Annotated in this window: 91 protein-coding genes (2 of these 91 cut by a window edge); 44 read left to right on the top strand and 47 right to left on the bottom strand. The window is 73.2% G+C overall.

What is annotated here, in order from left to right; all coding sequences use genetic code 11:
• Nucleotides 1-1,350 carry the 5' portion of a YVTN family beta-propeller repeat protein gene (locus AMOR_RS21290; RefSeq protein WP_248353854.1) on the bottom strand. 57 nt of this gene lie to the left of the window's left edge, so only the first 1,350 of its 1,407 coding nucleotides appear in the window; the start codon lies at nt 1,348-1,350; the stop codon falls past the left edge of the window.
• A gap of 79 nt (nt 1,351-1,429) precedes the next feature.
• Nucleotides 1,430-2,863, bottom strand: coding sequence for a cytochrome C (locus AMOR_RS21285; protein ID WP_248353852.1), 1,434 nt, complete (start codon nt 2,861-2,863; stop codon nt 1,430-1,432).
• A 758-nt stretch (nt 2,864-3,621) separates the two neighbouring features.
• Between AMOR_RS21285 and AMOR_RS21280 the strand changes: the two genes are divergently transcribed.
• The 6 genes from AMOR_RS21280 to AMOR_RS21255 all read left to right on the top strand — a co-directional run bounded on the left by AMOR_RS21280 (nt 3,622) and on the right by AMOR_RS21255 (nt 21,312).
• A complete protein-coding gene (locus AMOR_RS21280; protein ID WP_248353850.1) occupies nt 3,622-6,561 on the top strand; it encodes an OmcA/MtrC family decaheme c-type cytochrome in 2,940 nt (979 codons plus the stop codon).
• Nucleotides 6,562-7,265: 704 nt separating this feature from the next.
• Complete coding sequence (locus AMOR_RS21275) at nt 7,266-10,202, top strand: cytochrome c3 family protein (protein WP_248353847.1); 2,937 nt, start codon at nt 7,266-7,268, stop codon at nt 10,200-10,202.
• Nucleotides 10,203-10,876: 674 nt separating this feature from the next.
• Entirely contained in the window at nt 10,877-13,798 is a 2,922-nt protein-coding gene (locus tag AMOR_RS21270; RefSeq protein WP_248353845.1) for an OmcA/MtrC family decaheme c-type cytochrome, read from the top strand.
• Nucleotides 13,799-14,499: 701 nt separating this feature from the next.
• On the top strand, nt 14,500-17,298 hold the full coding sequence (locus AMOR_RS21265) for a multiheme c-type cytochrome (protein WP_248353843.1): 2,799 nt from the start codon (nt 14,500-14,502) through the stop codon (nt 17,296-17,298).
• A 691-nt stretch (nt 17,299-17,989) separates the two neighbouring features.
• Nucleotides 17,990-20,563: a hypothetical protein gene (locus tag AMOR_RS21260; protein WP_248353841.1), complete on the top strand. Its 2,574-nt coding sequence runs from the start codon at nt 17,990-17,992 to the stop codon at nt 20,561-20,563.
• A gap of 212 nt (nt 20,564-20,775) precedes the next feature.
• A complete protein-coding gene (locus AMOR_RS21255) occupies nt 20,776-21,312 on the top strand; it encodes a GNAT family N-acetyltransferase (protein WP_248353839.1) in 537 nt (178 codons plus the stop codon).
• A gap of 81 nt (nt 21,313-21,393) precedes the next feature.
• On the opposite strand, the gene AMOR_RS21250 is transcribed toward AMOR_RS21255, so the two are convergent.
• From AMOR_RS21250 to AMOR_RS21240, 3 genes are all read right to left on the bottom strand, one after another.
• Nucleotides 21,394-23,757 (bottom strand): CxxxxCH/CxxCH domain c-type cytochrome, encoded by a 2,364-nt coding sequence (locus AMOR_RS21250; RefSeq protein WP_248353837.1) that lies wholly within the window; start codon nt 23,755-23,757, stop codon nt 21,394-21,396.
• A gap of 663 nt (nt 23,758-24,420) precedes the next feature.
• On the bottom strand, nt 24,421-25,419 hold the full coding sequence (locus AMOR_RS21245; RefSeq protein WP_248353835.1) for a matrixin family metalloprotease: 999 nt from the start codon (nt 25,417-25,419) through the stop codon (nt 24,421-24,423).
• A complete protein-coding gene (locus AMOR_RS21240) occupies nt 25,416-25,925 on the bottom strand; it encodes a hypothetical protein (RefSeq protein WP_248353833.1) in 510 nt (169 codons plus the stop codon). Before AMOR_RS21240 ends, AMOR_RS21245 begins: the two co-directional genes overlap by 4 nt.
• Nucleotides 25,926-26,147: 222 nt before the next feature.
• On the opposite strand from AMOR_RS21240, the gene AMOR_RS21235 reads away from it, so the two are divergent.
• Entirely contained in the window at nt 26,148-27,116 is a 969-nt protein-coding gene (locus AMOR_RS21235; protein WP_248353831.1) for a cytochrome c3 family protein, read from the top strand.
• Nucleotides 27,117-27,149: 33 nt separating this feature from the next.
• Complete coding sequence (locus AMOR_RS21230; RefSeq protein ID WP_248353829.1) at nt 27,150-27,830, top strand: cytochrome c3 family protein; 681 nt, start codon at nt 27,150-27,152, stop codon at nt 27,828-27,830.
• 77 nt (nt 27,831-27,907) lie between these two features.
• Here the strand turns inward: AMOR_RS21230 and AMOR_RS21225 are convergent, their stop codons facing one another.
• Complete coding sequence (locus tag AMOR_RS21225; RefSeq protein ID WP_248353828.1) at nt 27,908-28,507, bottom strand: hypothetical protein; 600 nt, start codon at nt 28,505-28,507, stop codon at nt 27,908-27,910.
• Nucleotides 28,508-28,725: 218 nt separating this feature from the next.
• Between AMOR_RS21225 and AMOR_RS21220 the strand changes: the two genes are divergently transcribed.
• Both AMOR_RS21220 and AMOR_RS21215 read left to right on the top strand, forming a co-directional pair.
• Nucleotides 28,726-29,343, top strand: coding sequence for a cytochrome c3 family protein (locus AMOR_RS21220; RefSeq protein WP_248353826.1), 618 nt, complete (start codon nt 28,726-28,728; stop codon nt 29,341-29,343).
• 148 nt (nt 29,344-29,491) lie between these two features.
• Nucleotides 29,492-29,986, top strand: a complete 495-nt coding sequence (locus AMOR_RS21215) for a universal stress protein (RefSeq protein ID WP_248353824.1) — start codon at nt 29,492-29,494, stop codon at nt 29,984-29,986.
• 9 nt (nt 29,987-29,995) lie between these two features.
• Here AMOR_RS21215 and AMOR_RS21210 read toward each other — a convergent pair whose 3' ends face one another.
• Nucleotides 29,996-31,102, bottom strand: a complete 1,107-nt coding sequence (locus tag AMOR_RS21210; protein ID WP_248353822.1) for a UTP--glucose-1-phosphate uridylyltransferase — start codon at nt 31,100-31,102, stop codon at nt 29,996-29,998.
• 314 nt (nt 31,103-31,416) lie between these two features.
• On the opposite strand from AMOR_RS21210, the gene galK reads away from it, so the two are divergent.
• Nucleotides 31,417-32,523 carry a galactokinase gene (gene galK / locus AMOR_RS21205; RefSeq protein ID WP_248353821.1) on the top strand — a complete coding sequence of 369 codons (1,107 nt, stop codon included), beginning with the start codon at nt 31,417-31,419 and terminating at the stop codon, nt 32,521-32,523.
• A 2-nt stretch (nt 32,524-32,525) separates the two neighbouring features.
• On the opposite strand, the gene AMOR_RS21200 is transcribed toward galK, so the two are convergent.
• The 3 genes from AMOR_RS21200 to AMOR_RS21190 all read right to left on the bottom strand — a co-directional run bounded on the left by AMOR_RS21200 (nt 32,526) and on the right by AMOR_RS21190 (nt 34,388).
• The gene (locus AMOR_RS21200; RefSeq protein ID WP_248353819.1) at nt 32,526-33,605 is read right to left on the bottom strand and encodes a M24 family metallopeptidase; all 1,080 of its coding nucleotides are present in this window, start codon (nt 33,603-33,605) and stop codon (nt 32,526-32,528) included.
• A gap of 6 nt (nt 33,606-33,611) precedes the next feature.
• Nucleotides 33,612-33,872, bottom strand: a complete 261-nt coding sequence (locus tag AMOR_RS21195) for a hypothetical protein (protein WP_248353817.1) — start codon at nt 33,870-33,872, stop codon at nt 33,612-33,614.
• A 126-nt stretch (nt 33,873-33,998) separates the two neighbouring features.
• Complete coding sequence (locus AMOR_RS21190) at nt 33,999-34,388, bottom strand: hypothetical protein (protein ID WP_248353815.1); 390 nt, start codon at nt 34,386-34,388, stop codon at nt 33,999-34,001.
• Nucleotides 34,389-34,605: 217 nt separating this feature from the next.
• Between AMOR_RS21190 and AMOR_RS21185 the strand changes: the two genes are divergently transcribed.
• Nucleotides 34,606-36,366: a hypothetical protein gene (locus AMOR_RS21185; RefSeq protein WP_248353814.1), complete on the top strand. Its 1,761-nt coding sequence runs from the start codon at nt 34,606-34,608 to the stop codon at nt 36,364-36,366.
• Nucleotides 36,367-36,375: 9 nt separating this feature from the next.
• Here AMOR_RS21185 and AMOR_RS21180 read toward each other — a convergent pair whose 3' ends face one another.
• Entirely contained in the window at nt 36,376-36,777 is a 402-nt protein-coding gene (locus tag AMOR_RS21180; protein ID WP_248362675.1) for a hypothetical protein, read from the bottom strand.
• A gap of 211 nt (nt 36,778-36,988) precedes the next feature.
• On the opposite strand from AMOR_RS21180, the gene AMOR_RS21175 reads away from it, so the two are divergent.
• The 3 genes from AMOR_RS21175 (at nt 36,989) to AMOR_RS21165 (ending at nt 40,787) form a co-directional block, all read left to right on the top strand.
• A complete protein-coding gene (locus AMOR_RS21175; RefSeq protein WP_248353813.1) occupies nt 36,989-38,548 on the top strand; it encodes a glycosyltransferase family 39 protein in 1,560 nt (519 codons plus the stop codon).
• A 90-nt stretch (nt 38,549-38,638) separates the two neighbouring features.
• Nucleotides 38,639-39,433, top strand: coding sequence for an SDR family NAD(P)-dependent oxidoreductase (locus tag AMOR_RS21170; RefSeq protein WP_248353811.1), 795 nt, complete (start codon nt 38,639-38,641; stop codon nt 39,431-39,433).
• A gap of 196 nt (nt 39,434-39,629) precedes the next feature.
• Nucleotides 39,630-40,787 (top strand): YbfB/YjiJ family MFS transporter, encoded by a 1,158-nt coding sequence (locus AMOR_RS21165; protein ID WP_248353809.1) that lies wholly within the window; start codon nt 39,630-39,632, stop codon nt 40,785-40,787.
• Here the strand turns inward: AMOR_RS21165 and AMOR_RS21160 are convergent.
• From AMOR_RS21160 to AMOR_RS21150, 3 genes are all read right to left on the bottom strand, one after another.
• Nucleotides 40,784-42,169 (bottom strand): RIO1 family regulatory kinase/ATPase domain-containing protein, encoded by a 1,386-nt coding sequence (locus tag AMOR_RS21160; RefSeq protein ID WP_248353807.1) that lies wholly within the window; start codon nt 42,167-42,169, stop codon nt 40,784-40,786. The genes AMOR_RS21165 and AMOR_RS21160 overlap by 4 nt on opposite strands.
• Nucleotides 42,170-42,241: 72 nt before the next feature.
• The gene (locus AMOR_RS21155; protein WP_248353806.1) at nt 42,242-42,622 is read right to left on the bottom strand and encodes a response regulator; all 381 of its coding nucleotides are present in this window, start codon (nt 42,620-42,622) and stop codon (nt 42,242-42,244) included.
• Nucleotides 42,623-42,715: 93 nt separating this feature from the next.
• The gene (locus AMOR_RS21150) at nt 42,716-43,714 is read right to left on the bottom strand and encodes an SDR family oxidoreductase (protein WP_248353805.1); all 999 of its coding nucleotides are present in this window, start codon (nt 43,712-43,714) and stop codon (nt 42,716-42,718) included.
• Nucleotides 43,715-43,819: 105 nt separating this feature from the next.
• Between AMOR_RS21150 and AMOR_RS21145 the strand changes: the two genes are divergently transcribed.
• A complete protein-coding gene (locus AMOR_RS21145) occupies nt 43,820-45,946 on the top strand; it encodes an amylo-alpha-1,6-glucosidase (RefSeq protein WP_248353804.1) in 2,127 nt (708 codons plus the stop codon).
• Between the two features lie 14 nt (nt 45,947-45,960).
• Here the strand turns inward: AMOR_RS21145 and AMOR_RS21140 are convergent, their stop codons facing one another.
• The gene (locus AMOR_RS21140) at nt 45,961-46,947 is read right to left on the bottom strand and encodes a DUF6976 family protein (protein WP_248353802.1); all 987 of its coding nucleotides are present in this window, start codon (nt 46,945-46,947) and stop codon (nt 45,961-45,963) included.
• Between the two features lie 144 nt (nt 46,948-47,091).
• Between AMOR_RS21140 and AMOR_RS21135 the strand changes: the two genes are divergently transcribed.
• Both AMOR_RS21135 and AMOR_RS21130 read left to right on the top strand, forming a co-directional pair.
• On the top strand, nt 47,092-48,444 hold the full coding sequence (locus AMOR_RS21135; RefSeq protein WP_248353800.1) for a PAS domain-containing sensor histidine kinase: 1,353 nt from the start codon (nt 47,092-47,094) through the stop codon (nt 48,442-48,444).
• 63 nt (nt 48,445-48,507) lie between these two features.
• Nucleotides 48,508-49,500, top strand: coding sequence for a YncE family protein (locus AMOR_RS21130; protein ID WP_248353798.1), 993 nt, complete (start codon nt 48,508-48,510; stop codon nt 49,498-49,500).
• A gap of 16 nt (nt 49,501-49,516) precedes the next feature.
• On the opposite strand, the gene AMOR_RS21125 is transcribed toward AMOR_RS21130, so the two are convergent.
• A complete protein-coding gene (locus AMOR_RS21125; protein WP_248353796.1) occupies nt 49,517-50,731 on the bottom strand; it encodes a glycosyltransferase in 1,215 nt (404 codons plus the stop codon).
• Between the two features lie 156 nt (nt 50,732-50,887).
• Between AMOR_RS21125 and AMOR_RS21120 the strand changes: the two genes are divergently transcribed.
• The 4 genes from AMOR_RS21120 to AMOR_RS21105 all read left to right on the top strand — a co-directional run bounded on the left by AMOR_RS21120 (nt 50,888) and on the right by AMOR_RS21105 (nt 54,517).
• Nucleotides 50,888-52,324 carry a GuaB1 family IMP dehydrogenase-related protein gene (locus AMOR_RS21120; RefSeq protein ID WP_248353794.1) on the top strand — a complete coding sequence of 479 codons (1,437 nt, stop codon included), beginning with the start codon at nt 50,888-50,890 and terminating at the stop codon, nt 52,322-52,324.
• Between the two features lie 117 nt (nt 52,325-52,441).
• A complete protein-coding gene (locus AMOR_RS21115) occupies nt 52,442-52,873 on the top strand; it encodes a hypothetical protein (protein ID WP_248353792.1) in 432 nt (143 codons plus the stop codon).
• On the top strand, nt 52,870-53,889 hold the full coding sequence (locus AMOR_RS21110) for an aldo/keto reductase (protein ID WP_248353790.1): 1,020 nt from the start codon (nt 52,870-52,872) through the stop codon (nt 53,887-53,889). The genes AMOR_RS21115 and AMOR_RS21110 overlap by 4 nt, the downstream gene beginning before the upstream one ends.
• A 97-nt stretch (nt 53,890-53,986) precedes the next feature.
• Complete coding sequence (locus AMOR_RS21105; RefSeq protein ID WP_248353788.1) at nt 53,987-54,517, top strand: cytochrome c3 family protein; 531 nt, start codon at nt 53,987-53,989, stop codon at nt 54,515-54,517.
• A 20-nt stretch (nt 54,518-54,537) separates the two neighbouring features.
• On the opposite strand, the gene AMOR_RS21100 is transcribed toward AMOR_RS21105, so the two are convergent.
• The 3 genes from AMOR_RS21100 to AMOR_RS21090 all read right to left on the bottom strand — a co-directional run bounded on the left by AMOR_RS21100 (nt 54,538) and on the right by AMOR_RS21090 (nt 57,545).
• Nucleotides 54,538-56,193 (bottom strand): serine/threonine-protein kinase, encoded by a 1,656-nt coding sequence (locus AMOR_RS21100; protein WP_248353786.1) that lies wholly within the window; start codon nt 56,191-56,193, stop codon nt 54,538-54,540.
• 208 nt (nt 56,194-56,401) lie between these two features.
• The gene (locus AMOR_RS21095) at nt 56,402-56,551 is read right to left on the bottom strand and encodes a hypothetical protein (RefSeq protein WP_248353785.1); all 150 of its coding nucleotides are present in this window, start codon (nt 56,549-56,551) and stop codon (nt 56,402-56,404) included.
• 55 nt (nt 56,552-56,606) lie between these two features.
• Nucleotides 56,607-57,545 carry a tetratricopeptide repeat protein gene (locus AMOR_RS21090; protein WP_248353783.1) on the bottom strand — a complete coding sequence of 313 codons (939 nt, stop codon included), beginning with the start codon at nt 57,543-57,545 and terminating at the stop codon, nt 56,607-56,609.
• Nucleotides 57,546-57,816: 271 nt separating this feature from the next.
• Between AMOR_RS21090 and AMOR_RS21085 the strand changes: the two genes are divergently transcribed.
• A complete protein-coding gene (locus AMOR_RS21085; RefSeq protein WP_248353781.1) occupies nt 57,817-58,797 on the top strand; it encodes a c-type heme family protein in 981 nt (326 codons plus the stop codon).
• A 7-nt stretch (nt 58,798-58,804) separates the two neighbouring features.
• Here AMOR_RS21085 and AMOR_RS21080 read toward each other — a convergent pair whose 3' ends face one another.
• The 5 genes from AMOR_RS21080 to AMOR_RS21060 form a co-directional block, all read right to left on the bottom strand.
• Complete coding sequence (locus AMOR_RS21080; RefSeq protein ID WP_248353779.1) at nt 58,805-59,419, bottom strand: RNA polymerase sigma factor; 615 nt, start codon at nt 59,417-59,419, stop codon at nt 58,805-58,807.
• A gap of 202 nt (nt 59,420-59,621) precedes the next feature.
• Entirely contained in the window at nt 59,622-59,861 is a 240-nt protein-coding gene (locus tag AMOR_RS21075) for a hypothetical protein (RefSeq protein WP_248353777.1), read from the bottom strand.
• Nucleotides 59,862-60,130: 269 nt separating this feature from the next.
• Nucleotides 60,131-60,352 (bottom strand): hypothetical protein, encoded by a 222-nt coding sequence (locus AMOR_RS21070; RefSeq protein WP_248353775.1) that lies wholly within the window; start codon nt 60,350-60,352, stop codon nt 60,131-60,133.
• A 269-nt stretch (nt 60,353-60,621) separates the two neighbouring features.
• Nucleotides 60,622-60,837, bottom strand: coding sequence for a hypothetical protein (locus AMOR_RS21065; RefSeq protein ID WP_248353773.1), 216 nt, complete (start codon nt 60,835-60,837; stop codon nt 60,622-60,624).
• Between the two features lie 279 nt (nt 60,838-61,116).
• Nucleotides 61,117-61,335 (bottom strand): hypothetical protein, encoded by a 219-nt coding sequence (locus tag AMOR_RS21060; RefSeq protein WP_248353772.1) that lies wholly within the window; start codon nt 61,333-61,335, stop codon nt 61,117-61,119.
• A gap of 219 nt (nt 61,336-61,554) precedes the next feature.
• Between AMOR_RS21060 and AMOR_RS21055 the strand changes: the two genes are divergently transcribed.
• The 3 genes from AMOR_RS21055 to AMOR_RS21045 are packed head-to-tail and all read left to right on the top strand — an operon-like array spanning nt 61,555 to nt 67,257.
• Nucleotides 61,555-63,117, top strand: a complete 1,563-nt coding sequence (locus AMOR_RS21055) for an HlyD family secretion protein (protein ID WP_248353771.1) — start codon at nt 61,555-61,557, stop codon at nt 63,115-63,117.
• Nucleotides 63,114-65,258: a peptidase domain-containing ABC transporter gene (locus AMOR_RS21050; protein ID WP_248353770.1), complete on the top strand. Its 2,145-nt coding sequence runs from the start codon at nt 63,114-63,116 to the stop codon at nt 65,256-65,258. The genes AMOR_RS21055 and AMOR_RS21050 overlap by 4 nt, the downstream gene beginning before the upstream one ends.
• Nucleotides 65,251-67,257, top strand: coding sequence for a peptidase domain-containing ABC transporter (locus tag AMOR_RS21045; RefSeq protein ID WP_248353768.1), 2,007 nt, complete (start codon nt 65,251-65,253; stop codon nt 67,255-67,257). The genes AMOR_RS21050 and AMOR_RS21045 overlap by 8 nt, the downstream gene beginning before the upstream one ends.
• A gap of 40 nt (nt 67,258-67,297) precedes the next feature.
• Here the strand turns inward: AMOR_RS21045 and AMOR_RS21040 are convergent, their stop codons facing one another.
• The 3 genes from AMOR_RS21040 to AMOR_RS21030 form a co-directional block, all read right to left on the bottom strand.
• The gene (locus tag AMOR_RS21040; protein ID WP_248353766.1) at nt 67,298-68,647 is read right to left on the bottom strand and encodes a TolC family protein; all 1,350 of its coding nucleotides are present in this window, start codon (nt 68,645-68,647) and stop codon (nt 67,298-67,300) included.
• A 126-nt stretch (nt 68,648-68,773) separates the two neighbouring features.
• Nucleotides 68,774-70,177, bottom strand: a complete 1,404-nt coding sequence (locus AMOR_RS21035; protein ID WP_248353764.1) for an FHA domain-containing serine/threonine-protein kinase — start codon at nt 70,175-70,177, stop codon at nt 68,774-68,776.
• Between the two features lie 72 nt (nt 70,178-70,249).
• Entirely contained in the window at nt 70,250-70,417 is a 168-nt protein-coding gene (locus AMOR_RS21030) for a hypothetical protein (protein WP_248353762.1), read from the bottom strand.
• A 180-nt stretch (nt 70,418-70,597) separates the two neighbouring features.
• Between AMOR_RS21030 and AMOR_RS21025 the strand changes: the two genes are divergently transcribed.
• Complete coding sequence (locus AMOR_RS21025; RefSeq protein ID WP_248353760.1) at nt 70,598-73,423, top strand: cation-translocating P-type ATPase; 2,826 nt, start codon at nt 70,598-70,600, stop codon at nt 73,421-73,423.
• Nucleotides 73,424-73,430: 7 nt separating this feature from the next.
• Here AMOR_RS21025 and AMOR_RS21020 read toward each other — a convergent pair whose 3' ends face one another.
• Both AMOR_RS21020 and AMOR_RS21015 read right to left on the bottom strand, forming a co-directional pair.
• Nucleotides 73,431-74,621, bottom strand: a complete 1,191-nt coding sequence (locus AMOR_RS21020) for a pyridoxal phosphate-dependent aminotransferase (protein WP_248353759.1) — start codon at nt 74,619-74,621, stop codon at nt 73,431-73,433.
• 131 nt (nt 74,622-74,752) lie between these two features.
• Entirely contained in the window at nt 74,753-75,316 is a 564-nt protein-coding gene (locus tag AMOR_RS21015) for an NADPH-dependent FMN reductase (protein WP_248353758.1), read from the bottom strand.
• Nucleotides 75,317-75,460: 144 nt separating this feature from the next.
• Here AMOR_RS21015 and AMOR_RS21010 point away from each other — a divergent pair, with 144 nt between their 5' ends.
• Nucleotides 75,461-75,793: a TraR/DksA family transcriptional regulator gene (locus AMOR_RS21010; protein WP_248353757.1), complete on the top strand. Its 333-nt coding sequence runs from the start codon at nt 75,461-75,463 to the stop codon at nt 75,791-75,793.
• Nucleotides 75,794-75,913: 120 nt separating this feature from the next.
• Here the strand turns inward: AMOR_RS21010 and AMOR_RS21005 are convergent, their stop codons facing one another.
• The 5 genes from AMOR_RS21005 to AMOR_RS20985 form a co-directional block, all read right to left on the bottom strand.
• Nucleotides 75,914-76,432 (bottom strand): hypothetical protein, encoded by a 519-nt coding sequence (locus tag AMOR_RS21005; RefSeq protein WP_248353756.1) that lies wholly within the window; start codon nt 76,430-76,432, stop codon nt 75,914-75,916.
• Nucleotides 76,433-76,593: 161 nt separating this feature from the next.
• Nucleotides 76,594-77,661, bottom strand: coding sequence for an HNH endonuclease (locus AMOR_RS21000; protein WP_248353755.1), 1,068 nt, complete (start codon nt 77,659-77,661; stop codon nt 76,594-76,596).
• A gap of 418 nt (nt 77,662-78,079) precedes the next feature.
• On the bottom strand, nt 78,080-78,373 hold the full coding sequence (locus tag AMOR_RS20995; RefSeq protein ID WP_248353754.1) for a hypothetical protein: 294 nt from the start codon (nt 78,371-78,373) through the stop codon (nt 78,080-78,082).
• Nucleotides 78,374-78,400: 27 nt separating this feature from the next.
• A complete protein-coding gene (locus AMOR_RS20990; protein WP_248353753.1) occupies nt 78,401-78,910 on the bottom strand; it encodes an ankyrin repeat domain-containing protein in 510 nt (169 codons plus the stop codon).
• Nucleotides 78,907-80,394: a catalase gene (locus tag AMOR_RS20985; protein ID WP_248353751.1), complete on the bottom strand. Its 1,488-nt coding sequence runs from the start codon at nt 80,392-80,394 to the stop codon at nt 78,907-78,909. The genes AMOR_RS20990 and AMOR_RS20985 overlap by 4 nt, the downstream gene beginning before the upstream one ends.
• Before the next feature lie 143 nt (nt 80,395-80,537).
• Here AMOR_RS20985 and AMOR_RS20980 point away from each other — a divergent pair, with 143 nt between their 5' ends.
• Entirely contained in the window at nt 80,538-81,545 is a 1,008-nt protein-coding gene (locus AMOR_RS20980) for a LysR substrate-binding domain-containing protein (RefSeq protein ID WP_248353750.1), read from the top strand.
• A 136-nt stretch (nt 81,546-81,681) separates the two neighbouring features.
• On the opposite strand, the gene AMOR_RS20975 is transcribed toward AMOR_RS20980, so the two are convergent.
• Entirely contained in the window at nt 81,682-83,322 is a 1,641-nt protein-coding gene (locus AMOR_RS20975; RefSeq protein WP_248353741.1) for an N-acyl-D-amino-acid deacylase family protein, read from the bottom strand.
• 214 nt (nt 83,323-83,536) lie between these two features.
• Here AMOR_RS20975 and AMOR_RS20970 point away from each other — a divergent pair, with 214 nt between their 5' ends.
• From AMOR_RS20970 to AMOR_RS20950, 5 genes are all read left to right on the top strand, one after another.
• Nucleotides 83,537-83,737: a type VI secretion system tube protein Hcp gene (locus AMOR_RS20970; protein WP_248353739.1), complete on the top strand. Its 201-nt coding sequence runs from the start codon at nt 83,537-83,539 to the stop codon at nt 83,735-83,737.
• Nucleotides 83,738-83,964: 227 nt separating this feature from the next.
• Nucleotides 83,965-84,159, top strand: a complete 195-nt coding sequence (locus AMOR_RS20965; RefSeq protein ID WP_248353737.1) for a hypothetical protein — start codon at nt 83,965-83,967, stop codon at nt 84,157-84,159.
• 91 nt (nt 84,160-84,250) lie between these two features.
• The gene (locus tag AMOR_RS20960) at nt 84,251-85,375 is read left to right on the top strand and encodes a hypothetical protein (RefSeq protein ID WP_248353735.1); all 1,125 of its coding nucleotides are present in this window, start codon (nt 84,251-84,253) and stop codon (nt 85,373-85,375) included.
• 187 nt (nt 85,376-85,562) lie between these two features.
• Nucleotides 85,563-86,573 (top strand): DUF362 domain-containing protein, encoded by a 1,011-nt coding sequence (locus AMOR_RS20955; RefSeq protein ID WP_248353733.1) that lies wholly within the window; start codon nt 85,563-85,565, stop codon nt 86,571-86,573.
• 257 nt (nt 86,574-86,830) lie between these two features.
• Entirely contained in the window at nt 86,831-87,691 is an 861-nt protein-coding gene (locus AMOR_RS20950; RefSeq protein ID WP_248353732.1) for a pirin family protein, read from the top strand.
• A gap of 36 nt (nt 87,692-87,727) precedes the next feature.
• On the opposite strand, the gene AMOR_RS20945 is transcribed toward AMOR_RS20950, so the two are convergent.
• Complete coding sequence (locus tag AMOR_RS20945; protein WP_248362673.1) at nt 87,728-88,105, bottom strand: hypothetical protein; 378 nt, start codon at nt 88,103-88,105, stop codon at nt 87,728-87,730.
• A 434-nt stretch (nt 88,106-88,539) separates the two neighbouring features.
• On the opposite strand from AMOR_RS20945, the gene AMOR_RS20940 reads away from it, so the two are divergent.
• The 5 genes from AMOR_RS20940 to AMOR_RS20925 all read left to right on the top strand — a co-directional run bounded on the left by AMOR_RS20940 (nt 88,540) and on the right by AMOR_RS20925 (nt 94,765).
• Nucleotides 88,540-91,080: a DUF5916 domain-containing protein gene (locus AMOR_RS20940; protein ID WP_248353731.1), complete on the top strand. Its 2,541-nt coding sequence runs from the start codon at nt 88,540-88,542 to the stop codon at nt 91,078-91,080.
• 110 nt (nt 91,081-91,190) lie between these two features.
• Nucleotides 91,191-91,322, top strand: coding sequence for a hypothetical protein (locus tag AMOR_RS29665; protein WP_256468086.1), 132 nt, complete (start codon nt 91,191-91,193; stop codon nt 91,320-91,322).
• Between the two features lie 46 nt (nt 91,323-91,368).
• Entirely contained in the window at nt 91,369-93,168 is a 1,800-nt protein-coding gene (locus AMOR_RS20935; RefSeq protein WP_248353730.1) for an ABC transporter ATP-binding protein, read from the top strand.
• The gene (locus AMOR_RS20930; RefSeq protein ID WP_248353729.1) at nt 93,165-93,950 is read left to right on the top strand and encodes a serine/threonine-protein kinase; all 786 of its coding nucleotides are present in this window, start codon (nt 93,165-93,167) and stop codon (nt 93,948-93,950) included. The genes AMOR_RS20935 and AMOR_RS20930 overlap by 4 nt, the downstream gene beginning before the upstream one ends.
• Before the next feature lie 146 nt (nt 93,951-94,096).
• Nucleotides 94,097-94,765, top strand: a complete 669-nt coding sequence (locus AMOR_RS20925) for a response regulator transcription factor (protein ID WP_248353728.1) — start codon at nt 94,097-94,099, stop codon at nt 94,763-94,765.
• A gap of 93 nt (nt 94,766-94,858) precedes the next feature.
• Here the strand turns inward: AMOR_RS20925 and AMOR_RS20920 are convergent, their stop codons facing one another.
• Nucleotides 94,859-95,548 carry a TetR/AcrR family transcriptional regulator C-terminal domain-containing protein gene (locus AMOR_RS20920; protein WP_248353727.1) on the bottom strand — a complete coding sequence of 230 codons (690 nt, stop codon included), beginning with the start codon at nt 95,546-95,548 and terminating at the stop codon, nt 94,859-94,861.
• A gap of 123 nt (nt 95,549-95,671) precedes the next feature.
• Between AMOR_RS20920 and AMOR_RS20915 the strand changes: the two genes are divergently transcribed.
• Complete coding sequence (locus tag AMOR_RS20915) at nt 95,672-96,337, top strand: class I SAM-dependent methyltransferase (protein ID WP_248353726.1); 666 nt, start codon at nt 95,672-95,674, stop codon at nt 96,335-96,337.
• A gap of 95 nt (nt 96,338-96,432) precedes the next feature.
• Here AMOR_RS20915 and AMOR_RS20910 read toward each other — a convergent pair whose 3' ends face one another.
• The 6 genes from AMOR_RS20910 to AMOR_RS20885 form a co-directional block, all read right to left on the bottom strand.
• Nucleotides 96,433-99,624 carry an efflux RND transporter permease subunit gene (locus tag AMOR_RS20910; protein ID WP_248353725.1) on the bottom strand — a complete coding sequence of 1,064 codons (3,192 nt, stop codon included), beginning with the start codon at nt 99,622-99,624 and terminating at the stop codon, nt 96,433-96,435.
• Between the two features lie 16 nt (nt 99,625-99,640).
• Entirely contained in the window at nt 99,641-100,774 is a 1,134-nt protein-coding gene (locus AMOR_RS20905) for an efflux RND transporter periplasmic adaptor subunit (RefSeq protein ID WP_248353724.1), read from the bottom strand.
• Between the two features lie 160 nt (nt 100,775-100,934).
• Nucleotides 100,935-102,242, bottom strand: a complete 1,308-nt coding sequence (locus tag AMOR_RS20900; protein ID WP_248353723.1) for a TolC family protein — start codon at nt 102,240-102,242, stop codon at nt 100,935-100,937.
• Between the two features lie 38 nt (nt 102,243-102,280).
• Nucleotides 102,281-102,874: a hypothetical protein gene (locus tag AMOR_RS20895; RefSeq protein ID WP_248353722.1), complete on the bottom strand. Its 594-nt coding sequence runs from the start codon at nt 102,872-102,874 to the stop codon at nt 102,281-102,283.
• A gap of 341 nt (nt 102,875-103,215) precedes the next feature.
• Nucleotides 103,216-104,637 (bottom strand): sigma-54-dependent transcriptional regulator, encoded by a 1,422-nt coding sequence (locus tag AMOR_RS20890; RefSeq protein WP_248353721.1) that lies wholly within the window; start codon nt 104,635-104,637, stop codon nt 103,216-103,218.
• Nucleotides 104,612-105,958 (bottom strand): two-component system sensor histidine kinase NtrB, encoded by a 1,347-nt coding sequence (locus AMOR_RS20885; RefSeq protein WP_248353720.1) that lies wholly within the window; start codon nt 105,956-105,958, stop codon nt 104,612-104,614. Before AMOR_RS20885 ends, AMOR_RS20890 begins: the two co-directional genes overlap by 26 nt.
• Before the next feature lie 190 nt (nt 105,959-106,148).
• Here AMOR_RS20885 and AMOR_RS20880 point away from each other — a divergent pair, with 190 nt between their 5' ends.
• The gene (locus AMOR_RS20880; RefSeq protein WP_248353718.1) at nt 106,149-107,906 is read left to right on the top strand and encodes a sensor histidine kinase; all 1,758 of its coding nucleotides are present in this window, start codon (nt 106,149-106,151) and stop codon (nt 107,904-107,906) included.
• A gap of 94 nt (nt 107,907-108,000) precedes the next feature.
• Nucleotides 108,001-108,729: a hypothetical protein gene (locus tag AMOR_RS20875; RefSeq protein WP_248353716.1), complete on the top strand. Its 729-nt coding sequence runs from the start codon at nt 108,001-108,003 to the stop codon at nt 108,727-108,729.
• Nucleotides 108,730-108,742: 13 nt separating this feature from the next.
• Here the strand turns inward: AMOR_RS20875 and AMOR_RS20870 are convergent, their stop codons facing one another.
• The 4 genes from AMOR_RS20870 to AMOR_RS20855 all read right to left on the bottom strand — a co-directional run bounded on the left by AMOR_RS20870 (nt 108,743) and on the right by AMOR_RS20855 (nt 113,935).
• Entirely contained in the window at nt 108,743-109,519 is a 777-nt protein-coding gene (locus AMOR_RS20870; RefSeq protein WP_248353714.1) for a glutathione S-transferase, read from the bottom strand.
• A gap of 14 nt (nt 109,520-109,533) precedes the next feature.
• A complete protein-coding gene (locus AMOR_RS20865; RefSeq protein ID WP_248353712.1) occupies nt 109,534-111,183 on the bottom strand; it encodes an alpha-amylase family protein in 1,650 nt (549 codons plus the stop codon).
• 136 nt (nt 111,184-111,319) lie between these two features.
• Nucleotides 111,320-111,661 (bottom strand): hypothetical protein, encoded by a 342-nt coding sequence (locus AMOR_RS20860; RefSeq protein WP_248353711.1) that lies wholly within the window; start codon nt 111,659-111,661, stop codon nt 111,320-111,322.
• A 42-nt stretch (nt 111,662-111,703) separates the two neighbouring features.
• Nucleotides 111,704-113,935, bottom strand: coding sequence for a cation:proton antiporter domain-containing protein (locus AMOR_RS20855; protein ID WP_248353710.1), 2,232 nt, complete (start codon nt 113,933-113,935; stop codon nt 111,704-111,706).
• Between the two features lie 194 nt (nt 113,936-114,129).
• On the opposite strand from AMOR_RS20855, the gene AMOR_RS20850 reads away from it, so the two are divergent.
• On the top strand, nt 114,130-114,492 hold the full coding sequence (locus AMOR_RS20850) for a response regulator (protein WP_248353709.1): 363 nt from the start codon (nt 114,130-114,132) through the stop codon (nt 114,490-114,492).
• Nucleotides 114,489-114,979, top strand: the 5' portion of a protein-coding gene (locus AMOR_RS20845) for a dihydrofolate reductase family protein (protein WP_248353708.1). It continues 34 nt past the right edge of the window; the window shows 491 of its 525 coding nt (coding positions 1-491); the start codon lies at nt 114,489-114,491; the stop codon falls past the right edge of the window. Before AMOR_RS20850 ends, AMOR_RS20845 begins: the two co-directional genes overlap by 4 nt.

Below are 114,979 nucleotides of genomic sequence, written 5' to 3'. Positions count from 1 at the left end.
GGCGAGGAGCTTGCGGCTCGTGAGATCGAGCACGGCGATGGTCCCCTGCTCCGGCACGACCGCGAGCAGCGTGTTCTCGGCGTCGTCGATCATCATGCGCGAGACCGCCCCCGGGACGTCGATCTGGTCCAGCGGCTGGAACGAGATCGGATCGTAGACCGAGATCCGCCGCTCGTCACCGCGCGACAGGTAGAGCAGATCCGTCCTGGGGTCGACCTTGACCGCCGTCGCGCCCAGGCCGACGTACGGGTGGGCCACGGGCGCGAGCGAGGGGAGCGCGAACACGCCGAGGTACGCCGAGCCGCGGTGCACGACGTAGAGCCGGGTCCCGTCCCGGCTCAAATCGACCCACACCGGCTCGGCGTCGGTCGTGATCGTGCCGACCACCGCGCGGTTCGGCACGTCCAGCACGGTGACGGTCGAGGTTCCGCGATTCGCGACGTAGGCCCGCTGCCCGGACCGGTCCACCCGCAGCCCCGCCGGCGCGTCGCCGACCGCCACGCGGCCCAGCTCGGCCATGGCGAGCGGATCCACGAAGGCGACCGTGCGCGAGCGCACGTTCACCACGACGAGGGTGCCGTCCGCCGCGAGCGCCATCTCGGCCGGACCGTCGCCGGGCGCGAGCCGGATGACCCCAGCGGACGCGTTCGCCGCCACGTCCAGCATCTCGAGCCGGTCCTCGCGGGACAGCGCGACGTAGGCGCGGCGCGCGATGCGATCGAGCGCGATCCCGAGCGGCGTGTCCCCGACCGGCACGACGCCCGTGACGAGGTGACTGTGGCGATCGACCGCCATGACGTTCGCGGAGGCCGAATTCGTGCAGTACAGCGTCACCTGGGGCGGCGTCTGGGGTGCGAGGGTCGCCTTGAAGGCCGCCGAGAACGCGTAATCACCCCGTATCGACGCGGGACCGTCGAGCGCCGCCCAGACCACCGCTGCGCTCCCGGACGCCAGCCGGAACACCAGGTCGACGCGGGACGGCGCCGGCTCGACCATCAGCCGCGCCCGTTCGCCGGCGCGGGCGAGAGTGGCCGTCCCGACCGTCACCGCGAGCCCCGCGTAGTCGCCGGGAGGCACGCGCCCCCACGCGACCAGCCGTTGCCTCCCGGCCTCCGCCCCGCCGATGTCCCGCTGCTTCATCTCGAGCGGCAGCTCGCTCCCGTCCTGCCGCCGCAGCGACACCGCCTCGACGTTGAACGAGAGGCGCTCCCCCTCGCGCTCGAGCGGGAGCACGTAGACGTAGACCTCGCCCTCCGTGCCGAGCGGCGGGAGCCGCGGTGGGCCGCGCAGCGCGGTCGCGCAGCCCGTGCCCGCAAGGAGGAGCGCGACGACCGCGGCACGGGTTCGCATGGAGGCCCTCGGCGAAAGAAAAGGGGGGAGGCGCTCGCGCGCCTCCCCCCAGGTTACGACAAGCTGCGAGCCTCGGCTGCTAGTCCTTGCCGTGGCACTTGTTGCAGAGCGAACGCTGGTACAGGCCGATCGACGTCGCGCCCGCACCGACCGGACGGTCGTAGTAGCCGGCCTGCGTCTGCTGGAGCGTACGCGCACCAGCCGTGCCCGCGATCACCTTCGTCATCGAGCCCGTCGCGCCGTTGGTGTAGTTCACGCCGTCCGTGAGGAACGTCGCGTTCTGGTCCCAACGGACCATGCTGTCGAATGCCGTCGCGTGCGCGCGGTGGCAGGACAGGCACATGACGTTCGAGCTGGCGCCCGCGGCGATGATGCTGTTCGGCACCGCGTTGGCCTTCAGGACGGCGAGCGTGGCGCTCTTGCCCTGCTCGAACGGGACGAGGGAGGTGTACTTGCTGGTCGCAGCAGCGTCGACCACGCCGCTCGACACGTACGTGTTGTAGACCTGGATCTGGCCGGCGTGGAGGAGCGCGTCGCTGCCGGCCGGGTGACGGAGACCGGCGACGCCGGAGGTGTAGCCGTCGAGGTGGATGTTCGTGTGGCAGTTCTGGCACCACTCGGACATGCCCGTGCCGTACGCGACGCGGACCTCGGCCGACGCCTCGCTCGAGTTGTAGAGCGCCGGAGCGACCGCGACCGGCGGGTCGTTCGGGAACGGCGACGTCGAGTTCGACGCCGGCGTGTAGTTCTGGCCGCCGAGGAGACGGTACGCGCCGACCGCGTAAGACGCGGTGGGAGCCTCACCGTACGAGCCGGAGGCGGCGATGGGCAGCGTCGCGGGCGAGCCGGGGAACGGGCCAGCGAAGGCGATGCCGTTCGGAGCCGTGCCGACCTGCATGCGGTAGCGGCCGTGCGGGTCGTGGCAGCTCGAGCAGGCGAACTGCTTCCGGCCAGGACCGCCCTGCCACGTGCCGCCCGGGGCGACAGTGAGGTTCGGGTCGACCGTGAGGCTGAAGTCAGCCGCGGCGACGTTGTGGCCGTGGCGCTGGGCCGGGCTGTTGTCCCAGTTGAAGTCGGTCCGGAGCCAGCCGAAGTCGCCGCCCGGGGTCCGGTTCGTCGGGATCGCGCCGGCCGTCAGGTCCGCGATCGTGAACTGGTTGCCGGTGGGGGCCTTCGTCCCGGAGTGGCAGATCAGACAGGTCGAGCTCTGATCGCTGCCCTGGAGCAGGTAGGCGTTCGTGACGTTCGTCCACGGCGCGACCTGCGAGGTCGGCGCCGTCGACTTCGCGACGCCGTTCGCCGCGTTGTGCATCACGTGGCAGCCGTCGCACGCGGCGACGCCGCCGGCGTGGAACGCCTGGGCGTCCGGCTGGCTGCCGGCGACTGCCGGCTGCTGGTACATGCCGCTGGGCGGCGTGACGGTACCACCCGCCATGCCGTTCACGGCGGCCCGAGCGTTCGCGCCGAGCGCGAACGCAGCGGTCGCTGCCAATGCAAGCTTCAACGTTCTCATGTTCCCTATCCTCAAGTGCCGCCGTTCCCGCCCGTGGCAGGAATGGCGTTCGGTTGCACTGCGAGTCGCAAAGACTCCCCTCGAACTGCTACGGCACATCGGACAAGGCACGGCTGGGCGGAGATGCGATGAGCAACGAACGTGCCGCGTTCACCAACCGCGAACACCATGCGTTTCGCGGGCTTTGCCTGCGTGGCGGCGCGTCGCGCTGAGTGCCTTCACCCAATTGCTGCTCAAAGCACGCACCGCAACCATTGCGCGGGCGCGCGGCCATCACCGGGCCGATGGAACCGGACGCATCCGCCCGGAACGACTGAGCGATCTTGTCTGCGAGCTGGGCGACGCCGCCCTCATCGACTCACCGTACGGGAGCGCGCGCTCGGCGACGTGGCGCGTCCGGCGGCGTCACAATTCCGTTACGCATCAACAGCTTCGTTCGCCCTGTCCCTCGTTGCCGGTGGGTGAAGCCGACTGGCACATGAACCCGGTACAGACGAGCTCAATCCCACCGTCAGTGAAGACCCATGCACCGGATCGCCTGGGGGATATGCCCCAGCACTCATGCCTGACACCAATTGCCGCGCGGCAGAATTTCCAATGCCTTACGGTCGCACCCGGTCGGTACGGATGTTGCTCAGGTGCGACAAAAGTTCCATCGGCTTGGCCACGGGATATTGGCGGACGCAGGGCCTGGGCTCCCTGCGTCGGAACAAGAAGAACACGGCTCGCGCGTGCGCGGCCACCTGGAGGCAACAAACATGCGTCGTATCTCGTTGGCACTCGCGCTCTCGGGCGCGATGGCTGCAACAGGCTGCGGGGGCGGAGCCAAGTCGAGCTCCAGCGGCGGGGCCCAGGGCACCGTCGGGAAGACGTTCACCGTGACCGTCCAGAACGGTCAGAACGGCAACGCCGGGCTCGCGATCGTCGGCGGCAAGGTGACCTCCAGCCCCGCCGGCATCGACTGCGGCGTCGGCACCACGCAGGTCTGCTCCTTCGACTTCGACGTGAACACCCCGGTCGTCCTGACGGCGACGCCGTCCGGGACGGACGCCAGCGTCAATCTGCCCTACCTGTTCCTCGGGTGGGCCGGCGACTGCTCCGGCGAGACCACCTGCTCGCTCTCGGGCAACTCCTCGAAGTACGTCCTCGCCATGTTCGGCGGCACCCGCACGGGCCACCCGAACTGGTCGGACCCGGCGCTGCACGGGCCCGAGGCGATGACCTCGAGCACCTACAACTGCGCGACCTGCCACGGCGCGCAGCTGCAGGGCGCGGGCATCGCGCCGAGCTGCAGCAAGTGCCACAACGCCCCGGCCTCCACGACGGGCCTCCAGGTCACGGTCACCGGCGTCTCGGTGGACCAGACCGCGCAGACCTTCACGGTCAACTTCTCCCTCAAGGACGACCAGGGCAAGCCGGTCGACATCAAGGGCGTCTACTCGCAGAACGCCCTCATGTCGCTGCGCGTCGCGCTCGCGCGGATCGACACCGCCGCGGACGGCCAGGTCCTCCCCTACGCGGTCCTGACCCCGGCCTCCGGCAGCCCCGGCACGCTCACGATGCCCGCCGTTGGCGCGACCTCGACCGCCGGTACGCTCACCGAGGTCGGCACGAACGCCGGCACGTACGCGTTCACCAGCGCGGTGATGCCGAAGATCTCCACCACGAACCTCGCCAGCACGCACACCCTCTGGATCCAGGCGACGCGGCAGACCGACCTCGCCGACGCGAATGACGTCAAGGGCTTCAAGGCCGTGAACTTCCAGTACAACTTCACCGGCTCGACGGGCACGGCGAGCACCACGAAGCGCGAGGTCGCCTCCAACGCGGGCTGCTCCAAGTGCCACGCCGGCTTCAAGCCGGACGTCAGCGTCGCCAACGGGTTCCACGGCAGCGCGCGCGTCGATGCGAACTTCTGCGACGTCTGCCACAACCCTGCCCGGACGAGCAATCCGATCGCGAACGCGATGGTGTTCGTGCACCGGATCCACGCGGCCGAGCAGCTGAGCATGCCCACGACCGCCATCTTCGACAACACCACCGCGACGTACCCCCAGGACGTCCGCAACTGCAAGCAGTGCCACGCCGGCGCGGCCCAGGGCGATCAGTACAAGACGCGGCCGACGGCGGCCGCGTGCGGCTCCTGCCACTACGCCATCGACTTCGTGGCGGGCACGGGGCACGCCGGCGGCCCGCAGTCGGATGATTCCGCCTGCGCCGGCTGCCACACCGCTGCCTCCATCGACACGGCGCACGTGCCGGTCGCGCCGCCGGATGCGACGAACTGCCTCGCAGCCAACAACGCCGCGGGCTGCAACAACAACACGAACGCGGGCTACCTCCCGGCGGCGGGCGCGGACGTCTCGCTGCTCGGCGCCACGGCGATCACCTACGAGATCAAGTCGGTTGGCCTCGACTCGAACGGCAAGCCCACGATGACGTTCCGGCTCCTCAAGAACGGCACCCCGGCTGCCATCGACAACTGCCCCGAGGCGGCGGCGACGCCGGCCGCGGGCACCGGCGAGCTCTTCACGGGCTTCGTCGGCGCGCCGAGCATCTACTTCGTGTTCGCGGTGCCGGAGGACGGCATCTCGGCCCCGGTGGACTTCAACGGGTCGGCCAGCGCCTACCTGAAGGCGGCCTGCCTCGCCGGCGTGTCGGCATACTCGGCCACGGCGGTCCCCACGACGATGAGCGGTCCTGACGCGTCGCAGTACTACACGCTCACGATCACCGGCGCGTCCAACCTCTCGAGCGTGAAGATGCTGACCGGCGGCGTCGGCTACACCTACGGTCTTACCTCCACGCAGCCGCTCACCGAGGTCGACCTGACGGGGACCCTCGCGGCGACCGACATGGCGCTCACCGCCGGCAAGTACAACAACGTGAGCTGCACGGCAGCCGCGCCCTGCAACGTCAAGCTCGGCGGCCTCGTCAACGTGGCGCCGAACCAGAAGATGGTCGCGACCGGCTTCACCGGCCGCCGCACCATCGTCGACAACGCCAAGTGCAAGAACTGCCACGCCGCCCTCGGCGCGGAGCCGACGTTCCACGCCGGCAACCGGAACGACGGCGAGTCCTGCATCTGGTGCCACAACCCCAACCAGAACAACAACGGCTGGGCGGGCAACGCGAAGGACTTCATCCACGGCCTCCACGCCGGCACCATCGCCGGCGTGACGCTGCCGGACGGGACGACCTCGACCCGCACGGGCGTCCGCACCGTTCCGTTCGGCTGGCACGCGGTCTCCGCCACCGACGGCTACTGGGGCGTGGAGCTCCCCGGCCAGCACAACAACTGCGAGGCCTGCCACACGCCGAACGGCTATGACTTCAGCGCGACGACGTCGGCGAACAACATGCTGTTCAGCACCGCCGCCACCGGCACGCCGGCTGCCGGCCCGTCGCTGTCTCCGTACGTCACGGCCGGGACGGTCTACGGCGCCGGGTTCAGCTTCAACAGCTCGACCGGCGTGACCACCGCGCCGGCCGCGACGACGCTCGTGACCTCGCCGATCGCGGCGGCCTGCCTCGGCTGCCACGACGACAGCACGACGAAGGCCCACATCACCGCGAAGGGCGGCCAGATCTACCAGCCGCGCAGCACCGCCAACATCTCGGCCACCAGCGCCGAGCTGTGCCTCGGCTGCCACGGGGCGGGCGCGACGTTCTCCATCTCGGTGATGCACAAGCAGTAGCCTGACGGCCTGCCGGGAGCTTCCGAGCTCCCGGTAGCCGAGGAATCACGGGGCGGGCCTTCGGGCCCGCCCTTTTCGTTTCTTGGCGCGCGCTCGCCGGCGAGCACCCCGGTCAGGACGCATTCGAGCCCGCAGAAGCCGCCACAGACGCGAACATCTGCCGCGCGGCGCGATGTCGCATTGGGTGCGATAACCCATTCCCGGTTCAAAACGCGCCATCGCTCGCTCGTCGAAGGAATCGCGCGCTGCTCCGGCAGGTCAGTGGTCCGATCCGGCCGTATCGACAGCGCTATTCACGCTCGAGAGATTCCGGGTCGCACGCGGGAAGATTGCGCCCATTTTGCCGCGCGCCAATCGGCGCACCCATGGCCAACCGCACGGATTTCCCTACGCGAGCGGAAACGCCACATGTGGCGGTCAGTTGCTTTGCGCCGCAACGGTTACGACGACATTTCGTCGCACCCCGGCCGCATCACTCTCGGTCGAGGACAACCTGTCGCACCGTGAGTGATTTCCCCCAACACCGTCAGCAAAACCTGCGGATCTCGGTACGTTCGCGTTCAGGGCGCCGGGTACGACTCTTGCGGAGTAGCCCCGCCGGATCATCGGCTTGGCCACGGCAAGACATCTCGACGCAGGGCTTGGGCACCCGGCGTCTGGAACGGAACAGGTCGCGCGTGCGCGGCCATCTGGAGGCTAAGAAAATGCGTCGTATCTCATTGGCACTGGCGCTCACGGGCGCAGTGACCGCAGCGTGCTCCGGTGGGGCGAAGAGCTCCGACGGCAGCGGCAAGGGCGTTCCCGGCGGCTCGTTCACGGTCGTCGTCCAGAACGGGCAGGCCATCAACGGTGCTCCGGCGAACCCGGGGCTCGCGATCCAGGGCGGTTACGTGACCTCGACGCCCGCAGGCATCGACTGCGGCATCGCCGGTCATGCGCTGTGCTCGGCCACGTTCCCGGCCGACACCGCTGTCAGCCTCACGGCGACGCCGGTCGGCACTGATCCGGCGAACAGCCAGGCTTACCTATTCCTCGGCTGGGCGGGCGACTGCCAGGGCGAGGGCGCCTGCTCGCTCACCGGCGCGTCCGACAAGTACATCGTCGTGATGTTCGCGGGCCAGCGGACGGGTCACGGCAACTTCACGGATCCGGCCGCCCACGGGCCGGCTTACCTCAACTACTCCCTCGGCGTGGCCGGCGCTCTGGACTGCACGAGCTGCCACGGCGCCAACCTCCAGGGCCAGGGCATCGCGATCTCCTGCGCCACCTGCCACAGCTGGCCGCTCGGCGGACACTTCGTGCTCGGCGGCGCCTTCGGCTCGCACAACTCGGGCGACTGCGCGCGCTGCCACAACGGCTCGGCGTTCCGCGACTTCACCGGCGCCGACGGCACGGCGTCGCAGGTGCTCAGCGCGACGATGCCGAAGCCGACGCTGGACAACACGACCTTCCCGACGACCGATCCGGGCGTCACGATGCTCTGCTCGTCCTGCCACAACCCCGTGACGGAGCCGATCGCTGGCGCCGGCACCTGGACGAAGCAGCACGTCTTCACGTCGTTCCCGGTGAACAACACCCTCACCCTGGACGCCAGCACCGCGCTCTGCGCCCAGTGCCACGACGGCGCGCGTCCGGGGTACGAGGTCGCCAAGCTCAATGCCCAGCTCACCGGCGTGACGGACCTCGACGCCTCGCTCGGAACCGCGGGGGCGGGCAACAACAAGCTCGTCCGCGCGCACTATCTCCCGGCCGCGTCCACGCTGTACGGTGAGGAGGCGGGCAGCTACTTCGAGTACTCCATCGCGTGCTCGGTTGCGGGCAAGTACACGCAGGCCGATTGTACGGCCGCCGCCGGCACCTGGAAGGGTGCCCAGATGTCGGACACCGCCGCCGAAAGGAACAACTACACGGGCCGGAACGAGCACGGTGGCCTGAACAGCTGCGTCTCCTGCCACAACCCGCACACCGGCGAGCTCCCGAAGGATTCCGAGATCCTCGCGCGTTGCGGTGGCTGCCACAACGACGAGCTCACCGGGCTTCCGGTGCGGACGTTCGCCGAGCTCGAGGAGTCCCGCCAGTTCGGCTTCGAGGGCGATATCGACGGCGACGGCGTGCCGGGGTCGGTTAAGGTCGAGATCAACGGTCTCCGCGCGAAGCTCCTCGCGACGATCACGTCTTACGCGAAGAACGTCACTGGCACGCAGGTCTGCTTCGACGGCGAGAACCGGTTCTACGCGGACGACGGCGCGAACGGCGGCATCGCCGGCGACGGCATCTGCGCCACCGCGTCCTGCTCGCTCGGCGATGGATACCATGACTCGGCCACGTGCACGGCCGCCGGCGGTACCTGGTACGCGGGCGAGACGAACTCGCCCAACTTCACCGCCCGCCTGCTCCGCGCCTCGTACAACTTCCTCATCGCCACCAACGACGAGGGCGCCTGGGCGCACAACCCGCGCTACGCGATCGAGGTCATGTACGACGCCATCGCCGACCTGAACGCCGGCCTCGTCGCGAAGGGCTTCACCGCATCGCCGAACGGCAACCGCGCGTTCAACGGCCACTTCGGCGCGGCCGAGGATGCCTCCAAGTACGCGGCCATCATCTACCACGGCGCCTCGAACGCCACGACGCTCGAGTCGCTGCCTCCGATGGGCTTCACCTCGGGCGCCTGCTACCAGTGCCACGGCGGCAAGGGCGGCTTCCAGGCGTACATCTCCACGATGCCGGCTGCCCTCACGAGCGCGGTCATCACCGACGCCAACAAGATCGCGGCGTTCCAGTGCTCCGTGTGCCACACGTACAACGGCACGGACATGAAGGGCATCCGCACCGACGTCGCCAAGGTCTACTTCCCGCCGCAGAAGAACGGCGCCGGTGGCGAGGTGTCCTTCGACGCCGCCAACCTCCCGAAGAGCTTCGCGGTCTGCGGGACGTGCCACTCGGCCCGCGAGAACAAGGCGAGCGTCGACGCCAAGGGGCTGGTCTCTGGGACGTTCAGCGCCACGCTCGTGAACCCGCACTACCTCGGCGCGGCCGCCACGGTCATGGGGACCCGTGCCAAGTCCTGGTACGAGTACGATGGCAAGAGCTACACGGCGTTCCCGGCGTTCTGGAAGTCCGGCACGAACGGCAACGCCCCCGGTCCGCACGGCTCGCCGCACGGCGCCGAGTGTACCGGCTGCCACCAGCCGAAGGCCACGAAGCACGAGTTCGGCGTCGACTTCACGTACTGCGCCGGCTGCCACGCCGGTAACTACGCCCTCGCGCCGAAGGAGGAGGAGTACGCCAGCATGAAGGCGGAGCTCCTCGCCGCCCTCGACGCCTATGCGCAGGCGAACCTCACCGCCTTCCAGGCGGCGAACGGCGCGGACGCGACCGGCATCTGCTACGACGGCAGCGTCTATGGCTACGTGCTGGTCAAGAAGGCCACCGGGTGCTCGGCGACGGGCGCCAAGCTCGACCTGAACGCCATGAAGGCCGGGTACAACCTCCACTGGATGAACAAGGATCCGGGCGGTTGGGCGCACAACGAGTACTACGTGATGCAGCTGGTCTACGACTCGATCAAGGACCTCGGGGGCACGCCGTCGTTCACGGTCACTGCCTCGTCGACCGACGCCACGCTGAACCGTCCGTAGTCGCTGAGCGCTGTCAGTAGTCCGGCCCCCGCGGTCCGCCGCGGGGGCCTTCTTGTTTCTGGCGCGCTCTTCCCGCGCCGGACCTCAGGAATTGCGCCTGCGCCTTCGACGCGGCGCCACCACAGTTTGTCGCGCGGCTCGCTGTCGCACTGTGTGCGATGACCCAGCTTGCGGTTGAAATCACGCATCGCCTCGCCTGCTTAGGCCGAGATCGCCGTCTGGGGCGGGTGACCGGTGCTCCATCCCCGCGCAGCGATTACACCAATTCGGATATTGCGCACCCTGCCGCACTCTTGCTGATTGCCCCACGCCAAATTGCCGCGCGCGCGCCGGCACACGCCTGAGCGGCGGCTGGACGGCCATTGGCTGGGAAAGACATATATCGGCGGCCGCTTGGCTCGGAGTGATTGCGGTTTGGTCGACGCGCCCTGCATCACTCAGGGTGACGGACGATTGGTCGCACCCTGAGTGATTTCGCCCACCGACGCCACACAGCGTGTCACGAACGCGTGGGATCTCGGCCGGTTCGGCGCGAGCCCACCCGGTACGACTCTTGCGGACAGGCGCCCCGCGGTTCATCGGCACGGCCAGAGATACATGCGGACGCAGGGCTGGGCACCCGGCGTCCAAAAGTGAACACGGTCGCGCGTGCGCGACCACTTGGAGGCGTACACATGCGTCGTATCTCGTTGGCACTTGCGCTCGTTGGCGCGGTGACCGCAGCAGGGTGCTCGGGTGGAGCCAAGAGCTCCGACTCCGGCAGCGGCAAGGGCGTGCAGGATGGCACCATCACGGTGACCGTCCAGAACGGCCAGGCCCTCAATGGCGCGCCGGCCAATCCGTCGCTCGCGATCACGGGCGGCTACGTCACCTCGGCCCCCGCCGGCATCGATTGCGGCATCGCGCCGCACGCGACGTGCTCCGCTCAGTTCCCCGCGGGGACGACCGTCGTGCTGACCGCGACGGCGGCCGGGACCGACCCGGCGTTCAATCTTCCCTTCCAGTTCCTCGGCTGGGCCGGCGACTGCCAGGGCGACGGGACCTGCTCGCTCGAGGGCAACGCCGACAAGTACGTCCTCACCATGTTCGCGGGCCAGCGCACCGGTCACCCGAACTGGACCGACGGCGCCGTGCACGGGCCGAAGTACGCCGACTTCGTGAACGGCGTCCCTGGCGCCCTCGCCTGCACGAGCTGCCACGGCGCGAGCCTGCAGGGCGCGGGCCTCGCGGTCTCCTGCAGCGCCTGCCACGTGTGGCCGCTGCCGACGCCTCCCGTCTCCCTGGGCCTCAACGTCAACGTGACCAGCGCCGCGATCGACAGCGCCACGAAGGTCCTCACGCTCAACTTCACGGTGAAGGACGACCAGGGCAGCTCCATCGCCCTGCCGACCGGCGGTCGGTTCGCGCTCGCCCGCGTCGACTCGGATGCCACCGGAACCCTGCCGTACGCCGTCCTCACGCCGGCCGCGGCCACGGGCAACCCCAGCACGATCAACTTCCCTGCGATCAGCACGACGGCCGCGCCGACCACGCTCGTCCAGAACGCCCTGGGTGACTACACCTACACCTCCCCGGCGCTGAACCGGGTGGACACGGCGAAGCTCTCGAGCACGCACACCATCTGGATCCAGGTGAGCAACGGCAGCGCCTCGACGCTCGGGAAGGCGTTCCGGGCCGTGAACCAGGAGTTCAACTTCGTCCCTGACGCGAGCGGCGCGGCTGGCAAGCGCGAGATCGTCTCGGTCGCGGGCTGCAACGCGTGCCACGCCGGCTTCAAGCCGGAGGGCAACGTGGCCTCGTTCCACAGCTCGGGCCGCATCGCCGGGCCGTTCTGCAACATCTGCCACAACCAGGCCCGGACCACCGAGCGGACCAACAGCGACCCGGGCACGGCGCCGGCCGGCACCCCCATCGCGGCCTCGTCCGTCTTCATCCACCGCATCCACGCTGCCAAGGAGATGCTCCTGAAGGTCACGACGGGCACGCAGACCGTCGGCTGGCAGTACGGCGCGCCCGGCGCCGCGATGACCCAGTGCACCGTGGCTGCTCCCTGCACCTGCACGGTCACGAACGCTTGCGCGCCGACCGTGTACGACGGCCTCGGCGAGGCGACGTACCCGCAGGATCTCCGGAACTGCGGCATCTGCCACCCCAACACGGCGCAGGGCAACCAGTGGAAGACCCGCCCCAGCCGCGCCGCCTGCGGCTCCTGCCACGACACCGTGGACTTCACGATCCACAACACGGGCGGCACGCCGGCGGTCGAGGCGGACTGCACGAACTGCCACAGCGCTGCTGACGTCGCTGCGGCCCACGTCCCCGTCGTGGCGAAGGATCCGAACAACATCCTCGACACGCCCACCGGCGGGAATTCCAGGACGAACGCGGCGGACATCGCCGCCGTCGGCGCCCTGCCCCCCGGGGCCTCGCGCATCACGTACGACCTGAAGAGCGTCGCGGCCGTCGCCGACGCGAATGGCGTGCTGCGTCCGACCCTGACGTTCCGCTTCCTCAAGGACGGCGCGCCGGTGGTCTTCAACGCGCCGGGCGGCGAGCTGATGACCGGCTTCGTCGGCTCCTCGCAGGCCTACTGCGCGTACTCCGTGCCGCAGGACGGCATCGCCGCGCCGGTCGACTTCAACGTCGCCGGTGGCGTCAGCATCAAGGCCATCCGGAACGGCACCGGCGCCGGCTCGATGGCCGACGGCACGGGCGCGGACGCGGGCTACTACGTCGTCACGCTCACCGGTCAGCGCGTCCTCCCGTCGTCCGCGATCCTCACCTGCGGCCTCGGGTACGCGTACGACCTGCCGGCGAACCAGCCGATCACGCAGATCGACCTCGCCGCGTACCCGTACAACACGACGACGAAGTCGGGCGGCCTCATCGTCCCGATCGCGAACGCGTGGAAGACGGCGAACGGCTACGCCCCGCGGCGCGCCATCGTGAGCAACGACAAGTGCAACGCGTGCCACGGGTTCCTCGGCGTCGCCCCGAACTTCCACGTCGGCCAGCGGAACGACGGTCCCACCTGCGCGTTCTGCCACAACACCAACCGGGTCAATAGTGGCTGGGCGGTGAACTCGAAGGACGTCATCCACGGCATCCACGCCGCGCGCATGCGCACGACGCCGTTCACGTGGGAGGCGACGGCGGGCGCCATGTTCTGGGAGGTCGCCTACCCGGGCCAGCTCAACAACTGCCAGCAGTGCCACGAGGCCGGCACGTACGACTTCACGGCCCCCGCCTCCGCCGCTGCCCTCGGGAGCCTGCTCCCGAGCACGGTGGCCACCGGGACCATCTCGGCCAGCGCCGGGACGTCGCCGTACGTCACCCTGGGCGTGAGCTACGGCTCCGGCTTCTCCTACGCGCAGGCCACGGGGGCCATCACCCCTGCGGCGGGCACGACCCTCGTGATCTCCCCGATCACCGCGGCGTGCTTCTCGTGCCACGACAGCACCACCGCCGTGGCCCACATGGAGCAGAACCTCGGCCAGATCTACCAGCCTCGCAGCAACGGCCTCGTGACGCTCAACGAGACCTGCCTCGACTGCCACGGTGCCGGCAAGATGATGCCGATCGGCGACGTGCACTAGCAGCCTGACGGCCTGCCGGGAGCGTCCGCGCTCCCGGTAGCCGAAGCTTCACGGGGCGGGCCTTCGGGCCCGCCCCTTTTCATTGGCGCGAGCTGCTTCGGCGCGCGTCATCGACCAGGCACCATCGGCCGCGCGACTACGTGTCGCCCTGAGTGGGATGCCCCAGATCGCGGTTGAAAACTCCCACGCCCCGTTTGCGTACGCGGTGAGCTTTCGCCGGCGAGCCCGACCGAGGCTCCATCCGACCGTATGGACACCTAGAATTCCCGGCGCGCGCTCCGCCGCATGCTCGAGGCTCGATTTCGCCGGTTTGACGCGCGCAATCGGGCACGCGCGGCGGCGTCCTACCGGGTATCGTCCCACGCGCGGAATGGCCAAGCTTCACAAAGACTTCCGCTCGAGCGGCGGCGGCTCGAGCATCTGGCTGTCGCACCCAGCGTCAATCACCGTGGGTGAATGCCAATCCGTCGCAACCCTGCGTGTTTTCCCCCATCCGGAGTCGCACAAATACGCAATCTCCGTGTGAGGCCGTCGGGTACGAGTCTTGCGGAGAGCCCGCCCGGTCATTGGCACGGCCACGCAGCCATCTTGACGCAGGGCTGGGCACCCGGCGTCTAGAACAGAACAGGTCGCGCATGCGCGACCATCTCGAGGGGATACACATGCGTCGTGTCTCGTTGGCACTTGCGCTCTTGGGCGCAGTGACCGCAGCAGGCTGCTCGGGCGGAGCCAAGAGCTCCGGCACCGGCAGTGACCCTGGCGTCTCCGAGGGCACGTTCACGGTCGTCGTCCAGAACGGCCAGTCCATCAACGGTGCAGCCGCGAACCCCGGCCTCGCGATCAAGGGCGGGTACGTGACGTCCAACCCCGCAGGCATCGACTGCGGCGCCGGCGGCCACGCGCTGTGCTCCGCGACGTTCGCGTATGACGCGAAGGTCACGCTGACCGCGACCGTGACCGACCCCACCTACCGGTTCTGGGGCTGGGCGGGCGACTGCTCCGGCGACGCCGCGTGCGATGTCACCGGCAAGGCCGACAAGTACCTCGTCGCGCAGTTCGACACGGTGTCGGGCTCCACCGGCCACCCGAACTACGCCAGCCCGGCCGAGCACGCCCCGGCGTACTACAAGCACGACATGGATTGCCGCGCGTGCCACGGTGCTGCGCTCCAGGGCGCGGGCCTCGCCGTCGCGTGCGACAGTTGCCACAAGCCCGTGCTGGCCGGCACGACCACCCAGCCCGTCGAGCAGTGCAACACCTGCCACGCGGGCGAGGGCAAGTCGCTCCACCAGAACATCTACAACACCTACGTCGACGCGACGAAGCTCACCGCGACCATCGACTCGGTCACGAGCGCCCCGAACGCGACGGCCGGCTTCGACGTGACCGTCCTGTTCACGCTCAAGAAGAGCGGCGTCGCCCTCACCGCCGCGGACTACGCCGCCCTCGGCCAGAAGCGTCTCTCGCTCACCCGGTACACCGGCACGAGCGGGTTCGAGACGGCGACCGCGGCCACCCTCAAGGCCGCCACGTTCGTCGCGAACGGCCAGTTCAAGTCGGTCACGACGGGCGTCAAGTTCGACCCGAAGTCCGCCACCGAGAACGGGTTCTTCTACTTCTACTTCGCCGACAAGTCGGTCGTCCCGCCGGGGGGCCACTACTTCCTGCCCGACAACACCGTCAGCGTCGCGCAGCAGTTCGGGACGATCCCCTGGACCTCGACCGCGAACGTCTCGGCGTGCGAGGCCTGCCACGGCAAGGAGTACGCGAAGCACGGCTACCGCCAGGCGAAGGTTGCCGGCCTGTCCGACTTCGTCGCCTGCAAGGCGTGCCACACCGATCAGCGCGGCGGCGTGGACTTCAACCTGGCGATGGCCTACGAGGATCCGGCGCGGCTCGCCGCCCTCGAGGCCCAGGGCGCCGTCTGCGGCGGCGAGCTCTGCTGGTCGCCTGCGGACGAGGAGACGTACGCGTACACGGCCAACACCATGTCCGATACGCACATCTCGCACGCGAAGGAGTTCCTCTACCCGCAGTCGATGGGGAACTGCGCGACCTGCCACGCCGGCAAGCTCGATCGGATCCTCACCGACGCGAACTTCACGGGGAACACCTGCAAGACCTGCCACCTCTACGTCGGCGTGAACGGCGAGGATCCGAAGCGCGCGCCGAAGCTCGCGCCTGCCTACCACAACATCGATTGGGTGAAGGGCGTCCTGCTGGAGTCCGATGGTGCGACTCCCCCGACGATCACCGAGATGCAGTGCAACGAGTGCCACAACGCGACCTGGGTCGCGCCGTGGGACGGCGTGACGAAGGCCCCGCTGTTCTCGGATCTCCACACCGGCTACGACGCCAAGATCTACACGGCGAGCGGCGCGCGGTGGGCGGACATCTTCAAGGCGGCGATCACGAGCGCCACCTTCGACTCGACCACCAAGGCGCTCACGATCAACTTCACCATCACGGGCACGACGACCGACGGCTACTCGATCTCGAACATCGACCCGCAGCTGATGATCGGGCCGTACGCGTTCGACACCAAGGACTGGGCGCAGAGCTACTTCTCGCTCGACCTCGGCGGCGCCACCAAGACGGGCGTCACGCTCGTCACGAATGGCCAGTCCACCGGTACCTGGTCCATCACGGTTGACCTCGACGCGGCCTCGACCGCCTGGGCGACGCAGCTCGGCAACGGCGACATCCGCCGCGTCGAGATCGGCATCCGTCCGTGGATGACCTCGACGACCACGTGGGCAGTCCTCCCCGCCGCCGCCCCGAGCCCGGCGCTGACCGGGCCCGAGATGGCGCTCGACTCGGTCACGCGGACGTTCGACCTCGCCGCGAACGCCTTCGCCGACTCGTTCTACGCGCCGATCGTCAGCGTGGCGAAGTGCAACAAGTGCCACGACGCGCTCGCCACGACGTTCCACGAGGCCGCCTCCGAGAAGAACCGCGGCGGCAGCGTGGTCGCGTGCCGCCTGTGCCACACCGTCCGTAGCGGCGGCGGGCACCTCGAGATGCAGTCCCGGTCCATCGACTCGTACGTCCACTCGATCCACTCGTTCCAGGCGTTCGACATCCAGAACGTGGACTTCGCGAACACGGTCCAGGCGTTCGAGTACGAGGCCCACATCGGCTCGACGTACCCGAACTTCACGACCCTGAGCTGCGAGTCGTGCCACAACCCGGGCACGTACGAGGCTCAGCCCGAGAGCAAGTCGCTGCCGGGCATCCAGTCGGCGTCCAAGGACGTGCTCAAGGGCGAGACCCGCGCGATCTCCGGGATCCCGTCCGTCGTCACCGGCGCCGGCTCCAGGGCCTGCGGCGGCTGCCACCGCGCGAAGTTCATCAACAAGGACGATGCGGCTGGTCTGAACGCGTTCGACCAGCACACGGCCGACTTCGGGTACCGCCTGGTCCCGGTCGCGCCGGCCACCACGACCACGGTGCTCGACAAGACGACCGCGGACCTGAAGACGGGCGGCGTCCTGAAGTAGTCAGCTGACCCGAGCACGGGCGGGCTCCGTCCCGTCTCGCTCACCGGAATGACCGAGGGCCCTGCGAGCGCTTCCGCTCGCAGGGCTCTCGCGCTTTCTCGGGTCGCTCGGAACGCACGCGCGCGGCAGCTAGCGCGAGGCGGCGACGTCGGCCGCGCTAACGTTAATCGCGCGGCTTCACCCACTCTCGCCCGGCCTCCGCACGAGCGCGCACGCGTGAAGCGTCGCCCGCTCGAATTGCGCAATGAAGACCACCTGCTGAGCGGTCGGGAGCCGTGCGCCACCTCGCCAAGGCAGCCGCTCGCGCGCCGGCGCGCAGTACCGCATCCCCGAGAGGCAAGCACGGTCCTGCGGCGACCGACCGGAGCATTCGCTCACGGCGACGCGGCCTTGGCCCGCTCGACGTGACCCGCGCCCATCGCGTGCGCACCGAGCGTTCACCCGACGCGTTCGCGCGTGAACGTCGATGAACGCCGCAACATCGCGCGTCATTTCCCCCATCGCAGCACCGCGCCCAGACGGAATCCCACCGCAATCCCGGGCATTTGGCTGCAATCGCACCGGTACGCGGGTTGCTCAACGGCGCCCGGCTCATCGGCTCGGCCACGGGTACACGCGGACGCAGGGCTTGGGCACCCGGCGTCCAGAAATCACAGGGCCGCGCGCTGCGCGGCTCCGTGGAGGAAGACACATGTCTCGTATCTCGCTGGCGGTCGCGCTCATGAGCGCGATCGTCGCAGCAGGCTGTGGGGGGAGCGGCACGAGCTCCGGGAGCGGGGAAGGGAGAGGAGTCCAGGACGGCACGTTCACGCTGACCGTCCAGAACGGCCAGGCCGGTCCAGCGCTCCAGATCACGGGCGGCAAGGTCTACACGGACGATCTCACCATCGAGTGCGGCGCCGGCGTCGCGGCGCAGAGGTGCTCGGCCGCGTTCCCGCTCGGGACGACCGTCGTCCTGAAGGCGTCGCCGGCCGCGCCGAACCTGTTCCTCGGCTGGGCGGGTGACTGCTCGGGCGAGGGCGATTGCACGCTCGCCGGCAACGCCGACAAGTACGTGGTCGCGAGCTTCGGGGCGGAGCGGACCGGCCACCCGAACTGGACCGACGGGCTGGTGCACGGGCCGAAGGCCGCCGACTGGCTCGCGAACGCCCCCGGCGCGCTCGATTGCCGCACCTGCCACGGCCCGAGCCTCCAGGGCCAGGGCCTCGCCCCCTCGTGCTCGAGCTGCCACGCGGGCCGGCCGCACGTCCAGGTCGCCAGCGCGACCATGACGACGGGCCCGGCGGTCACCGCGGCGTGCATCAAGTGCCACGAGGCCGAGGCCGACCAGCTGCTCGGCAGCAACCACTTCACGTGGCTCGGCAGCTCCAACCTGGTCGGCAAGACGACGCCGAGCAGCATCGGCAAGCGGAACGTCATCAACAACTTCTGCGTGGCGACCGCCTCGAACGAGGCGCGCTGCATGCAGTGCCACCCGAGCTACAGCTCGGCCCCGGTGAAGGATCCCGCGACCGGCGCCATCGCGCCGAACACCGGCCCCATGTACCTGTGGACGGCGAACGCCGCCGTCGACAAGGGCAGGATCGACTGCCTCGTCTGCCACGCGAGCCTCGGCACCTCGAGGTACGTGAAGGGGCCGGCCGGCTTCGGGCAGCCGTGGGTCGCGAACGACGGCGCGTGCTTCCCGTCGTGCGCGGCGAACCAGATCTGCTCCACGAAGGACTCGGCGGGCAATCCCTGGAGCGACGGCAAGGCGTACTGCCGCGCCCCGGTCGCCGCGACGGAGATCGTCCCCGCGCTGCAGGCCGCCGCGAACAGCGTCGGCGCCACGCAGCGGGCGAACTGCGGCTTCTGCCACTTCACGGCGGGCGGCGGCGACAACGTGAAGATGGGCGACCTCGGCTCGGCGCTCACGAGCCCGACGGCCGACGTCGACGTCCACATGGGCTCGCAGGCGTCGTACGCGCCCCGGCGCTGCGCCGACTGCCACGAGTCCGGGAGCCACACGCTCCGCGGCACGGGCCTCAGCATCCCGGTCGACGACGAGGGGCGCCTCACCTGCACCGACTGCCACAGCGGTATCCACGCGCCCGCGCACTCCGACCCGGCGTACACGGCGCACGCCGACTTCATCGCCTGCCAGACCTGCCACATCCCGACCTTCAGCCGGACGCAGTACACGAAGGTGAACTGGGACTGGCAGACGGCCGCGGACAAGCAGGCGTGCCAGGGCGTCGCCGGGTGCGTCGGCTTCGGCTCGCTCACCTACCCCGCGGGCAACGCGCAGAGCGGCGCGATCGCCGGCGTCGGCGGCGAGGCCCCGAAGGGCCACGATCCGGTCACGCAGGGCTACGACTGGAAGAAGGGCGTCTCCACCTACGCCACGAACGTCACGCCGACCTACCGCTGGATCGCCCCGGCGAGCGCGCAGCAGGGCACGCACGAGACGACGGCGCGGGACGGGCTCCTCGGCTCGGGCACGGTGGACGATCCCTTCCGCCTCGCCGACCTCCTCCCGCCGCCGGCGCCGGTCCTCGCGGGGTGGAAGATCGCGCCCTTCAAGAGGATGACGGGCCGGTCGCCGGCGTTCGCGGACGCGTCCGCGATGATCGTCCCCCACGTGTTCGGCTCGGACTCGCTCTGGCAGAACGATCTCCGAGGGTACCCGGTCGTCGCGAACACCCTCGGGTCGGCTGGCAACCCCTGGACGCAGGCCAAGGCGGACGCGATCTGGACGGGCGTGAACAACTACGGCGCGGCCGTCGGCGGTCAGCTCGGGCAGCCCGTCGCGAAGGCGGCGGGCGGACAGATGACCCGGGACGCCTCGGGCCTCGTCACGGTGAACACCATCGCCGATCTCCCGGCGACGCTCCCGGCCACGCTGTACCTCGTCGGCGCCGAGGCGGCGTTCCCGTCCGGCGTGAAGGCGGTCACGAAGACCGGGCCGCGGCAGCTCACGTACCCGGAGACCATCCCGTACACGGCGAACCCGGGCGCGTCGCCGCCCATCACCCTCCCCGCCCTCCCGGCGACCTCGACGGCGTTCGTCGCGTTCTACCCGGAGCTCGCGGCGACCGACTGGCGGTGGGCGTACACGGTCATGTACATCAACCTGAACCACGAGGTGGCGCCGGTGACCACCGCGCTCACGTGCTCGAGCTGCCACCCGTCGCTCGGCGGCTCAGTCGACACGAGCCGGATGAAGGACCTGTACGGCCTGCAGGCCGGCGGGTGCACCGACCCGATGGACTGCAAGAAGCGGTAGGCCGTGGCGACGCGCGCGCCGATCGCCCGCCGTCGAAACCGAGGGCCGCCCTCTCTCTCGAGGGGGCGGCCCTCGCCGTTCACGGGCACGACCTCGCTCGTCGAGACCGGAGGCGATCGAGACCACCTCCCGATCGCAGCCGCCCTGCGGCGCATCCATGAGGCACCCACCTGAGCGAGGCCGTCCCGGAGGCGACGGGGCAACGGAACGCCATGGACCAGCGGACGCATGCGTACCGGATTCGCCCTGCCCGCCCGGAGGACGTCCCGCGCCTGCGAGCGATCGAGGACGAGGCGGGCGCGATGTTCTCGGGCCTCGGGCTCATCGACGAGGCGCTCGACGTGTCGTTCCCGCTGGAGGACCTGGCCCGCCTCGTCGGCATGGGGCAGGTCTGGGTGGCCTGCCTCGAGGACGACGTCGCCGTGGGCATGGTGATCGCCTCGGTGCGGGAGGGGGCCGTGTACGTCGAGGAGATGGACGTCCTGCCGGGGCATGGCCGGCGCGGGCTCGGTGCCCACCTGCTCGACCGCGTCTGCGCGTGGGCGCAGGCGGAGGGACACGCGGCGGTCACCCTCTCGACGTTCCGCGACGTGCCGTGGAACGGGCCGTTCTACCGGAAGCACGGCTTCAGGGACCTGCAGCCCTCCGAGTGGACCCCGGGCATGCGTGCGATCCGCGAGAGGGAGGCGCAGCACGGCCTCCGGGTGGCCGCGCGGGTGTTCATGCGCCGCGAGCTGGGCGGGGGGTAGTCGCGAGGACGGTCCGCCCGGATGCGAGACGGCCAGCCCCGCGGACGGGGCTGGCCGGAGATCCTGCTCGAGCTCTGTCGGCTACCAGCGCTGCGGCGTGGTCGGGCCCGAGTTCACGTGACAGCTGGCGGTGCACGTCCTCGTCACCGGATCCCAGGTGGCCGTGAACTTCTTGGGGAGGCCGGCGGAGTCCGGCGTGTAGACGATGTCCGGCTTCCCGTTCACGTGGAGGCCGTTGTACGGCTGCCCCTGCGCCGAGCCGAAGTGGCAGTTGGCGCACGAGTCGTAGCCGTTACTCTGCAGCGCGGTGCGGTGGTAGGCGTGGTTGGCGCAGCCCGACGCGCCGCAGTAGCGCGTGTTCGTCGGTGGCGTGGCGTAGGTGTGACCGATGACAGTCGCCCCGGTCGGCGGCGGCAGCGCGTGACAATCCGTGCAGTCGAGGATGGGCGTCGCGAAGTCGAAGTCGTTGGTCCACTTCATCTGCGTGTTGTTGCCGCCGCCGTTCGGCACGTTGTGACAGTAGACGGCGCAGATGCCGGTCGAGCGGTCATACGTGCCGAGCGGGCTCGGCAGCCTGGCGAGGTCCGCGGGCCCGAGCGCCGGGAAGGCCTGGCTGGCGACCAGCGTCACGGTGGCCAGACGGTCCACGCTGACGTGGTTCACGTCCGTGGGGACCGGGTGGCAGGTCGAGCACTGGAACGCCGGCGCCGGGACGAAGCCACCGTCGTTGAGGTGGAGCGTGTGCTGACCGGTCTTGTCCGGGACCTCGACGCCGTTGAGCCGCTGCGAGATGGCGTCGGGCGGGGCCGCGAGCTTCAGGTCCGCGCTCGTGTAAACGGGCGTCTTCGTGCCGTGACAGAACGTGCAGTTCGTCTGCCAGCTCACCCACCCGCCGTTCGCGGCCTGCGAGTGGCAAGAGGTGCAGTAGGCGAGGCTCGTCCCGTGGCAGCCCTGGCAGTCCAGGGCCCCGCTCGCGCCGGCTACGGTGTTGAGGAACTGCGGCCCGTGGACGCTCGGGTCGGCGAACCCCGCGGCGTGCCCTGTGACCACGTCGACGGTGCCGTTGAGGTGCTTCCCGCCGGTGACGTTCAGCGCGCCGCCCGTCGTGATCGTGTCCGGGTGGCAATCGACGCAGCCGGTGAGATCGGCGCCCGACATCCCGGCGTGGATCGCCGTGCTGGGCGGAACGCCGTGGCAGGAGTTGCACTGCATCCCGGTCGTCGCCCACGCCGGAGAGCGGTTACCGATGGCGAGCGGATCGTGGCAGTACGTCGCGCAGGTACCGCTCGTCGGGTTGCCGATGGTCGTGTCGTAGCCGGTCGGGTCCGGGCTCGTGGCGCCGGGCGGGAAGAGCAGCACCGTCGCGCGCACGTCCTTGCCGCTGATGTGCGTCATCGCCGAGGGCACCTGGTGGCAGACGCCACACTGGAACGCGAGGGCGAAGGGCCCCTGCGCGAGGTGGGCGGCGTGCGCGCCCGTCCGGTCGGGTGCCGCAGTGCCGGTGAGCCGCTGGGAGATCGCATCCGGAGGCGCCGCCTGGGTCACGTCGCCGGCGTAGTTGATGTCACGCGCACCGTGGCAGAACGTGCAGTTCGAGCTCCACGGGGAGCTGCCGGACCAGCCGCCGCCGGGCGGCGTGAGGGACGGCGCGGCCGCGTGGCACGTGTTGCAGCTCCGGCCGTTGGCGATCAGGATCTCGTAGTTCGTGCCGTGGCAGCCGGTGCAGTAGGGCGTTGCCGGATTCGACGAGATGGCGCCGAAGAAGTCGCGACCGTGGATCTTCGGGTCGTTGTAGCCCGCGGCGTGACCGCCCGTCGCCTCGATGGCGCCGTTCATGTGCTTGCCGTTCGGGATGATGTTCCCGTCCCGGTCCACGGTGTCCTGGTGGCAGCCGAAGCACATCGTGATGTCGTTGCTGACGCCGGGGTGGCCCATGGTCGGGAACGTCGGCGGCGGGGGCGGCGGCGGCGCCCCGTGACAGAACGTGCAGTCGTTCAGCCAGTTCGGGTGGCCGTTCCTCGCGTGGCAGTCGTTGCACGACGGCGCGAGGCCGACGCCGGCGTAGGTCGCGCCGTGGCAGTACGTGCACTCGAAGGTGTCCGGCTTCCCCGCCTTCCAGTTCAGGAACTCGAGCCCGTGGAGCGCCGGGTCGGTGAAGTTGACGTGCTGGGCCCTGCCCGCCACGTCGAAGACGGCCGCGACGAACTTGTCCGCGCCGTACGTCGTCGTGTCGAGGTAGCAGAGGTACGCGCCGTTCGCGGCGGGGAACTTCCGGCCCTGGCAGTCACCGGCCCAGGTGCCGAACATGTTGCCCGCGTCCGGCGTCGCCGTGAGGGTCGCGGTATCGGCCCACCCGTAGGTCGCCGGGCCGCACCTGGTCCCGACCGTGCCGCAGGCGATCTGGCCGTCGGCCGACGTGACCTCGCCGCCGGGCTGCCGCGACACGTTGACGAGATAGCTCGAGCCAGCCTGCCCCGGCCGCGTGCTCGTCGAGGTGGATGGCCCGCTGCCGGAGCATCCCGCGATGACTGCGACCAGACCGACGACGACGGCGGTACGGATCGTCCTGCGGCAACTCGTATTCACGCGGCTCCCCCCGATGTCGCTACACGCCCAGCGTGCCCAGCGATGCACCGTGTATGCCGCGAGCCTCCATCCCCGATCTGCCAAACACACGTTTTTTCCCGCTCGAGACCTTCGCTCATAGTGCGACGTGGGTGAATTCCCCCAGAGCCAGGTCACGGCGTACCGCGACGCTCTGTCCGTCATGTCACGAAGCGTCGGAGCGGGGTCGGAGTGATGCCAACGCGTCACGCACTGCGGGTCATCCGACGGGTGCGGCAGGCGGCATAACCCTCCGTGACGCCAGGCGTTACGCTCTGTCCCCTGCCTGCGGACAGTGGAAACCCGGGGCGTGGGGGATCTGGCTCAGGCCCCCGAGAGCGAACTGGGAGTTATCCCCCACCGCCAAGTGGTGCGGCTTCACTCCACGTGCGTGCCCTTCGACTCCGGACCTGCTGCGCAGGGCCTACGCCGAGGGCGAACGGAGAGAAGGAACGGCGTGCCTCCTTGGACCGCGGGGCATCACTGCAGGTGAGACGACCGCGCTCAGACCCGCCGGCGCCGCCCGCGCCAGGCGACGAGCGCCGCGGCGAGGAGCCCGCCGGCGAGTCCGGTCCCGCCCGCGGCCGAGCAGCCCCCGCCGGACTTCTTCGGCGGGATCTTGCCGTCGGGGAGGCACGTGAGCGTGTCGCCACCCGCCGGGTAGATCTTGCAGATGCCGTCCACGTCGTCCGCCGCGAGGGCCCGCTGCGAGACCCGCCCGACCTGCGGCACCATCACCGAGCTCGCGTCCGGGCAGGCGTTGTAAGGCGAAGACGGCGGCAGCACGTTGGCGCACACGTGATCGAGGCCGAGCATGTGCCCAGCCTCGTGGGTCACGACCGCGGAGAGGTCCACCCAGTTGCAGCCCGGCTGGCCGGACGGCGATCCGGGGCCATACGGCGGATCGTTGCACGTCGGCGCCGAGGCGCTCTCACATGTGAAGTAGAAGCCCGTCGCAAGAGCGGTAGGCACGCCGTCCCAGCCGTTCAGCTCCATGTCGGCGTCGAGGAGCTCGCCCGTGGAGGCGTCGAACGAGGTCGTGGTGAGGCCGATCGTGCCGATGTCGCCGTCCCAGCAGTTGAACTTGGCCGCGCAGGCGCCGGGCGTCGCGGCGCAGGGATCCGTCCCCACGACGTCGGCGCTGCACTCCGCGCTGCGGAACACGATGAGGTTCACGCCGTCGTTGCCGGTGCGCGTGAGGTCCGTGGGCTGCCCCTGCACGAGCTTGAAGTCGGTGCAGGCCGCGCTCCCTCCCGCGCGCGTCGCGCTCGACCACGCAGCGGCGCCCTGCGCAGCGGCCGCGTCCGCGGCCGTCGCGCTCCCGCACGGCGCCGGCGACGCGCGGGTCGCGTTCACCCGGTACGTGATCTGCCGCTCGCGCCACCACAGGCACAGCCCGGTCTCCGGGTGGCCTGGCGTGGTGGTCTCGCGGTTGTAGGCAAGCGCGGGCACGGCGGCGGCGATCAGCGCGACTGCGGCGATCGAGCGAACGGACGGGATCATCGGATGCTCCTCACGCGCCGCTCGAGCTCCGCGAGCGGCATCTCTTCGGCACGCCGCTCGCCATGGCGAACGGAGGTCCGGATGAACGTCAGCTCGGAGAGATCGGGCCGCGCGACCGGTCCGACCACCGAGAACTTGCCCTGGGCGAGGCCGGTGACGCGGAACGCGTCGGGCCCGGCGTGCCGGAGGAAGAGGACGACCTCCTCGTCGGGCGCGATCGCCGGCGCCGCGTCCACCCGCTGCCCGAAGCGGCCGACGACCCCGCCGGGAACGACCACGTGCGCGATCGTAGGCGCCTGGCCGCGCAGGACCGCGCTCGTCCGGACCTCGTACGTGGTGAACACCCGGAGGCCGTCGTCGGTGCGCTGCGCCCGCGAGGTGGTGACGCGTCCGCGCACCACCGCGTCGGACGCGCGCGCGAGCTCCTCGACCGATACCGCCACCGCCTGCGCGCCCAGTGCGGGCATCGCGGAGAGGAGCACCGCGGCGAGGACGAGGACACGCATGGGTCCGCGCATCATAGCGCGGTCCGCGTCCCCGACGGACGGGACCGGGCTGCCCTGCGGCGTTCTGGCTTCCCGCGGCGCTCGTTCGCGGTTCGACAGGCTCACCGCGGACGGGTGACCGATTCCACCGCGAATGGTGTGACCGGATCTCACCGCGAACGCTGCTCGGATCCCACGAACGTGCGTCAATTCCCCGTTCGTCGATGGTGGTAGGTTGTGCGCGTGTCCCCGTCCGCCATCGCGCTGCTCGCAGCGGCTCTCGTCGCGTCCGAGCCGGCCGAGCCGCAGCCGACGGGTGACCTGTACGCGTCGTTCGTCGTCCCCCAGGACATGATGCTCGGCGCCGGTCCGATGGATCAGCTCGAGGGGACGCTGTTCGGCGTGCTCCCGCCGCCGCCGACGATCGTCGTGCGCCAGACGCACTACTACGGGACCATCACGATCGACCACCGCGCGCACCTCGCGCGCCGCATCTCCTGCAAGCTCTGCCACGGCCCGAAGCCGGTCGGGAAGATCGGCTTCACCCCGCGGGTCGCGCACGAGCGGTGCGTCGGGTGTCACCAGACGATCGTGAAGGGCCCCACGAAGTGCCAGGGGTGCCACGTGAAGTCGGCGACCCCGCCGCCGCTCCTGGTCGCGACGGCGGCGCCCGCCGCCGCGGCGGAGACACCGAAGGCGCCCGAGCCGAACCCCGGGAACGTCGCGGCCGCGCTCGCCGCGTTCGACGCGCCGAAGTCGGGCGCGGGCGGCGGCGTGTTCGAGAAGGACGCGTTCCACCGCTCGCTCGAGATGGGCCTCACCGCCGGAAACGGCGGCTGGGGCGGCTCGGTTCGCATGGCGTTCCAGCAGGACTGGATCCAGCTCTCGCACTCGTTCGAGCGGCTGAGCTCGGACAGCACCGCGCGGACGCTCGCCCTGTTCGGCGCGGGGATTTCACAACCCGTGCGTTCGCGAATATCGCTGCAGGGGTCGGCGCTCCTCGGCTTCGACGTCGTCGATCATCCGGTCGTCGTGCTCTTCCCGTCGATCGGGGCGCGCGCCGGCGTCGAGCTGCGCCTGAGATCCAGCTTCATCCAGAAGCTCACGGCGTCCGTCACGGGGGTCTTCGATCTCTCTCCCCGGGCGTACGAGCACGACATCGGCGGGGTCACCCTTTACGGCACCCTGGCCACCGGCTTCAGCTTGCCCTGACGGCGCTAGTCGGATCGGTGTAACCTTCGACCCATGCTTCCGGCCGGCACCGCGCGCGTCGCTGCGAGGGTGTGGAGCGGCGCGCTCGCGCTGCTCGTCCTGTCCCTCGCGCCCGCCGCCGCCCGCGCCTACGGCGGCCACGACTCGGTCGGCTGCGCGGGGTGCCACTCGCTCCACACCGTCAAGGGGCCGTCGGACTTCGCCGTGCCCCCGAACCCCAAGCTCCTCGATCCCCGCACCAACCAGCCGTACATGGGGAGCACCGCGTTCTGCCTCTTCTGCCACGCCGACGCGAACAAGGGCGGCCAGGGCTACCTCACGGTCTCGCAGCACACGAGCCACTCGTTCGGCCTCGCGAGCGTGAACCGGAAGGTGGCGCGCGTGCCGTCGGAGCTCCTCGGCGAGGGCGGCCGGTTCGAGTGCCTCTCCTGCCACGACGCCCACCCGTCGAACCCGAACTACCGGTACATGCGGGTCGACGTCGGACCGAAGGGCGAGGAGATGGAGAACCTCTGCATCATGTGCCACCCCGCGAAGGCCGAGGGCGGCGGCGGTCGCAAGGTGGTCATGTTCGACAGCATGGACGAGACGCAGTCGTCGTCGCGTCCTGCCCGCGCGGTGCCGCCGAAGTCCGACCCGGGCGCGACTCCTCCGCCGCCGGCGCCGAAGCCCGCCGCGAAGACCGACGGCTCCGACGACCCGCACCGCGGGTGATCCGGGCGCGGCTGCGGCCTCACCCGCTCGCCCTGAGCCCGTGGTTGGGCAGCCTCACCACGAACGGTTGCTGCTCGTCAGTCGAACGCGTGGCAGGCCATGCAGAGCGGCTTCGCCGAGACCTCGGTGCGTTTCGACGGCGCGGCTCCCGGGTTCACTGTCTGCTCGCTCTGGCGCGCGTCATACGTCTCCGGACGTCCCGGGACCACCGCCGGGCGTGCCGGCGCGCCCTGCGGGAGCGCGATGTGGTTCTTCCAGGGGGACGAGGGGTCGTGGCACGTCCCGCACGCGACCTCGCCGTTGCGCAGGTACACGCCGCGTGCGAGCACCTCCGCGGCCGGGCGGAAGCGCTCCGGGCTCATCTTCGCCGCCTCGACGTAGTCCACGCCGATCGGGTGCGTGGGGTGATTGGACCGGTCGTGGCATGGCGCGCAGTCCGCGACGCGCGCCGCGTCCGGCGGCAGCGCCGAGAGCGCGCAGGAGCCCGTCGCGGGAGCGGCCGGCGTGGTGGTCGGAGCCGGCGTGATGGTCGGAGCCGGCGTGGGCGACGGAGCCGGCGTGGCGGGCGGCGCGGCCGGTGCGGTCGGCGCCCCGGGCGGCTGCGGCGCCTGCGACCGCGCGCTGACGACGGGAGCGATCATGCAGATCGCGAGCGTGGCGGCGTGGAGTCCCCTCATGGCCCATGCTCTACGCCCTCCGCGACCGTGACGCGACGCGGGCCTTTGTCATCGGGCGATCGGGGTCTCTGCCCGGACCCCCTGCCGCCCCCGCCCGCCCGATCCGCTCCGGGCGGCGACCATCGAGTCTCCCCACGTGTCCGGCGCGGATGCCTCCCGCGGCGGGCCACCATCGGCGCAACCGCGGTGCGCGCCTTCACGGCGCGCGGAGGTGGGCCATGGTCCAGTCGAGGAGCATCGCCGGAGCTGGGACGAGGTTCGTGACGCGCGTCGTGTTCGCCCTGGCGCTCCTCGCGCCGGCCCTCGCGTTCGCCCACGGCGGGCACGACAAGGTGGGCTGCCGCGGGTGCCACGCCGCGCTCCAGGGCAAGTCGGTGTACGACATCCCGGTGAACACGAAGTACGTCGACCCGAAGACGAACAAGCCCTACTCCGGCTCGACGGCGTTCTGCCTGACGTGCCACCTCGAGACCGACAAGGGTGGCCGCGGTCATCTCCCGGTGTCGCGCCACAGCAGCCATCCGTTCGGCCTCGAGATCGTGAATCCGAGGGTGGCGCGGGTTCCCGGCGAGCTGCTCTCGAAGGACGGCAGGTTCGACTGCATGGCGTGTCACGATCCTCATCCGTCGAACCGCAACTACAAGTACGTGCGGGTCGACGTCGGGCCCGGCGGCGAGCGGATGGACCGGTTCTGCGCGGCCTGTCATCCCGCGAAGAACGACCCCGCGAAGGCACCGCCGGCCGTCATCTCGACCGACGGGGGCGGCGGGCCGGAGGCGCCTCCCGCCGCACCAGCGTCGGCGCCGGCGAGCACCGGGAAGAAGCCCGCGAAGTGACCGCACGGTCGTTCCCGCGCAACGCGCAGCGGCCCGCCATCGCAGCCCATCGGGTCTCCCCACCTGTCCGCCCTGGCCCCCTCCCGCGGCGGTCCTACGATCCGCGCAACCGCGGTGCGCGCCATCGCCGGCGCGCGGGAGGTGGGCCATGGCGGAGTGGAAGAAGATCACCTGCGCGATCGACCTGTCGGATCCGGCGCGGCTCGCGATGGAGTCCGCGGCGGAGCTGGCGCGCGCGCTCGGCGCGGAGCTGACGCTGCTCTACGTGCACGAGCCGGCGCCGCTCGCGGCGGTGGACCTGCTCGTCACGCCGCAGGGCGTCGCGGAGCTCTCGATGGAGGAGACCGAGGAGGCGCTCGCGGGGTGGCGCGCCACCGCCGCCGAGATCTCCGCCGCGCCGGTCCGATCCATCATCCGCACCGGCCCCGCCGCCGCAGAGATCCTGGCGCACGCGCGCGAGCAGGGCGCGGATCTCCTCGTCCTCGGGACCCACGGCCGGAAGGGGCTCGCGAAGCTCGCGTTCGGCTCGGTCGCCGAGAAGGTCGCGAAGCAGGCGCCCTGCCCGGTGCTGCTCGTCCGGCCGCGGGCCGTGTCGGAGGCGGACGACATCGCGACCGAGGCGCGGTGGTATCAGCCGGTCTGACGGACGCGTCTACTGGCAGAACCTCGCCCGCAGCCGCTCCGCCACGAGGGGCAGGTCCTCCTGCTCCTTCACGGGCTCGAACCGCGACGTCTCGGGATCGTCGCGGGGGACCTCCAGGTACGCCGCCGGCAGGAGCGGCCGGCCGTCGTCGCCGGTGAGCGCCGTCACCTCGCCGGTGACCTGCTCGAGCTGCAAGACCTCCTGGCCGTCCACCGTCTTCCGGACGGCGCGCCATGGGAGCGGCAGCTCGCGGGCGAGGATCGCGCGCAGCTCGAACGCGATGTTGTTCGTGGAGATGAGCCCGTGCCGGGCCGGGTCCACCTGCTCGACGAGCTGCACACGATCGCCGACGCGGACGGGCGCGGCGCCGGCGTCGACCTTCCCCGACGGGCCGCGGCGCGCGGTGACCTCGACCGTCATCGCCTTCCCGAGGGCGACGTGCGCGCCGATCACCACCGGGTCGAGCGTCGCAGCGAGGTTGTCCACGTTGCTGAAGTAGACGATCGACACGCCGCGCCGCGCGAGCTCCGCGCCGGCCCCGCTCTCGCGCAGCGCCCGGAGGAAGTCGCCGTGCCCCGCCGGCGCGAGCGACGGCCGGCCCGCCGCGTCGCGGAAGATCTCGAGGCCGGGCGTGAGCCGCGGGAGCATGCGCTGCCGGAAGACGATCACGTCGGGATCGAGCCGCACCTCGGCCGCGATCGGCGCGTGCGTCAGGTCGGACGTCATGAGCACCACCGGCACCGGCCGGCCCGCGGCGGCGCCGGTCCGGCGCGCGTCCTCGAGCTTCAGGTCGAGGAAGGACCGGCCGCCGAGGATGGGCACGAGGCCCTTCACCGCCGTGCCGAATCGCGTGCCGGCCCCGCCCGCGGCGATCGCGCTCGCCACCTCGCCGCGCGCAAACGCCTCCTCGCCGAGCCGCACGAGCTCCGCGTGGCGCGCCGAGCCCGGCGCCGGCCACGGCTCGACGTCGCCCTCGAGGAGCGGCGCGGAGCCCTCCGGCATCTCCACCGCGGGCGCCAGCTCGCCGGCCCGGAGCCGCTCCACGAGCGCGTCGAACGCCGCGGCGTCCCGCGGGGGCGCGCCCTCCCGGCGCCAGGCCGTCCCAGGAGTCTCCACGAGAGAGAGTGTGGGCTCCTCGCGAAGCGAGGGCAAACGCGAAGGCTGTGCGCCCCGGCGCGCGCGCTCTCCCGCTCGTGGGGCGAGCGTGCGCCGCCTCGCGCGTCGGGTCCGCGCCATGTCCGGTCCCATGACACCCCGGGCATCCTCCGTCGATCGCCCGGACGGGCCGCCCGGCTCGCGGCTTCGCGCCGGGCGCCGGGACAACCTGGGGACACGGGCGCCCGGCCGTCGCCAGCGTCGCGGGGTTCTGCTACACGCAGGTCGCCGGCGCTGGATGGGGAGCCGGGGCCGTATCACGCTGATGGTGAACCATGGCCGGCGACGCGCGCACCTTCGAGGCGCTGTTCGGGAGCGCTCCCGCCGTCCGCGCGCGGGCGCCGGGCCGGGTCAACCTCATCGGCGAGCACACCGACTACAACGGCGGCTACGTGCTGCCGATGGCGATCCCGCAGGAGACGCGGGTGGAGCTCGCGCCCCGGGACGGCCGCGAGGTCCGGGCGTGGAGCGCGAACCTGCCCGGCGGCCGGATCGACTCCTACGTGCTCGGGGAGGAGCGCCGCGGGCGCGGCTGGCTCGACTACGTGCAGGGGGTCACCGTCGTGCTGGCCGGCGACGGACACGCGCTCCGCGGCTTCGACGTCGCGTTCCGGTCCGACGTGCCCCTGGGCAGCGGGCTGTCGTCGAGCGCCGCGCTCGAGGTGAGCCTGCTCCGCGGGCTGCGCGAGGCGTACGGGCTCCGGCTCGACGACGTGGCGCTCGCGCTCGCGGGGCAGCGCGCCGAGGCCGGGTTCGTCGGCGCGCCGGTCGGCGTCATGGACCAGCTGGCCTCGAGCCTCGCCGACGCGCGCTCGGCGCTGTTCATCGACACGCGGACGCTCGCCCACGAGCGGATCCCGCTGCCCCCCGCCGTCGAGCTCGTCGTGATCAGCTCCGGCGTGAGCCACGCCCACGCGGGCGGCGACTACCGCGTGCGCCGCGCCGAGTGCGAGCGCGCCGCCGACCTGCTCGGCGTGAACCAGCTCCGCGACCTCTCGCCGGCGGACGTGCCGCGCGCGATGTCGCTGCCGGAGCCGCTCGGCCGCCGCGTCCGCCACGTCGTCCTCGAGAACGCCCGGGTCCTCGAAGCGGTCGAGGCGCTCCGGCGCGGCGACGTGCCGGGCCTCGGCGCGCTGCTCGACGCCTCGCACGCGTCGCAGCGCGACGACTACGAGGTGTCGGTCCCGGAGATCGACCTCCTCGTCGACCTCGCGCGCGCGGAGCGGGACGTCGTCGGCGCGCGGCTCACCGGCGGGGGGTTCGGCGGATCGATCGTGGCGCTCGCGCGCGCCGGTTCCGGCGCCGGCGTGGCGGCGCGAGTGGTGGAGGCCTATGCGCGGCGGTCGGGACGCGCCGGGCGCGTGCTCGTGCCGCGCGGGTGAGCCTACCTCACCAGCGGCAGCGGCCGCGCGCGGCCCGCGATCCGCTCGACCGGCCAGCGCGGATCCACCGTGAGGTTCTCGAGCCCGTCCGCGCCGATCACGAACGTGTCCTCCACCTTCGCGCCCGGGAGCGACGGGTTCCACGCCACCGCGCCGCCGGCCTCGAGCGGCACGGTCGAGCCGGGCACGGCGACCGCGTCGCGGGAGAGGTAGCCGCACGTGCCGCCCTGGTGGTGGCGCGCCTCCTCTCCGGCGTAGCCCGCCGCCGCGTAAGCCGCGACGAGCGCGTCGAGCACGGCCCCGAGCGTCGCGCCGGGCCGGGAGGCGTCGAGCGCGGCCGCCTCGATGCGCGTCACGTCCGCCCCGCGCCGCGCCTCCTCGGCGGTCGGGTCCCGGAAGTACACGAAGCGGGTCAGGTTCGCGTAGAGGCCGTGACGGCGCGCGCACACGACGAGCATGGCGCGATCGCCGAGCCGGTCGGAGGTGGGCGTCGGGTGACGGTACAGCAGGAGCCGGCGCGCGTCGCCCGCGAGCACCAGCGCGGGGGCGACGCCGCGCGACCAGAGCGCACCGGCGGCCGCGCCGGCCAGCTGGAACCCGGTCCAGTCCGGGCGCGCCGCCCGCAGCACGTCGGACACCGCCGCGGCCGCGTCGCGGCCGAGCGCGCGGTAGCGCTCGAGCTCCTCCGGCCCGAGCGACCGCCGGAGCGCGACGACCTCGGGCGGGAGCGGCCGCTCGCCGGGCCGCGGCCGATCCGACGCGAGCGCGCCGGCGCCGCGGATCCGGTCCGCGAACGCATCGGCGGCGCCGCGATCCCACCAGCGCGCCGCGAACATCTCGAGCCCGGGCGGCAGCTCCTCCGCCTGGAGCCGCGCCCGCTCGATCTCGTCGGTGAGCACCCACGCGCCGTCCGCCGAGACGAGCACGTCGGCCACGCCCGTCTCGGCCGCGAGCAGCACGGCCGCCGACCCGCCGCAGCCGACCCACGAGGTCCAGTCGAGCCCGCGGAGGCGCACCGCGCCCACGCCGTCGCGGAGCGCGGCGCGCCTCAGCGCGTCGAGCTTGCGCGCGAGCTCCGTCACCGTCGGCTACCGGTGGCCGGGCGCGCCCCGGCGCCGCCGCGTGACGAAGTAGACGATCGCGGCGATCGCGAGGATGAGGATGATCCAGCCGAACCCGCCGCCACCGCTGTCGCCGCCGCCGGCGGGGCCGCCGCCAGCCGGTCCACCCGTCGTCCCTCCGCCACCCCCGCTCCCCGCGCCCTGCGCCAGCGCGAGCGCCGGTGTCAGCGCCACCGCGACCGCGACCAGCGCTGCCCACAGCCGCTCGAACCACGTCCGGTTCCGCATGCGTTCCTCCTCTCGGCCGGCCCTCGCCGGGCCCGCCCAAACCTGGGCAGCCCGGGATGCCCGGGGAAGCCGCCTCAGGCGACCAGGTCCGGCACCGCCCCCTGCCCGATCACGTCGCGGAGGTATCTAGCGCCCCTGCTGACCCGGCGCGCCGGCTCCGCCGCCACTCCCGGCGGCCGGGCTGCCGGCCGTGCTCCCCGCGCCGGACGCGCCGCCGGACGCGCCGCCGGCGGCTCCGGGGCCGCCTGCGGTGCTGCCGCCGGCGCTGCCGGCGTTTCCGGCGCCGCCCGGCGAGCCGGCGCTGGCGGCGCCGGTGCCCATCGCGCCGCCGCCGCTGCCCGTCGGCCCGGGCCCCGCCGGCGCTGCGGAACCACCGCCGCCGGGCTCGCCGCCGGCCTGCCCGCTCCGGTCCTGCGCGGGCCGCGGCTGCTGCTGCTCGCCGCGCGGACACCCGACACCGCCGGCGAGCACCGCCGCGACCGCGACGACCCTTCCCCACCGCCCGACCGCCGACATGGCCCCTCCCGCGCTCGACGCTGCGTCCCGCCTCAACGTAAGGCGAGCGCGGGCAAAGGGGGCGCACGTGGTGAACGCGCCCAGGTCCGCACGGGGAGACCGGAGCGGTCCTTGCGCGTGCCCGGTCGCGTGCACCCCCGCTCCGCCGGGGCCCGCGCGAGCGCCGCGCCCGGCGCGGTCGTTGCCGCCCCGCCGGCGCGTCCCTACCGACGGACGCATGACGCGTCGCCTGATCGCCCTGGCGCTGCTCGCCGCCGCCGTGGCGTGCAACGACTACACGTTCTCTCCGGTCGGGCGCTGCCTGGTCCAGCCGGGGTCCGTGCGGGTGCAGCTCTCGAAGGTCTCCACCGCGGACATCCTCTTCGTGGTGGACGACTCCCCGTCGATGGACCCGAAGCAGCAGGGGCTCGCCGACAGCTTCAAGGACTTCATCGATCGGATGGTCGCGACGAACACCGCGCGCGCGGCGAAGGGGCTCGAGCCCGTCGACTTCCACGTGGCGGTGACCACGTCGTCGATCTTCTACGCGGCGGCGGGCACGCGGAGCTGCGTGGCCGGCACCGGCGGGAACCAGTGCTGCGCGACGTCCGCGTGCACCGACGTCGCCGCGTGCACGCCCGGCACCGGCGGCGGCTGCGGCGCGGGCCAGACCTGCGTCACGACGTCGGTGCTCGACGCGAGCGGCAACGCCGTGCTCGACGCGAAGGCGCAGTGCTGCTCGACGTCCGCGTGCGCACCCGCGACGACCGCGTGCGTGCCGGGCGACGCGTGCCCGCTCATGACGACCGCGTACGCGAACCCGCTGCCCTCGTCGTCGTTCTGCACGCCCGGGCTCGCCGTCGCGGGCGCCCCCTACCCGGCCGGCGCGTTCGTCGCCGCCTCGGGCAACCCGACCATCCTGGACTTCGGGAAGACCCTCGACTGGGCGTCGTGGGGCACCGCCACGCAGGATCCGGCGCTCACCGCGCTCGTCGGGCAGTTCACGCAGAACATCCGCGTCGGGAGCTGCGGCTCCGGGGAGGAGCAGCACCTCGAGGCGGCGCGGCTCGCGCTCCAGAAGGCGCTCGCGGGACAGCAGCCGGGCGTCGCCGCCGGGACGTGGCCGCACCCCGACGCGAAGCTCGTCGTCGTCTGGGTCGGCGACGAGGACGACTGCTCGAGCCCCGCGAGCGCGCCGCTCGCGATGGCGGGCTCGACGCCGGGGGCGGACAGCTGCGTCCTCGACAAGCGCCGGCCCGCGGCGGCGCAGCGGGAGATCCCGGTCTCGACGTACGCCGACTTCTTCGCGGGCCTCGTGAAGCCCGGCGGCGCGGCCGACCTCGGCGCCGCGTTCATCGTCTCGAGCGCGCGCTGCGCCGACGGCTCGTACCAGCCGGCCGACTCGTGCACGGGGACGGCGAGCTGCCCCGTCCAGCCGCCGGCGACCTGCCACGCCGGCCCGGTGTGCGGCGGCGCGTACGCCGCCGGCGAGCGGTTCCTCGCGCTCGCCGACGCCTTCAAGGCGCGCGGGTTCGGGGTGGTCGAGGGCACCGTCTGCGACGCGTACCCGCCGAGCTCGTTCGGCCCCGTCCTCTCCGCGATCGCCGACCTCGCGCGCCCGCTCGACGCGCTCCGCCTGCCGACGCGCCCGGGCACGCGCGACCTCACCCAGCTCCGGATCGTGGACGCGAGCGGCGCCACGCGGCGCACGTGCACGCCGGGCGCGGAGTGGTGCTTCGTGGACTGCAACGACGCGAGCGCCTCGCCCGCGTGCCTCGTGTCCGGGACGTCGGAGTGCATCGCCATCGACCAGACGAAGGGCGGCTGCTTCGCGAACCCCGGCGAGACCTACTCGGCGGAGTACCTCGGCATGCTGCCGCCGAGCGGGTGCGCTTCCGCCGCGGAGTGCGCGACGGCGCTCGGCGGGAAGGCGGGCGACTGGTCGTGCAGCATCGACGCGGGGCAGGCGCGCGGCACGTGCGCCTGCAACGGCGGGTGAGGCGCGCCCCTACTTCCCCTGGGTGGAGCCGCCGCCGCTCGCGGCGCCGGAGCCGGACCCGCCCGTGCCGCCGCCGCCGGCCGTGCCGCCCGCTGGCGCGCCGCCTGCGGCGCCCGCGGCGTCGGCCTTCCCGCCGGAGGGCTGGCCGGCACCGCGCCCGTCGGTGGTCCCCGCGGACGTGCCCGCGGATCCGGCGCCCGTCGCGCCGGTCCCGGTCTGCTCGCTCGTCCCCGGCGGCGTGCCGCCCGCCATGCCCGAGCCGCCGCCGGGCTGGCCGCCGCCCTGCGTCTCGGCCTTGCCCGTCTGCTGCGCGGGGCGCTCGCGCGTCTGCTCCGTCTTCCGCGGACACGCGAGCGTCCCCGCGGCGAGGACCACGGCGGCAGCGAGGGACCAGCGTTCCTTCGTCTTCATGCGCTCCTCCCGGACTCGTTCGACGCGGGGTGGATGTCGATGTCCGAAAGGTAGGGGCCGCCGCATCGTCCGGGAGTCGCGCCCGGGCGTCCATCGCCTCCCAACGGCCTGACCCGATCCGCCTGCGCGCCGCCGGGCCTCGACTCCGCTGCGGGGCATACGCAGTGTTCGGGTCCCGGCGGAGCGCTTCCAGCGCCGGGTCACTCCGAGCGTGCCACCGTCCTTCCACGCCGCGACCGGAACGCGCGTCGAGCCGGCCGTCCGCGAGACGCCGGCGCCGCGGGCCGCCGGGCGGGCGGGGCTCGCCGCGCCCGCGCTGGTCGCGCTCCTCGTCGCGATCCGCGTGCTCGTCCTCCCCTCGCTCGGGCTCTTCAACGACGAGGCGTACTACTGGGAGTGGTCGCGGCGGCTCGCGGCCGGCTACCTCGATCATCCGCCCCTCGTCGCGTGGCTCCTCGCGGCGTCGACGCGTCTCCTCGGCGACACGCTCCTCGCGGTGCACCTGCCCGCGTTCGTGCTGTCGCTGCTCACCTCGGCCGTGCTGTTCCGCCTCGTGCTCGACCTCTTCCCCGGGCGCGCCCCGCTCGCCTGGACGAGCGTCGCCGCCCTGAACGCGACGCCGCTCTTCGGCCTCGGGGCGGTGTTCACCACACCGGACGCGCCTCTGCTCCTCGCGTGGGCCGCCACCCTCCTGCTCGCGTGGCGCGCGGTCCACGGGAGCCCCCGGCTCTGGTACCTCGCCGGCGTCACGACCGGCGTCGGGCTCCTCTCGAAGTACGGCTTCGTCCTGCTGCCCCCGTCGGTCCTGCTCTTCCTGCTCGGGACCCGTCACCGCCGCTGGCTCGCCCGCAAGGAGCCCTGGATCGCCGTCGCCATCGCCGCTGCCGTCTTCCTGCCCGTGCTCCTCTGGAACGCGGACCACGGCTGGGCGTCGTTCCGCTTCCAGTCCGTCGACCGCTTCTCGGGCGCGTTCCGGCCCTGGCGCACCGTCCCGCGCTTCCTCGCGGCCCAGCAGAGCCTCACGCCGCCGCTCTGGCTCGCGTGCCTCGCCGGGCTCCTCCGGAGCGTCCGCCGCGCCCGCGCCGGGAGCGACGCGCACGCGCTCCTCGCGGCCGGCGGCGCCGTGACGCTCGGCTTCTTCGCGGTCGCGTCGCTCTTCACGTACGTGAACCCGAACTGGCTCGGGCCGGCGTTCCTAACCCTCCTCGTGTCCGGCGCCGACCTGCTGCTCGGGTGGCGCTCGCCCGTGCTCCGCGCGGCGCCCATCGCGCTCGCGGCGGGGGTGACCCTCCTCTTCCACGTGCAGGCGGCGACGTACGTCGTGCCGCTCCCGCCGACGCTCGACCTCGCGACGGATCTCACCGGCTGGCCGGAGGTCGGCGCGCGCCTGCGCGCCATCGCCCGGGAGATGCCGCGCCCGGAGCACGTCTTCGTCTACACGCCGCGGCTGCAGCTCTCGGCGCTCGCGGCGTTCCACGCCGGGCCCGGGCTCGAGGTGACGCGCATCGGCGGGCGCGCCGACGCGTACGACGAGTGGCGGCGGGCGGACGGGTGGCGGGGCGAGGACGCGATCTACGTCTGCGACGGCCAGCGCTGCGGCGCCCCCGAGGAGCCGTTCCGGAGCTGCGCGCCCGCCGGCGCGCTCGACGTCGTCCGGCGCGGACGGGCGCTCCGCACGTTCCGGTTCTGGAGCTGCCTGGACTACGGCGGGGCCCCGCCGTCGCCGGCCGGGCCGGTGCCGCCGGCGGCAGCGGCGGCGGCGGAGCGGTAGAGGCGAGATCGGCCCCCATCGCACGGGCCCTGCCGGTCCCCGCAGCGCACGGCCGTTCCGCCGGATAGACCTCCCGCCCGGAGGAGACACATGGATCTCCAGCTTCGGGGAAAGCGCGCCTTCGTGAGCGGCTCGACCGCGGGGATCGGCCTCGCCATCGCGCGGGCGCTCGCGGAGGAGGGCGCCGCGGTCGTGGTGAACGGCCGGACGCAGGCGCGCGTGGACGCCGCCGTCGGCGCGGTCCGCGCCGCCGCGCCGGGGGCCGACGTGTCCGGTGTGGCGGCGGATCTCGGGACGGCGGCGGGCTGCGCCGCCGCGGTGGAGCGCCTCCCCGAGGTGGACGTGCTCGTGAACAACCTCGGCATCTTCGAGCCGCGGCCGTTCGCCGAGATCTCCGACGCGGACTGGATGCGGTTCTTCGAGGTGAACGTCGTGTCCGGCGTCCGGCTCGCGCGCGCGTGGCTGCCCGGGATGCTCGCGCGGGGCTGGGGGCGGATCCTGTTCGTCTCGAGCGAGAGCGCGCTCCAGATCCCGGCGGAGATGATCCACTACGGCACCACGAAGACCGCGCAGCTCGCGGTGGCGCGCGGCCTCGCCGAGACCACGCAGGGGACGGCGGTCACCGTGAACGCGATCCTGCCCGGCCCGACGCGGAGCGAGGGCGTCGGCGAGTTCGTGGCCGGCCTCGCGCGCCAGGCGCAGCGGACGCCCGCGGACGTGGAGCGCGAGTTCTTCCAGAGCGCCCGCCCGTCCTCGCTCCTGCAGCGGTTCGAGACGCCGGAGGAGATCGCCGCGCTGGTCGCGTTCGTGGCGAGCCCGCGCGCGTCCGGCGTGAACGGCGCCGCGCTCCGCGTGGATGGGGGCGTGGTGCGGGCGATCCCGTAGGCCGGTCACGCGTCCGCGGCCCCCCTCACCCTACCCTCTCCCCCCGAGAGGCCGGGGGGAGAGGGACGCTCGGAAGTCCCGGCGCGGCGGCGCGGCGCCGCTCACGTCGCCCGTGGTGCGGGGGGAGAGGGGCGCTCGGAGGTCCGGCGCGACCGCGTGGTTGCGCGCGAGCGGACCGATCCGGCATGACTGACCGATGGCCCGCTCCCCGCACGCACCGGCCGTGGATGGCGCGCTCGCCCTCGCCGCGGCGATGGGCATCGGCCGCTTCGCGTACACGGCGCTCCTCCCCGCGACGCAGCGCGCGCTCGGGATCGACGACGCCGTCGCGGGCGCCCTCGCCTCTGGCAACCTCGTCGGATACCTCGCCGGCGTCCTCGTCGCGCGCCAGCTCGTCGCCGGGCGCGCGCGCGGCGCCGCGCTCCGGGCCGCGCTGGCGGCGACTGCGCTCGCGACGGCGCTCGGCGCGGCGCTCCCGTCCACGTCGGCGTGGGCCGTCCTCCGGTTCGTGGCGGGGGTCGCGAGCGGGCTCGTGTTCGTCCTCGCCTCGGCGGCCGCGCTCGAGCGCGCCGCCGCGCGCGCCGGGGTGATCTTCGGCGGCGTCGGGATCGGCATCGCGCTCTCCGGCGCCGTCGCCGCGCTCTCCCCGGCATGGGCCGGGTTCGAGGCGCCGTGGCTGGTGCTCGCGGCGGCGGCTGCCCTCCTCGCGATCCCGGGCTGGCGCCACCTCGCCGTGCCCGTCCCGGCGCACGCGGCCGCGGGGGGAGCGGGGCCGCCGCCGCACCCGGGCCTCGGCCTCGGCCGGCTCGGCGCGGCATACTTCCTGGAGGGGCTCGGGTACATCGTGAGCGGCACGTTCACGGTGGCGGCCGTCCGGCGCACGCCGGGGCTCGAGCCGCTCGCGCCGTGGACGTGGGTACTCACCGGCGTCGCGGCCGTCCCCTCCGCGATCCTCTGGGCGCGCGCGGGGCGGCGGATCGGGGCGCGCCGCGCGCTCTCCGCCGCCTACCTCGTCCAGGCCGCCGGGATGGCGCTCCCGTCGCTCTCGCGCTCACCGGGCGCGGCCCTGGCGGGCGCGGCGCTGTTCGGCGGCACGTTCATGGGGATCACGACGCTCGCCATGGCGGCCGGCCGGAGCCTCGCGCCGGCGACGCCGGGCCGGATCGTCGCGACGCTCACCGCGGTGTACGGCGTCGGGCAGATCCTCGGGCCGATCCTCGCGGGCGCGCTCTCGCACCGCCTCGGGGATCCGCGTCCGGCGGTGCTCGCCGCCGCCGCGGCAGTCGCGGCCGGGGGCGCGTTGCTGGCGGTGCCGGGCGGGCGAGAGCGGAGCGCCGGAGCGAGGGACGGCTAGATCCCGCCACCGCCACCGCCACCGGCGCGGCGCCGGCGGCGGCGACGCCGGTGGGACTGCGGGCCGGTCGAGCTGCCGGCCGCGGGCGCGGCGGTCCCAGCGACCGGCTTCTCGCCGGGGTGCGAGGGCGGCTTCCCGTGCGAGGCGGCGTGAGCGTGCGTGGCGGGGATCGCGGGCGGGGGCGCGTGAGCGTGCGGCGCGGCCGGGTTCCCGTGCGAGCCGCCCTGAGCGTGCGGCGCGGCCGGGTTCCCGTGCGAGCCGCCCTGAGCGTGTGGCGCGCCGGGCTTTCCGTGCGTCCCACCGTGAGCGTGCGGGGCGGTGGGCTTTCCGTGCGTCCCGCCGGCGAGCGGCCGCACCACGCGGACGACCTCGGGCGCGGGCGCGCCGCGCCGCCGGTCGGCGTCGCGGCGCCGGTCCGGCTCGGGGCGGCGCTGGGGCTCGGCGCGGGGCGGCGGACGCGCAGCCGAGCCGCCGTGCGGCGGCGGACGCGGCTGCTCCCGAGCGGCCTGCGCGTGCGGCGGCTGGCGCTCGCGCCGGTCCGCCTGGCCCCCGTGCCGCTGCGGCTCCCGTCGCTCCGGGCGCCCGGCCGGGGCCGCCGGACGGGGGCCGGCACCGTGCCCGCCGGCGCGCCGCGGCTCCGGCGCACGCCCCGTCGGGACGAAGTCCGGCGTCAGCTCGCGGCGGGCGTACGCGCGCCAGATCTCGGCGCCGTCGCCGGAGCTCGCGTGGAGCGCGGGGTCGAGCGCGGCGAAGAAGTGCCGCAGGTTCTCGACGTCGCGCACCAGGAACCGCTCCGCCTGGCTGTTGTGCGCGGCCCCGATGACCTGCGGGAAGTCGATGACGACCGGACCGTCGCGGCCGAGGAGGACGTTGTAGGGCGAGAGGTCGCCGTGGACGAGGTCGCAGCCCAGCATCCGGACGACCTGGCCGCGGAGGTCCGCGTAGAGCGCCGCCGCCTGGTCGCGGCCGAGGTGGGCGTCGATGAGCCGCGGCGCCGGGTGGCCGTGGGCGTCGACCACGAGCTCCATCAGCAGCACGCCCTCGTAGAACATGACGGGCCGCGGGACGCGGACCCCGGCGGCGTGCAGCGCGTACAGCGCGTCGGCCTCCTTCGCCTTCCACGCCTCCTCGGCGGCGGCCTGCCCGAAGCGACTCCCGCGATCCATCGCCCGCTGCATCCGCGTGTCCCGGACGCGGCGGCCCTCGCGGTACGCGGCGTCGTTGCGGAAGCTCCGCGACTCCCGCGCCTTGTAGACCTTCGCGGCGACGAGCTCGGCCCCATGGCGGACGAGCCACAGGTCGGCCTCCTTGCCGCTCTTCAGCTTCGAGACCACCGCGTCGATGACGCCGTCCGCGAGGAGCGGTGCGAGGGGATCAACCATTCGAGCCGGCAGGATTAGAGGAGTCGGCGCGTCGGGTCAACCGTCCAGCGGAGCGGCTCCTGCACGAGGCCGCTAGGCCGCCGGCGACCGGCTCCGGGCGCGGGCGGACTCGATCACGCGTCCGAGCACGCGGACGAGCTCGCCGAGCGGGAACGGCTTCTCGAGCACCGCCGCGGCGTCGATCCCGAGCGGCTTGCTCGCGGTGACGACCACCACCGGGACCTCCGCGATCTCCTCCCGGCGCCGCTGCAGGTCCCGGAACTGCCAGCCGGTCATGTTCGGCATGGAGAGGTCGAGCACGATGGCGTCCGGGAGCGGCACCGCGCTGGTCAGCATCTCGAGGCCCTGCGCGCCGTCCTTCGCCTCTCGAACGCGGTACCCCTGATCGGTCAGGGCCTCCGCCATCACCAGCCGGACCTCGGGGTCGTCGTCGACGAGGAGCACCGTGCGCATCGGGTCCCTTCTCGCACGAGCCCGATGCCGCCGCCAGTTCGGGCGTGCGCGGCGGCGCCCGCCCGGCCGCCCGGTCATCGCGCCGCGGCCCGATCAGGCCCTCAGGCCACGCCAGCCCACCACCGCGAGGGTCGCGGCGAGCCCCGCGGCCACCCACCCGCGCCTGCGCCGGAGCATCAGCTCGAGGCTGCGCCCCCGCGCCCGCCCGTCGAAGTCGCCATGAGCACCGCGATCGCCGGGCAGCGGGTGATCCACGTTGTCGGGGCGGTCCGGCGGCACCGGCTCGTCGGTCTGCTGCGCCTCGTAGCCCATGTGCCCGAGGTACCGATCGAGCAGCCCCGGGAAGACCCTCTGCCCGAGGATCGCCTTCACCGCGCTCCAGCCGACCCACAGCTCGCGCGTCGGGTGCTCGGCGACGTGGAGGACGGCGCGCGCGATCACCTCGGGCTGGAAGATCGGCGGCACCGGCTGCGGGTGGTTCGGCAGGCGCGAGCGGACGACGTCGAACTGCGGCGTGTTGACGGCCGGGAGCTGCACCATGGAGACCTTCACGCGGCTGTGGTCGTGGTCGAGCTCGCAGCGGAGCGAGTCGGTGAAGCCGCGGATGGCCGCCTTGCTGGCGCAGTACGCGCTCTGGAGCGGGATCGAGCGGTAGACGAGCGCCGATCCGATCTGGATGACGTGCCCCTCGTCGCGCGGCAGCATGTGCTTCAGCGCGGCGAGCGTGCCGTGGACGAACCCGAGGTAGTTCACCTCGGTGACCCGCCGGTACTCCCCGGCCTTCATCTCCCGCACGGGCGAGAACACGCTCACCATGGCGTCGTTCACCCACGTGTCGATGCGCCCCCACCGCTCGACGACGCGGTCGGCCGCGGCCTCGACGGCGACCGCGTCGGCGACGTCCAGCGGTAGCACGAGGGCCTCTCCGCCCGCCCGCTCGATCTCGCGGGCGGCGTTCCGCAGGCCCTCCTCGCCCCGGGCGACGAGGCCCACCTTCGCCCGCTGCTGCCCGAACGCGCGCGCGATCGCGCGGCCGACGCCGCTCGACGCACCGGTCACGACCACCACCTGATCCCGGATCTTCCTCGGCACGTGCCCTCCCCCGCACCAAAGTTAGGCACGCGCGGTCCCGCGCGGGACGGCGGCGGCGTTGCGCGGGCGACGCAGGGGCCCGACGTTGCCGTTGGAGATCAAACGATGCCCTTCACCCTGCACCACGGGACGAGCTTCCTCGTCTCCGACGAGTCGAGCGACGTGCGCCCGGACAGCGACGGCGGCTTCTTCCACCTCGACACCCGGTTCCTGTCCTGCCACCAGCTCCGGCTCGACGGGAAGCGGCCGATCGTGCTGCAGGCCAGCGCCATCGAGGACGACGACGGCTGGCACTTCCTGACGAACCCCGCCCTCGACGGCGCGGCGCGGGCGACCCTCGGCATCTCGGTCCACCGCGTCGTCGGCGGCGGCCTGCGCGAGGAGATCGCCGTCGAGAGCTACGGCGAGGGCGAGGCCCGGCTCGTGCTCTCGATCGCGCTCGACAGCGACTTCGCGTACGTCCTCACGGTGAAGAAGGAGGCGGCCGGAGGCGGCGGTGACTGGCACCCCCACGTGTCGCGGTCGACGCCCTCGAGCCGCGAGCTCGTGCTCGAGCTCCGGGAGGCCGGGACGGCGCACCGGACCGTGCTCGGCTTCAGCGTCGCGCCGGACGAGCTTCACGGCGACGAGGCGCGCTTCCGGCTGCACCTCCGCCGCCGCGAGCCCTGGAAGCTCACCCTCGACGTCGCGCCCATCCTCGGCGATCGGCGGGTCGACGCCGATCCCGGCGCCCCGCGCCGCGCGGCGGCGGGACGGCGCCGGCGCGGCCAGCTCCAGGCCGAGCAGCCCCACCTCGACACCGACCACGCCGTGCTCCGCGCGGCGTTCGCCCAAGCCTCCCGCGACGTCGCCGCGCTCCGCCTGAAGGCGAATCGCGGCGAGGGCGACGACGGAGGTGGCGGCGACTACGCCATCGCCGCGGGCATCCCCTGGTACATGGACCTGTTCGGGCGCGACAGCCTCATCGCGTCGTTCGCGACGGTGCTGCACGACCCCGCACTGGCGCGCGGGACGATCGAGGGGCTCGCGCGCCTGCAGGGCAAGAAGGTGGACCGGCTCTCGGAGGAGGCGCCCGGCAAGATCCTCCACGAGTACCGCCGCGGCCCGCTCACCCCCGCCGCGCGGAAGCTCATCCCGACCTACCCGTACTACGGCACGATCGACGCGACGCCCCTCTTCCTCGTGACGCTCTCGGAGTACGTCCGCGCGACCGGCGACCTCGAGCTCGCCCGCGCGCACTGGACGAGCGTGGAGGCCGCGGTCGAGTGGATGCGCCGCTACGGCGATCGGGACGGCGACGGGTTCCTCGAGTACCAGCTCGACGCGGACGTCGGCCTCGCGAACCAGGGCTGGAAGGACTCGAGCGACTCGATCCAGTTCCGCGACGGCCGCATCGCGCGCCCGCCCATCGCGCTCGTCGAGGTGCAGGGCTACGCGCTCGACGCGCGGCGGCGCACCGCCGAGCTGGCGCGTCACCTCGGCCACGCGGACCAGGCCGAGCGGCTCGAGGCCGAGGCGGACGCCCTGCGGCACCGGATCCGGGAACGCTACTGGCTCGAGGACCGCGGCTTCTTCGCGGAGGCGCTCGACGGCGAGAAGCACCGGGTCGACGCCCTCACCTCGAACCCCGGGCACCTGCTCTGGGCCGGCGCCGTCGACGCCCGGGACGCGGCCGCGCTCGCGAAGGTGCTCCTCGGACCCGAGCTGTTCAGCGGCTTCGGCGTCCGCACGATGGGCACGCGCGAGGCGGGCTTCAACCCGATCAGCTACCACGACGGGAGCGTGTGGCCACACGACAACGCCCTCATCGCCGCGGGGCTCGCACGTTACGGGCACGCCGCGGAGGCGGCGCGGATCGTCGAGGGCCTCCTCGCCGCGATCGCGCGGTTCCCGCTGCGGCGCCCGCCGGAGCTGTTCTGCGGTTACGCCGCGGACGAGTACCCTACGCCGGTCCGCTACCCGACGGCGTGCAGCCCGCAGGCGTGGGCCTCCGCCGCGGTCATCCTGCTCGCGCGGACGATCGCGGGCCTCGAGGTGAACGCGCTCGACCGCTGCGTCTCCGTCGCGCCGCTCGCCATCGGCGGGATGCGGTGGCTGGAGCTCTCGCGGGTGCCGGTCGGCGACGCGCTCGTCGACGTCTCCGTGCACGTCGAGGACGGCCGGGCCCACGCGGAGGTCCGCGGCCTGCCCGACGGTTGGGAGCGCGCGGACGCAGCGGCGCCCGGGGCGTGAGGCCCGGACGGCGATCAGCGTTCGGAGAGCGTGAGGTACACCATCGTCTGGTTCAGGAGCTGGTACGCGATCTCGCCGAACGTGATGGGGCCGACGATCCGCCCGGTGGTCCTGCCCTCGAGTGACGAGTGGACGTAGTTCAGGATGCAGTTGCACGAGAACACGACGTCGCGCTCGACCCCGCGCGGCAGCGCCGAGACGAACGCGTCCACGTAATCGGCGACCGGCCGGGCGTGGCGGTACGACACGCCCGCGAACACCGGTCCGAAGAACCTCACCTCGCCGGCCGCGTCGTCGACCTCGTGGAAGCTCACGTTGATCCGCGCCCCGCAGTAGTCCGCGACGAGGGGTAGCCGCGTGTCGAGGCCGGCCTCCCGGACGTACGCGGCGAGGTTCCGTCGCGAGCCGTCGATCTCCGCCATCGTCGCGGAGAAGCCGGTCGTGGGGAACGTGATCGCGGGGCCCTCCCCCATCTCGAAGATGTTGAGGATCGCCAGCTCGGCGACCTTGCCCCGCGGCAGCCCGAGGTGCATCACCACCGCCTCCTGCTCGAGCACCTCGCCGGATGCACCGTCGAACACCTTCGGCGTCGCCTTCCCGACCTCGGACAGGTGGACGCCGGCGATCCACCCGAGCAGCGGCGCGGTCGCGAACCGGTCGTACCTCGGCGCGTTCAGCCCGAACGCGAGGTGCACACGGCTCCAGCTCGGCGCGATCATGACGCCGAGCGCGTCCGGCGGCAGGTCGACGTAGACCCGCCCGATGTCGCCCTCGTCGTAGCGCCGGACACCGAGGTCGCGCAGCCCGGGGAGCCTCTCGACGAAGATCCTCCGCCGGTCGACCACGCCGCCCTCCTCCGTCATGAAGTACGGGATGGTGCCGCCGATCCACCTTCCGGCCGGCAGGCGCCGCAGCGGGGCCTCGTCGCCCGCGAGCAGCAGCGGCTCGCCGCGCCGGATCAGGGCCTCGACCTCCTCGACGTGGAGGAGATGTCGCTTCATTCCACCTGCGGATCTACCGGCACGCGCGGCCCCACGGGGCGGACCTGACGGGACGCCCCATCGCACGGCCGCCGCGCCGGCGGTCTGGCCAGCCGCGAGCGCCGCCGCGCGTCCGCGGCTATTGGGAGTCGCGGAGGGCCGAGCGTGCAGGGGAACGCGGTGAGGAGCTTCTGGCCAGCGCTGGTGTCGAACGCGCCTCCGGGGCGCGTGTTCCTGGTCGCGCTGGCGGCGGCCGTCGGCGCGGCGGCCTGGGCGACGGAGCCCTCCTCGGCCGTCCGCCCCCTGGTGGCCATCCTCGGGGCGGTGGCGGTCACCGTCGCGACGCACGACCGGGCCCGCCGAGGGCGCGGCGCGGGGAAGCCGCCGCAGCCCGAGGGGAACTTGCTGGCGCGCCAGCTCCGGATCAGCGCGCTCGAGGCGGAGGCGAAGCGGTTCCAGCGGTTCGCGCGCGAGGCGCCGATCGGCATCGTCTTCATCGGCCAGGACGGGAAGATGCAGTTCGCGAACGACGAGTACCTCCGGATCGTCGGCTCCACGCCGGCCGAGCTCGAGGCGGATCGGTACCGGGCCGAGGTTTGCGTGCCGCCCGGATGGCTGGACCCGCGGCTCGGGGTGCGGCACGAGGCGGAGTGGGTGCGTCCGGACGGCAGCAAGGTCCCCGTGCTGGTGGCCCTCTCGGCGCAGGAGGACGGCCTCGCCGCGTTCATCGTGGACCTCACCGCCGAGAAGGCCGCGGAGCGCGCCCGCGAGGAGAGCGAGGAGCGCTACCGCGCGATCGCGGAGAAGCTCGCGGAGTCCGACCGGCGGAAGGACGAGTTCCTGGCCGTCCTCTCCCACGAGCTCCGGAACCCGCTCGCGCCGATCCGCAACGCCGTGCACCTCCTCCGCTCCGAGCCCGCGGGCGACGGCGCGCGCCACGAGAGGATCCTCGCGATCGTCGAGCGCCAGGTGAACCACCTCGGGCGCCTCGTCGACGACCTGCTGGACGTCACCCGGATCACGCGCGGGAGGGTCGAGCTCCGCCGGGAGCGGGTCGACCTCACCGAGCTCCTGCGACGCACGGCCGAGGATCACCGCGCGCTCGCGCTGGCGCGCGGCCTCGAGCTGGTCGTGAGCGTGCCCCCGGCGGCCGTGTGGGTCGACGGCGATCCCACGCGCCTGGTGCAGATCGCCGGGAACCTCCTCCAGAACGCGGTGAAGTTCTCCGAGAGAGGCGGCCGTGTGACGCTGGAGCTGGCGGCGAGCGAAGGGTGGGCGGAGATCCGGGTCGCGGACACGGGGATCGGCATCGAGCCGTCGCTCCTCGAGCACGTCTTCGAGCCCTTCGTGCAGGCCGAGCGCACCCTGGCGCGATCGACGGGCGGGCTCGGCCTGGGGCTCGCGCTCGTGAAGGCGCTCGCGGAGATGCACGGTGGGTCCGTGCGTGCGTCCAGCGCGGGACGGGGCTGCGGCGCCGAGCTCGTCGTCCGCATTCCGCAGGCCGGTGAGGACGCGTGACGGAGCTCCGCCCGGCGTGACGCCTGCGATCGACGTCCGGGGCCTTGCCCCCGGGGGGAATCCATGAGGTCGAGCCTGCTGCTCGCCGCCGTCCTCGCCGCCGCCGCCGTCGAGCCCATCCCGCTGCCCGGCGGCGACGGCGGGATCGGCTTCGACGACGTCCGCTTCTCGCCGGAGCTCGAGCGGGTCATCGTCCCGGCCGGGCGCTCGGGCCGGCTCGACCTCCTCGATCCCCGGACCCGGGCCCTGGAGACGATCGCCGGGTTCAGCACGGCGCCGGGCGGTCCGCGCGGCCACTCGCAGGGGACGACGTCCGCCGACTTCGGCGGCGGGTGGCTCTTCGCGTCGGACCGGACGCGCCGGTCCCTCGTGGTCATCGACGCGCGCGCCCGCCGGATCGTGGCGCGGGCGCCGCTCGCGGGCGCGCCCGACTACGTCCGCTGGGTCGCGCCGCTGCGCGAGGTCTGGGTGACCGAGCCGGGCGACAACGCGATCGAGACGTTCCGGGTCGAGGGCGGCGCCCCGCCCGCGCTCGTGCGCACCGGCGCGATCGAGGTGCCCGACGGCCCCGAGTCGCTCGAGATCGACGCGCCCCGTCGCCGCGCCTACGCGAACACCTGGCACGACCGGACCGTCGCCGTGGATCTCGGATCGAGGGCCGTGGTGGCGCGCTGGCGGAACGGGTGCGAGGGCGCGCGCGGGCTCGCGGTGGACCCGGAGCGCGGCCTCGCGTTCGTCGGCTGCGACGAGGGGAAGGCGGTGGCGCTCGACGTCGCGCACGACGGGACCGTCGCGGGCACCGCGCCCGCCGCGCGCGGGGTCGACGTCATCGCGTACGCCCCCGCGCTCTCGCACCTGTACGTCCCCGGCGCGGACGCGGCGCGCATGACGGTGGTCGGCGTCGACCCGCGCGGCGGGCTGCGGGCGCTCGGCGAGGTCGCGACGGCGGCGGGCGCGCACTGCGTCACCGCCGACGTGTCCGGCAACGCCTACGTGTGTGATCCGGCGAGGGGCCGGATCCTCGTGATCCGGGATCCGTTCCCGGCGACGCGGTGACCGGCGCGGGCGACGCTCACGCCGCCGTCGCGGCGCGGCGCGCGATCGCCTCCGCGATCGCTCCCGCCGCGACGTTCGCGCCGTCGGCGCGGATCGCTGGCCAGGTCGCTTCCTTGCCGACGCTGGCGACGATGAGCTCGGCGAGGCGCTCCGGCGTGAGGTCCCGCCGGGAGAGCCGGATCCCGGCGCCGTGCCGGGCGACGCGACCCGCGACGAGCTCCTGCTCGCACTGCCCCTCGAGCGGGACGTACACGAACGGCCGCCGCAGCGCGGTGAGCTCCAGGGTCGTCGTGCCGCCTCCCTGGACCACCGCCATGTCGCACGCCGCCAGGTGCCGATAGAGCGCCGGCACGTATCCGACGACCTCGACGCCCATCGGCACCGCGATGGAGGCGCGCGGGATGCGCGGGCCGCACACGAGCTTCATCCGGAGGGCCGGGTAGCGCGGCGTGAGGAGCGGGAAGGCGCGTCCGCACGCCTGCAGCAGGTCTCCGCCCGCGGCCGTCCCGCCGACGGACGCGAGGACGAGCGGGCCGGCGCCGTAGCCCAGCTCGGCGCGGACCCGGGCGCGGTCCGCGACCTCCTCGAGGTCGAACGGGAGCACGTACCCGACGAACCGGTAGTGCGCGACGGCGTGCGCGCGGCGGCTCGGGAGCCCCAGGCCCAGCGGCCGGTCGGGGACGTCCTCGGGCTCGCCGACGAAGAGCGCGACGTCCTTCCCCCCCGTGAAGATCTTGCGATCCTGCGCCCACACCCGGTTCCAGAACTCGACGCCGAGGCGCTCGAACGGGCTCGCCGTCGTCGCGTCCAGGCCGAGGAAGTCGTAGATCATCACGAGCGGCATCGGCATCGCGATCTGGTGACGCACGAGCGCGACGACGACCTCGTAGGCCTCGTCCGCGACCACCGCGTCGAAGCGCTCGTCCCGGACGAGCTCGCCGACGAGGCGAGCGTTCGCGGCCCACTGGCCGCGGGCGCGCATCAGGTAGCGGAAGAGGTTCAGGCCGCCGAGCGTCGCCGCGGCATCCGCGGGGTCGCTGTCGCTCGCGTACCGGTCACCGCGGGGGTGCATCGCCTCCCCCGCGTCGCGGAGGACCGACCGCGCCGGCTCTCCGGCGAGCCAGGTGATCTCGACGCCCGGCGATCGCGCCCTGAGGGCGCGGGCGATCGCGAGGTCCCGGCCGGCGTGCCCGAGGCCGATGGAGCCGCTGATGAAGAGGATGCGGGACATGTCGCACCTCCCGCGGACGATCCGACCCCTTGGGCGCGAGAGCCTCAACCGTTCCTCGAGGTTGCTCCGCAGGCGGCAGTCGCGGCCGCACCGGCGGGGAGGGAGGACGGCGCTTTTCCGCTTCCCCGGACGAGTGGTCCGGCTTATCCACCTCCCATGCGTTTCCTGCACCCCGAGCACGACGAGGCGCTCGAGCTCTCGCTCGACGACGTGTTCCTCGTCCCTGGCTACTTCGACGGCACCTCGCGCCTCGACGTCGACCTGCGCCCGATCGACTTCGCCGGCGGCTCGCACCCGGTCGTCTCGGCGAACATGAACGCCGTGACGGGCAAGCGCATGGCCGAGACGATGGCGCGCTTCGGCGGCCTCGGCGTGCTTCCGCAGGACATGGATCTCGACACGGCGGCGCGCATCATCCGGCACATCAAGGCGGCCGACCCGCGCTACGACACGCCGCTCTCGGTCTCGCCGCGCGCGACGCTCCGCGACGTGCTCGGCATCATCCGGAAGCGCGCGCACGACATGGTGATCGTCGTGGACGACGAGCGCCGGCCCCTCGGCATCGTCACCCACGCCGACCTCCGCGACCGCGACCAGTACTCGGCCGTCGGCTCCTTCATGTCGTCGCACCTGGTCACGATCCCGGTCGGCACGGCGAACCGCGACGCGTTCCTCGTGATGGAGCGGCACCGCGTGAAGGCGGCGCCGGTCCTCGACGGCGAGGGGCGGCTCGTCGGGGTGCTGACGCGGGACGACGCGATCCGGCTCGAGCTCCTCCGGCCGGCGCTCGACCCGCAGGGCCGGCTGATGGTCGCGGCCGCGGTGGGCATCTCCGCCACCGCAGCCGCGGCGGCGACGCGCCTCGCGGAGCTCGGCGTGGCGGCCATCGTCCTCGACACCGCGCACGGCCACCAGCGCCGGATGATCGAGGCGATCCGCGAGGTCCGGCGCGCCGTCGGCCCCTCCATGCCGCTCGTCGCGGGGAACGTCTGCACGCCTGAGGGGACGCGCGACCTGCTCGACGCCGGCGCCGACATCGTGAAGGTGAACGTCGGGCCCGGCGCGATGTGCACCACGCGCATGCAGACCGGCGCCGGGCGGCCGACGTTCTCGTCCGTGCTCGCGTGCGCCCGCGTCGCCCACGCGCGAGGCCGGCAGGTCTGGGCCGACGGCGGCGTGCGGGATCCGCGGGACGTGGCGCTCTACCTCGCGGCGGGGGCGTCGCGCGTCATGATCGGGACGGCGCTCTCCGGCACGTACGAGAGCCCCGGCGACGTGAAGGAGGACCGGGACGGCCGGCCGTACAAGGAGAACTACGGGATGGCCAGCGCGCGCGCCGTGAGCGACCGCGCCGCCGCGCTCGACGCGTTCGAGCGCGCCAAGAAGGGCTTCTTCCGCGAGGGGATCTCGACCTCGCGGATCTACATCCGCGAGGGCCGGGAGAGCGTCGGCGCGATCCTCGTCGACGTCATCACCGGCGTGCAGTCCGCGCTCACTTACGCGGGGGCGACGACGCTCCCCTCCTTCCACGAGAAGGCGGTCATCGGCGTCCAGACCGTCGGCGGCTACACCGAGGGGAAGCCGCGCGGCTGAGGCTCGCCCCGACGCCGCCCCGCGCCGCGAGCGCCGGAGCCCCGCGCGCGCGGTCGACTCCCCGGGGAGCAGACCGGCGCCCGCGCGGGCCGCGCCGCGGCGTCCTAGATTTCCGGCATGGAGGCGCAGGAGACCGAGGGGCTGGGGCGGTTCGCTCGCGAGCACCATGTCCACTACGAGGTCGAGCCCGAGGAGGTCGTCGAGCGCGATCGGCGGGAGGTCGTCGGGTTCGAGGTCCGCCTCTTCGCGACGCACGGCGAGTCGAAGCTCGAGGCGCCCGCGTGTCCGCGCTGCGTCGAGCTGCTCCGGGAGCTGCGGTCGTTCGCGGAGCAGCTCGTCGCCTCCGGGGACGCCGCCTCGCGCGCCGAGATCGTGCCGCGACCATCGGCGCTGTACCAGTCCACGGAGGTGCCGGGCGCGGACGAGGTCGCGGTCGCGGTGCGCGTGCGGTGCGACGCGGCGGAGCATCGCCGGGAGGGGGTCGCCGAGGATCCGTGCCTCGGCGGCCTCCGGTCCCGGCTGGACTCGCTGCACGTCCCCCGGCGGTGACCGGCGAACGGATGGGCCACGAGCGCGGCACCGCCATCGAGACACGCCCGCTGGGGCGGGACGGGCCGCGCCTCACGAGGGTGGGGCTCGGGATGGCCGCGCTCGGCCGGCCGGCCTACATCACGCTCGGCCACGCCGCGGATCTCCCCGGCCATCCCTCGCCCGAGGCGCTGGAGCGGCACGCGCACGCGGTCCTCGACGCCGCGTACGCCGCCGGCGTTCGTTACGTCGACGCCGCTCGGTCCTACGGCCGCGCCGAGCAGTTCGTGCGATCGTGGCTCGACGCGCGCGGGCTGCCGGCCGGCGACGTGGTGGTCGGGTCGAAGTGGGGCTACCGCTACACCGGAGACTGGCAGCTCCGGGCCGCGCGGCACGAGGTGAAGGATCACTCGCTGTCCGCGCTCCGCGAGCAGCTCGCCGAGTCGCGCGCGGCGCTCGGGCCGCACCTCGCGCTGTACCAGATCCACTCGGCGACCGAGGACACGGGCGTGCTCGGCGACGACGCGGTGCTCGATGCGCTCGCGAGCGTCCGTGACGGTGGCGTCCGCGTGGGGGTCACGGTGAGCGGCCCGGGCCAGGCGGCGGCGGTCCGACGCGCGCTCGGGATTCGCCGCGGCGGTGACCCGCTCTTCGCGTCCGTGCAGGCCACGTGGAACCTCCTCGAGCGCTCGTGCGAGGACGCCTTGCGCGAGGCGCACGCCGCCGGGCGCGCGGTCCTCGTGAAGGAGGCGCTCGCGAACGGCCGGCTCGGTCCGCGCGGCGACGCCGCGGCGGGTCCGCTCGGCGAGATCGCGGCGGCGCTCGGCGCGACCGTCGACGCGGTCGCCCTCGCGGCCGCGCTCGCGCAGCCGTTCGCGGACGTCGTCCTCCTCGGCGCGAGCACCGTCCCGCAGCTCGCGTCGAACCTCGAGGCGCTCGGCGTCCAGCTCCCGGTCGGCGCGCAGGGCGCCCTGGCGACGCTCCGCGAAGGCGCGGCGGAGTACTGGCGGCGGCGCGCGGGGCTCCCCTGGACCTGAGGGCCCTCGCGGTGCCGGCGCCGGTCGCGTCGCCCGGCCGCGCGGCGCCGGGACGCGCCGAGCGGCGACACGGGCGCCGATGCGGTAAGCTGGGGCCGTGCGGATCGTCGCCCTGGCCCTCGCGCTCGCGCTACCCTCCGCCGCCCTCGCGACCGGCGGCCACGACGCCGTGGGGTGCGAGGGCTGCCACTCGATGCACACGGCGCGCGGCGAGCTCATCTTCGCGCTGCCGCCGAACACCACCGTCGTCGACCCCCGGACCGACAAGCCGCTCGGCGTCCTCTCCGCGCTGTGCCTGTCGTGCCACGCCGAGGCGGCCGAGGGCGGCCGCGGGGTCGCGCCGGTCTCGCACCACCTCGGCCACCCGTTCTCGCTCGGGAAGGTGAACCCGCGCCTCGCGAAGGTCCCGCCCGAGCTGCTGCGCGGCGGGCGCTTCGAGTGCGTCGGCTGCCACGACCCGCACCCGTCCAACCCCAACTACCGCTACCTGCGCATCGCGGTGTCGCGGACGCCGACGCTCTCCGAGCTGTGCAGCGTCTGCCATCCGCGAAAGGCGGATCCGGACACGCGCGCCACGCCGCTCTTCTCGAGCATGGACGAGCGCGCCGAGCGCGCGCCGCCGCCGTAGCGGGTTCCCGGGTCGCGGGTTCAGCGCGGGCCGAGGCGCCGGAACGCCTCGCGATCGGCCTCGCCCGGGATCGCGAGCGCGAGGAGCTGGTACAGCTCGCGCGCGTCCCGGGCTCGCGTACAGACCCGGCGGACGATGATCCGTGCGAGGGGGCCGACGTAGGGCGCGAGGTCGCGCCGGGCGCGCTCGAGGACGGCCGGGTCCCACTCGGCGACCGGCGTCGCCACGGGCAGCTGGCTCGTCCGCCGCTCCCGCGCGGGCGCCGTCGCGCTCAGCTCCGCGGTGCACCACGCGAGGAAGGTCTTCCGGTCCGCCGCCGACGGGATGAAGGCCGCGAGCTGCTCGCAGGCGTCGTCGAGCGACACGGCGCCGGCGGTGACCCTCTTCACGAGCCGAGATGCGACGGGGCCGAGGAGCGGAGCGAGGCGCTCCTCGACCCGCTTCTCGAAGGTGGGCGCCCGCCCGGACGGTGGCGTGCCGTCGGAGCTGTCGCGGCGGCGCGGGACGCCGGGGCGTGAACGGGGCCGCTCGATCCGCGACGGCGGCGAAGCTGCCTCTGCCGCATCGTCCCGCATCCTCCAGGACGGCGGCGACGCGCGGGCGCTCGCGACCTGCGGGCGGGTCGAGGAGGCGGGGCGGGAAGCGGCGACGGACCGCGCGCCGCTGCGGGGAAGCACCTCGGTGGCGTACGACCGCTCCGCGTCGCCCTCGACCGCGAGGGGGAGCTCGGCGGCGAGGAGCGCGTCCCGCATCTCGTCCGCGCTCGCCGGGCGCTCCTCGCGCGCGGGCGCCAGCGCCTGCACCACGATCCGCTCGAGGTCCGGCGACACCGGCCGTCCCCGGCGAACGCCCGGCGGCGGGACGGGCTCGGACAGGTGCCGGTGCAGCATCTCCATCGGGGTGCGCCCGTCGAACGGCAGCTTGTGCGTCAGCATCTCGTAGAGGACGACGCCGAGGGAGAAGAGATCGCTCCGCGCGTCGACGTCGCCGCCGCGCAGCTGCTCAGGGCTCATGTAGCCGGGCGTACCGCAGACGAGGCCCGCCTGCGTGAGCGTCGAGGCGCTCGCGCCGGCCGCCAGCACCTTCGCGATCCCGAAGTCGAGGACCTTCACCGAGTCGGGCGCGTCGCGCCGGCGCTCGATCATCACGTTCTCGGGCTTGAGGTCGCGGTGCAGGATCCCGGCCCCGTGCGCCTCGGCGAGCGCCGACAGGATCTGCGCGCCGATGTGGACGACCCGACCCTCCGAGATCGGCGCCTCCTCGGCGATCACCTGCGCCAGGCTCTTCCCGGCCACGTACTCCATGACCATGAAGATCAGGCCGTCCTTCGATCGCCCGAAGTCCGTCACCGAGACGACGTTCGGGTGGCGCAGCCGCGAGGCGGCGCGCGCCTCGCGCTCGAACCGGTGGACCATCGCGGGCTGCGCGAGCAGCGCCGGCTTCACGATCTTGAGCGCGACGGGCGCGTCGAGCTTGTTGTGGATGGCGCGGTAGACGTCACCCATCCCGCCGCTGCCGATCTTGCGCTCGATCGCGTAGGTGTCGTTGATCGTTTGCCCGACGAGCGGATCGAGCTCCTCGCCGGGCGGCGGATCCGGCACGAGACGCGACCCGCACGATCCGCAGAAGATCGCGCCCGGGATCCCCTGTTCACTGCAGGTCGGGCAGGTCGACATCTCGGAGCGAGTCATAAGGCGCTGGCCGCGAGCGTGCTCCTCGCTTCCGAGCGCGAGGAACGCGGCGTTCGCGGCGAGCGCGCCGGACGGGTGGTCCGGCGCCGAACGATGGGGTCACCCCGGGCCGTCGTCCACCTCCTGGGCCCGGGGCTGCGGCCGGGACGGGGTGGCGTCCGCACGGCCGCACCGCCGCTCCGGCGCGTGGCGACTAGCCGTTCGCGTAGACGACCTCGAGGAACGTGCTCGGCCGCGGGCTCATGGCGGCGCGGAGGCACCGTAGGTAGCAGCGCGTACCGAAGAGCCGGACGATCGTGAACGAGTGACGGAACACATCCTTGCCGGTGATGACGCCGCGCATGTCCTACCTCCTGCCCGTAGGACTCGGGCGACCATCGGATGCTGACGCGGCGCGATCACTTGCCCGCGCCGGCGCCCTTCAGCTCGGCGAGGTCCTTCTTGGCGCGCGTGGCGGCGGTCGTCCCGGGGTACCGCTGCGGGATCTGGGCGAGGAGCGTGGCGGCGTCGTCCTTCATGTCGAGCTGGATCATCGACTCCCCTGTCCGGAGGAGGGCGTCGGGCGCCCGGTCGGAACGGGGGAACTCGGTCGCGACCTTGCCGAACTCCGCGATCGCGTCCCGGTATCGTCGCTCGCCGAACGCCAGTTCGCCGAGACGGAAGTGCGCCTCGGCGGTCGCCGGATCCGTCGGATAGTCCGCGGCGTACTGCTCGTACAGCCCGCGCGCGACGGCCTTGTCTCCCTTGAGCTCCTGCTCCCGCGCGAAGGCGAGCACGCTCGTCTTGTCCTGGGACGTGCTCGTCTTGTCCTGCCGCGCGCCCGGGTTCGCCGGGAGCGGCACCACCGCGGACGGGGCGGGGGGTGGCTGGGACGCGGTCGCCTCCGGCGTCGCGCGGCGCGCCGGCTTCTCCGGGGGCCGCCTCGCCGCGGCGCCGCTCTTCCGGGGCTGCGCGACGCTCTGCTCGACGGCGGCGAGGCGCTGCCCGTACTCGTCGAGCGTCGTGCGGAGCCCCTTCAGCTCGTCGGAGACCTCGCCCTGGGACGTCTGCGCTGCGTTGCGAGTGGAAGCTTCGAGCGCGTCCAGCCTGCTCTTCAGCTGGGCGAGCGTGGCGTCGGTCCGCTGCGACTGCTCCCGGAGCGTCGCGACCTCGGCCTCGACCTGCCCGCTGGGGCTCCCACCGTCGCCGCCGGCGCGGCTCTCGGCCCCCGGCCCATGCTCGCTCGGAGTCACGCAGGCTCCCGCGAGGAGCGCGGCCGCGACCACGCCTCCGCGCACGAGAAGACCCGCCCCGCGCCGCGCGGCGCGGAGCCCGACCATCGCAGGGTGCACAGGCATGTCCACGTCTCCTTCTTCCCTCGAGTGAGCCGGAGGCGAACGAAGGGCCACCGGTCCGGCGGGCTGACACGAGAGGACTCTTCTACGCACCCTCACTCTGCGGCGCCGACCGCTCCTCCGCGTCCTCGGACCTCCCGGCGCCCCATCAGAGCGATGTGCCGCCGTGCGCGAGGGCGAATCCATGGAGCGGTTCCAGCCGTGCGTGGGCCGACCGACGTCCATCCCGCGCGCGTCCGGGTGGCAGCGGGGCGCTGCTCCGCCGGGAGGATCGATGCGACTGCTCGCGAAGTTCAGCCTCATCTTCGTCGTGGTGTTCGGGCTCGGTCTCGGCGCGGCCGCTTACCTCTTCTACGGCCTCCTGCAGCGAAACGCCCGCGATCAGGTGCTCTACAGCGCGCAGCTGATGATGGACACCGCGCTCGCGATGCGCAGTTACACCACCAACGAGGTGAAGCCGGCGATCACGGACATGTTCGAGCAGCGCGTGAAGGCCGACCAGAACGACGACGTGTTCCGCGACCTGTGCGCCAAGCGCGGCTTCACGGCGAAGCGCGTGTTCCGGCCGCAGACCGTCCCCGCCTACTCCGCGACGCAGATGTTCAACGAGCTGCGGAAGAAGTACCCCGACTACCTCTACAAGGAGGCCACGCTCAACCCGACCAACCCGCGCAACCGCGCCGTCGACTGGGAGGAGGACCTCATCAAGGTCTTCAGGAACCGTCCCGAGATGAACCTCTACGACGGGGAGCGCGACACGCCCTTCGGCCGCGCGCTCTTCCTCGCGAAGCCCATGCGCGCCGCGTCCTCCTGCATGGAGTGCCACTCCGTCCCGAGCGCCGCGCCGAAGGAGATGGTCCAGCTGTACGGGACGAACAACGGCTTCGGGTGGAAGCAGGGCGACGTCGTCGCGGCGCAGATCGTCACCGTGCCCGTGTCGCTCCCGGTCCAGATGGCGGATCACGCGTTCCGGCGGCTCCTCCTGTCCATCGTGGCGGTCGGCCTGCTGACGCTGCTCGTGCTCGACGCGCTGCTCTACGTGACGGTGATCCGCCCGGTGAGCCGGTTCGCGGCCCGCGCCGACGAGATCAGCAAGGGCCAGCTCGACGTCCCCGAGCTGCCGGTGCGGGGCAAGGACGAGATCTCGGTGCTCGCGGCCGCGTTCAACCGGATGCACCGGAGCGTCACCGCCGCGATGCGGATGCTGGAGGACGAGCCGGAGCCGCCGCCCGGCGGCGAGCCCGACCAGGAGTGAACGGGCGCTACTCGTCGAGCCCCTGCTTCTGCACGAGCTCTGCGAGGCGCTTCTTGAGCCGCTCGAACCGCTTCATGAGGGCGAGCGGCTGCACGCGCTGTCCGCCGGAGGAGAGGATGTCGGCCACCTCCTCCCACGAGAAGCCACGATCGAGCCGGAGCGCGAGGAGCGACTGGTCTTCCTGGGAGAGGGCCTGCCGCAGCTTCTCGAGCGCGTCCCGCTGCCGCTCGACGCGCACGACCGTCTTCGTCCGGATCGTCTCGGCGATCTGGGACGCCTCCCCGGTCGCGAAGCGCTGCCCTCGGCGGTGCCACGCGTCGTTGCGGAGGCTCAGCGCGGAGTTCCAGGCGATGCGGAAGGCCCACGTCCGGAGCGACGACTGCCCGCGGAAGCTCGGGAGCCCCCGCCACAGCCGCTCGGAGAAGTGGGAGAAGGCGTCGGCGGCGTCCTCCTCGTCGCGGAGCACGGAGCGCAGGAAGCGGAGGATCTCCGGGCCGAGAGCGAGCAGCGCCTGCGTCGCAGCACCCGATGCGTCGCCGGCGTCCACGAGCCGCTGCACGGTGTCCTGGAGCGACTCCTCGCCCGCGCGGTTCTCGTTCTCCATGCGGTTCTCGTTCTCCATGGCGTCGTGTGTAGGCCGCTGCCGCTGGCGCCGCCACGCGGGCGCTCGCGCCGGACGGGTCGGCGACGTCGGGGGACTTCGACGGGGGACACGGCCGGTACGACGAGCGCGACCTCGGCTCGACCGCACCGGTGAGGCGTGCGGTCGAGCGCGAGGTCATGCGGGGTCTGGAAGGACGCGCGAGGTGCGGTGCTCGAGGCGACTATGCCGACTGGGAGACCGTCTGGCTCTGGTTGCCGAGGACGATCGTGAGGCTGGCGCCGTCGCCCAGGGTCACGTTCCCGAGGATGTCGACGACCTCGGACTGGCTCTGGCTCACCGACTGCTTCGAGCCCTTGTGGCCGTCGTGACCGTGGCAGTGGTGCTTCCCGTGGCCATGCCCACCGGAGACCGCGGCCAGAACGTCGTCCCCGAGCATCGTCATCGCGTTCATGCTGTTCATCCTTCTCGTCCTCGTCCTTCGTTTGGAGTGATTGCTGCGGTTTGGACCGTCGGTCGGCTCGGCCTCTCCTCACCGTCCGTCAAGCCCGTCGTACCGAAGAGACTCGCCGCTGCCGAGAAGCTGACATCGAATTCCGCGGCTTCGGAGCGCCCGGGCGAGCCGGGATCCGCAAGCGACACGACCTCGCCCCGACCGCACCGGAGTGCGGTCGAGCGCGAGGTCGCGGGTGCCTGGGACGACCCCCAGGCAGCGGCGCCGCGGGAGGACGACTACGCCGACTGCGACGCCGACTGGCTCTGGTCCCCGAAGGAGATCGTGACGCTCGAGCCGCCGCTGAGGGACAGGTCGCCGCCGATGTCGACGCTCTCGCTCTGGGTCTGGGTCACCGTCTGCTCGACGCGCTTGTAGGAGGGCCGCTTGCACTTCTTGTGGCCGCCGGAGACCGCCGTCAGAGCCTCGTCCCCGAGCATCGTCATCGCCTTCACGTCCATGTGTTCGCCTCTTCTGCGTTCGAGTGATTGCTGCGCTGGTGGACCGTCGGTCGGCTCGGCCTCTCCTCACCGCCCGCTCGGCCCGTACGCTGGAGAGACTCGCCGCGGCCGGGAAGCTGACATCGCAGCGCACATCCCGGCGCGCCGGCCCCGCGGATCGCGGATCCGCAAAGGACACGACCTCGGCTCGACCGCACCGGTGAGGTGTGCGGTCGAGCGCGAGGTCGCGGGGAGGCCTGGAACGACCGCCAGGCGCGGTGCTGCCGGAGCTACGCCGACTGGGTCGCCGACTGGCTCTGGTCGCCGAAGGTGATCGACAGGCTCGAGCCGCCGCTGAGCGACACGCTGCCGCCGATGTCGACGCTCTCGCTCTGGCTCTGGGTCACCGACTGGTCGACGCGCTTGAAGTAGGGCCGCTTGCACTTCTTGTGGCCGCCGGAGACCGCCGTCAGAGCCTCGTCCCCGAGCATCGTCATCGCCTTCACGTCCATGTGTTCTCCTCTTCCTGCGTTCGAGTGATTGCTGCGCTGGTGGACCGTCGGTCGGCTCGGCCTCTCCTCCCCGTCCGCTCGGTCCGTTCATCGGAGAGACTCGCCGCGACGGAAGACCTGACATCGACGGCTCGCATCCCGCTCGTCCCCCTCGTGGAACCCGGATCCGCGAACGACACGACCCCGGCTCGACCGCACCGGTGAGGCGTGCGGTCGAGCGCGAGGTCGCGGGGAGGCCTGGAAGAGCTCGCCAGGCGCGGTCCGGCGTGGCGACTACGCGGACTGGGTGGCCGACTGGCTCTGGTCGCCGAAGGTGATCGTGAGGCTCGAGCCGCCCTCGAGGGTCAGGTTGCCGCCGATGGTGACGGTCTCGCTCTGGGTCTGGGTCACCGTCTGGTCGACGCGCTTGTACCAGCCCTTGTGCTTCCCGTGGCCGCCGGAGACCGCCATCAGAGCCTCGTCCCCGAGCATCGTCATCGCCTTCACGTCCATGTGTTCTCCTCTTCTGCGTTCGAGTGATTGCTGCGCTGGTGGACCGTCGGTCGGCTCGGCCTCTCCTCACCGCCCCGCTCGGCCCGTTCGGTCGGAGAGACTCGCCGCGAGGAAGGACCTGACATCGGGACCCGGACGGCCCCTTCCCGAGCGCGGCACCTCCAGGGCGCGCTGGTCAGATCGAAGGCGTTCGCGCGTCCATACCCGCGGGAGGTCGACATGCGCGGGAGCAAGACCAGCAGGAACACCGGGGGAGCGGATTCCGAGTCGGCCAGGGCGAGGAAGCGGGCGGCGTTCATCGCCACCATCCGCCAGGCGTCGCAGGTGGAGCTCCCCGCCCGCGCGCCGACGACGCGCGCCGGTGGCCAGGTCGTGAAGGCCGGCACGGCGAATCGTCCCGTCGAGGAGCGTCCGCGCGCCAGCACGACCCGTCCCGTCGAGGCGCGGGCGCGCGCCGCCGCGGCCACGACCATCGTGCAGGTGAGAACCGCCCAGCCCCCGACGCGCGCGCAGCCTGCACAGCCTCCGCAGCCTGCGCAGGCTCCAAGGCCCGCGGGGCCGGCGCAGCCCACGGGAGCCGCGGCGGCCCCGAGGCTCTTCCGCGACGAGGCGCTGAAGCACCGCCTCGCCTACGAGGAGGGAAGAGGCCTCGTGCGTGTGTCGCCGCCGTGGACCTGGGCGCTCCTGTGGGTGGTGGTGGCGGCCCTCGTCGCCGCGCTCGCCGCGTCGTTCGTGGGCGAGGTGGAGGTCACCGGCCGCGGGCGAGGCATCCTTCGTCCCGCCGCGGGCGTGCGCGTCCTCACGAGCCAGCTCGGCGGCACCGTCGTCCGCGTCGAGGCGCGCTCCGGCGAGCGGGTGAAGCCGGGGGCCGCGCTCCTGCGCATCGAGTCCCCGAGCGTCCAGGCCGAGCTGCTCGCGGCCGATCGCGAGCTCGAGGCGCTCCGCACGAAGTACTCCGCCGTGGCGTCCCAGCAGGACCAGCACTACACGGAGCAGATCGAGAACCTGAAGGCGCGGGCGCAGCGGGGGAGCGAGCAGATCGCGAGCCTGAGGAGCTCCGTGAGCCACTACGAGCGCCGCGTGGAGGCCGATCTCGGGCTTCTCAAGAAGGGGCTCGTGAGCGACATGGCGGTGAGCGAGTCGCGGGACGCCCTCGCCCAGGCCCAGCGTCAGCTGAGCGGCGCCGAGCAGGCGCTCGACCAGACGCGCCAGGAGCTCGCCTCGCTCGAGAGCCGCCGCCAGGACGACCTCTGGGGGCGCCAGCAGCTCCTCGCCGCGGCGCAGAACAAGCGCGACGCGCTGGCGGTGGTCCTGAAGCAGGGCGTCATCCAGGCTCCCGAGGGCGGCACCGTCGAGGCCCTGCTCGTGCGCGAGGGCGAGGTGGTCCAGCCCGGGCAGGTGGTCGGGAAGCTCGTCCCCGTCGACTCGCGCCTCCAGGTCGTGTCGTTCCTCGCCGAGCGCGACCGCGCGTTCGCGAAGCCGGGCGACTCCGTCGAGCTCGAGCTCGATCAGCTGCCGCACGCGCAGTACGGGACAGTGCGGGGACGGGTGGCGCGCATCGGCGACGACCTCGCCTCGGCGGCGGAGGTCCGGGACGCGTTCGGCGACGACCAGAAGCTCCCGCCGAGCTACCGCGTCGAGATCGAGGTCACCGACGCCGCGGCCGCGGACGCCGCGCACGTGAAGCTCCGCACCGGCGGCCTCATGAACGTGCGCTTCACGCTGCGTCGCCAGAGGCTCGTCACGCTCGTCCTCAAGCCGCTCCAGAGGTGGTTCCGATGAGGTTCCGTCGACGCCGCGTGCGGTTCGTGCCGCAGATCGAGATGACGGAGTGCGGCGCGGCGAGCCTCGCGATGGTCCTCGCCTTCCACGGCCACCACGCGCCCCTCTCCGAGCTGCGCCTCGCCTGTGGCATCTCCCGGAGCGGCGCCGACGCGCTGGCGATCGCGCGCGCGGCGCGCGGCTACGGGCTCGCCGTCCAGGGCGTCCGGGTCGAGATGGAGCAGCTCGGGCAGCTCACGCTGCCGGCCATCCTCCACTGGGACTTCGACCACTTCCTCGTCCTCGAGCGGGTCACGTCCACCCACGCCGTCCTGGTGGACCCGGCGAGCGGCCGCCGCACCATCACCCTCGACGAGATGGGGCGCCACTTCACCGGCGTCGCGCTCATGCTCTCGCCGACGCCGTCCCTCGAGCCGCGCACGCGGACCCGGCCCAGCCTCGGCAAGTACCGCGAGATCTTCCGGAGCTCCCTGCCGAGCCTCGCGCAGATCCTCCTCGCCTCCGTCGGGCTCCAGATCGTGGGGCTCCTGTTCCCGGTCGCCACCCAGATCCTGGTGGACTCGGTGGTCGTCCCCCACCAGCCCGCCTTCCTCTGGGGCCTCGCCATCGCCCTCGCGGCCGCGGTGGTCACGAAGGCGCTCCTCGGGCTCGTGCGGAGCTTCGTGGTGCAGGGGCTCCGGACCGTCCTCGACTTCACCCTCATGACGCAGTTCCTGAGCCACCTGCTCCGCCTGCCGCTGGGCTTCTTCATGCAGCGCGAGGCGGGCGACCTGGTCCAGCGCGTCCACAGCAACGCCGCCATCCAGAACCTGCTCAGCAGCCAGTCCATCTCGGCGCTGCTCGACGGCATGCTGCTCGTCGGGTACGCGGCCCTGATGCTCGCGTTCGACTGGCGGCTCGGGCTCCTCATCATCGCCTTCGGGCTGATGCGCGTCGCGCTGCTCGCCGTCGTGCGCGAGCGCAACCAGCTCGCGATGGCCGCCGAGCTCACCGCGTCGGGTCGCGAGTACGGAGCGCTCCTCGAGGCGCTCAGCGGGCTCGAGACCACCAAGGCGAGCGGCGCGGAGAGCCGCATGATCCAGCGCTGGGCCCACCGCATGACGGGCCGTGTGAACGGCGCGCTCGAGCGGCGGAAGCTCGGCATCAACGCGAGCCACGCCACCGTGGTGCTGCAGGGGCTGGGGACCGCGCTCGTGTTCCTCGTCGGCGGCGAGCAGGTCGTCGCGCAGCGCATGACGCTCGGGACGTTCGCGTCGTTCCTCGCGCTGCAGGGCATGTTCATGGCGCCGCTCGAGTCGCTGCTCGAGACGGTGGCCCAGCTCCAGTACCTCGGGAACCACCTCGAGCGCCTCGACGACGTGCTCACGACGCCGCCGGAGCCGTCCGGCAGCGTCGACCCGGGCCGGCTCCGCGGCGCCGTGGAGCTGAGGGACGTGAGCTTCGGGTTCTCGGCGACCGAGCCCCCCACGATCGAGGGCGTCTCCGTGCGCATCCACCCCGGCGAGAAGGTCGCCATCGTGGGCCCCTCCGGCGCCGGCAAGTCGACGCTGGCGCGCCTGCTGCTCGGGATGCACCTCCCGACGCACGGGACCATCTCCTTCGACGGCCGGGACCTGCGCACGCTCGACCTGCAGAAGGTCCGCGATCAGATGGGCGTCGTCCTCCAGGACACCTTCCTCTTCGACGACACCGTCCGCGCGAACCTCTGCCTCAAGGACGAGGAGGTCCCCCTCGAGCGGCTCCGCGCGGCCGCGCGCATCGCCTGCGTGGACGAGGTGATCGACGCGATGCCGGAGGGGTTCGGCAGCCGCCTCGGCGACAACGGGAACGTCCTCTCCGGCGGGCAGCGGCAGCGGCTGAACCTCGCGCGGGCGCTCGTGCACGACCCCGCGATCCTCCTGCTGGACGAGGCGACGAGCGCGCTCGACCTCGACACGGAGCGCCGGGTCCACGAGAGCCTCGCCGGCCTCGGCTGCACCCGCATCCTCATCGCCCATCGGCTCGCGACGGTCCGGGACGCGGATCGCATCCTCGTGCTGCAGGCCGGCCGGATCGTCCAGGAGGGCACCTACGAGGAGCTCTCGACCTGCGACGGCCTCTTCCGATCCCTCGTGGAAGCCAAGGAGTTCGCCCATGCCTGACGCCGCCGCCGCCCCCGACACCACGCTCCGGCCGAAGACCGCGGCACCCCGCGTCGAGGGCCTCCCGGTCCGCGGGTTCGACGCCGTCGAGGCCGTCTGGCGGCTCCTGCGGCGCCACGGCCAGGAGGGCGGGCTGCAGGCCTTCCGCGAGGCCCACGACCTGCGCGGCTCCGCGGAGGCGCTCGCCGAGCCGCTCGAGCGCGCGGGGATCCAGGCGCGCCCCGCGATCGTCACCACCGACGAGCTCCGCTACCTCGACGTCCCCACGCTGCTCCAGCTCCGGGACGGCTCGTGGGTCGTCCTCGCGGATCGGACGCGGGACAGGCTCGAGCTCGAGGGGGCGAGCGGCGCGTGCACGACGAGGCCGGCCGAGCTCGGCCCCTTCCTCTCGGGATACGCGCTGGACGTCTCGCCGTCGCTGCCGCCGGGCAGGGGGCTCTTCCGCCGCCTCAAGGCGCTGGTTCTCCACTTCCGTCGGACGCTCGTGATGCTGGCGCTCGCGAGCCTCCTCATGCAGCTGCTCGCGCTGGTCGGCCCCGAGATCACCGCGACCGTCATGAACGACGCGCTGCCCGACCGCGCGCGCTCGATGCTCCACGTCGTGGCCGTGGGCGTCCTCCTCGTGGCCGTGTTCCAGGCCTGCCTGGGGTGGCTCCGGGATCGGGTCCTCCTGTTCCTCGTGACGAGGGTCGAGGTGTCGGCGGAGCGCGGGGTGCTGCAGCACCTCCTCCGGCTGCCGTTCCCGACCCTCGACCGGATGACCCTCGGCGACCGGCTCCAGGCGATCAACGGCGTGAGCGGCGCGCGCGAGCTCGTCGCCGAGCGTTCGCTCGCGGCGGTGCTGGACGGCGTGATGGCCCTCACGTTCGTCGCCGCGATGGCGGCGAAGATGCCGGCGGCGACCGTGGTGGTCGTGATCGTCGCGCTCGCGATGGGCGGGCTCGCCATGCTCATCGGCTCGGCGCAGGCGCGCCACCAGACCCGGGAGATCGAGGCGCAGGCCCGGGAGCGGGGGCTGCTCTCCGAGCTCGTCGCCGGCATCGGAACCATCAAGGCCGCGGGCGCCGAACGGCAGGCGCTCGAGCGGTGGCTGGGGCGCTTCCGGACGGAGCTCTCCCACGCGCTGAAGCGCCAGCGCCTCTCGCTGTGGAGCGACGTGGGGCTCGATACGATGCGCCAGGCGCTCTACGTCGGGCTGCTCGTCTGGGGCGGCGCGGCGATGCTCCGGGGCGAGCTGCTCATCGGCACGCTCATCGCGTTCGTCCAGCTCAGCAGCGGCTTCCTTGCGGCGGTCTTCGGGCTCGTCCGCGTCCACGTGGCGCTCGCCGTCCTCCGGCCGCAGCTCGCGAGGACGCAGCAGATCCTGAAGGAGGAGCCGGAGAAGCGGACGACGCGCCGCGCGGCCGCGGCGGCCCGCTCCGTCCCGGTCGCCATGGACGGCGTCTGGTTCCGCCACGGACCCGACTCGCGCTGGATCGTGCGGGGCCACTCGGCGGCGTTCGACGCGGGCACGAAGCACGTCATCACCGGCCCCTCCGGCTTCGGGAAGAGCACGATCATCCGCATGCTGGCGGGCCTCTACGTCCCCGAGGAGGGCTCGATCAGCGTCGGCGGGATGAGCCCCCAGGCGGCGGCGGGCGAGATCCTCTACCTGCCGCAGTTCGTGAACCTGTTCAGCGGCTCGATCATCGAGAACCTGCGGCTCCTGTCCGGCGGCGCGCCGGTGGCGCGGCTGCTCCAGGCGGCAGAGCTCACCGGCCTGTCCGAGCTCGTCGCGACCTTGCCGATGAGCTACGAGACGGTGCTCGTACCGGGCGGGAAGAACATCTCCGGCGGGCAGCGCCAGCTCATCGCCCTCACGGCCGCGATCGCGTCCGAGCGCAAGCTCCTGCTCCTCGACGAGGCGCTGTCGAACCTGGACCCCATCCGCGCCCGGACCATACGCAAGGTCCTCGACGCGCTCCCCGCGACCGTCATCGAGGCGCGCCACGTGGCGTGAGCCGGTGGCGGGCCGGCGCGCGTCGGTGACCACCTCGGGCCTACAGCCCTCCGCCGACCGCGCGGTTCAGGTCGGCGCGCGCGACGACGAGGTCGACGACCGTGCTCACCCAGGCGAGCCTCGCGTCCGCGAGCTTCAGCATGGCGTCGCGCACCTCGAGCTGGCTCCCGACCCCTGCGTCGAGCCGCTCGCGCGCGAAGCGGAGGGCGCCCTGCGCGGCCTCGAGGTTCTCCTGCACCGTCGGCGCCGTGTCGAGCAGCGAGGCGAGCTGCTCGCGCGCGACGCTCACCTCCGCCGCGACGGTCTGTTCCGCCTGGTCGACGAGCGCCCAGGCCCGGTGCGCGTCCGCCTCGGCGCGCTGCACGCCGGCGCGCGTCGAGCCGCCGGCGTAGAGGTTCCATGTGAGCGTCACCTGGGCCGTGAAGACGTACTGCCGCGACGGATTCCCGAGGAGCCCGAAGTCCCCGGTCAGGTCGGGCGTCGCCTTGTCGTAGCTCGCCTGGAGTCCCACGACCGGCCAGTACGCGCCCTTCGCCCGGGCGATCTCGAGATCGCCCGCCTCGCCCGCCAGCCGCCGGGACGCGAGGCCGGGGCGGCGCCGCCGCGCCTCCGCGAGGAGCGCGTCGACCGGCGGCGTCGCGGGCTGCGCCGGGAGCCGCGGCCCGGTCACGGTGTCCGGTGGCACCACCTCGAGCCCCGCTCCCGAGCCGAGGCCGATCACCGACGCGAGGTCGGTGCGTGCCCGCTCGAGGGCGGCGGCCTGCGTGCGCACCGCGATGCGATCGTTCCCCAGGTTGACGCGCGCGCTGTACGTGTCCGCCTTCGTCCCGCGCCCCGCGGAGAAGAGGGCGTCGGCCCGCTCGACCAGCTCCGCCGAGAGCGCCGCCGTCTGCCGGCGCACGTCGAGGGCGCGCTGCTGCTTCACCACCTCGTAGAACCTGCGCGTCACCTCGAACGCGGTGCGGAGGGTCGTCTCGTCGAGCTGCCGCCGCGCCGCCGCGGAGCGCGTCCGCGCCGCGGAGATCCCGTTCCAGCTCGCGAGGCCGTCGAACACGGTCCAGGTGAGCCCGAGGCCGAGCTGGTAGACGCCGAAGTCGTTCTTCGGATAGGTCACGGCCTCGCGGACGAAGTCCGGCGGCGGCGTCGGGTTCGGCACCACGTTCACCTGCTGCTGCTCGCCCTGGAACTGGTGGCCGAAGGCGCCGGTGAGGTCGAGGCGGGGCAGCACGCCCTGGTAGCTGAGCCGCACGTCGGCAGCGGCGGCCTCCTCGTCCGCGCGTGCGACGGCCACGTCGGGGTTTCGCCGCGAGGCGGCGGCGAGGGCCTCGTCGAGCGTGATGGGCGCTGCGCCGGCGAGCCAGGCGGACACGAGCACGGTCAGGGCAGTCATCTCTTCCCCCGATCGCCGGGTCCCGCCGGACGCGGCGCGGACCTCGGGACCGACTGCATCTGCCGCGGCGCGCGTCCCGTCACTCGCTGCTTGATGGGGCCCTACCCCGAGCGGCCCCCGCCGGCCTCAGCGGAGCAGCTCGTACAGGAGCGCGACGCCGGCGGCGGCGACCCCGACTGCCCCCAGGACGAGGCGCAGCGGGATCCGGCTCGCCCGCCCCTGGAGGCGCGCGCGCCACGTCTCGAGCCGGTTCGGTCGATCGAGCCGCTCCTGGGTCGCGAGGAGCGCGTCGAGCCACGCGCGGCCGTTCAGCGGCCGCGCCGCGGGATCGGCCGACAGCGCGCTCCGGAGGAGCGCCTGGAGGTCGCCGGGGACGCCGGGCGCCTCGACGGCGGGACGAGCACCCGGGTCGAGCACGGCGCTCGAGCTCCGCGTGACGCGATACGGCAGGTTCCCAGTCAACGTCTCGCAGAGCATGGTGGCCGCGGCGAAGACGTCGGTGCGCGGGTCCTGCCTCCCGTTCCGCCACTGCTCGGGCGCCATGTAGGCCGGAGTCCCCACGGCCCGGACGTCCTCGCCGCCGAGCACGCTCGCGATGCCGAAGTCGAGGACCTTGACCGCGCCGGTCGAGCAGACGAACACGTTCGCCGGCTTGAGATCGCGGTGGACGACCCCGGCGGCGTGCGCGTGCTCGAGCGCCCAGGCGATCTCGATGGCGATCTCGAGGGCGCGCGACACCTCGAGCCGCTCGCGCCGCATCGTCTCCTGCAGCGTGGCGCCACGGAGCAGCTCGAGGACGAGGTACGGGCCGCTCTGGCACGTGCCCGCGTCGTACAGCGTCACGATGTTCGGGTGGGTGAGCTGCGCGATCGCCTCCGCCTCCTTCTGCAGCCGCTCCTGACGGAGGAGGACCTGGGAGCTGCCGCCCGGCCGGACCGCCTTGAACGCGACGCGCCTGCGGAGGTGGCGGTCCTCGGCCTCGAACACCACGCCGAAGCTGCCGCGGCCGAGCTCGCGGACGAGCTCGAAGCGCCCGATCACCGAGCCCGGGAAGAGGACGTCCTGCCACGACTGCTCCGTGGTCGGCGCGCGGGCGAGCTGCTGCATGACCGCGGTGATGCCCCCCGGCCGGATCGCCGGAGGGGGAGCCGCGTGCGCGGCATCGGGTCCGAGCGCGGGGACCTCGATCGGCGGCGCGGGGAAGGTGAGGCGCAGCGGGCCGATGTCCAGCTCGGCGCCGGGCCCGAGCTCGACCGCGACGCGCGGCGGCACCAGGTCTCCGTCGAGCACGCTGCCGTTGGTCGAGCCGAGGTCCGTGTAGCGCCGGCCGTGGCCCGAGAACTCCACGACGCCGTGCGACGCCGACACGAACCGGTGCGGGAGCGAGAGCTCGTTGCGTGCGCTCCGTCCGATCCGGACCGGAGAGTGCGCGAACGTGTGCTCCACGACCGACCCGTCGGTCGTGTCCTCGACGCGCACGATCAGTGTCGCCGCGCGCCCGCCGGCGAGCGGTGACCGACCCGGCTCCACGCCGGAACACCTTGCCCTCGCGGTACGCGCGGGCAACGCCCGGTCCGGGTCGCGGTGTCCGGGACGCTCGCATCAGAGGTCGATGACGATGACCGACCGCCGCGGGCGGTCCGGCTCGGTCTGGTTGCGCGGCATCCGCTCGGGCGCGGGGATCTCCAGGAACGGCCGGGGCTGCTCCGCCTCCTCGCGCTCCCGGCGGCGCCGCTTCAGCTCCTCGATCATCCAGGTGGGGGGCATCATCGTCTCGTCTCCTCGGTCAGGCGTCCTGATCGGCAGACGCGAGAGGCGCGACGTGCTGACGCGCCTCGGGCGGGATGGCGCCGGAAACGGCGCACGCGGCCACCCGCTGGACCGGCGATCCGGCGTACGCTCCCGGAGCGAAGACGCCCGCGTCGCGGGCGCCGCCCGAGGACGCGAGCCATGGCCGCCCGCACGGATCCTCCCGAAGTTCAGCCCGAGCCCGTGCCGGCGTACCTCCGCATCGCCGCGGACGTCCTGGCGGACCTGGGCACGGATGCACGGACGGGCCTGCCGGCGGGCGAGGTCCGGCAGCGCCTGGCTCGGTACGGCCCGAACGCGCTTCCGGTTGCCCCCGCCGTCCCGGCGTGGCGCCGCTTCCTCGCCCAGTTCCGGGACGTCCTCACGGTCCTGCTGCTCGTCGCCACGGCGGTGTCCTTCGTCGCCTGGTCGATCGAGCGCGACGCGCCGGCTCCGTACGAGGCGCTCACCATCCTCGCGATCGTGCTGCTCAACGGCGTGCTCGGGTTCCTCCAGGAGCGGCGCGCAGAGCAGGCCCTCGCCGCCCTGGAGGCGATGTCCGCTCCGGTCGCGCGCGTCCGCCGCGACGGCGAGCAGCGGCTGGTCCCGACGGCGGACCTCGTCCCGGGCGACATCCTGCTCCTCGAGGAGGGTGACACGATCGCGGCCGACGCGCGGGTCCTCGAGCCGATCGCGCTCCGGGCCGCCGAGGCCGCGCTGACCGGCGAGAGCACCCCGGTGTCGAAGACGGCCGCGCCGATCCCCGGAGAGGCGGCGCTCGGCGACCGCCGGAACATGCTCTTCGGCGGGACCTCGATCGCCGCCGGCCGCGGGCGGGCCGTCGTGACCGCCACCGGGCCGTCGACGGAGCTCGGCCGGATCGCGGCCTCCCTCCGCGAGACGGAGGAGACCGCCACCCCGCTCCAGCGGGAGCTCGATCGCGTCGGCAAGCTGCTCGGCGGCGCGGTGATCGCCATCGCCGTCGTGATCGGAGCCACGATCGTCGCGCTGCAGGAGGTGCGATCGCTGGCGGCGATGGTGGACGTGCTGCTGCTCGCGGTCTCGCTGGCGGTCGCGGCGGTCCCGGAGGGCCTCACGGCCATCACGACCATCGTGCTGTCGCTCGGGACGCAGCGCATGGCCCGGCGGAACGTCATCGTGCGCCGGCTCGCGTCGGTCGAGACGCTCGGCTCGACGACCGCGATCTGCTCCGACAAGACTGGGACCCTCACGCGGAACGAGATGACCGTCCGCGCGGTGGTGACGGCGAGCGGCGCCGTCGAGCTGACCGGGGTCGGGTACGACCCCTCCGGCGAGGTCCGCCGGGACGGGGCGCCGGTCGACGACGCCGCGCTGCTCGAGGAGGTCGAGCGGACGCTCGGGGCGGGAGCGCTGGCGAGCAACGCCGTGCTGCTCGAGCGGGACGGCCGCTGGACGATCCAGGGCGATCCGACGGAGGCGGCGCTGGTCGTGGCGGCACGCAAGGTGGGGCGGACCGCGGAGCGCCTCGACGCGCGCTTCCCCCGCGTCGGCGAGGTGCCGTTCACCTCGGAGCGGAAGCTCATGAGCACCGCGCACGCGGACGCCGAGGAGGCCACGCGGGTCGTCGTCTTCGCGAAGGGGGCGCCGGACGTCCTCCTGCCGCGCTGCGTGGAGGAGCGCGTCGGCGCCGGGACGCGCGCGCTCGGGCCGGCGCGCCGCGAGGAGATCTCGCGCGCGGTGGACGCGCTCGGCGCGGCGGCGCTCCGCACGCTCGCGGTCGCGTACCGCACGCTGGACCGCGGCGCCCTCCCGGGCGCGCCGACCGAGGACGTGGAGCAGGGCCTCGTGCTCCTCGGCGTGGTCGGGATGATCGATCCGCCGCGCGCCGAGGCTCGCCCCGCGGTCGCCCAGGCGAAGGGCGCGGGCGTGCGCCCGATCATCATCACCGGCGATCACCCGCTCACGGCGTCGGCGATCGCCGCCGAGCTCGGGATCGCGCCGAAGGGCGCCCGCGCGGTCGTCGGGACGGAGCTCCAGCGCATGGACGATGCGCGGCTCCGGGTGGTCGTGCGGGAGACCTCGGTCTTCGCCCGGGTCGCGCCGGACCACAAGCTGCGGATCGTCCGCGCGCTCCAGGCGAACGGCGAGATCGCCGCGATGACGGGCGACGGCGTGAACGACGCGCCGGCGCTGAAGGCGGCCGACATCGGCGTCGCGATGGGGATCGCCGGGACGGACGTGGCCAAGGGGGCCGCGGACATGGTCCTCGCCGACGACAACTTCGCCTCGATCGTCGCGGCGGTCGAGGAGGGGCGTTCGATCTTCGCGAACATCCAGCGCTTCCTGCGGTACCTGCTCTCGTCGAACATCGGCGAGGTGCTCGTCATGTTCCTCGGCGTGGTGCTCGCGCCCGTGATCGGGCTCGTGCCCGGGCCGGGGTCGGCGGTCGTCGTGCCGCTGCTCGCGACGCAGATCCTCTGGATCAACCTGCTCACCGACGCCGGTCCGGCGCTCGCGCTCGGCGTCGAGCCGGCCGATCCCGACGTGATGCGGAGGCCGCCCCGCGATCCGCGGAGCAGCGTCGTCGGCACCCGGGCCTGGATCGACATCGTCCTCGTGGGCGCCGTCATGGCCGTGGGCACGCTCGGCGTCATGGACTGGGCGCTCCCCGGCGGGCTGATCGAGGGGACCGCGCCGGCGGGGCGGGGGCTCCGCTACGCGCAGACGATGGCGTTCACGACGCTGGTGCTCTTCCAGCTCTTCAACACCTTCGCGGTGCGGTTCGAGGCGCACAGCGCGTTCCACCGAACGTTCGCGAACCGCTGGCTCTGGCTCGCGGTGCTCTCGTCGGCCGCCCTGCAGGTCGCGGTCGTCCACCTGCCGTTCCTGCAGCGCGCGTTCCGGACCGTTCCGCTCGGGGCGCGCGACTGGCTCGTGTGCCTCGCCGTCGCGAGCGCGGTGCTGTGGGTGACGGAGCTGAAGAAGCGGCTCGTGCGCGCCCGGTGACGGGCGGTCAGCGGGCCTTCGCGGCCGCGCGCGCGAAGGCCGGGGCCGCGCGCGCGATCACCTGCTCGTCCACGCAGAACGTGAGGCGGAAGTGGCCGGGGAAGCCGAAGCCGCGCCCCGGCACCGCGAGCACGTTCTCCTCGAGGAGGAGCTCCACGAAGCGGCGGTCGTCCCCGCCCGGCGCCTCCGGGAAGAAGTAGAACGCCCCCTGCGGCATCGCGAAGCGGATCCCGGCGCCGCGCAGCGCCGCCGCCATGGCGTGCCGCCGCCGGTCGTAGATCGCGACGTCCACCGTCTCGTCCACGAGCTGCTCGACGAGCCGCTGCCCGAGCACGGGCGCGTTCACGAACCCGAGCGTCCGGTTCGTCATCGTCAGCGCGTCCACGAGGAGCTGCACGTCGGGCATCGCCGGGTTCGCCGCGAGGTAGCCGACCCGCTCGCCCGCGAGGGACAGGCTCTTCGAGAAGGAGCCGACGACCACCGTGAACGGGGAGACCGGGAGGACCGGAGGGACCGTGGCGCCGTCGTAGGCGAGCGCGCGATACGGCTCGTCGGAGACGAGGAAGATGGGGCGCTCGCGGCCGGCGTTCCGCCGCGCGAGCACCTCGCCCAGGGCCCGCAGCGTGGCGGCGTCGTAGATCCCGCCCGTGGGGTTGTTCGGCGAGTTCACGACGACGACGCGCGTGCGCGGCCCGATCGCCTCGTCGAGCGCGGCGACGTCGAGGGCGAAGCCGGGAGCCTTCGTCGGGACGGTCCGGAGCACGCCGCCGAAGTGCCCGGCGTAGGCGCCGTACTCGACGAAGTAGGGCGCCGGGCAGAGCACCTCGTCCCCCGCCTCGAGCACGGCGCGGAAGAAGGTGACGAGGCCGCCGGCGGCACCGCAGGTGAGGAGCACGTGCCGTGCCTCGACGGCGGCCTGCTGCTCCGCGGAGATCTTCCGGGCGAGGGTGGCGCGGACGGAGGGCAGGCCGGCGTTCGGGCAGTACCCGAGCCCCATCGGCGACACCGCGCGGTCGGCGAGCCCGCGCAGGACCGCTGCGGCGGCGGCCGGCGGGGGGACGTCCGGGTTCCCCAGGCTGAAGTCGAACACCTTGTCCGCGCCGACGCGCTGCTTCAGCTCGAGGCCGGCGTCGAACATGCGGCGGATCCAGGACGCGTCCTGCATCTGCTGGCGGATCTGGGGGCTCACGACGTGCATGGCGGGCTCCGGCTGGCGCGAGGGGCTCCCCTTTTACCGCATCCGGTGGCTCGCGGGCGCTCCCGGGAGACGGACTCCGGGCCCACGCTCGCCCGGTGGCTCTCGCCACGAACGGACTGCGTCGAGCCCGGTCACCGCCTCGCGTTCGCCTCGATCCAGCCGGCGAAGGCCTCGGCGAACTTGCGCAGGAACTCCCGCGTGCCCTCGTTGACGAGCTTCCCCGCCGGGTCGAGCAGGCTCGCGACGCCGCCGACGTACGCCTCGGGCTGGGGCATCGCGGGGACGTCGAGGAAGACGAGCGACTGCCGGCGGTGATGGTTCGCGCCGAACGCGCCGAGCGCGCCCGGCGACACGCTGACGACCGCCCCCGGCTTGCCGCTCCACGCGCTGTGCCCGTACGGACGCGAGCCGACGTCGATCGCGTTCTTGAGGGCGCCCGGCACGGACCGGTTGTACTCCGGCGTGACGAAGAGCACGGCATCGGCCCGCCGGATGCGCTCGCGGAACGCGGTCCACGGCGCGGGCGCGGTCGCGCCGTCCTCGTCTTGATCGTAGAGCGGCAGCGCCCGGATCTCGACCAGCTCCAGCCTCAGCGCCGGAGGGGCGAGCTCCGCGATGGCGAGCGCGATCTTGCGGGTGAAGGACTCCTTGCGAAGGCTTCCGACGAGCACGGCGACATCGCGCGGCACGGTCATGGCTCCTCCCGCGGCGGGGCGTCGCAGCTATAGCGCGCAGGCGAGGCGGACGCCGCGCGGCGGGACGCGTCTCACGCGGGGCGGATCGCTCGCCGCCCGGCGCGCCCGCTCAGGTCGGGCTAGGGATCGTGCAGGAGAGCGATCATGGGAACCGCCCTCACCAGAACGCAGCTCGACGAGCTCCGCCGCAGGCTCGAGGAGGAGCGCGCCCGCATCCTGCGCGTCCTCCAGACACCGGTCGCCACGTCTCCGCCGGAGGCGCGGGGCCCGGAGTTCGAGGAGGAGGCGCAGCGCGAGGCGGAGCGGGATCGGGAGCTCGGCGTCGTCGCGCGGGAGCGTGCGCTCCTCGCGGAGGTCGAGCGCGCGCTCGCGAAGCTCGACGAGGGGAAGTACGGCGTGAGCGAGACGACCGGCGACCCCATCCCGTACGCGCGGCTCGCGGCGGTGCCGTGGGCGCGCCAGGGCGTGGACGAGTGAGGATTCGGCCGGCGCCGTCCCGGCGCCGATCCCGGGCGTCGTCCACGACGCCGCTCGACCGCTGCGGGCCTCGGGCCGCAGCGCGTCCTCGATGATGTCGCAGAGCTCGAGCGACGCCGCTCAGGACCCCTGCTGCGCGGGCATCATCCCGCACCCGTGCTCCTGCATCTGCGCGGCGTGCTCCCGGACCGCCGCCTGGAGCCGCTGCACGTCGGCGGGATCGTTCGGCGTCACCTCGATTCGGGCGCCGTCGGGGAGATCCTCGACGGCCGCGCGCGACGGCGGCGGCATCGTCATCCCGGGCCGGCCTCCGCCCGCCATCGGCGCGTGGCCCGCCTCGCCGGAGGCGTGGTGGAGGTTGTGCATGTCGGCCATCGCGTGGACCCTCGCGCGCAGCGCGGCCGCCTGATCCGTCGTCGTCGTGAACGTCAGCGCCTCGCCCGAGGCCGTGTCCGCCGCGGAGACCTTCGTGCCGGGGACGTCCATCGGGCACATGCCTCCCATCCCGCGCCTGGGTGCGCCCGCGGGCGGAGCGGACGCGACGCGGGAGCTGGCCGCCGACTCGGTGGTACCCGGGTGCGGGTGGCTACAGGCGACGGCGAAGAGCGCGGCCGCCGGGATCAGGAGGCGACGAGTCATGGTCCACCGCGATAGCCGGAGGCGGAGGGCGCGGCCGGAGCCGGTCGGGGGGTCGCGCATGGCAGCGAGTGAGCCCCCTCACCCTGGCCCTCCCCGGTGGGCTCAGGATTCGTAATCTCGGCGCGAAACCTGACCGTGACTGTTCGTTGTCGCCGAGGACTTCACCCAGTCTCGTCCCGGAGCGATACCTTGCCCGGAGCGTATCTATCCATCCAGTCGTCCCCGAACACCCTCCGCGCCGAGATGATGTTGTGCGACCTGCAGACGATCCGGACGTTCTCGACGGTCGAGACGCCGCCGAGCGCGACCGGCTCGATGTGATCGAATTCCAGCTGGTGGGTGGAGCCGCAGATCTCGCCGGAGGGGAGCCGGAACTGGCAGCGGCCGCCGTCCCGCTTCCACACGGCCCGCTTCACGTGCGCCGGGATGTGACCGGCCTTCGCCGGCGGCGGCGTCTTCCGCGGCTTCGAGACGAGGCCCTTCCGCTTCGCGGATTTCTCGAGGAGGAGGTCGAGGCCAGCCTCGAGGAGCTCCTCCTCCGTCGCTCCCGGGCGCGCGTGGGCAAGCGCATCCTTCGCCGCCTGGAGCTTCTTTAGGAAGCGATCGGAGACGGTGAGGTGGAACCGGCGCAGGTCAGCGGTGAGGGGGACGACCTCGGCGGGCCTGTGCGTGGGGGCAGAAGTGTTCACTTCACGCTCAGTGAGTTCGCTTGACGAACCGGGCGTGCGGTTCCCCGCCGGTCCGACCTCGAGCGAAAGGATCGGGAGGACGAAGGCGGGGCCGGCGGCGACCTCGGAGGGCGCGGTCCGCACCGGAGAGACGATGGTCCGGGTCGGCGGCGCGGGTTGCGGCTGGAGCTGCGCCACGACCTCCATCGCCTCTCGCCGGGAGAGCCCGAAGAACCGGGGTAGCACGGTCTCCCAGTTCTGGGCGGTGACCACCCTCGCGGCCTCGACGATGGAGGTCAGGCACAACCGACCCTCGCCGAGCGCCTCGCCCACCGCGGGGACCTGCTGGATCAGCTCCGCCGCGACCTTCCGGTACTGGGCCGCCGCCTTGGAGAGCCGCAGCTCGCGGTGGAGGTACGCGAACAGCGAGGCGTGCCCGAGCGTCATCCACGCCCGGCGCCGGTCGAAGTCGGCGAGCGCCACGAGGAACGCCCCGAGGGCGGAATGTTCGCGGCGGAGGAGGGAGGCGAGGTTCGCGGAGAGCGTGCGTGCGGTGTCCATGAAGAGCACTCTCGCACGCGTTTTCGATGCCTCCTGGAACGCACGGAAACGGCCCGCTGACGAGCGAACGCGGAGTAGCGCCGCCGAGCCCCCTCGGCAACTTCCAGCGCGGCATCCCGCCGAGCCAGCGCTCCAGCAGCGCCGTTCTCGCGTGAGCCCGAGCGCGAGCGGCGGTTTTCGCCCGCCCTGCGTCAAGAGCAGAGTGAAGTTCCCGTTGGGTGCGGCCGAAATTCATCCGCGCTACGCCGGCAGCAGTGCGGAGGTGGTTCACTGAGAGTGGGTTCATCTGGCGAACCGGTGCCCTGTCGGTCCACGACACGGCACACGGGCCCCTCGTCGCATCGTTCGAACATCGAAGCCCGTTCCCGCGAAGACGCTCCCCCGCGCGCCCCGCGGATCGGCTCAGCTGCGCTCCGAATCACTGGCGCCACAACACAGGCTTCTTGTGGGCCGATCCCCACCGCGACGCCCCGTCCACGCAGCTCCGCCCCGGCCGTCCCGTCTTCTCAGCCCCTTCCCCGCTCATCTGCCAGCCACGAAGCCCCCCCGCGACCACGATCGCCGACGCGCCCGCGACCACGATCGCCGACACGCCCGCGATCACGATCGCCCAAACGCCCGCGCTCACGATCTCCGACACGCCCGCGCTCACGATCGCCCACACGCCCGCGATCACGATCGCCGACGCGCGGCCCTCGCAGATAACCGGCACGGGAAGACGAGGTCCGGGCGAGGGGCCTCACCCGAGCCGCGCCATCGCGCGCGCCGCGCCCATCGCGCGCGCGAGGTCGACGGCGCGGGCGCCCGCCGCGTCGCGGCGCGATGGGTCCGCGCCGCGCGCGAGGAGCACCTCCACCACCTCGACGCGGTCGAACATCGCGGCGAACATGAGCGGCGTCCGCCCCTCCGCGTCGGCGCCGTCGACGGCGGCGCCGTGCTCGACGAGCAGCGCGGCGAGCGCGGCGTCGCCCTTGAATGCGACGCCGGCGAGCGGCGACTGGCCGCGGTCGTTGCGGAGCTCGGGGTCGGCGCCGCGCTCGAGGAGGAGTCGCGCCGCGGCGGCGTGGCCGTGGTAGGCGGCGAGCATGAGGAGGGCGTCGCCCTTCTCGTTCCGCACCTCGGGCGGGACGCCGAGGTCGAGGAGGGCCCGGAGCGCCTCGGCGTCGCCGGTGCGGGCGTGCTCGAAGGCGGACCGCACGAGCGACAGCGCCCGGTCGTCGAGCGACGCGTGGGATGGGGCGGCGCTCACGGCGACCTCCGCGCGGCGGCCGCACGCTTCGCGGCGACCGCGGCCTCGACCCGCGCGCCGTAGTCCGGGTCGGCCTTCCTGAAATGTCCGATCGACCTCGCGATCACGTCGTCGCGGCTCACCTGCGCGAGGCTGCCTGCGAGGTTCTCGACGAGCCGCTCCCTCGCATCGGGCGCCATCACCCGGTACAGCGCGCCGGCCTGCACGAAGTCGTCGTCCTCGGCGTGGTGCACCGGGGCGGCCGGGCCGACGGCCCCGGAGACCTCGTAGGCGAGGTCGTAGGCCTCGCCGGTCTGCGCCGGGCCGTCGAAGCCGTTCGGCTCGTAGCTCCGCGCGCGACCGCCGTCGTCGTCGAAGCGCATCGCGCCGTCGCGCCCATAGTTGCGCGCGCCGCCCTCGACGCCCCTCGGCGCGTTCACGGGGAGGCGCGTGTGATTCACCCCGAGCCGGTAGCGATGCGCGTCGCCGTAGGCGAAGAGGCGCGCCTGCAGCATCCGGTCCGGGGACGGCCCGATCCCGGGCACGAAGTTCGCGGGGTCGAACGCGGCCTGCTCGACCTCCGCGAAGTAGCTGTCCGGCACGCGATCCAGGACGAGCCGCCCGATCGTGACGAGCGGGTGATCGCGGTACGGCCAGACCTTGGTCAGGTCGAACGGATCGAACCGGTAGTTCGCCGCGGCCGCCGCGGGCATCACCTGCACCTTCACCGTCCAGGAAGGGAAGTCGCCGCGCGCGATGGCGTCGTACAGGTCCTGCTGGTGGTGGGTGGGATCGCTCCCGCCGATCGCCGCCGCCTCCGCGGACGTCAGGCAACGGATGCCCTGGTCGGTCTTGAAGTGGAACTTCACCCAGGAGCGCTCGCCGGCGGCGTTCACCCACTGGTACGTGTGGGAGCCGAAGCCGTCCATGTGCCGGTACGACGCCGGGATCCCGCGATCGCCGAAGAGCCAGGTGAACTGGTGCGTCGCCTCGGGCGACCGGGAGAAGAAGTCCCACACGGCGTCCGGCTCCTGCCGGTTGGTGAACGGGTCGGGCTTCTGCGAGTGGATGAAGTCCGGGAACTTGATGCCGTCGCGCAGGAAGAACACCGGGGTGTTGTTCCCGACGAGATCCCAGTTGCCGTCCTCGGAGTAGACCTTCAGCGCGAACCCGCGCGGATCGCGGGCGGTATCGGCGGCGCCGCGGGACCCGGCGACGGTGGAGAAGCGCAGGAGGACCGGCGTGCGCTTCCCCGTCCTCGCGAAGATCTTCATCCGCGTCCAGCGCGGGACGTCCGGGCTCGTCACCTCGAGGTACCCGTACGCCGCCGAGCCCACGGCGTGGACGACGCGCTCCGGGATCCGCTCCCGGTTGAACCTCGCGAGCTTTTCGATGAGGTGGTGGTCCTGCAGGAGGACGGGCCCGGTCGGCCCGGCCGTCTGGGAGTGCTGGTTGTCGGCGACCGGCGCTCCGGCCTCGGTGGTCAGGGTGGGACGGTTCGGCACGGATTCTCCTCGCGTGAGTGCTGCGTTGCGGGAGGAAGGTGCTCGCGGCGGGCGAGGGCTGCCAAGACAACGTTCCACAGATCACGATAGCCCTCCCCTATCAGCCCGGGCGCGGAGGCGCCCTCCGCGATAGAGCCTTGCCGGTGAACCGCGCCCCCCACCCCGTCACGCTCCGCCAGCTCCAGTACCTCGCCGCGATCGCGGACCTGCGCAGCTTCCGGCGCGCCGCCGAGGCGTGCCACGTCAGCCAGCCCTCGCTGAGCGCGCAGGTCGCCGAGGCGGAGCGCGCCCTCGGCGTCCGGCTCTTCGAGCGGGATCGGCGCGGCGTTCTCGTGACGCGCGCCGGGGAGGCCCTGCTCGACCGGATCCGCCGCGTGCTCGTCGAGGCCGACGATCTGGTCGAGGCCGCGCGGAGGCACGCCGACCCGCGCGCGGGGACGCTGCGGCTCGGGATCCTCCCGACGATCGGTCCCTACCTGCTCCCGGCGGCGGTCCCGGCGCTCCGCGCGGCGCTGCCGCGCCTGGCGGTGCGCTGGGACGAGGACCGCACCGCGGCGCTGGTGCGAAAGGTCGAGGCGGGCGAGCTCGACGGGGCGGTCCTCGCCGCGGAGGCCGACCTGGACGGCCTCGAGACGGCCGTGCTCGGCGAGGATCCGTTCCTCGTCGCCGTCCCGCCGGACCACCCGCTCGCGCGCGGCGAGGCGCCGGTGCGCTCCGCGGAGCTCCGCGGCACCGACGTGCTCCTGCTCGACGACGGTCACTGCCTGCGGGCGCAGGCGCTCGACGTCTGCGCCGCGGCGCGGGCGCGCGAGCTGGACTTCCGGGCGACGAGCCTCTCCACGCTCGTGCAGATGGTGGCCGGAGGTGCGGGGCTGACGCTCCTGCCCGCGCTCGCCGCCGGGACCGAGGCGCCGCGATCGGGGCTCGTGCTCCGGCCGTTCGCGCCGCCGGCGCCCGCGCGCACGCTCGTCCTCGCGTGGCGGCGCAGGTCCGCGGCGGAGCCGACGCTCCGCGAGGTGGCGGAGGTGGTCGCCCGCGCCGCGCGCGAGGTCGTCGGCGCGCGCGCTCACCCGGAGACGGGGGCGCGCTCCCGGCCCGGGAGCGCGGGGCCGCGGGCGACCCGCCGCCGGGCCGCGACGCGGAGGCCGTAGACGAGCGTCGCGAGGAGCGCGGCGTGGTGCGCGACGTCCGGCAGGGTTCGCGGGCCGTAGCGTTGCGGCGCTTCGGTGGCGCGCGCGGAGACGGGCCGTGGACGCCCCGCGCCGTCTTCGGCCAGGCGACCGCCGGTCACGCGGGTCCGCTGCGGAGGACACGTCCCGGCAGCACGCCGTCGACGACGCGTCCGGCATCGACGACGGGGACACCGGAGACGAGCACCGTCCGGATCCCTTCGGGCGCGGCGTCCGCGCGCTCCGGATCGGCGGCGTCGCGGACCGTGGCCGGGTCGAACACGGTGAGATCGGCCCAGCAGCCCTCGGCGACGCGCCCGACGCGGGCGAGCCCGAGGCGCGCCGCAGGCAGGGACGTCATCCGCCGCACCGCCTCCTCGAGCGGGACGAGCGCCAGCTCGCGGACGTACCGGCCGAGGAACCGGGGAAACGCGCCCGTCGCGCTCGGGTTCTGCGGACCGGCGCGCGTCGAGGCGGCGTTCGTCGCGATGGCGCACAGCGGGTGAAGGAGGAGCGCGCGGAGCGGCGCATCGTCGTGCCGGTCCCCCGAGAGCGCCCCGACGAGCACCGACGCACCGTTCATCCCGGCGCGGCGGGCGATGTGGAGCTGCGCGTCGGTCGGGCTCACGCCCAGGCGGTGCGCGATCTCGGCGAACGAGCGCCCCTCGAGCGGGGCGAGCGCCGGATGGCCGCCCGCGCGTCGCAGGCGCACGTCGTCGGGGCCCATCCCGAGGAGACCGCGTTGCAGCCCGGAGAGGAGCCTCAGCGCACGCGCGCCCCCGGGTCGATCGCTCTCCGGGAAGGACGCGACGAAGGCGGCCGGGAAGAGGAGCTGGATCGGACCGACGGCGACCGTGTACGGCGCCGCGTCGAAGGCGACGTCGACCCCCTCCGCCCGCGCCGCGTCGAGGCACCCCAGCACCGCGTCGCACGTGCGCCACGTGCGCCGCCCCGCGAGCATGAGGTGGGAGATCTGCAGCCGCGCTCCCGTCCCGCGCGCGAGCTCCACCAGGTCCCGGATCGCCCGGAGGTTGTGCGGTCCGCCCGCGATGGACGGTCGGTACGCGGACGACAGCCGCGTGTATGCCCGGGCGTGGACCGCGAACAGGCCGCCCTCCCGCGCGACGAGGCGAGCGAGCGCGCCGAGCTCCGCCGCGTCGGCGAACGCGCCCGGAGCGAACGCCGCGTTCGCGGAGAACCCGAGCGCGCCCGCGCGGAGCGCCTCGCGCGTCTCGTCCAGCATCGTGCGGAGCGCCTCCGGAGGCGCCGGTGACGTCGCCGCGCCCATCGCCTGCGCCCGCAGCGTGTTCTGGCCGACGAGGAACCCGACGTTCAGCGGGACGCCGTCGCCCTCCACCACGTCCAGGAACTCGCCGAAGGTGCGCCACCGCGGGACGAAGGGACCGTCGCGGAGGAACGCGCCCTGCCGCGCGAGGGCCTCCGCGCCGCCCCCCAGCACCGGCGCCGACGAGTACCCGCACGCGCCCCCGATCAGCGTCGTCACGCCCTGGCGGAGCCAGCGCGCGAGCGCCGCGGCGGCGCCTTCCTGCGCCACGGCCCAGTCCGCGTGGGAGTCGAGGTCGACGAACCCGGGCGCCACCGCGAGGCCGGACGCGTCGACGACCCGGGCGCCCGCGAGCCCGCCGGCGCGCGCCACGACCTCGATCCGTCCCCGCCGGATCCCGACATCCGCCCGGAACTGCGGCCCGCCGGTCCCGTCGATGACCAGTCCGTTCGCGACCACCAGGTCGAGGTCCACGGCGCGACGGCCTCCACTGCCGATGGTCCGGCCGCTTGCGCGGCGACGGCGCCGGACCTCGGGGTCCCCCGACCGGACGGCGCACCATGGGCGGGTACAGGCGTCATCGCCCGGTCAGATCGGCCCGCCTGGAAAGTCCACCCCGTGAGCCGGGGAACGCCGCGACACGCGCGAGCGGTTCCGGTCGGCGCACCATCCTGACGAAAGGAAGATCATGAAGAACGCGAAGAGGAATTCCCGTCCCGCCGCCGCGACGCTCGAGCCGCTCGGGGACGACGTGCTGACGGCCGTCTCCGGCGGGCGCGTGAATCTCTCGAGCATCAGCATCACGAAGGTCGTCGACAAGGCGTCCGCCAAGCTCTTCACCGCGTGCGCCTCCGGCTCCCACATCAAGGAAGCCACGCTCGTCCTCTGAGCCTCGCGCGCCACCGAGATCTCCAGGGCTCCGGTCGGAGACGGCCGGAGCCCTCGTGTCTTCCGGCGTCCTCCGTCGCTCGAGCCCGCGACCTCGATGGGCTCTCCGGTCAGCCGCCGTGCTCCGCGCCGGTCCACCTCCCGGAGCGAAGCACCGAGAGGCGGCGGGCCACGCGGTCCCCCGCAGCCGATCGTCACTCGAACCGCGACCGCACTGGAGGAGAAGCGATGAAGAAGGAAGAGAAGAAGCCCGAGACGAGGATCCTCGCGCGCCGGCTGGCGCGCCCCCTCACCGGCGACGAGCTGAGGATCGTCGCCGGGGGGATGCTGATGCGCGCCGGCGCCGTCAGCGGGTCGTCGTCGGTGCGCCTCGCCGACACGTGGTCGGGCACGGGCTGTCCCGAGAACGACTGCGACTGCTGATCCAGCTGCCTTCACCGCGTCCACCGTGAGCGCGCCCGAGGAGAGGGCGCGCTCACGGTGACGCGGGTTCCTCGAACGCGCGAGAGCTCCCGTGAGCACGTTGATCCTGGGCTTCCCGAACGACATCCACATCCACGCGGTCCGCTGGGCGCTGGATCAGGTCTCCGCCCGGAGCGAGGTCCTCTACACGTCGGATCTCCCGCAGGTGGCGCGGACGTCGATCCGCGTGGGCGGCGGAGCGCCGCCGCGCGCGCAGCTCCGCCTCGGCGCGCTCCGCTACGAGACGGGAGCGTTCGACGCGGTGTGGTTCCGGAGGTCGGGCCGGCCGGTGCGGCCCCACGGGATGACGGACGCCGACTGGACCATCACCGAGCGCGAGTGCGACCACCACGTCCGGGCGCTCCGGCGCCAGCTCGGCCCCGGCGCGCGGTGGCTCAACGACCCGGACGCGCGGGAGCGAGCGCTCCTGAAGCCGCTGCAGCTCGAGGCCGCGCAGGCGACGGGGTTCGCCGTCCCCGAGACGCTGTTCAGCAACGATCCGGACGAGATCCGCGCCTTCTACTCCGAGTTCCGCGAGTGCGGCGTCGTCTTCAAGCTCAACGTCATGGCGAACTGGCATGCGCAGGCCGCCGGCGATCGGTTCGCCCTGTTCACGACGGTGCTCCGCGAGGACGACCTGCGCGACGACGAGGCCATCTCGAGCTGTCCCGGGATCTACCAGCGCAAGATCGAGAAGAGGTACGAGCTACGCGTGACCTGCATGGACGAGGCGTGCTTCGCCGCGCGGCTCGATTCCCAGGAGCGGGACGGGACGCGGACCGACTGGCGAGCGGACTTCAGCCGCCCGCTCCCTCCGCGCCCGGTCGCCCTGCCCCGCCACGTCGAGCAGCGGTGCCTCGCGTTCATGAAGCGCATGGGGCTCGCCTTCGGCTGCATCGATCTCATCGTGACGCCGGAGGGCGAGTACGTCTTCCTCGAGGTCAACGAGATGGGCCAGTTCCTGTGGGTCGAGGAAGGTGAGCCCGCCTTCCCGCTGCTGCGTGCGTTCGCGACCCTCCTCGTCGAGCGGAAGCTCTCCCCCGGGTCCAGGCTGGTCGGGACCGACGCGCTGAGCTACCGGTCGTTCCTCGCGTCGGGCGCCTGGGAGGCGGGCCGGCTGGAGGACGCCGAGCGGCACGCAGCGTTCGAGGCTCGGGGCGTGGGGGTCGAGCCGTAGCGCGCCCCGCGCAGCCGCGGCGCGGGAGGGCCACTCGCCCCCCGAGCCCCCGACGCGTCACACCTCGCCCCGGTCGTGTCGACCCTCCGGGCGGATGGCGCCCCCGCCCGGAGCGGCGCGAGCATGAGCTGGAGCGCGACCTGCGGCGGGGCGAGGCGCCCGGCCCCGATCGCGCTGGAGGAGCGGCGTGCGGACCGGACGGCGAGCCTTCCTCGCGACCGCGGCGGCGGGCACGGCCCTCGCCGCGTGTGGCGGCTGCGCGTCGACGACGCCGCCCGGGCCGCGAACGCACGCGCTCCCGGAGGCGCCGCGCCCGCCGGACGAGAGCACCGTCGCCGTCGTGCGCGTCGATGCCTTCCGCACGCTGCGCGACGCGGTCGTCCAGGCGATCCGGCTCGCGGGCGGGCTCGCGTTCGTCCGTCCCGGCGATCGGGTGCTGCTGAAGCCGGCGGTGAACAGCGCGCGGCCGTACCCCGCCACCACCGATCCCGAGGTCGTGGCCATCGTCGCGGCGCTCGTGCGTGATGCCGGCGGGCAGGCCTTCGTCGCCGACCGGACCATGTTCCTGCGGTCGACGTGGTCGGCGTTCGAGCGGACCGGGATCCTGGGCGCCGCGCGCGACGCCGGCATCCCGTGCATCGCGCTGGACGAGGAGCCGGTGGTCGCGATCGTCCATCCGCTCGCGACGCACTGGACGAGCCGGACGATCCGGGTCTACCGGACGGCGGCCGAAGCGGACCACGTGATCGACCTCTGCACGCCGCGGACGCATCGGCTCGCGGGGTTCACGATGGCGATGAAGAACTGCGTCGGCGTGGTGGGAGGCGCGGCGCGCCTCGGCATGCACCTGGGCTCGGGATTCCGGGAGCGGCTCGCCGAGATCTCGGCCGCATTCCGCCCGTCGCTCGCCGTCCTCGACGGCCGCATGGGGTTCGCGGACGGTGGCCCGGACGAGGGCGATCTGGTCCGGCCCGGGTTCGTCGCCGCGAGCACGGATCCGCTCGCCCTGGACGTCGTGGGCGTCGCCCACCTGCGGCTCGCGGGCACGAACGACGCCATCGGGCGCGGCTCGGTGTGGCGCATCCCCGTCATCCGGCGCGCCGCCGAGATCGGCGTCGGCGCGACCGAGGCCGGCAGGATCCGGATCGTCGGCCTCCCGCCCGAGCTCGAGGCCCGGATCCGGGGCGAGCTGGGATGACGGTGCGAGCGCCGGGCGGGCGCGCGGTCGGGCAAGCGGGCTCGCATGCGAGCGACGGGGAGACGTCAGGAGATCGACGTCATTCGCGGTCGTGGCTCGACGGTCCCACCACGACCGGCTTCGAAACCCGCCCGCCCCGAGCCTGGCGCAGGGCGCCCCGCCGAAGCCGCTCCGGGTCGCCCATCGTCCCCCAGGTGGAACGGTCCGTTCCCCGGGGCGCGCTTGTGGCGCCCGGCCCCGTGGTTACGGATCAGGGCATGACGGAACGCGGAACGAAGGACGTGATCTCCCCCATCGCCGTGAGCGACGGCGCCGGGGTTCGGCTGAAGCGGAGCATCGCGACGGAGCGGCTCGACCACCTCGACCCGTTCTTCCTGTTCGACAACTTCGGGTCGGAGCGCCCGGACGACTACCTCGCCGGGTTCCCGATGCACCCGCACCGCGGGATCGAGACGATCACGTACATGCTGGACGGCAGCGTCGCCCACCGTGACAGCATCGGCAACTCGGGCGTGATCGGCGCCGGCGACGTGCAGTGGATGACCGCGGGGAGCGGCATCCTCCACGAGGAGATGCCGAAGGCCGGCCCGCGGCGCCTCGACGGCTTCCAGATCTGGGTGAACCTCCCGCGGAAGCTCAAGATGACGCGGCCGCGCTATCAGGACGTGCCGTCGTCGAAGATCCCCGAGGTGGCGCGCGCGGACGGGGCGCGGATCCGGGTGGTCGCGGGCCACGTGGACGGCGTGAACGGCGCCGTGAAGGAGATCTTCGCGGATCCGACCTACCTCGACGTGGTCCTGCCCGCGGGCAAGACGTTCGAGCAGCCCGTCCCCCGCGGGCAGACCGCGCTCCTCTACGTCTTCCAGGGCGAGGTCGTGGTCGGCGGCGCCGCGCCGTCGCGCGGCGGCCAGGCCATCCGCGCGCCGCACCTCGTGGTCCTGGACGACGGCGACGTGGTCCGGGTCCACGCGGGCGCCGCGCCGGCGCGCTTCCTGCTCCTCTCCGCGCAGCCGCTCGACGAGCCGTTCGCGCGCTGGGGGCCGTTCGTCATGAACACGCAGGACGAGGTCCGGCAGGCGCTGCAGGAGCTGCGTGACGGGACCTTCATCAAGCCTTGATCGCGACGGCTCGCCGGGCCCGCAGGTGCCGGCGCGTCAGTAGGCGAACGGGACCAGGCCGGCGTCGCTCGCGACGTTCCTCACGACGTACCGGGCCGTCACCGACGTCGGCGTCGGCTTCAGGGCGCTCGTCGCCCTGACCAGGATGACGCCGTTGGTTCCCTCCCACGTGGTGTCGAACGTGACGTTGAGCCCGCCACCGGCGGATTGCGCGCGCGCGCAGGTCGGTGGCGAGGACCCCACCCACGCCTCGCCCTGCCGGCTCACGATCGCCACGCTCAGCGTGCACTGGGAGGATTCGACGTCGACGCCGTTCGACGAGACGACGTTCACGTATGCGACGACGCCGCCCGCTTCCATCGAGGTCGGCAGCGCGAGCCCGAAGAGCGTCGAGAAGACGTTGTTCGGAACCACGGCCGAGCCCGCGAAGTCGGCGCCCGCACCCGGCGTGCCAGCTGGCCCCGGCGGTCCCGCCGGCCCCGCCGGTCCGGGTTCGCCTGCGGGCCCTATAGGTCCGGCCGGACCGGTGGCCCCCGCGGGGCCGGGCGCACCGACGGCTCCGGCCGCGCCCTGGATCCCTTGCGGGCCGGAAGGGCCGGGCGGGCCCCCGGGCGTGCCGGGCTCACCCTTCTCGCCGGGTGAACCGGGCGGCCCCTGCGGGCCGTACTCGCTGCAACCCGCGATGATCAGGGCAGCCATGACGGCGCCAAGTCTCATCGTCCCCTCCGCGTTCGGCTCGTCGTAGCGAGCGACTCGGTGAGGATGCGAGTACGCCTCCTGCGTTCTGTCGTCACGCAGGCCCATGGGTGCAAAGGTGGAGCCCATCGAATGTGCTATCGGACGGCGACATGCGCGCGGTCGTGCTCGCCTGCATCGCCTCGACGATTCCGCTGCTCGCCGCGGCCGACGAAGACGCGGCGGGCGGCGAGCTCCTCGCGGTGCGGACGAGCGGGAAGATCGAAGTCGACGGCAGGCTCGACGAGCCGGCCTGGCGAGACGCGACGCCATTCGCCGCGTTCGTGGAGCTCTATCCGAACGAAGGGGCCACCCCGACCGAGCGCACCGAGGTGCGCTTCCTGTACGACGACGACCAGCTCTACGTCGGGATCGTCTGCCACGATTCGCAGCCCGAGCGGATCTCGCGCGCCATGGGGCGGAGGGACCACGTCCCTCCGAGCGACATGGTGGCGATCGCCATCGACTCGGCTCACGATCATCGGACCGGGTACTACTTCATCCTCAACGCCGCGGGCGTGCAGGAGGACCGGCTCCTCCACGACGACACGGGCGAGACCGACGAGTGGGACGCGGTCTGGGATGGCGCAGCCGCGTCCCTGCCGAACGGCTGGTCGGCGGAGCTCGCCATCCCGCTGCGGGTCCTCCGCTTCGAGCGATCCGATGCGCTGGTCTTCGGCGCGTACGTGCAGCGCAAGATCGCGCGGACGCACGCCGTCCTCGCGTCGAAGCTCATCCCGCTCGGCGCCGGGGCGTTCGTGTCGCAGTTCGGAGAGCTGCGGATGGGCGCGGTGGAGCCCAGGCGCGAGCTCGAGCTCATGCCCTTCGTCGCCACGCGCTTCACGATGCGGCCCGAGCACTCCGACGCCGCGAACCCCCGCGTCGGCGATCCGTCGGGCGACGTGGGGCTCGACTTCCACGCCCGGCTCACCTCCGGCGTGGGCGTCACCGGGACGGTGAACCCCGACTTCGGACAGGTGGAGGCCGATCCCGTCATCCTCAACCTGACGCGGTTCGAGCCCTTCTTCCCGGAGAAGCGACCGTTCTTCATGGCGGGCATGGATCTCTTCCAGCCCGTCGCCGGGGAGAGCGGGGACGTCCCGCAGCAGGTGGTCTACTCGCGGCGCGTGGGGCTCGACGCCCCGATCCTGGCCGCCGCGAAGATCGGCGGCGACCTCGCGCCCGGCTTGCAGGTGGGCTTCATCGAGGCGTTCGTGGCGGGCGCGTCGGCTCCTGCGTGGAGCGGGACGGGGCCGGACCGCCGGCTCGGGGTTCGATGGGCCCAGCCGCTCCACTTCGGCCCGAACGACCTGCTGCCCGCGGTCGCCCCGACGCCCGAGAACTTCCTCGCCGGCGTCGTGCGCAGGTCGCTCGGGGCGAACTCGTGGATCGGGCTCGCGGGTGCGCTCGCCACGCCCGTCGGCCCGCGCTGCAGCGGTGCGGACGTGCGGCTCGATGACCCGCCCGCCGCGTGCGACGCCGTCGGAGGGAACGCCGGTGCGTTCCAGTGGGACCTGCGCTCGCACCGGAGCGAGTACGGGTTCGCGGGCCAGGTCGCCTTGTCGCAGGTGGTCGGCGGTCCGCCGGCGCGCACGCTCGCCGACGGGACCTCGCTCCGCCGCGGCGACGTCGGGTTCGGCGCCTACGCCAGCGCGGGGAAGACCGGCGGCGAGCCGTGGCGGGCGTGGGTCGCGTACGAGCTCGCGACCCCACGCCTCGACCTCAACGCCGCCGGATACCAGCCCGACCAGAACCTTCACCAGGTGCGCCCGACGCTGGCCTTCGTGCGCGAGAGCGGGTTCGGACCGCTGCACCGGTTCTCGGCGGACGTGTCCGTCCCGGCGAGCTGGTCCGCCGACGGGCGCGCGCTGCTGCGGCGAGCGGGGATCCGGTCGAGCGTGAGCGTCACGCTGAGCGGCTTCCACGACGTGAGCTGCGACGGCGGCTACGACGCGCCGAGCTGGGACCAGCGCGAGATCTACGCGCTCGGGATCCCCTATCGCCGGCCGGCGAGCGCCGACGCGGGCTGCAGCCTCTCGACCGACGCGCACCGGACGGTCGCGCTCGGGTTGAGCGGACGTGTCACGCGCGTCCTCCCCGCCGCGGGACTGCCCGGCGCGCGGGCCTGGCAGGTCGGAGCGTCGGCCGCCCTGCGCCCGAGCCCGGCGCTCGAGACGCGGCTGGGGCTGGACGCGAGCGGAGACCCCATCCCCGGCCGGTTCCTCGAGGAGGACGGGGATCAGCTCCGCTTCGGCGATCTCGCGGCGCGATCGCTCTCGCTGACGCTGCGCGAGCAGGTGGTCGCCACGCCGCGGCTCTCGTTCATCGGTTACCTGCAGCTCTTCACCGTCGACGGCCGTTACCACGCCTACTACGCGGCGGCGCGCTCGGCGCGCATCGAGCCGGGCGATCTCCGCCCGGTCGGGGCGCCTTCACCTGCAGCGGACTTCCGCAGCGTGAGCCTCCGGCTGAACCTGGTGCTGAGGTGGGAATACCGGCCCGGGTCCACCGTCTTCGTCGTGTACTCTCGGTCGCAGGAGGGAGACACGGGGGTCTCCGGTGGCGGGGTCGCGACGCTCCTCCCCTCCCGCCTGGGCTCCACCCCCGCCACGGACGCCTTCCTGGTGAAGTGGACGCTCTGGACCCGGATCTGAGCGCGGCGACGAACCGCGGCGTCCGCGTGGGTTGGACTGCTCGTTCTTCAGGATTCCTTCAGGCCGCGAAGCTGATGATGCGAGCTACCCACTCACGGGAGGAGGACCGCATGATGTTCGCCGAGCTCGTCCCTGCGTTGAACCACTCGTGTGGCGGCAAGACGAAGAAGACGAAGAAGACGAAGAGCTGCAAGACCAAGACGAAGACCCGGACGCGGAAGCACGGCGGCGGCTGCCGCTGAACCCGGCGTCGGCAGGGGCCTCCGGGTCCCTGCCGACGGTCCTGCGATGCCGCGGCCTCGGCGTGAGGAGCCCGCCTCGAGCGCACCGACTCCCATCCGGAAGCTCTTCCGGGCCTTCGGGCGGGACCTCGCGCCGTTCCGCGCCTCGATCGCCGCCCTCGTCGTCGCGAGCATGCTGTCGCCGGCACTCGAGACGGCGGCCGTCTGGCTGTTCAAGCTGGTCGTCGACCGGGTGCTCGTCCCGCGGGCGCTGGCGCCGCTCGGGTGGCTCGCGCTGCTCCTGACGTGCGTGGCGATCGCGGACGGCGCCGTCGCGTTCGCGGATCGTCTGCTCTCCACCTCGGTATCGGAGCGGTTCCTGCTCGCCCTGCGCGCGCGGGTGCTCCGGCACGTCCTCGGGCTGTCGCTCGACGGCCTCGAGCGGCGGCGCCTCGGGGACGTCCTGTCCCGCCTCACCGGCGACAGCGCCTCGATCGAGTCGTTCCTCGTGTCGGGGCTCACGGCGGCGCTCGCCGACGTCCTGCGCGTGATCTTCTTCGCGACGGCGCTCTTCGTGATCGACTGGCGCCTCGCGGCCGTGGCGCTCGTGGCGCTCCCGCTCTTCGCCCTCGCGGTCCGGCGCTTCACGGGCCGCATTCGCGAGATCGCGCGGGAGGCGCGCCGGCGCGCCGGCGCCGTCAGCGCCGTGGCGGAGGAGAGCCTCTCGAACGCCGCGCTGGTGCAGGCGTACGGACGGGAGCAGGACGAGGTGGATCGCTTCCGGCGCGAGGGGCTCGCTGGCGTGGCTGCGCAGCTCTCCGCCGCGCGGCTGCGTGGCCTGCTCGCCCCGCTCGTCGACCTCATCGAGCTCGCCGGCGGCCTGGCGGTGATCGCCATCGGCACCGGGGAGCTGTCCGCGGGGCGCGTCACGCTCGGCGGCCTCCTCGTGTTCGTCACCTACGTCGGCAAGCTCTACCAGCCGGTGCGCGGCCTCGGGACCTTCGTGACCAGCGCTCACTCCGCAGCGGCCGCGGCGGAGCGCATCGTCGAGCTGCTCGAGCAGCGACCGAGCGTGGAGGATCGCCCCTCCGCGCGTCCGCTCCTCGGGGCTCGCGGCGAGGTCGTCTTCGAGGACGTGTCCTTCCGGTATCCGGGCGCGGCCCGGGACGCGCTCTCGGGCGTCTCGTTCCGCGTTCGGCCCGGCGAGCTCCTCGCCGTGGTGGGCGCGAGCGGGTCGGGCAAGTCCACGATCGTGAACCTGCTCCTCCGGTTCTACGAGCCCACCCGGGGCCGGATCCTCGTCGACGGCCACGACCTCCGCGACCTCACGCTCCGATCGCTCCGCGACGCCACGGCGCTCGTGCTGCAGGAGACGCTCCTGCTGCACGCGAGCATCCGCGAGAACGTGGCGTACGGGCAGCCCGGCGCCGACGACGCGGCCATCGCGCGTGCCGTGCACGCCGCCGATCTGGACGGCGTGGTCGCGGCGCTGCCGGAGGGGCTCGACAGCACGGTGGGGCAGCGGGGCCGTCGCCTCTCGGGCGGCGAGCGCCAGCGGCTCGCGCTCGCGCGCGCGCTGGTCCGTGGCGCGCCCATCCTCCTCCTCGACGAGCCCACGGCGGCCCTCGACGCCGCCGCGGCGGACCGCGTGCTCGCGCCGCTGCAGCGCGCCATGAGCGGCCGCACCACGATCCTCGTGTCGCACGACATCTCGACGATCCGGTCGGCGACGACGATCGTCGTCCTCGACGGCGGGCGCGTGGTGGAGCGCGGGACGCACGCGGCGCTCGCCGCGCGGGGTGGCCCGTACGCGCGCCTGCTCCGCGCACGGGAGCGAGACGCCGCGACGCCCCGGGTGATCGCATGAGGCTCTCGCCGGCGTACCGCACGCTGCGCCTCCTCCGGCAGAACGGCGACGTCGGCGTCTACGACGCGTGGAGCGTGGTCCGTGGCTGCCGGTGCGTCGCCAAGGTCCTGCGCAGCGGGCGCTTCGATCGGCCCGCCGGGCGGCGCGCGCTGCGCGCCGAGGCCGCCCTCCTCCTCTCGCTCTCGCACCCGCACATCGTGCGCGCCTACGAGCTGCTGCAGCGGCCACGGCTGGCGCTGATCATGGAGACGCTCCCGGGCGAGACGCTGTCACACCTCGTTCGGCGCACGGGTCCCCTGCGACCGCGCGACGTCGCGATGCTCGGGCGGCAGCTCTGCTCGGCTCTCCACTACCTGCACGGGGTCGGCGTCCTGCACCTCGACGTCAAGCCGTCGAACATCGTGTGCCAGGGCGGCCTGGTGCGTCTCCTGGACCTCGGGATCGCACGCGCTCCGGGGCGGGGGGTGCCCGGGATCGGGACCGCGACGTACATGGCTCCGGAGCAAGCCCGGGGCGACTTCCTCACTGCCGCGACGGACGTGTTCGCGCTGGGGGCCGTCCTGTTCGAGGCCGCGACGGGGGCGCCGCCATTCCGTTCCGACGGCGCGCGGAATCGCTACGAGCAGCTCGAGCGCCGCGCGCCGCGCGTGGGCACCGTTCGCCGCCATCTCCCCACTGCGCTGTCGGAGACCATCGACTCCAGCATGGAGCCGGAGCCGGCGCGGCGTCCTCCACTGCCCGTCATCCGCCGAGCTCTCGAGCGGGTATCACCGCCCGCGTGAGCGTGCGGCATGACCGCACCCCGACGGCGGCGCCGGCGCGGCCGGCGCGTCCGATGGCGACCGAGGATCTTCGACGCACTCGTCGCGGTCCATGACAACGAACGCTCCGGGACCCGATACTCGTCGCGCGCGCACCAGGCGGGCTCATGCGCATCCTTCTCATCGACCACGACGAGCGGACGGCGATCGCGCTCGCGAAGCGGCTCGGGAAGGAGACGTATGCCGTGGACGTGATCGCCTGTGGTGACGACGCCGAGGAGCAGGCGGAGGTGGTCTCGTACGACGTGATCATCGTGCACGCCGCGCGGGGGCTGGAGCTGTGCCGGACCCTCCGGCTCCGCGGCGTCGCGGCGCCGATCCTGATGCTCACCGCCGGCAGCTCCGCCGCGGAGCGCGTGGCCTGCCTCGACGGCGGCGCGGACGATTGCGTGGTCGATACCGTGCCGGCCGAGGAGCTCCTGGCGCGCATCCGCGCGCTCCTGCGCCGAGGCCCCGGGGCACGGGTGGCGCCCGTCCTGCGGGTGCACGACCTCACGCTCGATGTCGCGTCGCGCGACGTCCGGAGAGGAGACCGGCCGGTCCGGCTCACGGCGAAGGAGCAGGCGATCCTCGAGTTCCTGATGCGCCACGAGGGCGAGGTGGTGACGCGCGTCGCGCTCGCCGAGCACGTGTGGGCCTCCGAGCACGACAACCTCACGAATCTCGTCGACGTCCACATGAGCAATCTCCGCAGGAAGATCGACGGCGGCGCCGCAGTCACGCTCCTCCGCACGGTGCGCGGCCTCGGGTACCGGCTCGGACCCGCGCCGGAGTGAGCGCGCGGGACCGCCGGCCCGGGCGCATCGACCCCGCGCGCTCCGGTGAGGCCCTTGCGGCCGGGGAACGTTGACGGTCGCCTCTCGCCGTGGTCAGCGGTCGGCGCTCGCGAGCCACTCGATCCCACGGATCCAGACGTCCACGCCGAGCTCGAACTGAGCGTCGGGGTCGTCCTCCACGAGGTGGTCCGCGAGCTGGACGAGCACCGGGAACTCCTCCGGCGGGAGCGCCCTGAAGTGCTTCCTCGCCTCCGCGAAAAGCTTCCGGCGCGAGCCCACCGCCGCGGCGGCCGTGGCGTAGCGCCCCTCGTCGGCCGCGAACTCCGTCACGAAGTTGTTGAGGTGGTGCGCGATGCGAGCGGCGTCCCGGCCGCTCAGGCCTGCTGACCTCAAGATGCCGAGCATCGTCTCGATGTGGCGGAGCCGCCGCGGGCCGAAGGGTGCGGTGATCGCGAGGAGCCGCGCCGCGTCGCGGTGGGACGCGAGCCCACGCCGGTAGTTGTGCGCCATCTCGGTGAGACGCGCCTTCCACGGCCCCTCCGCGCTCGGCGCCGGGATCCTTCCGCTGATCTCGTCCGCGAGCAGGATGAGGAGCTCGTCCTTGTCGCGCACGTGCCGGTACAGCGAGGCGGCCTTGACGCCGAGCCGCTCGCCGAGGCGCCGCATCGTGAGCTCGTCGAGCCCCACCTCGTCGAGGAGCCCGAGGGCGGCCTGGACGATCTGCGCCCGGTCGAGCGGCTGGCGCCGCGCAGGCCGCGTGTCTCGATACGGGACGAAGCTCACGCACCCCTCCGGGAGGCCGGATGGTAGCAGCGCACCCGGTTGACGCACAACCGCCGTCCGCACTAGGCTAACGCTGTTCGCATCACGCGAGCCACGTTAACATCGAGACGATCGGAGGAAGGCATGTCGACGCAGGCGAAGGCCTACAGGGGCGTGGCGATGGAGGGGTTCATCGCCGACTGGTATGCGCGGAACACGGCGCGCGACTTCCGGAGGTTCAGCGAGACGGCCCGCGCCGTCGCCGAGCGGGCGAAGCCCGGCGGCCGCGTGCTCGAGGTGGCGCCGGGCCCCGGGTACCTCGCGATCGAGCTCGCGCGGCGAGGCTACGAGGTCGTGGGCCTCGACATCAGCCGGTCGTTCGTGCGGATCGCGACGCGCAACGCGGCCTCGGCCGGCGTCGCCGCGAAGTTCGAGCACGGCGACGTCGCGCACATGCCCTTCCCCGACGCGTCCTTCGACTTCGTCGTGTGCACGGCCGCGTTCAAGAACTTCACCGACCCGGTGGGCGCGCTCGACGAGATCCATCGCGTCCTCCGACCGGGCGGCGGCGCGTCCATCGTCGACCTGCGGAAGGACGCGCCGCACGCCGCTATCGGGGAGGAGGTCGCGCGCATGGGCCTCTCCCCCTTGAACGCGGCGCTGACGCGATGGACGTTCCGCCTCCTGCTGCTCCCGCGCGCGTACACGCGGGAGTCGATCGTGGAGCTGGCGCGGCGGAGCCGGTTCGGCGGCTGCGAGCTCGGCGAGGAGGGGATCGGGTTCGACCTCCGGCTCGCGAAGGGAGCGTGACGCGCGGAGCGGTGGCCGCCCGGGCGGATGGCGGCCACCGCGCCATCGCGCCCGAGCGACCACCGCCAGGCGAGCCGGGGAACGCGGAGCGCCCCCTAGTACCCGGGATCCGGCTCCTCCGTGCCCGTCGGCCGCTCCGCGCGGAAGGCCGCCGCGTCGCGGCCGGGACGCGGGCGTTCCCGCGGGACCCCGGGCCCCGCCGGGGCGAGCGCGGGGCGGGCCTCCTCGCGCCCCTGCCGGCGGTGATCCCGGGCGATGAGCACGTAGATCGCGGGCAGGAAGTAGAGCGTGAACAGCGTGCCCACGGTCATGCCGGCGACCAGCACCAGGCCGATGCTGTTCCGCGCCTTGGCGCCCGGGCCGGTCACCAGGGTGAGCGGGAAGTGGCCGAAGACCGTCGCCACGCTCGTCATGAGGATGGGCCGGAGCCGCGTGGCCGCCGCGTGCCGGACCGCCTCGATCTTCTCCTGCCCCTCCTCCTGCAGCTTGTTCGCGAACTGGACGATCAGGATCCCGTTCTTCGCCACCAGCCCGACCAGCGTGACGAGCCCCACCTGCGAGTAGACGTTCAGCGTCGTCGTCCAGCCGTCGGTGAAGAACGGGATGGTCGGGTTCGGCATCTTCAGGAAGATCATGACCAGCGCGCCGAACATCGCGAGCGGCACCGAGCCGGCGAGGATCACGAACGGGTCCCGGAAGCTGTTGAACTGCGCCGCGAGCACCAGGAAGATCAGCACGACCGAGAGGAGGAACGCGGGCACGAACTTGTTCCCCTCCGTCCGGAGCTGGCGCGACTCGCCCGTGTAGTCGAGCACGTAGCCCTTCGGCAGGATCTTCCCGGCCTCGCCCTCGAGGTACGAGAGCGCCTGGTCGAGCGGGCGCATCGCCACGCCGCTGATCTTCACCGCGTTGAGCTGCTGGAACCGGTTGAGCGAGCGCGGCGTCACGGTGTCCTTGATCGTCGCGATCGAGTCGAGCGCCACGAGCTGGCCGCCGGGGCCGGTGACGTAGATGTCCTTGAGCTGCTCGGGGTTCAGGCGCTCGGAGCGCAGCAGCTGCGGGATGACCTTGTAGCTGCGGCCGCCGATGCTGAAGCGGTTCACGAAGTTCCCGCCCGTCGCCGCGGCGATGTCCTGGCCCACGGTCTGGAGGTTCAGGCCAAGCTCCGCCACCTTGTCGCGATCGAGCTCGATCTCCGACGAGGGCTGGTCCAGCTTCACGTCGATGAGCGGCGGGAAGGCGAACATGCCGCTGGCGACCGCCTTCTCCTGGATCTTCTTCGCGAAGTCGAGGACCTCGGACGTCTCCGCCGTCGACGCGATGATGAACTCCACGGGGAACTGGCCGCCGCCGGGGAGCGCGGGAGGCAGGATCGGGAAGGTCTGGATGCCGGGGATCGCGGCGACCCGGCGCTGCACCTCGGGCACGAGCTGGAAGGCCGAGCGCTTCCGCGCCTCCCAGGGCTTGAGGCCGACGCCCCAGAACCCGTTGTTCGGGAACGTGATCTGGAAGGTGAACTCCGACTCCGGGAGCGACATCACGGTCCGGTTCACCTCGCGCGTGAACGGGGTGATCTGGTCGAGCGTCGAGTTTGCGGGCGTGTTGACCACGCCGAAGATGACGCCCTGGTCCTCGGTGGGGGCGAGCTCCTTCGGCGCCTGCGTGAACATGAGGACGGCGAGGACGCTCACGGCGATCCACGCCACGTAGGTCGGACCGCGCGAGCGGAGCGAGCGCTCGAGCTGCCGGGAGTACGCCGCGCGGATCCGCTCGAACCCGTGGTTGATCCGCTGCGCGAGCCGCCCCTCCTCGCGCCGGAGCAGGTACGCCGACATGACCGGCGACAGCGTGAGCGCGACGATGCCGGAGATCGCGACCGCGCCGGCGAGGGTGAGCGCGAACTCGCGGAACAGCGACCCGGTGAGCCCGCCCTGGAAGGCGATGGGCGCGTACACCGCCGCGAGCGTGATCGTCATGGCGACGATGGGGCCGACCAGCTCGCGCACGCCCACGAGCGCCGCGACGACCGGTCTCATCCCGTCCCGCAGGTGGCGCTCGACGTTCTCCACCACGACGATGGCGTCGTCCACCACGAGGCCGACGGAGAGCACGATGGCGAGCAGGGTCAGGAGGTTCACCGTGAACCCGAAGACCTGCATGAGGAAGACCGCCCCGATGAGCGAGACCGGGATGGCGACGACCGGCACGAGCACCGAGCGGAAGGATCCGAGGAACAGGAAGATGACGACCACGACGATGAGGAGCGTCTCGCCGAGCGTCGTCTCGACCTCGGAGATGGCGTCCCGGATGTACTCGGTGGCGTCGTAGGCGACGCGGGCCTGGATCTGCTCGGGGATCTCCTTCTGCAGGGAGGCCATCTCGGTGCGGACGCGCTGGATGACGTCGAGCGAGTTCGCGTTCGGGAGGGCCCAGACGCCGATGAACACCGCCGTCTGCCCGCTGAAGTTCACGGCCGTGTCGTAGTCCTCGGCGCCGAGCACCACGTCGGCGATGTCGCCGAGCCGGACGACCGCGCCGTCCTTCTGGCGGATCACGAGCTGCTGGAACTCCTTCACGGAGCGCAGGTCGGTGTTCGCGGTGAGGTTCACCTGCACGAGCGAGCCCTTCGTCTCGCCCACCGCGGCGAGGTAGTTGTTCGCCGCGAGGGCCTGTCGCACCTGCGCCGGGCTCACGTTCAGGGACGCCATCCGGTCGGGCTTGAGCCAGATCCGCATCGCGAACGTCCGGGCGCCGAGGATGTCGGCGCGCTGCACGCCCGGGATGGCGGAGAGGCGGGGCTGGACCACGCGGACGAGGTAGTCGGTGATCTCGTTCTGCTTGAGGAAGTCGGAGGAGAAGCTCAGGTACGCGGAGGCGAACTGGCTGTCCGCGGACTCGATGGTGAGGACCGGGACCTCGGCGTCGGGCGGGAGATCGCCGCGCACCTGGTCGATCTTCGAGCCGATCTCCGCGAGCGCCTTGTTGGCGTCGTAGTTGAGGCGCAGCCGGGCCTTGATGGTCGAGACGCTCTGCTTGCTCTCGGACTCGATGTAGTCGATGCCGTCGGCGGAGGCGATCACGCGCTCGAGCGGCGTGGTGATGAACCCGCGGACGAGGTCCGCGCTCGCCCCCACGTACGTCGTCGTGACGGTGATCTCGGCGTTCTCGCTGCGCGGGTACTGGCGGGCGTTGAGGGTGCGGATCGCCTGCACCCCCGCGATGACGATGACGAGGTTGACGACGATGGCGATGACGGGGCGTCTGATGAAGAGATCGGTGAGCTTCATGGCGTCGTCCGGGTGATCACTGCTCCGTGGGGTTCGGGGCGAGCTGCGGCTTCGGCGCGAGCGCGTTGTCCACCTTCACCGGGGCGCCGTTGCGCAGCTTGAAGGCGCCGCTGCTCACCACGGCCTCTCCGGCCTTCAGCCCGGCCTCGACCGCGACCAGGTCGCCCCGGCGCTCTCCCGTCCGGACGAACTTCTGGTGCGCGACGGTGACGGTCCGCGTCCCCTCCTTCTTCTCCTCCACCGCGAACACCGAGTCGCCGTACGGCGCGAAGATCACCGCGGTCGCCGGGATGGTCAGGACCGGCCGCGCCTTCTCGGAGAGCACCTCGACGTTGGCGAACATCCCGGGACGGAGGCGCCCGTCGTCGTTCGGGAACGTGGCCCGGACGCGGACGTTGCGGGTGGCCGGGTCGACCTCGGGGTTCACGGTGGTGACCTCGCCGTCCCACGACGCGCCCTGGAACGCGTCGGTGTGCATCCGGACGCGCTGGCCCGGCTTCAGGTCCGCGAGCGCCTGCTGCGGCAGCCAGAAGTCGGCGTGGATCGGGGTCACCGCCTGCAGCGAGGCGATGGGCGTGCCGGGCGAGAGGATCTGCCCGAGCTCCACCTGCCGGATGGAGATGCGGCCGTCGAACGGGGCGCGGACGGTCTTCTTGGCGATCGTCGCCTCGAGGTTCGCGACGGCCGCGTTCGCCTGCTTGGCGCGCGCCTCGGCCGTGTCGAGATCCGCCTGCGCGTTCGCCTCCCCCTGCCGCAGCTTCCTCGTCCGCTGGAGGCTGAGGCTCGCGAGCGACGCGTCGGCCTTCGCTGCGGCGAGCTGCGCCTCCTCGGCGGAGGTGTCGAGCTTGACGAGCACGGCGCCGCGCTTCACGAAGCTCCCCGACTCGAACGTGATCTCGCGGACGAGCCCGGGGAGCTCCGCGCCGAGCGTCACCCCGCGCACCGCCACGATCGAGCCGATGGCGGCGCGCGTCGACTCCCACTGGGCGGCCTCGACCCGGGCGGAGGCGACGGCCTCCGGCGGCGGGACGAAGGACTCGCCTGCGCGCACCATCGTGACGATCTGGCCGGCCTTCACCCCGGCGAGGATTCCGACGACGACGACGAGTCCGACGATGACGACGACGAGCTGGGTCCTGTTGCGCTTCATTTACGCCCCCGACGGGAATCGGTGATCACGAGACACCTTGCTTGCGCCGGGCCACGGGCGATCCGCCACCGAATCGGCTCCCTCGGCGCCATTTCCGGCGGGGGGCGCCGCGTCCCGGTGAGCGGTTCGCTCAGGGCCTGAGCACCGCGCGCGCCGCCGCTCATGGCGCGGGGCTCGCGCGGGGCTCGAGGAGAAGATCCTTCCCGGACGCCACCCTGAGCTGCGCCCGCGCGTTCACGAGGTCGGCGTCGGCCTGGATCCGCGCGGCGTCGGCCTGGAAGGCGTCGCGCTGCGCCTGGAGGAGATCGAGCTGGGTCGCCGTCCCGGCCTGGTAGCGATCCAGCGCTAGCCTGGCCGCCCGGGCGCTCACCTCCGCCTGGACCCGCGCGGACCGGCTCCGCTCGATGCTCGTCCGGACCGTCTGCCAGGCGCGGTGGATGTCGTCGCGCGCCGCGAGGCGCGTGCGCTGCTCGCGGGCACGCGCCCCGTCGGCCGCGGCGTCCCGGGCCCGGATGTTCGCGAGCGACGTGAGGTCGAACGTCCAGGTGAGCCCGACGACCGCCTGCCAGTAGGTCTCCCGCCCGGTGAGCCCTGCGACGCTCGTCGTCCGCTCCGTCGCGCTGGCGGCCAGGCTCGGGAGCAGCGCGAGCCGCTGCGCCGTCGCCGCCTGCTCCGAGGCGATGCGGCCCTGGATCGCCGCGGCGATCGCCGGGAGCTGGTCGTCCGGCGCCTCGAAGCGCTCCAGCGGCGCCTCCTCGTGAAGGTCGTCGGTGAGCGGCGTCGCCCCGTCGAGGTCGGGCGCGATGCCGGTGAGCGACTGGAGCGCGCGCGCGACGAGCGACACGTCGAGCTCGGCGCTCGCGAGCTGCTGGACGTTGCGCTCGACCTCGGCCCTGGCACGGTCGACGTCGAGGAGCGTGGTGGTGCCGGCGTCGTGACGCTGCTCCGCGATCCGGAGGCTGCTCCGGGCGACGTCGAGCGCCTGGCGGGACGACACGACGAGCGCGGCGTTCGCCACGAGCTGGTAGTAGTCCTGCGCCACGAGCGCCTGGACCCGGAGGTCGGTCGAGGCCTCGAGGCTCGCGGACGCCCGCGCGCTGGTCCGGGCCGAGGCGATCCGCGCGAAGCTCGCGAGATCCACGAGCGGCACGTCGAGCGTCGCCGTCCCGTCGAGCAGATCCTTCGGCGTGATCGTCACGGCGCTCGGAGGAGCGCCCGCGGGGCCTGGCAACTGGAGCGTCGACTCGAACTGGTTCCGGGTGTAGGTCCCGCGCAGCGACAGGCCGGGCAGCGCGCGGCCCAGCGCGGCGTTCGCCTCGGCGCCGGCCTCCCTGCGCGCGGCTTGCGACTCCGCGACGTCGGGGCTGCTCTTCCGGGCTCCGCGCAGGAACGCGTCGAGCGGCTGGAGCGCGCTCGCCTGCGCCGCGACGGCGACGCCGCCGAGCGCGGCAATGGTCTTCCACTTCATGAGTCGCACCTCGTCCGTGAGCGGTGATGGAAGGGCCGTCAGAACTCGTACCCGACGGATGCGCTGATGCCCCACTGGGAGAAGTCCTTCGACCCCGGCCCCGCCGCGACCGCGAGGTCCTCGGAGAAGCTCGAGCGGTACGTGAACCGCGCGTCGAGGAGCAGGTTGCCGTAGCCGACGGTGAGCCCGCCGCCGAACGGGATCACGCCGATGTCGTCCGTGCTCTTCACGTCCGGCGCGGCGTTGCGGAGCGACAGATGGCTCCAGCCGATGCCGCCGAAGACGAAGGGCTCGACGAGCCAGCCGCGCACCGCGTACGGCACCTGCAGCCGGAGGACGCCCTCGGCGCCGCTCGACCCGAGGTCCGGGTCCGCCCCTGCGCCGCGCCGGAAGCTGCCGACGTACGCCACCTCGCCGCCGACGTAGGAGCGACTCCCGATCCCGAGCCGGAGGTCCCAGGCGCCCCCGACGCCGAAGCGGTCCTTGACCACGCTCCGGGTGAAGTCCGTCACCCCGCCGCCGACGAGGAGATACACGCTGGGCGGCGCGGGAAGCTGGTCCCCGACGTCGCCCGTGCTCCAGTCCCCCGCCCTCCCGATCTCCGGGGCGACGGCCATCAGCAGCCCTGCCACGAGTCCGATGCTCCGCGTTGCAGCATGCATCTCCGCGTTCCTTCCCCGGCCGGCGCCGGTGTCCGTGTGCCGCCGGCGACCGCCGGCGCGGGGAAGGGTGTTGCAGCCATCGGGCCACGAGGTGGGATCGCCGAGTCCGCAGCGCAGGCGCGAGTCTTCCTTCGACGAGGAGCGCGTGACGGACGCCCGGAGCCGCGGCGCCCGGCGCAGATCGCTCAACGTTTGAGAGAGCAGGCGCGGAAGACGCCCTTCACGGAGAGCGCCGCCACCGCGCCGGGCGAGCGGGCAGACGCGGGCGGACGGACGCGAGCGGATCCGTCGCCGGCGGAGGGACGGAGGCTCTAGCGTGCGTCGCCCGCGCCGAAGTCGGCCGCGATCTCGTAGCGGCGCAGACGCTCGGTGAGCGTGTTGCGGCTGATCCCGAGCCGCCGCGCCGCCTCCGACTGATTCCCGCCGACCGCGGTCATCGTCCTCGCGATGACGCTGCGCTCGAGCGCGTCGAGCTGCTCCCGGAGCGTGTGGCTGGCCGCGTCCGCGCCGTCCGGCGGCGGTCCGGGCTCGTCCCGCACCGGCCCCGGATCCCCGCGCGCCGCGGCGTCCGGGGAGGTCGCGTCGGCCGGCCTGCCGTCGAAGGACTCCGGGCCGAGCTCGCCGCCTCCGCTCAGGGCGACCATCCGCGCGACCACGTTCTCGAGCTGGCGCACGTTGCCGGGCCAGTCCGCGGCCGCGAGGCGCTCGACGAGGGCGGGCGCGAGCCGGACCTCCTCGGATCCGAACCGGTCCGCATAGCGCAGGGCGAACTCGTGCGCCAGCGCGGGGATGTCCTCCCTCCGGTCGCGCAGCGGCGGGACGAGCAGCTCGACGACCGCCAGCCGGTAATAGAGGTCCTCGCGGAAGCGGCCCGCGCGCACCTCGCTCGCGAGATCGCGGTTCGTGCACGCGACGATCCGGACGTCGACGCGCTCCACGCGCCCCGAGCCGACGGGCTGGATCTCCCCGTCCTGGAGCGCGCGCAGGAGCTTCGCCTGGACGGACAGCGGCAGCTCCCCGACCTCGTCGAGGACGAGCGTGCCGTGGTTCGCCTCCGCGAAGAACCCTGGGCGGGCCTGCGTGGCGCCGGTGAACGCGCCGCGCGTGTGCCCGAAGAGCTCCGCCTCGGCGAGCTCCGCGGGGATCGCGCCGCAGTTGAAGCGGACGAGCGGCCCGCTCGCGCGCGGGCTCTGCGCGTGCAGGAGGGAGCCGATGAGCTCCTTCCCCGTCCCGGTCTCGCCGCGCACGAGTACCGTGATCTCCTTCGCCGCGACGCGGGCGGTCGCGTCGAGGAGGGTCCGCATCGCGGCCGAGTCGCACACGACGCGACGCCCGATCGCGTGCTCGGCCGTGAGCTGGCGATTGCGCTGGCGTAGCAGCCGCGCCTCGACCGCGCGCCCCAGCGCGACGAGCATCTCGTCGACGTCGAACGGCTTCGTCACGTACTCGTACGCACCTGCCTTGATGGCGCGGACGGCGAGGCGCTCCGAGCCGTGCGCGGTGAGGAGGATCACCGGCAGGCTGGCGTCCCGCTCGTGGACCGCGCGCAGCAGCTCCATGCCGTCCATCTCGGGCATGGAGAAGTCGGTCACCACCGCGTCCACCCGCTCGACGAGGTCGAGGGCCTCGGCGCCGGAGCGCGCGACGAGCGGCTCCCACCCCCGGCCCTGGACCAGCTCCTTCAGGGCGGCGCGGACGGAGGGCTCGTCATCGACGACCAGCACACGCGCCATCGCGGCCCTCCCTGGCCACGCGCGGGAGCGTGACCTCCACCCGGGTCCCCTTGCCCGGCTCGCTCTCGTACCGCAGCGATCCGCCGTGCTGCGCGATCACCGAGCGCGCGAGGACGACGCCGAGGCCGGTGCCGTCGTCGCGCGTCGTGAAGAACGGCGTGCCGATGCGCCCCAGGACCTCGGGAGGCATCCCGCGCCCCGTGTCGCGGACGACGAGCTCCGCCCCCTCCGCCGCCGCGCGCACCTCGACGAAGACCTCGCCACCCGGAGGCGTCGCCTCGATGGCGTTCGCGACCAGGTTGAGGAGCGCCTCCCTCAGGCGGCGTGGGTCCGCCTCGACCATCGCATCGCCGTCGGCGTAGAGCCGGACGCGGGCGTCGTTCGCCCGGGCGGAGAGGACCTCGAGCGTGTCGGACACGAGCGGGCCGAGGTCGACCCGCCGCGGCTCGACCCCCTGCAGCGGCCGGGTGAACGACAGGTAGTTCTGGAGGATCTCCTGCATGCGGGAGACCTCGCGCTCGACGACCTCCAGCCGGTCGTGCGAGGCCCCCTCGGCGGGGTTCCGCAGCCCGAGCTGCACGAGCGCCTTCACGCCGGTGAGCGGGTTCTTGAGCTCGTGCGCCACCTTCGACCCGATCTGCTCCAGCGTCTGCGCGCGGGCGAGCGCCTCCGAGGCGAGCTCGCTCCGCGCGCGCTCGAGCTCCTCGAGCTTCTTGCGGCGCGTCGCGTGCACGGGAACGAGCAGCGCGCCCACGCCGAGGACGCTCACCGCCGCGAGCAGCGCGTGCACCGGGCGAGGCGACCCCACCCCGGTCCAGGATCGGGGCAGCACCGCGAGCACGCACACCCCGAGGGCCGTCGCCGCGAGGAGCCAGCGGGTCTCGCCGCGATCGCCGACGATCGTCACCGCGGCGAGGTACGCGACGAGGAAGGTGACGAGCAGCGGGCTTCCGACTCCCCCCGTGGCGGCGATGGCGAGGCCCGTCGTGACGAAGAACGTCGAGCTGGCGCGGAGCACCGCGCCCCTCGCGGCGCGCTCGGGATCCGCATTGACGCAGTGCTTGAGACCTGGCCTCCGCCACGCGAAGAAGCCGACCTGCTGCCCCGCCGCGGCGAGCGCGAGGATCGCGATCCGCCACGCGGACGTGCCGGTGGTCGCCAGCACGGCTGCGACGAGCAGGTAGTAGCCGACCGGAAGCAGGTCCTCACGGTGGGGCCAGCGCGGGGCGACGCTCCGGTCCGACGGCGCCGCCATTCCGGCGGGCAGGGCGCCGGTCGCGTGCTGCACGAGCGTCTGCGCGACCATGGTGGGTCGAGGCATCGCAAGATCCGGGCCGTCCGCCAGCAGCCGCTCCATGCCCCGGCTTTTAATGCGTTCCGCGCCGCGCGCCCGCTGGCGACCCCGACGAGGTCGCGCAGCGCTCGCGCAGATCGCTCACCCCGGACGCTCATCGGCTGGTGAAGGCGGGCCCGACCCGCTATCAACCACCCCCAGCTTCGGGAGTCGAGCGATGCTGGTGGAGTCCCTGGAGGAGCTGAGAGAACGCGTGCGCCGGTTCCGGGCGGCCCGGAACGCCGGGCGGAACGTGCCCGCGGCGGCGCGCCGGCCATGCACGATGGTCGCGCGGCTGTCGCTGCTCTCGAAGGTCGGCGCGCTCGCCGGCATCCTCGATTACGAGGAGGCGCTCGCCGCCGTCGCCCGGCTCTCCATCCCGGAGTTCGCCGACTGGTGCATCGTCGATGGCCTGGAGGACCACGAGGTCCGCCGGATGGAGGTCGCCCACCGGGATCCCGCCAAGGCCGCCCTGGCGGAGGCGCTGCGGCGGTACCCCCTCGATCACGCCGCGCGCCGCCGGCTGCCCGCGGCGCGCGCGCTGGAGTCGAGGCGCCCCGTCCTCCTGCCCGACTACACCGACGAGATGCTGCGCGAGCAGACGGACGGCGAATACCTCGAGCTCGCCCTCGGGCTCGGCGTGTGCTCGGTGCTCGTCGTCCCCGTGACCCTCTCGACGTCGCTCGCCACCATGACCTTCATCGCGACCTCCGAGTCCGGCCGGAGGTACGGTCCGGAGGACGTCGCGCTCGCGGAGGAGCTCGTCAGGCGCGCGTCGCAGATCGTCGACACCGCCCGGGTGCACCGGCAGCTCCGGGAGACCGAGGAGCGGTTCCGGGTCGCGCTCGCCCACTCCAACGTGACGCTGTTCGAGCAGGACCGGGAGCTCCGCTACCGCTGGATCTACAACCCGCCGCTCGGGTTCGCGCCGGAGGACGTGGTCGGTCACCGGAACGCCGAGCTCGTGTTGCACGCGGACGCCGCCCGGCTGGAGGCGATGGACCGCGAGGTCCTGCGGACCGGCGAGCCCTTGCAGCGAGAGGTGCAGATCTCCGTGCCCGGCAGTGAGCCCCACCACCTGCTGGTGACGCAGGAGCCGCTGCGCGACCCCTCCGGCGCGATCGTCGGGCTCACCGGCGCCGCCACCGACATCACCGACCTGAAGCGCGTCCAGGAGCAGCTCGCGCGCGCGCTCGTCTTCCGGGAGCAGGTGATCGGGATCCTCGGCCACGATCTGCGGAACCCGCTGAGCGCCGTACGCGCCCTGGCGTCGCTCCTGCAGCGGCGCGAGGGCCTCCCGGCGGACGTGCGGGAGAGCCTCGCCGAGATCGGCAACGCGGGCCAGCGCATGCTCGAGATGATCGGCACGCTCCTCGACTTCACGGAGAGCCGCTTCAAGGGGAGCGTGCCCATCGCTCCGGTCGCGACGGACCTCCACGAGGTGTGCCGGCGCACCGTCGGCGAGCTGGAGGCGGCGCAGCCGGGCCGTACCGTCGAGCTCGAGCTGAGGGGTGACGGGCGCGGCACCTGGGACCCCGCGCGGCTGGCGCAGGTCGTCTCCAACCTCGTGGGGAACGCGCTCAAGCACGGGGCGCGGCAGGGGATCGTCCGCGTCTCGGTGGACGCGGACGGCGACGACGACGTGGTCCTCGAGGTGGCCAACGGGGGCCCGGCGATCTCCCCGGAGCTCATGGCCGTCCTCTTCGAGCCCTTCCATCGGGGCCCCGCGCCCGGCGACGCCAGCCACGCGCGCGGCCTGGGCCTGGGGCTCTACATCGTCCGCGAGATCGTCGGCGCGCACGGCGGCACGGTCTCCGTGGCCTCCTCCGACGAGGACGGGACGACGTTCACGGTGCGGCTGCCGCGCGCGTGCCGCGCGCACGACGTGGCGACCCGCGGCGCCGAGCTGGACCAGAGCGCCGCCGCGGGGGCCTGACGGCGCCGCGCCTGGCCAGAGCGCCGCGCAGTGACCGAGCGGCGCGGCCCGCCGGGGTCTTGCGCCGCCCGTTCTCCGCCGCGATGTACGACGAGTGTCCCCGAGGACGCTCCTCGTCGTGCTCGCGTGTGCGCTCCCGTCCGCCGCCTTTCCAGCGGTCTGGGTGGACGTGGAGGGCGGCGCGGTGTGGCAGAGCCGCAACGATGTCCAGATCCCGAAGGACGGCGGGACGCGCTTCTCGCTGGTTGACCTCGGCAGCGGCCCCGGCGCCGCCTGGCGGGTCCAGGCGGGCGTCGCGCTCGGCCGCCACGAGCTGCGGGCGCTCGCGGCGCCGCTCACGCTCGCGGTGGACGGCTCCTTCGACGATCCGGTGTCGTTCCAGGGGCAGACCTTCGCTGCGGGCGTCCACACCGACGCTTGGTACCGGTTCGACTCGTACCGGCTCACCTACCGGTACGCGGTGGTCGAGCGCCCTGCCCTCACCGTGAAGGTGGGCCTCACGGGCAAGCTCCGCGACGCCTCCATCCGTCTCCGGCAGCCCGGCGTGGAGGCGGTCCGCTCGAACGTCGGCTTCGTCCCCCTGCTGCACCTGAACCTCGAGTGGCGCTTCGCCGGCCCCTTCGCGCTGCTCCTCGACGCGGACGCGCTCGCGGCGCCGCAGGGCCGCGCCGAGGACGTCGGGCTCTTCCTCGCGTGGCGCGTGACGCCGGCGCTGCTCCTCAGGGCCGGCTACCGCACCTTGGAGGGCGGCTCCTCCGGCGGCGGGGTCTACAACTTCGCCTGGCTCCACTACGGGATGGCGGGGACCACGGTCAGCTTCTGACACGGGCCGCCATTCACGGGCCGCGCCTCCGCCGCGGCGCCGCGAGATCGAGCTCCGGGTAGTGGCGGAAGATGCCGGACTCGTTGAACGGGATGCGGCGCTCGGAGGCGAGGTAGGCCGCGATCCGCGGCAGCGCCGCCACGCGATCGTGGAGCGCGCCGAGCCGAGGGACGGCGCGCTCGCGCCGCGCCATCGCGCGCGGGAACGCGTACCGCAGCCCCGCGACGACCTGGAAGGTGGAGAGGTCCACGTAGCTCATCCCCCGTCCGACGAGCCAGCGTCCCCGGCCGGCGGGATTCGAGTCGAGCGCGCCGTCGAGGTACCCGAGGAACATCGGGATGCGCTCGCGCACGAACTCGCCGGCGCGCCGCGCGGCCTCCTGCTTCTGGTCCTCGTAGTAGAGCGAGACCGCGATCGGATGGTGCGTGTCGTGGACCTCGGCCACGAGGTCCGCGATCGTGAGCTGGATCTGGTGCGCGCGGAGCCGGCTCGCCTCGTCCCTCGGCACCACCCCGAGCCGCGGCGCGACCCACTGGAGGATCGCGGCGGTCTGGGCGACCAGCACCTTGCCGTACCGGAGCGCCGGCGGGCCCAGCGGGGTGAGCCACGGGCCGGGCTCCTCGAGGAGCCGCGCGACCGCCCCGGCGCCGCCTCCCCGCGCGGCGGGCAGCCGCCCGACGTCGACGTACGGCACGCCCGCCGCCTCGAACGCGAGGCGGACGAACTCGCCGCGGCCCTGGAGCCCGGGCCAGTAGAAGAGCTCGTACTGCGGCGCGGAACGTCTCGGCATGGAGCCTCCCGTCATCACCACGACCGCCGACGGAGGATGTAGTCGAGGCCGCCGACCCGGTACCAGCGGTACGCGTACGGGTCGAGCTCGATCTCGTGGTGCCCCTTCCGCGCCGAGCTGTGGTCCGCCGTGAACAGGCTGACCAGCCGGTCGTCCCCGACGTCGCGCGCGCGGAGCCGGACGCTCGCCGGCTTCCCCGAGAGGTTGTGCAGCACGAGCATGGCGTTGTTCCGCCAATCGTACCGGAGCGCCAGCACCTCCGGCTGCGTGGGGAGGACGGTGAAGTCGCCCCAGGCGATCTCCGGGCACTCCTTGCGCATCCGGATGATCCGCTCGGTCCAGTTGAGGAGCGACTCGGGATCGCGGCGCTGGTCCGCCGCGTTCACCCGCTGGAACTGGAACGGGCCCTCGGCGATCACCGGCAGCGCCGTCCGCGCCGCGCGCGAGAACCCGGCGTTCGGGAGGGTCGACCACTGCATCGGCGTCCGCGCGCAGTTGCGCTCCGGCAGCCGCAGATCGTCGCCCATCCCCAGCTCGTCGCCGTAGCGGATGACGGGCGTCCCTGGCAGCGTGAACAGGAGGCTGTAGGCGAGCTCGAGGCGGCGGCGATCCCCGCTCAGCATCGGCGCGAGCCGCCGCCGGATGCCGCGCTCGTAGAGCTGCATGTCCGGATCGGGGGCGAACTCCCGGAAGACCCTCTCGCGCTGCTCCGGCTTCAGCCGCCCGAGATCCAGCTCGTCGTGGTTGCGCAGGAAGACGCCCCACTGCGCCGTCCCGGGCCGGTCCCGCGTCGCCTCGAGCGCCTTCACGAGCGGCCGGGTGTCGCTCGCCGCGAGCGCGTAGAACAGGTGCTGGTTGACCTGGAAGTTGAACATCATGTGCATCCGGTCGCCGTCGTCGCCGAAGTACTCGAGATCCGTCCGCGGCAGCACGTTCGCCTCGGCGAGCAGGATCGCGTCGCGCGAGCGCCACTGCAGGAACTCGCGGAGGTCGCGGAGCATCCCGTACTGCTCGACCGGCTTCACGCCGGCCCCCTTCGTCGCGATGACGAACGGCACCGCGTCCACGCGGAACCCCGACACGCCGAGCTCGAGCCAGAACCCGACGATCTTCCGGATCTCCTCCTGCACCTCCGGGTTGGCGGTGTCGAGGTCGGGCTGGAAGTCGTAGAAGCGGTGGAAGTAGTACGCCCGGGCCCGCTCGTCCCAGGTCCACGTCGTCTTCTGCACCCCGGGGAAGACGACACCCTCGTCCGCGCGCGGCGGCTTCCTCCTCGACCAGACGTACCAGCTCCGGAACGGCGACGACGCGCTCCGGCGCGCGTCCTGGAACCAGGGGTGCTGGTCGGACGTGTGGTTCACCACGAGGTCGATGATGACGCGCAGGCCGCGCTGCTCGGCGGCGTGGGTGAACGCGACGAAGTCCCCGAGGCTCCCGTAGCGGGGGTCCACGGTGTAGTGGTCCGACACGTCGTAGCCGTCGTCGCGGTTCGGCGAGCGCTGGAACGGCATGAGCCACAGGCACGTGATGCCCAGGCCCGCGAGGTAGTCGAGCCGGCGCATCAGCCCCTGGAAGTCGCCGATGCCGTCGCCGTTCGTGTCCATGAACGTGCCGACGTGCAGGCAGTAAATGACGGCGTTCTTGTACCAGAGGTCGTGGATCACCTCGTCGTGCTGCGCGAGCCGCGGGACATGCGCTCATTCCGGACGGGTGCGCCCGGCGCCTCTCCCCGGCCTTCCCCGCCGACGCCCCAACTGGCCGTGTCGGGACGGCGTCGCCACGCCGTCGAACCTCCATGGATCACCCTCGCCTCGCCGCCCTGCTGATCGCGCTCGTGCTCGCCTGCGGAGGCGGTCGCTCCGACTCCTCCGTGCCCCCCCCAGGCGGGAGCGGCGCGGGGGCGGGCTCGGGTGGCGGCGACTCCGGGTCGGGTGGCGGCAGCACGACCGCCGCGTCCTGCTCCACGACGCTCCTCGCGGTCGACGACGCCTTCACCTTCTCGGAGCGGTGCGACCGGGATGGCCGGGTCACCTCGCGGAGCTGCACCCTCCAAACGGACGGGTCGGCGTGGAGCTGCACCTGCCAGACCGCGACCGGCAGCACGTCCACCTGCAGCGCACCCGCGCAGAGCGGCGTCGTCACGGCGCCCGCCGAGTGCTGCCCCGGTTGACGGGAGCAGTGCCCTCAGTGGAGCGTCGCGCCGCGCTCCTCGGCCGGCTGCGGCGGCCGAGGGGCGCCCGGCTCGACGGCGGCGTCGCCCTCCGGCACCGTCGCCCGGAGCGCCTCCGGCCGCACGCCGCCTGCGTACACCGCCACCGCGCACGGCGCGTCCGCGAGCACCCGGTCGGCCGTGGCGCCGAAGTACGCGCGCCGGCCCACGGACCGCGGCGTCGCGCCGAGGACGATCAGGTCCGCGCCCTCGTCCGACGCCAGCTCGACGATGACGCGCGCCGGATACCGCGACGTCACGAGGCGCGTCCGGGCGTCGACGCCGTCCCGCCGCGCGCGGTCCGCGAGCTCGTCGAGCATCCGCGCACCGAGCTGCCGGAGCTCGGCGCGCCCGGATCCGTCCGGTACGGCGTCCGGATCGAGCACGTGGAGGAGGTGCAGTCGCGCCCCCGCCTCGCGCGCGTACAGGAACGCGAGCTCGGCCGCCGCCCGCGACGGCGCGGTGCCGCTCACGGGGACGACGACGCGCCGGAACCGCCCGGTGCCGGCGCCCGTGCGCACCAGCACGACGTCGGACCGGCCGGACGCCAGCAGCGTCCGGAGGAGCCGATGGGAGAGCGCGCCGGGTCGGCTCACGCCGAGGAAGACGAGGTCGTACCCGCGAGCCACCTCGGCCTTCACCGCCTCCTCCACGGAGGCCGCCTCGACGACGTTGCCGTGGAAGTCCGGCAGCTCGAACTCGCGAGCGACGTCCTGCCCTCTCGCCGTGACCTCCGCCTCGTCGGCGTCGGGGCGCCCCTTGCGTCCCACCGCACCGAGGTGCGCGGGCGTCGACACCGACAGCCCGACCAGCGTCGCGCCCGGCAGGCGCGCCAGCGGCGCCGCCAGCCGGAGCGCCTGGATCGCGTGCGGCTCCCCGGAGGTGGGTACGAGGATCTTGGTTCCCCGGCGCCGGATCAGCGCACGCTCCTCGGCGGCCTCGTCCTCGAGGCGCCGCGCCTCGTCGCCGCCGAGCGGGAGACCGCGCAGCGCGAGGCGCAGGAGCGGCGGCGTGATGACGCTCGTGACGATCGGGATCAGGATGATGAGGGCGTACATGGGCGCCCCGAGCACGCCGAGGTCCATGCCGATGCGCGCGACGACCAGCTCGGTCGAGCCGCGCGCGGAGAGCCCGATGCCCACCGCCGTCGCCTCGCGGAGGTGCATTCCCCCGAGCCGCGCCCCGAGCCCGGCACCCACGACCTTGCCGACGATCGCGCCGCCGAGGACGAGGGCGGTGACGGGCCAGCCCGGCAGCGACAGCGCCTGCACCTTCAGGCCCGAGTAGGCGAAGAAGACCGGCGCGAACACCCCCAGCACCATGCTGTCGATGGCCTCGAGCGTCGCCTCCTTCACGCGCGGCGATTCGCCGACGATGAGCCCGGCCACGAACGCGCCGAAGATCGCGTGGATCCCGAGCGCCTGCGTGAGGGCGCTGCACGCGAGCGTCAGGACGAGCACCGCGGTGATCGTGCCGTGCTCGAGCCGGCCCTCGCGCTCGAGCCAGCGGACCACCCGGCCCGCGATCGGGCGGAGCACGAGCAGCGCGACGAGCCCGAACCCGAGCGTCGCCGCGAGCGTCACCCCGACGCTGGCGGCGCCGAACCGGCCGGTGGTCGCGACCCGCACCACCACCGCCAGCACGACCCAGCCGACGGTGTCGTCGAGGATCGACGCGCCGAGGATCACGAACCCCACGTCGCGCCGCATGAGGTTCAGGTCGATGAGGATCTTGGCGATCACCTTCACCGCGGAGATCGACATGGCGGTGCCGAGGAACGCCGTGAACAGGGGGCGGCCGCCGCGGCCCACCAGGTCGGCGGGGACGATGAGGCCGATCGCGATGCCGACCGCGAACGGCACCGCGATCCCGCAGGCGGTGGCGAGGAGCGCCGGGCCCTTGAGCGTGCGCCACCGGGAGAGATCCGTCTCGATCCCGGTGCGCAGCATGAGGAGGATCATCCCGATCCAGCTCAGCAGCTCGAGCAGACCGGCCTGCTGCGGATCGTCCGGGAAGAGGGCCGCCTGGAAGCCGGGGAGCAGGCGGCCGAGGATCGGCGGGCCGAGCAGCACGCCAGCGATCACCTCGCCCATCACCGAGGGCTGGCCGAGCCGCCGCGCCAGCGCACCCAGCAGGCGCGCGGCGCCGAGCAGCACCGTGAACTGGAGGAGGAAGACGAGGAGCTGGTGCTCGCCGAGACCGTGCATGGCTCGCGCGGCCGGCCGCGCTCTACCGAAGGTGTTCATCCGGGCATCTGGGCGGCGGCCCTCGCGCCGGGCGGGCGCCGCCCCGGGCGGTCCGCCCGGGGGCGCCCCCTTCCGAGCCGGCAGCGCGCGGGAGAACGTCGGGTACGAGTCTCGGGTCCCCGCGACCCATCCCCGGGGGTCCGGCCGGTGGAGCGATGTCCACGCGCATCGTCGTCATCGACGACAACGAAGACGCCGCCGCGACGCTCCGCGACCTGCTCGCGCTGCGCGGCCACGACGTGCGGATCGCGACGGACGGCGCCCGCGGCGTGGAGACGGTCCTGGCGTTCCATCCGGACGTCGTCGTGTGCGACGTGGGGCTGCCCGGGATGAGCGGCCACGACATCGCGCGGCATCTCCGCGCCGCGGGCGTCGGGGCGCGCCTCATCGCGCTCACCGGGTACGGCGCCGAGGAGGACGTGGCGCGATCGCGCGAGGCGGGCTTCGACGCCCACGTCACGAAGCCCGCGAACGTGGACGAGCTCTTCGCGCTGCTCCGTGACGAGGGGACGGCATGACGCGACCGCGGTGCGCCGCCTTCCTCGCCATGAGCCTCGACGGGTTCATCGCGCGCCCGGACGGCCGCGTCGACTGGCTCGACCCCTACCCCGCTCCGCCGGAGGAGTACGGCGCGTTCTTCGCCGGCGTGGACACGGTGCTCGTCGGCCGCGAGACGTACGACCTCGTCGCCACCTTCCCGGAGTGGCCCTACGAAGGGAAGCGCGTCGTCGTCCTCACCCATCGTCCGCCGGCGCCGCGCCACGGGGAGTCCTTCACCGCCGGCGAGCCGGCGGAGGTGCTGGCCCGCCTCGCGGCCACCGGCAGCCGCAGCCTCTACGTCGACGGCGGCGCGGTCGTCTCGCAGTTCCTCGCGGCGGACCTCGTCGACGAGCTCACGGTGACCATCGTCCCGCTCGTCCTGGGCGCCGGCCGGCGCCTGTTCCAGGGCGCGCTCCCGGAGCGGCGGTTCTCGCTCGTGGACAGCCGCGCGCTCCCCTCCGGGCT

The sequence above is a fragment of the Anaeromyxobacter oryzae genome (assembly GCF_023169945.1).
Taxonomy (GTDB): domain Bacteria; phylum Myxococcota; class Myxococcia; order Myxococcales; family Anaeromyxobacteraceae; genus Anaeromyxobacter; species Anaeromyxobacter oryzae.
This window is presented reverse-complemented; position numbering and strand designations above follow the sequence as displayed.

What these genes read in the sequence shown, in the direction of transcription:
- AMOR_RS21285 (WP_248353852.1), bottom strand. Translation starts at nt 2,863, where the DNA reads ATGAGAACGTTGAAGCTTGCATTGGCAGCGACCGCTGCGTTCGCGCTC.
- AMOR_RS21280 (WP_248353850.1), top strand. Translation starts at nt 3,622, where the DNA reads ATGCGTCGTATCTCGTTGGCACTCGCGCTCTCGGGCGCGATGGCTGCA.
- AMOR_RS21275 (WP_248353847.1), top strand. Translation starts at nt 7,266, where the DNA reads ATGCGTCGTATCTCATTGGCACTGGCGCTCACGGGCGCAGTGACCGCA.
- AMOR_RS21270 (WP_248353845.1), top strand. Translation starts at nt 10,877, where the DNA reads ATGCGTCGTATCTCGTTGGCACTTGCGCTCGTTGGCGCGGTGACCGCA.
- AMOR_RS21260 (WP_248353841.1), top strand. Translation starts at nt 17,990, where the DNA reads ATGTCTCGTATCTCGCTGGCGGTCGCGCTCATGAGCGCGATCGTCGCA.
- AMOR_RS21255 (WP_248353839.1), top strand. Translation starts at nt 20,776, where the DNA reads ATGGACCAGCGGACGCATGCGTACCGGATTCGCCCTGCCCGCCCGGAG.
- AMOR_RS21245 (WP_248353835.1), bottom strand. Translation starts at nt 25,419, where the DNA reads ATGATCCCGTCCGTTCGCTCGATCGCCGCAGTCGCGCTGATCGCCGCC.
- AMOR_RS21240 (WP_248353833.1), bottom strand. Translation starts at nt 25,925, where the DNA reads ATGCGTGTCCTCGTCCTCGCCGCGGTGCTCCTCTCCGCGATGCCCGCA.
- AMOR_RS21230 (WP_248353829.1), top strand. Translation starts at nt 27,150, where the DNA reads ATGCTTCCGGCCGGCACCGCGCGCGTCGCTGCGAGGGTGTGGAGCGGC.
- AMOR_RS21225 (WP_248353828.1), bottom strand. Translation starts at nt 28,507, where the DNA reads ATGAGGGGACTCCACGCCGCCACGCTCGCGATCTGCATGATCGCTCCC.
- AMOR_RS21220 (WP_248353826.1), top strand. Translation starts at nt 28,726, where the DNA reads ATGGTCCAGTCGAGGAGCATCGCCGGAGCTGGGACGAGGTTCGTGACG.
- AMOR_RS21215 (WP_248353824.1), top strand. Translation starts at nt 29,492, where the DNA reads ATGGCGGAGTGGAAGAAGATCACCTGCGCGATCGACCTGTCGGATCCG.
- galK (WP_248353821.1), top strand. Translation starts at nt 31,417, where the DNA reads ATGGCCGGCGACGCGCGCACCTTCGAGGCGCTGTTCGGGAGCGCTCCC.
- AMOR_RS21195 (WP_248353817.1), bottom strand. Translation starts at nt 33,872, where the DNA reads ATGCGGAACCGGACGTGGTTCGAGCGGCTGTGGGCAGCGCTGGTCGCG.
- AMOR_RS21190 (WP_248353815.1), bottom strand. Translation starts at nt 34,388, where the DNA reads ATGTCGGCGGTCGGGCGGTGGGGAAGGGTCGTCGCGGTCGCGGCGGTG.
- AMOR_RS21185 (WP_248353814.1), top strand. Translation starts at nt 34,606, where the DNA reads ATGACGCGTCGCCTGATCGCCCTGGCGCTGCTCGCCGCCGCCGTGGCG.
- AMOR_RS21180 (WP_248362675.1), bottom strand. Translation starts at nt 36,777, where the DNA reads ATGAAGACGAAGGAACGCTGGTCCCTCGCTGCCGCCGTGGTCCTCGCC.
- AMOR_RS21170 (WP_248353811.1), top strand. Translation starts at nt 38,639, where the DNA reads ATGGATCTCCAGCTTCGGGGAAAGCGCGCCTTCGTGAGCGGCTCGACC.
- AMOR_RS21165 (WP_248353809.1), top strand. Translation starts at nt 39,630, where the DNA reads ATGGCCCGCTCCCCGCACGCACCGGCCGTGGATGGCGCGCTCGCCCTC.
- AMOR_RS21160 (WP_248353807.1), bottom strand. Translation starts at nt 42,169, where the DNA reads ATGGTTGATCCCCTCGCACCGCTCCTCGCGGACGGCGTCATCGACGCG.
- AMOR_RS21155 (WP_248353806.1), bottom strand. Translation starts at nt 42,622, where the DNA reads ATGCGCACGGTGCTCCTCGTCGACGACGACCCCGAGGTCCGGCTGGTG.
- AMOR_RS21145 (WP_248353804.1), top strand. Translation starts at nt 43,820, where the DNA reads ATGCCCTTCACCCTGCACCACGGGACGAGCTTCCTCGTCTCCGACGAG.
- AMOR_RS21140 (WP_248353802.1), bottom strand. Translation starts at nt 46,947, where the DNA reads ATGAAGCGACATCTCCTCCACGTCGAGGAGGTCGAGGCCCTGATCCGG.
- AMOR_RS21130 (WP_248353798.1), top strand. Translation starts at nt 48,508, where the DNA reads ATGAGGTCGAGCCTGCTGCTCGCCGCCGTCCTCGCCGCCGCCGCCGTC.
- AMOR_RS21125 (WP_248353796.1), bottom strand. Translation starts at nt 50,731, where the DNA reads ATGTCCCGCATCCTCTTCATCAGCGGCTCCATCGGCCTCGGGCACGCC.
- AMOR_RS21120 (WP_248353794.1), top strand. Translation starts at nt 50,888, where the DNA reads ATGCGTTTCCTGCACCCCGAGCACGACGAGGCGCTCGAGCTCTCGCTC.
- AMOR_RS21115 (WP_248353792.1), top strand. Translation starts at nt 52,442, where the DNA reads ATGGAGGCGCAGGAGACCGAGGGGCTGGGGCGGTTCGCTCGCGAGCAC.
- AMOR_RS21100 (WP_248353786.1), bottom strand. Translation starts at nt 56,193, where the DNA reads ATGTCGACCTGCCCGACCTGCAGTGAACAGGGGATCCCGGGCGCGATC.
- AMOR_RS21095 (WP_248353785.1), bottom strand. Translation starts at nt 56,551, where the DNA reads ATGCGCGGCGTCATCACCGGCAAGGATGTGTTCCGTCACTCGTTCACG.
- AMOR_RS21090 (WP_248353783.1), bottom strand. Translation starts at nt 57,545, where the DNA reads ATGCCTGTGCACCCTGCGATGGTCGGGCTCCGCGCCGCGCGGCGCGGG.
- AMOR_RS21085 (WP_248353781.1), top strand. Translation starts at nt 57,817, where the DNA reads ATGCGACTGCTCGCGAAGTTCAGCCTCATCTTCGTCGTGGTGTTCGGG.
- AMOR_RS21080 (WP_248353779.1), bottom strand. Translation starts at nt 59,419, where the DNA reads ATGGAGAACGAGAACCGCATGGAGAACGAGAACCGCGCGGGCGAGGAG.
- AMOR_RS21075 (WP_248353777.1), bottom strand. Translation starts at nt 59,861, where the DNA reads ATGAACAGCATGAACGCGATGACGATGCTCGGGGACGACGTTCTGGCC.
- AMOR_RS21070 (WP_248353775.1), bottom strand. Translation starts at nt 60,352, where the DNA reads ATGGACGTGAAGGCGATGACGATGCTCGGGGACGAGGCTCTGACGGCG.
- AMOR_RS21060 (WP_248353772.1), bottom strand. Translation starts at nt 61,335, where the DNA reads ATGGACGTGAAGGCGATGACGATGCTCGGGGACGAGGCTCTGATGGCG.
- AMOR_RS21055 (WP_248353771.1), top strand. Translation starts at nt 61,555, where the DNA reads ATGCGCGGGAGCAAGACCAGCAGGAACACCGGGGGAGCGGATTCCGAG.
- AMOR_RS21050 (WP_248353770.1), top strand. Translation starts at nt 63,114, where the DNA reads ATGAGGTTCCGTCGACGCCGCGTGCGGTTCGTGCCGCAGATCGAGATG.
- AMOR_RS21045 (WP_248353768.1), top strand. Translation starts at nt 65,251, where the DNA reads ATGCCTGACGCCGCCGCCGCCCCCGACACCACGCTCCGGCCGAAGACC.
- AMOR_RS21040 (WP_248353766.1), bottom strand. Translation starts at nt 68,647, where the DNA reads ATGACTGCCCTGACCGTGCTCGTGTCCGCCTGGCTCGCCGGCGCAGCG.
- AMOR_RS21030 (WP_248353762.1), bottom strand. Translation starts at nt 70,417, where the DNA reads ATGATGCCCCCCACCTGGATGATCGAGGAGCTGAAGCGGCGCCGCCGG.
- AMOR_RS21025 (WP_248353760.1), top strand. Translation starts at nt 70,598, where the DNA reads ATGGCCGCCCGCACGGATCCTCCCGAAGTTCAGCCCGAGCCCGTGCCG.
- AMOR_RS21020 (WP_248353759.1), bottom strand. Translation starts at nt 74,621, where the DNA reads ATGCACGTCGTGAGCCCCCAGATCCGCCAGCAGATGCAGGACGCGTCC.
- AMOR_RS21015 (WP_248353758.1), bottom strand. Translation starts at nt 75,316, where the DNA reads ATGACCGTGCCGCGCGATGTCGCCGTGCTCGTCGGAAGCCTTCGCAAG.
- AMOR_RS21010 (WP_248353757.1), top strand. Translation starts at nt 75,461, where the DNA reads ATGGGAACCGCCCTCACCAGAACGCAGCTCGACGAGCTCCGCCGCAGG.
- AMOR_RS21005 (WP_248353756.1), bottom strand. Translation starts at nt 76,432, where the DNA reads ATGACTCGTCGCCTCCTGATCCCGGCGGCCGCGCTCTTCGCCGTCGCC.
- AMOR_RS21000 (WP_248353755.1), bottom strand. Translation starts at nt 77,661, where the DNA reads ATGGACACCGCACGCACGCTCTCCGCGAACCTCGCCTCCCTCCTCCGC.
- AMOR_RS20970 (WP_248353739.1), top strand. Translation starts at nt 83,537, where the DNA reads ATGAAGAACGCGAAGAGGAATTCCCGTCCCGCCGCCGCGACGCTCGAG.
- AMOR_RS20965 (WP_248353737.1), top strand. Translation starts at nt 83,965, where the DNA reads ATGAAGAAGGAAGAGAAGAAGCCCGAGACGAGGATCCTCGCGCGCCGG.
- AMOR_RS20950 (WP_248353732.1), top strand. Translation starts at nt 86,831, where the DNA reads ATGACGGAACGCGGAACGAAGGACGTGATCTCCCCCATCGCCGTGAGC.
- AMOR_RS20940 (WP_248353731.1), top strand. Translation starts at nt 88,540, where the DNA reads ATGCGCGCGGTCGTGCTCGCCTGCATCGCCTCGACGATTCCGCTGCTC.
- AMOR_RS29665 (WP_256468086.1), top strand. Translation starts at nt 91,191, where the DNA reads ATGATGTTCGCCGAGCTCGTCCCTGCGTTGAACCACTCGTGTGGCGGC.
- AMOR_RS20935 (WP_248353730.1), top strand. Translation starts at nt 91,369, where the DNA reads ATGCCGCGGCCTCGGCGTGAGGAGCCCGCCTCGAGCGCACCGACTCCC.
- AMOR_RS20930 (WP_248353729.1), top strand. Translation starts at nt 93,165, where the DNA reads ATGAGGCTCTCGCCGGCGTACCGCACGCTGCGCCTCCTCCGGCAGAAC.
- AMOR_RS20925 (WP_248353728.1), top strand. Translation starts at nt 94,097, where the DNA reads ATGCGCATCCTTCTCATCGACCACGACGAGCGGACGGCGATCGCGCTC.
- AMOR_RS20915 (WP_248353726.1), top strand. Translation starts at nt 95,672, where the DNA reads ATGTCGACGCAGGCGAAGGCCTACAGGGGCGTGGCGATGGAGGGGTTC.
- AMOR_RS20910 (WP_248353725.1), bottom strand. Translation starts at nt 99,624, where the DNA reads ATGAAGCTCACCGATCTCTTCATCAGACGCCCCGTCATCGCCATCGTC.
- AMOR_RS20905 (WP_248353724.1), bottom strand. Translation starts at nt 100,774, where the DNA reads ATGAAGCGCAACAGGACCCAGCTCGTCGTCGTCATCGTCGGACTCGTC.
- AMOR_RS20900 (WP_248353723.1), bottom strand. Translation starts at nt 102,242, where the DNA reads ATGAAGTGGAAGACCATTGCCGCGCTCGGCGGCGTCGCCGTCGCGGCG.
- AMOR_RS20890 (WP_248353721.1), bottom strand. Translation starts at nt 104,637, where the DNA reads ATGGCGCGTGTGCTGGTCGTCGATGACGAGCCCTCCGTCCGCGCCGCC.
- AMOR_RS20885 (WP_248353720.1), bottom strand. Translation starts at nt 105,958, where the DNA reads ATGCCTCGACCCACCATGGTCGCGCAGACGCTCGTGCAGCACGCGACC.
- AMOR_RS20880 (WP_248353718.1), top strand. Translation starts at nt 106,149, where the DNA reads ATGCTGGTGGAGTCCCTGGAGGAGCTGAGAGAACGCGTGCGCCGGTTC.
- AMOR_RS20870 (WP_248353714.1), bottom strand. Translation starts at nt 109,519, where the DNA reads ATGCCGAGACGTTCCGCGCCGCAGTACGAGCTCTTCTACTGGCCCGGG.
- AMOR_RS20855 (WP_248353710.1), bottom strand. Translation starts at nt 113,935, where the DNA reads ATGCACGGTCTCGGCGAGCACCAGCTCCTCGTCTTCCTCCTCCAGTTC.
- AMOR_RS20850 (WP_248353709.1), top strand. Translation starts at nt 114,130, where the DNA reads ATGTCCACGCGCATCGTCGTCATCGACGACAACGAAGACGCCGCCGCG.